Source organism: Lactiplantibacillus sp. 3062 (genome assembly GCF_055413545.1).
In genome coordinates, this window is record NZ_JBVAYE010000011.1 from 1 (window position 1) to 80,859 (window position 80,859).

At 44.7% G+C, this 80,859-nt stretch carries 78 protein-coding genes, 1 other RNA gene and 2 other annotated features; of the genes, 67 read left to right on the top strand and 12 right to left on the bottom strand.

All coding sequences use genetic code 11. The features are described 5' to 3' along the window. A partial coding sequence (locus ACWQAU_RS12725; protein WP_262345656.1) for a hypothetical protein occupies window positions 1–187 on the top strand: 187 nt, incomplete at its 5' end. Here ACWQAU_RS12725 and ACWQAU_RS12730 read toward each other — a convergent pair. Next, a complete protein-coding gene (locus ACWQAU_RS12730) occupies window positions 184–1,035 on the bottom strand; it encodes a polysaccharide deacetylase family protein (RefSeq protein ID WP_003644667.1) in 852 nt (283 codons plus the stop codon). The genes ACWQAU_RS12725 and ACWQAU_RS12730 overlap by 4 nt on opposite strands. A 222-nt stretch (window positions 1,036–1,257) precedes the next feature. On the opposite strand from ACWQAU_RS12730, the gene ACWQAU_RS12735 reads away from it, so the two are divergent. The 4 genes from ACWQAU_RS12735 (at window position 1,258) to ACWQAU_RS12750 (ending at window position 6,489) form a co-directional block, all read left to right on the top strand. Continuing rightward, on the top strand, window positions 1,258–1,650 hold the full coding sequence (locus ACWQAU_RS12735; RefSeq protein ID WP_003641420.1) for a YxeA family protein: 393 nt from the start codon (window positions 1,258–1,260) through the stop codon (window positions 1,648–1,650). Between the two features lie 227 nt (window positions 1,651–1,877). Then, complete coding sequence (locus ACWQAU_RS12740) at window positions 1,878–3,608, top strand: ABC transporter ATP-binding protein (RefSeq protein ID WP_003644665.1); 1,731 nt, start codon at window positions 1,878–1,880, stop codon at window positions 3,606–3,608. After that, window positions 3,608–5,497 carry an ABC transporter ATP-binding protein gene (locus tag ACWQAU_RS12745; protein ID WP_003641422.1) on the top strand — a complete coding sequence of 630 codons (1,890 nt, stop codon included), beginning with the start codon at window positions 3,608–3,610 and terminating at the stop codon, window positions 5,495–5,497. Before ACWQAU_RS12740 ends, ACWQAU_RS12745 begins: the two co-directional genes overlap by 1 nt. Before the next feature lie 14 nt (window positions 5,498–5,511). After that, window positions 5,512–6,489 (top strand): hypothetical protein, encoded by a 978-nt coding sequence (locus ACWQAU_RS12750; RefSeq protein ID WP_027821937.1) that lies wholly within the window; start codon window positions 5,512–5,514, stop codon window positions 6,487–6,489. 215 nt (window positions 6,490–6,704) lie between these two features. Here the strand turns inward: ACWQAU_RS12750 and ACWQAU_RS12755 are convergent, their stop codons facing one another. Further along, the gene (locus ACWQAU_RS12755) at window positions 6,705–7,067 is read right to left on the bottom strand and encodes a hypothetical protein (protein ID WP_003641424.1); all 363 of its coding nucleotides are present in this window, start codon (window positions 7,065–7,067) and stop codon (window positions 6,705–6,707) included. A gap of 131 nt (window positions 7,068–7,198) precedes the next feature. On the opposite strand from ACWQAU_RS12755, the gene ACWQAU_RS12760 reads away from it, so the two are divergent. The 4 genes from ACWQAU_RS12760 (at window position 7,199) to manA (ending at window position 10,896) form a co-directional block, all read left to right on the top strand. Beyond that, window positions 7,199–8,227: a branched-chain amino acid aminotransferase gene (locus ACWQAU_RS12760; protein ID WP_003641425.1), complete on the top strand. Its 1,029-nt coding sequence runs from the start codon at window positions 7,199–7,201 to the stop codon at window positions 8,225–8,227. A 251-nt stretch (window positions 8,228–8,478) separates the two neighbouring features. Then, complete coding sequence (locus ACWQAU_RS12765; RefSeq protein WP_011101727.1) at window positions 8,479–8,664, top strand: hypothetical protein; 186 nt, start codon at window positions 8,479–8,481, stop codon at window positions 8,662–8,664. Window positions 8,665–8,834: 170 nt separating this feature from the next. Beyond that, on the top strand, window positions 8,835–9,854 hold the full coding sequence (locus ACWQAU_RS12770; RefSeq protein ID WP_021356211.1) for a serine hydrolase domain-containing protein: 1,020 nt from the start codon (window positions 8,835–8,837) through the stop codon (window positions 9,852–9,854). A gap of 76 nt (window positions 9,855–9,930) precedes the next feature. Next, the gene (gene manA / locus ACWQAU_RS12775; RefSeq protein ID WP_027821938.1) at window positions 9,931–10,896 is read left to right on the top strand and encodes a mannose-6-phosphate isomerase, class I; all 966 of its coding nucleotides are present in this window, start codon (window positions 9,931–9,933) and stop codon (window positions 10,894–10,896) included. Window positions 10,897–11,156: 260 nt separating this feature from the next. On the opposite strand, the gene ACWQAU_RS12780 is transcribed toward manA, so the two are convergent. Together ACWQAU_RS12780 and ACWQAU_RS12785 are read right to left on the bottom strand one after the other, a co-directional pair. Further along, window positions 11,157–11,879, bottom strand: coding sequence for a type 1 glutamine amidotransferase (locus tag ACWQAU_RS12780; protein ID WP_015825752.1), 723 nt, complete (start codon window positions 11,877–11,879; stop codon window positions 11,157–11,159). Between the two features lie 2 nt (window positions 11,880–11,881). Then, window positions 11,882–13,228: a Mur ligase family protein gene (locus ACWQAU_RS12785; protein WP_003641431.1), complete on the bottom strand. Its 1,347-nt coding sequence runs from the start codon at window positions 13,226–13,228 to the stop codon at window positions 11,882–11,884. 261 nt (window positions 13,229–13,489) lie between these two features. Between ACWQAU_RS12785 and ACWQAU_RS12790 the strand changes: the two genes are divergently transcribed. From ACWQAU_RS12790 to upp, 6 genes are all read left to right on the top strand, one after another. After that, window positions 13,490–14,068 carry a thymidine kinase gene (locus ACWQAU_RS12790; RefSeq protein ID WP_003644660.1) on the top strand — a complete coding sequence of 193 codons (579 nt, stop codon included), beginning with the start codon at window positions 13,490–13,492 and terminating at the stop codon, window positions 14,066–14,068. 13 nt (window positions 14,069–14,081) lie between these two features. Next, window positions 14,082–15,164 (top strand): peptide chain release factor 1, encoded by a 1,083-nt coding sequence (gene prfA / locus ACWQAU_RS12795; RefSeq protein WP_003641433.1) that lies wholly within the window; start codon window positions 14,082–14,084, stop codon window positions 15,162–15,164. Beyond that, window positions 15,157–16,023, top strand: a complete 867-nt coding sequence (gene prmC / locus ACWQAU_RS12800) for a peptide chain release factor N(5)-glutamine methyltransferase (RefSeq protein WP_027821939.1) — start codon at window positions 15,157–15,159, stop codon at window positions 16,021–16,023. Before prfA ends, prmC begins: the two co-directional genes overlap by 8 nt. Before the next feature lie 290 nt (window positions 16,024–16,313). Next, complete coding sequence (locus ACWQAU_RS12805) at window positions 16,314–17,333, top strand: L-threonylcarbamoyladenylate synthase (RefSeq protein ID WP_003645419.1); 1,020 nt, start codon at window positions 16,314–16,316, stop codon at window positions 17,331–17,333. A gap of 58 nt (window positions 17,334–17,391) precedes the next feature. Continuing rightward, entirely contained in the window at window positions 17,392–18,630 is a 1,239-nt protein-coding gene (gene glyA, locus ACWQAU_RS12810) for a serine hydroxymethyltransferase (RefSeq protein WP_027821940.1), read from the top strand. A gap of 79 nt (window positions 18,631–18,709) precedes the next feature. Further along, complete coding sequence (upp, locus tag ACWQAU_RS12815) at window positions 18,710–19,339, top strand: uracil phosphoribosyltransferase (RefSeq protein WP_003639227.1); 630 nt, start codon at window positions 18,710–18,712, stop codon at window positions 19,337–19,339. Window positions 19,340–19,656: 317 nt separating this feature from the next. Here upp and ACWQAU_RS12820 read toward each other — a convergent pair whose 3' ends face one another. Beyond that, the gene (locus ACWQAU_RS12820) at window positions 19,657–19,830 is read right to left on the bottom strand and encodes a hypothetical protein (protein ID WP_079111818.1); all 174 of its coding nucleotides are present in this window, start codon (window positions 19,828–19,830) and stop codon (window positions 19,657–19,659) included. A gap of 661 nt (window positions 19,831–20,491) precedes the next feature. On the opposite strand from ACWQAU_RS12820, the gene ACWQAU_RS12825 reads away from it, so the two are divergent. The 26 genes from ACWQAU_RS12825 to ACWQAU_RS12950 all read left to right on the top strand — a co-directional run bounded on the left by ACWQAU_RS12825 (window position 20,492) and on the right by ACWQAU_RS12950 (window position 46,508). Then, the gene (locus tag ACWQAU_RS12825; protein ID WP_027821941.1) at window positions 20,492–21,772 is read left to right on the top strand and encodes a uracil-xanthine permease family protein; all 1,281 of its coding nucleotides are present in this window, start codon (window positions 20,492–20,494) and stop codon (window positions 21,770–21,772) included. A gap of 277 nt (window positions 21,773–22,049) precedes the next feature. Then, window positions 22,050–22,763, top strand: coding sequence for a F0F1 ATP synthase subunit A (gene atpB, locus ACWQAU_RS12830; protein ID WP_003641438.1), 714 nt, complete (start codon window positions 22,050–22,052; stop codon window positions 22,761–22,763). A gap of 37 nt (window positions 22,764–22,800) precedes the next feature. Then, a complete protein-coding gene (atpE, locus tag ACWQAU_RS12835; RefSeq protein ID WP_003639224.1) occupies window positions 22,801–23,013 on the top strand; it encodes a F0F1 ATP synthase subunit C in 213 nt (70 codons plus the stop codon). Between the two features lie 53 nt (window positions 23,014–23,066). Continuing rightward, window positions 23,067–23,582, top strand: a complete 516-nt coding sequence (atpF, locus tag ACWQAU_RS12840) for a F0F1 ATP synthase subunit B (RefSeq protein ID WP_003641439.1) — start codon at window positions 23,067–23,069, stop codon at window positions 23,580–23,582. Further along, entirely contained in the window at window positions 23,572–24,117 is a 546-nt protein-coding gene (gene atpH / locus ACWQAU_RS12845; protein ID WP_003641440.1) for an ATP synthase F1 subunit delta, read from the top strand. The genes atpF and atpH overlap by 11 nt, the downstream gene beginning before the upstream one ends. Window positions 24,118–24,139: 22 nt before the next feature. Then, window positions 24,140–25,660 (top strand): F0F1 ATP synthase subunit alpha, encoded by a 1,521-nt coding sequence (gene atpA, locus ACWQAU_RS12850; RefSeq protein WP_003641441.1) that lies wholly within the window; start codon window positions 24,140–24,142, stop codon window positions 25,658–25,660. Between the two features lie 29 nt (window positions 25,661–25,689). Beyond that, window positions 25,690–26,634 carry a F0F1 ATP synthase subunit gamma gene (locus ACWQAU_RS12855; protein ID WP_003641442.1) on the top strand — a complete coding sequence of 315 codons (945 nt, stop codon included), beginning with the start codon at window positions 25,690–25,692 and terminating at the stop codon, window positions 26,632–26,634. A 24-nt stretch (window positions 26,635–26,658) separates the two neighbouring features. Then, entirely contained in the window at window positions 26,659–28,062 is a 1,404-nt protein-coding gene (gene atpD, locus ACWQAU_RS12860; protein ID WP_003641443.1) for a F0F1 ATP synthase subunit beta, read from the top strand. An 11-nt stretch (window positions 28,063–28,073) separates the two neighbouring features. Beyond that, window positions 28,074–28,502 carry a F0F1 ATP synthase subunit epsilon gene (locus ACWQAU_RS12865; RefSeq protein ID WP_003641444.1) on the top strand — a complete coding sequence of 143 codons (429 nt, stop codon included), beginning with the start codon at window positions 28,074–28,076 and terminating at the stop codon, window positions 28,500–28,502. A gap of 972 nt (window positions 28,503–29,474) precedes the next feature. After that, window positions 29,475–30,791, top strand: coding sequence for a UDP-N-acetylglucosamine 1-carboxyvinyltransferase (gene murA / locus ACWQAU_RS12870; RefSeq protein ID WP_003644659.1), 1,317 nt, complete (start codon window positions 29,475–29,477; stop codon window positions 30,789–30,791). A 107-nt stretch (window positions 30,792–30,898) separates the two neighbouring features. Beyond that, window positions 30,899–31,453, top strand: coding sequence for a GNAT family N-acetyltransferase (locus ACWQAU_RS12875; RefSeq protein ID WP_003641446.1), 555 nt, complete (start codon window positions 30,899–30,901; stop codon window positions 31,451–31,453). A 123-nt stretch (window positions 31,454–31,576) separates the two neighbouring features. Then, entirely contained in the window at window positions 31,577–32,578 is a 1,002-nt protein-coding gene (gene mreB, locus ACWQAU_RS12880; protein WP_003644658.1) for a rod shape-determining protein, read from the top strand. A gap of 6 nt (window positions 32,579–32,584) precedes the next feature. Then, entirely contained in the window at window positions 32,585–32,857 is a 273-nt protein-coding gene (gene yidD / locus ACWQAU_RS12885; RefSeq protein ID WP_003644657.1) for a membrane protein insertion efficiency factor YidD, read from the top strand. Beyond that, complete coding sequence (locus ACWQAU_RS12890; RefSeq protein WP_003641449.1) at window positions 32,841–33,068, top strand: DUF2969 domain-containing protein; 228 nt, start codon at window positions 32,841–32,843, stop codon at window positions 33,066–33,068. Before yidD ends, ACWQAU_RS12890 begins: the two co-directional genes overlap by 17 nt. A 147-nt stretch (window positions 33,069–33,215) precedes the next feature. Then, window positions 33,216–34,421, top strand: coding sequence for an FtsW/RodA/SpoVE family cell cycle protein (locus ACWQAU_RS12895; RefSeq protein ID WP_003644656.1), 1,206 nt, complete (start codon window positions 33,216–33,218; stop codon window positions 34,419–34,421). A 30-nt stretch (window positions 34,422–34,451) separates the two neighbouring features. Next, a complete protein-coding gene (locus ACWQAU_RS12900) occupies window positions 34,452–34,748 on the top strand; it encodes a glycine cleavage system H family protein (RefSeq protein WP_003644655.1) in 297 nt (98 codons plus the stop codon). A gap of 367 nt (window positions 34,749–35,115) precedes the next feature. After that, entirely contained in the window at window positions 35,116–36,147 is a 1,032-nt protein-coding gene (locus tag ACWQAU_RS12905; protein ID WP_027821942.1) for a methionine ABC transporter ATP-binding protein, read from the top strand. Beyond that, a complete protein-coding gene (locus tag ACWQAU_RS12910) occupies window positions 36,140–36,832 on the top strand; it encodes a methionine ABC transporter permease (RefSeq protein WP_003641453.1) in 693 nt (230 codons plus the stop codon). The genes ACWQAU_RS12905 and ACWQAU_RS12910 overlap by 8 nt, the downstream gene beginning before the upstream one ends. Before the next feature lie 25 nt (window positions 36,833–36,857). After that, entirely contained in the window at window positions 36,858–37,682 is an 825-nt protein-coding gene (locus ACWQAU_RS12915) for a MetQ/NlpA family ABC transporter substrate-binding protein (protein WP_027821943.1), read from the top strand. A gap of 242 nt (window positions 37,683–37,924) precedes the next feature. Next, window positions 37,925–38,842 (top strand): L-lactate dehydrogenase, encoded by a 918-nt coding sequence (locus tag ACWQAU_RS12920; protein ID WP_003641455.1) that lies wholly within the window; start codon window positions 37,925–37,927, stop codon window positions 38,840–38,842. Between the two features lie 198 nt (window positions 38,843–39,040). Beyond that, window positions 39,041–40,015, top strand: coding sequence for a DUF2785 domain-containing protein (locus ACWQAU_RS12925; protein ID WP_003645413.1), 975 nt, complete (start codon window positions 39,041–39,043; stop codon window positions 40,013–40,015). Between the two features lie 21 nt (window positions 40,016–40,036). Continuing rightward, the gene (locus ACWQAU_RS12930; protein ID WP_003641457.1) at window positions 40,037–41,065 is read left to right on the top strand and encodes a zinc-binding alcohol dehydrogenase family protein; all 1,029 of its coding nucleotides are present in this window, start codon (window positions 40,037–40,039) and stop codon (window positions 41,063–41,065) included. Window positions 41,066–41,166: 101 nt separating this feature from the next. Further along, a complete protein-coding gene (locus ACWQAU_RS12935) occupies window positions 41,167–42,279 on the top strand; it encodes a D-alanine--D-alanine ligase family protein (RefSeq protein WP_021357478.1) in 1,113 nt (370 codons plus the stop codon). A gap of 75 nt (window positions 42,280–42,354) precedes the next feature. Next, window positions 42,355–43,914 carry a glycerophosphodiester phosphodiesterase gene (locus ACWQAU_RS12940; RefSeq protein WP_027821945.1) on the top strand — a complete coding sequence of 520 codons (1,560 nt, stop codon included), beginning with the start codon at window positions 42,355–42,357 and terminating at the stop codon, window positions 43,912–43,914. Window positions 43,915–44,363: 449 nt separating this feature from the next. Next, complete coding sequence (locus tag ACWQAU_RS12945) at window positions 44,364–45,260, top strand: helix-turn-helix transcriptional regulator (RefSeq protein ID WP_003641460.1); 897 nt, start codon at window positions 44,364–44,366, stop codon at window positions 45,258–45,260. A 117-nt stretch (window positions 45,261–45,377) separates the two neighbouring features. After that, the gene (locus ACWQAU_RS12950) at window positions 45,378–46,508 is read left to right on the top strand and encodes a serine hydrolase (RefSeq protein WP_003645410.1); all 1,131 of its coding nucleotides are present in this window, start codon (window positions 45,378–45,380) and stop codon (window positions 46,506–46,508) included. Window positions 46,509–46,596: 88 nt separating this feature from the next. Here the strand turns inward: ACWQAU_RS12950 and ACWQAU_RS12955 are convergent, their stop codons facing one another. From ACWQAU_RS12955 to ACWQAU_RS12970, 4 genes are all read right to left on the bottom strand, one after another. Beyond that, window positions 46,597–47,079 (bottom strand): universal stress protein, encoded by a 483-nt coding sequence (locus ACWQAU_RS12955; RefSeq protein ID WP_003644650.1) that lies wholly within the window; start codon window positions 47,077–47,079, stop codon window positions 46,597–46,599. A 66-nt stretch (window positions 47,080–47,145) separates the two neighbouring features. Beyond that, window positions 47,146–47,430: a hypothetical protein gene (locus tag ACWQAU_RS12960; RefSeq protein ID WP_003641462.1), complete on the bottom strand. Its 285-nt coding sequence runs from the start codon at window positions 47,428–47,430 to the stop codon at window positions 47,146–47,148. 382 nt (window positions 47,431–47,812) lie between these two features. Then, window positions 47,813–48,000: non-coding RNA, 6S RNA (gene ssrS / locus ACWQAU_RS12965), on the bottom strand. A gap of 60 nt (window positions 48,001–48,060) precedes the next feature. Continuing rightward, on the bottom strand, window positions 48,061–49,341 hold the full coding sequence (locus ACWQAU_RS12970; protein ID WP_003641463.1) for a replication-associated recombination protein A: 1,281 nt from the start codon (window positions 49,339–49,341) through the stop codon (window positions 48,061–48,063). A 109-nt stretch (window positions 49,342–49,450) separates the two neighbouring features. Here ACWQAU_RS12970 and gshAB point away from each other — a divergent pair, with 109 nt between their 5' ends. The 9 genes from gshAB (at window position 49,451) to ACWQAU_RS13015 (ending at window position 58,320) form a co-directional block, all read left to right on the top strand. Next, window positions 49,451–51,706 (top strand): bifunctional glutamate--cysteine ligase GshA/glutathione synthetase GshB, encoded by a 2,256-nt coding sequence (gene gshAB, locus ACWQAU_RS12975; RefSeq protein ID WP_027821947.1) that lies wholly within the window; start codon window positions 49,451–49,453, stop codon window positions 51,704–51,706. Between the two features lie 240 nt (window positions 51,707–51,946). Continuing rightward, window positions 51,947–52,951, top strand: a complete 1,005-nt coding sequence (locus tag ACWQAU_RS12980) for a LacI family DNA-binding transcriptional regulator (protein WP_003641465.1) — start codon at window positions 51,947–51,949, stop codon at window positions 52,949–52,951. A gap of 55 nt (window positions 52,952–53,006) precedes the next feature. After that, complete coding sequence (locus ACWQAU_RS12985) at window positions 53,007–53,474, top strand: PTS sugar transporter subunit IIB (protein ID WP_003644648.1); 468 nt, start codon at window positions 53,007–53,009, stop codon at window positions 53,472–53,474. A 17-nt stretch (window positions 53,475–53,491) separates the two neighbouring features. Next, on the top strand, window positions 53,492–54,289 hold the full coding sequence (locus ACWQAU_RS12990) for a PTS mannose/fructose/sorbose/N-acetylgalactosamine transporter subunit IIC (RefSeq protein WP_003641467.1): 798 nt from the start codon (window positions 53,492–53,494) through the stop codon (window positions 54,287–54,289). Next, window positions 54,279–55,094, top strand: coding sequence for a PTS system mannose/fructose/sorbose family transporter subunit IID (locus tag ACWQAU_RS12995; RefSeq protein WP_003644647.1), 816 nt, complete (start codon window positions 54,279–54,281; stop codon window positions 55,092–55,094). The genes ACWQAU_RS12990 and ACWQAU_RS12995 overlap by 11 nt, the downstream gene beginning before the upstream one ends. A 16-nt stretch (window positions 55,095–55,110) precedes the next feature. Continuing rightward, window positions 55,111–55,527, top strand: coding sequence for a PTS sugar transporter subunit IIA (locus tag ACWQAU_RS13000; protein WP_003641469.1), 417 nt, complete (start codon window positions 55,111–55,113; stop codon window positions 55,525–55,527). Next, window positions 55,520–57,214: a glycoside hydrolase family 13 protein gene (locus tag ACWQAU_RS13005; RefSeq protein ID WP_027821948.1), complete on the top strand. Its 1,695-nt coding sequence runs from the start codon at window positions 55,520–55,522 to the stop codon at window positions 57,212–57,214. Before ACWQAU_RS13000 ends, ACWQAU_RS13005 begins: the two co-directional genes overlap by 8 nt. A 201-nt stretch (window positions 57,215–57,415) precedes the next feature. Then, window positions 57,416–57,694, top strand: a complete 279-nt coding sequence (locus tag ACWQAU_RS13010; protein ID WP_027821949.1) for an autorepressor SdpR family transcription factor — start codon at window positions 57,416–57,418, stop codon at window positions 57,692–57,694. Then, window positions 57,694–58,320, top strand: a complete 627-nt coding sequence (locus ACWQAU_RS13015; protein ID WP_079111817.1) for a DUF1648 domain-containing protein — start codon at window positions 57,694–57,696, stop codon at window positions 58,318–58,320. The genes ACWQAU_RS13010 and ACWQAU_RS13015 overlap by 1 nt, the downstream gene beginning before the upstream one ends. Window positions 58,321–58,375: 55 nt before the next feature. On the opposite strand, the gene ACWQAU_RS13020 is transcribed toward ACWQAU_RS13015, so the two are convergent. Further along, window positions 58,376–58,840 (bottom strand): YueI family protein, encoded by a 465-nt coding sequence (locus ACWQAU_RS13020; protein WP_003645407.1) that lies wholly within the window; start codon window positions 58,838–58,840, stop codon window positions 58,376–58,378. A 133-nt stretch (window positions 58,841–58,973) separates the two neighbouring features. Between ACWQAU_RS13020 and ACWQAU_RS13025 the strand changes: the two genes are divergently transcribed. Continuing rightward, on the top strand, window positions 58,974–59,600 hold the full coding sequence (locus tag ACWQAU_RS13025) for a DUF1054 domain-containing protein (protein WP_027821950.1): 627 nt from the start codon (window positions 58,974–58,976) through the stop codon (window positions 59,598–59,600). Between the two features lie 57 nt (window positions 59,601–59,657). On the opposite strand, the gene rpsD is transcribed toward ACWQAU_RS13025, so the two are convergent. Together rpsD and ACWQAU_RS13035 are read right to left on the bottom strand one after the other, a co-directional pair. After that, entirely contained in the window at window positions 59,658–60,266 is a 609-nt protein-coding gene (gene rpsD, locus ACWQAU_RS13030; protein ID WP_103758600.1) for a 30S ribosomal protein S4, read from the bottom strand. Between the two features lie 201 nt (window positions 60,267–60,467). Next, window positions 60,468–60,929 (bottom strand): GAF domain-containing protein, encoded by a 462-nt coding sequence (locus ACWQAU_RS13035; RefSeq protein ID WP_003641476.1) that lies wholly within the window; start codon window positions 60,927–60,929, stop codon window positions 60,468–60,470. Window positions 60,930–61,100: 171 nt separating this feature from the next. On the opposite strand from ACWQAU_RS13035, the gene ezrA reads away from it, so the two are divergent. From ezrA to ACWQAU_RS13115, 16 genes are all read left to right on the top strand, one after another. Next, window positions 61,101–62,822, top strand: a complete 1,722-nt coding sequence (ezrA, locus tag ACWQAU_RS13040; RefSeq protein WP_003641477.1) for a septation ring formation regulator EzrA — start codon at window positions 61,101–61,103, stop codon at window positions 62,820–62,822. 311 nt (window positions 62,823–63,133) lie between these two features. Next, window positions 63,134–64,288: a cysteine desulfurase family protein gene (locus ACWQAU_RS13045; protein ID WP_003644645.1), complete on the top strand. Its 1,155-nt coding sequence runs from the start codon at window positions 63,134–63,136 to the stop codon at window positions 64,286–64,288. A 17-nt stretch (window positions 64,289–64,305) separates the two neighbouring features. Continuing rightward, entirely contained in the window at window positions 64,306–65,523 is a 1,218-nt protein-coding gene (thiI, locus tag ACWQAU_RS13050) for a tRNA uracil 4-sulfurtransferase ThiI (RefSeq protein WP_003641480.1), read from the top strand. A gap of 204 nt (window positions 65,524–65,727) precedes the next feature. Beyond that, window positions 65,728–66,966 (top strand): glutamate--cysteine ligase, encoded by a 1,239-nt coding sequence (locus ACWQAU_RS13055; RefSeq protein ID WP_027821952.1) that lies wholly within the window; start codon window positions 65,728–65,730, stop codon window positions 66,964–66,966. A 239-nt stretch (window positions 66,967–67,205) separates the two neighbouring features. Next, the gene (tpx, locus tag ACWQAU_RS13060) at window positions 67,206–67,700 is read left to right on the top strand and encodes a thiol peroxidase (RefSeq protein WP_003644643.1); all 495 of its coding nucleotides are present in this window, start codon (window positions 67,206–67,208) and stop codon (window positions 67,698–67,700) included. Window positions 67,701–67,737: 37 nt separating this feature from the next. Further along, window positions 67,738–67,974 (top strand) — a binding site (T-box leader). Window positions 67,975–68,023: 49 nt separating this feature from the next. Then, entirely contained in the window at window positions 68,024–70,693 is a 2,670-nt protein-coding gene (locus ACWQAU_RS13065) for a valine--tRNA ligase (protein WP_011101712.1), read from the top strand. Window positions 70,694–70,866: 173 nt separating this feature from the next. Then, window positions 70,867–72,201 carry a bifunctional folylpolyglutamate synthase/dihydrofolate synthase gene (locus tag ACWQAU_RS13070; RefSeq protein ID WP_003641485.1) on the top strand — a complete coding sequence of 445 codons (1,335 nt, stop codon included), beginning with the start codon at window positions 70,867–70,869 and terminating at the stop codon, window positions 72,199–72,201. 171 nt (window positions 72,202–72,372) lie between these two features. Further along, window positions 72,373–73,008, top strand: a complete 636-nt coding sequence (locus tag ACWQAU_RS13075) for a JAB domain-containing protein (RefSeq protein WP_027821953.1) — start codon at window positions 72,373–72,375, stop codon at window positions 73,006–73,008. 225 nt (window positions 73,009–73,233) lie between these two features. Then, a complete protein-coding gene (locus ACWQAU_RS13080; RefSeq protein WP_003644642.1) occupies window positions 73,234–74,238 on the top strand; it encodes a rod shape-determining protein in 1,005 nt (334 codons plus the stop codon). A gap of 70 nt (window positions 74,239–74,308) precedes the next feature. Then, window positions 74,309–75,154 (top strand): rod shape-determining protein MreC, encoded by an 846-nt coding sequence (gene mreC, locus ACWQAU_RS13085; protein ID WP_027821954.1) that lies wholly within the window; start codon window positions 74,309–74,311, stop codon window positions 75,152–75,154. Window positions 75,155–75,166: 12 nt separating this feature from the next. Continuing rightward, window positions 75,167–75,685, top strand: coding sequence for a rod shape-determining protein MreD (gene mreD, locus ACWQAU_RS13090; RefSeq protein ID WP_003641489.1), 519 nt, complete (start codon window positions 75,167–75,169; stop codon window positions 75,683–75,685). A gap of 21 nt (window positions 75,686–75,706) precedes the next feature. Further along, window positions 75,707–76,375, top strand: coding sequence for a septum site-determining protein MinC (locus ACWQAU_RS13095; RefSeq protein ID WP_003645400.1), 669 nt, complete (start codon window positions 75,707–75,709; stop codon window positions 76,373–76,375). Continuing rightward, complete coding sequence (minD, locus tag ACWQAU_RS13100; RefSeq protein ID WP_003641491.1) at window positions 76,375–77,181, top strand: septum site-determining protein MinD; 807 nt, start codon at window positions 76,375–76,377, stop codon at window positions 77,179–77,181. Before ACWQAU_RS13095 ends, minD begins: the two co-directional genes overlap by 1 nt. Before the next feature lie 47 nt (window positions 77,182–77,228). After that, window positions 77,229–77,459 (top strand) — a binding site (T-box leader). Between the two features lie 201 nt (window positions 77,460–77,660). Next, window positions 77,661–78,302, top strand: a complete 642-nt coding sequence (locus tag ACWQAU_RS13105) for an amino acid ABC transporter permease (RefSeq protein WP_003641492.1) — start codon at window positions 77,661–77,663, stop codon at window positions 78,300–78,302. 12 nt (window positions 78,303–78,314) lie between these two features. Beyond that, window positions 78,315–78,956: an amino acid ABC transporter ATP-binding protein gene (locus tag ACWQAU_RS13110; RefSeq protein ID WP_003641493.1), complete on the top strand. Its 642-nt coding sequence runs from the start codon at window positions 78,315–78,317 to the stop codon at window positions 78,954–78,956. A 12-nt stretch (window positions 78,957–78,968) separates the two neighbouring features. Next, window positions 78,969–79,808, top strand: a complete 840-nt coding sequence (locus tag ACWQAU_RS13115; RefSeq protein WP_003641494.1) for an amino acid ABC transporter substrate-binding protein — start codon at window positions 78,969–78,971, stop codon at window positions 79,806–79,808. Window positions 79,809–80,859 lie beyond the last annotated feature (1,051 nt).

Here is an 80,859-nt window from a genome sequence, read left to right on the forward strand (position 1 = left end):
GTCGGTAGATAAAAAGAGAAGCGTCATAATGCTGGTATATCAGCATTATGACGCTTCTCTTTTGCTAATTGGTATCAAATTAAAACCCCAATTTTGCGTTTTGGCTGTTGTGATCACAACAGCACTGTTAAGCGCTCATAAAAAAGGGTTTTGGGATCGTGTCACAAGTAAGGGTCCTATGAATTAATTATTACTCGTTAATAGTGTCTGAAAGGCCGTTAGCGACATTCCAGGTACGACCCGTTGTCGAGTGAGATTGTATGGGTTCTGTGTGCTGGTGGCGATGCCAGGTGCCGTTGATAGGGCATACTGATAGCCAGCCTGTTTATCGGCTTTAATGGTCTGCTGATTAGCACGGCCGGCTGGGTAACAAATAACTTGTGTGTTCTGTTGTAAATTATGATCGAGCCATTTTTTGGAACTTGATAATTCCGTAAGTTGAACCTGGTAAGTTAAATTATTTAAATCCAGATGGCGAACGGTGTGACTTTGAAAATCAATATTACCGGATGCTTGCATCCGCTTAGCATCAGCTAAAGTTAAGTGGTTTTTCTTATGGGTAAAGCCGGTAATAAAATTAATGGTGGCGTGTTGGTGCGTCTGTTTCAAAATTGGCCAAGCTGCTGTCATGTTATCTTTATAGCTATCGTCGAGTGTGATCCAGACAATCTTCTTTTGTGGAATTCGCCGATGTTTGAGCGCGTATACGGCTTCATTGGCAGTCAGCGTTCGGTAGCCGTGTGCCTTTAGATAAGTCATTTCAGTTTGAAATTCTTTGGCGGGGACACGTAACTGGTTCCCGCTAGAAATACTGTGATACATCAAAATAGGCAAGTGAACATCTTTGACGGTATGCCAATGTTGATAAGGCCGTGCTTGTGCTTGGTGTTTAGCCGAGCTGTGAACGCTTTTAGCGCTAGTCTTAGATGATTGACTGCTGGCTTGTTTAGTTGCCGGTGAAGCCGCCTGACAGCCTGCTAACAGGCCGAGCGCGACGCCGAGACCTAATACAAAGTTGATACCCCGCATGTGCATGATAAATCCCCCCATGATTTAAAAACTACTTCCTATTCTAATAGAATAGCATGCAAAGCGCGATAATTATTGAATTATTGTTAAAATAATTTCCTTAATGTTTAAGGAAAATCGAATTTGATTAGTAATCGTTTAAACTGATTAAGAAAGCCTAGTTAGGGTAGCCAGAGGAGCTTTACTCCGATACGATTAATAAAATAATTAATTCGGGGGATAGTATTTATGAATAAAAAAAGGGCTATTTGGTTGGCGGCGATTATTATGATGATTAGTGTAGGTACATTGTTAATTGTACCGACGATGACGAAGAATCAGGGGAGTGAGCTGGCAATGGCGGTGGATAACTTAAACCCATTTGTTAAGGTACAAACGGTCTATGGTCGGACTAATCAGGCAATCGGCCACTCGACTGGTCAGATGGGCGAAGATATCTATACCTATCGAATGCTGACCAGCGATGCGCAAGGTAAGCAACGCTGGTTGACATTTACCGCAGATCACCGGCTAAAGCAACGACACTATTTAAAGATTGAGACGAAGGGACAAAACGTGAATTCATGGGAGGCCGTTGCGACAAATCAGGTACCTCAAAATATACAAGAAGTATTGGCTTAAATTTAGGCATAGTGCCGTGTCAGCGATTAGTGACGCAGCACTTTTTTTGTGTTATTACGAAGGCGAGCTTAATAAATTCTTAAATCCTTTTGAGTGCTAAACTGCGATGAGTGCGTTACAATATTTTACGTGAGACTTGTAAAGATGGTTGACAAAAGGACCATTTTTAGTTAGATTAAGATACTGCATTATTATGTAATAATGAATGAATGAAGGGGAGCGTGCAAATGCTTAAAATAGCAAAGGGTCGGATTTCGTATCCCGCGGTAATCGGTGCGGTCTTATTTATGATCGTGCAAGTGATTGCGACCTTAAATCTGCCTAGTTTGACATCTAATATTGTGAATAACGGGGTGGCTACTGGTGACATTAGTTATATCTGGAAAATCGGATTTGAAATGATTGGTTTTTCATTGTTATCAGTCGTCGCAGCGTTTGGCAACGTCTTTTTGGCGGCGCGGTCATCACAACAATTAGGGAAGAATTTACGGTCGGATATTTATAAAAAGGTCATCAACTTTTCAAATGATGAATTTGATAAAGTTGAGACGTCTTCACTAATCACTCGAACGACCAATGACGTCGTCCAGATTCAAAACGTGGCCATGATGGCGTTACGAATGATGATTATGGCACCAATCATGCTGATTGGTGCAAGCTTTTTAGCGTATACCAAGAGTCATGAATTAACTTGGATCTTCGTGGTTTCTATTCCGGTACTATTGATTTTTATTGGTTTGATCATGGCGTTTGCAATACCGTTGTTTCGGGCGATGCAAACTAAGACTGACCGCATCAACCTTGTTTTTCGTGAAGGCTTAACGGGAGTACGCGTTATTCGGGCATTCCGTCAAGATAAATTTGAACAGGACCGTTTTGAAGACGCTAACCAAGATTACACGCACAATGCGATTAAGGTTAATACGATTGTGGCCTTGGCTTACCCGGTAATGACTTTGATTATGAGTGGGACTAATGTGGCAATTGTCTGGTTTGGTGGCCAATTGATTAGTAGTCAAACAATGCAAGTTGGGAATATGATTGCGTTTATGACTTATGCCATGCAAGTATTGATGAGTTTCATGATGCTTGCCATGGTATTTGCGTTCATTCCACGGGCGGCCGCTTCCGCTTCCCGGATTCAAGAAGTCTTAAGTATTGAACCTAAAATTACTGACCCTGACAAGGCAGCAACGTTACCAGCGACGACTGAACACAGCTTAGAATTTGATCATGTCAACTATCGATATCAAAGTGCGGAGCAATTAGCGCTGGCAGATATTGACTTTAAAGCCCATTCTGGACAGACCGTTGCCATTATTGGTGGGACCGGTTCTGGGAAGACCACGCTCGTTAATTTAATCCCCCGATTCTATGATATTGAGAGTGGGGCGGTCAAATTAGATGGGAAAGATGTTCGGCAGTTGAAGTTAGCTGATTTACATCAAGCCGTTTCGTTTGTTCCGCAAACTGCTACTTTATTCACGGGGACGATTCGTGAAAATATGCAATTCGGTAACGAACACGCGACCGATGATGAAATCTGGCATGCGTTAGAAATTGCTCGTTCAACTGACTTCGTTAAAGAAGAAGGCGGCCTGGATGCACACGTTGAACAAGGTGGGGGTAACTTCTCTGGTGGTCAACGGCAACGATTAGCAATTGCTCGTGCACTTGTCAAACAGGCTTCCGCTTATGTATTTGATGATTCTTTCTCCGCATTGGACTTCAAGACTGATGCTCAATTACGGGCTGAATTACGCCAGGATAAACAGATTCAACAGAGTGTCGTAGTCATCGTGGCGCAACGGATTGCGACGGTGGCGGATGCTGATCTGATCTTGGTCCTAGATAACGGTAAGTTAGTCGGCAAGGGGACCCACGCTGAATTGAAAGCTAATAATGAAGTTTATCAAGAAATTATGAAGTCACAATTACGAGAGGAGGATCAGCTGTAATGAGCGAAAAGAATACGAGTTCTACTAAGCCTGCACGTCCTGCTGGCGGTCATGGCCCCGGTGGTCATGCTGGACTAGTTGAAAAGCCTAAGAGTTTTTGGAAAACGGCGATTCGATTGATGCGCTACATGTCAGACCGGTGGGTCGGTTTGGCAGTGGTCATGATTTTTGCTATTGCTTCCGTGATTTTCCAGATTCGAACACCTAAGATTTTAGGTAAAGCAACGACCGAACTTTATAAGGGAATTATGAAGGGGGCCGCGCAACAGAAGGCTGGTATCAGTCAATCCGGTTACCCAATCAACTTTGAAAAAATCGGTCAGATTATTATGATCGTTTTGATCATGTACTTGGCCTCAGCACTGTTCAACTTTATTCAACAGTACATTATGACGCGGATTTCCCAACGGACCGTGTATAAGTTGCGGCGTTCATTTAAGGGTAAGATGCAAAAGGTGCCGATTTCATATTATGATACCCATTCGAATGGGGACATTATGAGTCGGGCCGTCAATGATATGGATAATATTGCCAACACGTTGCAGCAAAACCTAACCCAAGCGGTGACAAGTACCGTCACCTTTGTTGGAACCTTATGGATGATGCTGACGATTAGTTGGAAGCTGACCTTGATTGCACTCGTTACCATTCCACTGAGTGTCGTGGTGGTTGGTGTGATTGCGCCGAAATCACAGAAATTCTTCGGAACACAGCAAAAGAGCTTGGGGTTGTTGAATAACCAAGTTGAAGAAAACTATGCTGGACACGTGGTCATCAAGAGCTTTAACAAGGAACAAGATGCCATCGATGATTTTGAAATCCAAAACAATAATTATTATCAATCAGCCTGGAAAGCGCAATTTATTTCAGGTATTATCATGCCACTGATGATGTTCTTAAATAATATTGGCTACGTCTTTGTTGCCATCATTGGTGGGATTGATGTGGCTAACGGGAACGTTTCGTTAGGTAACATTCAAGCGTTCTTACAATACACGCAACAATTTTCACAACCGATTTCACAAATGGCGAACTTGTTGAACACGATTCAATCGACCGTGGCTTCCGCTGAACGGGTCTTTGAAGTGCTTGATGAAGAAGAAATGAAACAGACGAAATCCAACTTACCAGCCGAACCAGATAGTGATAACTTGATTAGTCTGCAACACGTTCAATTTGGTTATGCGGATAACGACCTGTTAATGAAGGATTATAATCTGGACGTTAAACGTGGGCAACAAGTGGCCATCGTTGGGCCAACTGGTGCTGGTAAGACGACCATCATTAATTTGTTGGAACGTTTTTATGACATCAAAGGTGGTTCTATTAAATTGAAAGGGACCGATACACGGGACCTGGATCGTGAAGACTTGCGGTCACACTTTGCGATGGTGCTTCAAGATACCTGGCTCTTTACTGGGACGATTTTTGACAACTTGAAGTACGGCCGTGAAGATGCGTCAGATGAAGAGATTTATGCTGCGGCTAAAGCGGCCCATGTTGATAGCTTTGTTCGCAAATTGCCAGATGGTTATCAGACGGTTCTGAACGAAGAAGCTTCAAATATTTCACAGGGACAACGCCAATTATTGACGATTGCCCGGGCGTTTGTGGCTAATCCAGAAATTCTGATTTTGGATGAAGCAACGAGTTCGGTTGATACGCGGACTGAAGTGCATATTCAGCATGCCATGGAACGACTCCTGAAGAACCGGACCAGTTTTGTGGTTGCGCACCGGTTATCAACGATTCAGGGTGCGGACAACATTATTGTGATGAACCATGGGTCAGTGGTTGAAACTGGGACGCATGAACAGTTGATGGCTCAAAATGGGTTCTATGCGGATCTATATAACAGTCAATTTACTGGCAATATTAGTCTCGACTAAAGGAGGGGTGTCAATTGTTCCGGAAAACAGCAATGGTTGCCGTTACTGCGGGTGCGCTAACGTTCTTATTAGCGGGCTGTGGTAAGACAACCTTATCAACGACTAAAACCACATACAAGCCGAACGGGTTAGTAGCGGCCGTCAAAGGAAAATCCAACGTTAAAAAGGTTCATTATCAGCTTGACGGTGGTCAGACGAAGACGGCGACGGTGCGTAATCATACGTTTGTTATTCAAGTTCCGACCAAGACGACCCGCCAAACGGTGAAGATTAAGGCCGGTTCGGATACCACGACGGTGCACGTAAAGGGCGCCAAGAAGCTAGTTGGCTATCAAAAGATGGCGACGACTTACAATCAGGCTTTGATTGCTTCTAAACTCAGCAAGTCTGATCAACAGGCGGCTAAGAAGTTGCAAACTGAGGGTGCAGCCCTTAAAAAGCAACAAGCAACGATCCAAGCCAAAGTCAAGCAAGCCCAGGCCCAAATCAAGGCTGGCGGTACGGCGGCTGCCACGGGTGCTAAGACACTCCAAGCCCAACAAACTGCTGCGGCGCAGCTCAAGACCAAAGCAGCTAGTTTGCAAACGACTCAGAAGCAGGTCGAAGCGGCAATGGCAATGGCAACGGCGAAAAAGCAGGTCAAGTCGCAATTGTTACCGACGAAGACGCCAAGTGATGGCATCACGAACGTGTTAACAACTAAGGATTATAAGATCCGGCTAAATGTTCAGAAGGGTGACGTATTAGGGGCAGCGATGATTGTTCCAACCAAGGCCTTTAAGAACAAGACCCGCCAGAAGAACTTTGGGACGGCGTTTGCTTTGATGACGACAACAACGGGCGCCAATGCCAAGAAGGTTATGAAACAGTTCCAGAAGGAAACCAAGGATAATAGTGGTAGTACGACGACAATCGATCCGATTACCTCTAAGGGCGTTCGCTTCACGATTGGTGTCTCCACGTCTGACTTGTATATCTTTATGACTAAGTAATGTTTTATGAGCGCGACTGGACTTTGATTAGTCAAGTAAAGCTCACTATTCGAGGTTATGACGGGACGAACCCGTAGTTCTAAGTCGGCTGCATTTTACGCTTGTAAAGTAATCAAAAAATCACCACCTGGATGAACATAATCCAGGTGGTGATTTTTTGATTGATCCATTTTAAATTTGATTCCAAATAGACCGTAAAGGTTACGTGCGTTAAATTACTCAAATGATAACTCTAAGAAGTATAAGTGTTTGGCTGGTAAATGGGCCGAAGAAACCCACACTTCATGGTAGTTAGGGACTTTTTTCTCTGTGTAATCGAAGAAGAAATCAAGTAAGTTGCCGTTTTTAGCGACAAAGTCATCCTGAAATCGGTTGACTAATAGCTTGTTGTCAGGAAAATAAATTTCGGGGTTAGCGACCTTAATATGATCGGGGACACCCATCCGAACGACATTCGTGTATTCCGGTTGGGTAAACTGAATTTCAGTCGGGTGATGGGTGATATAGAACATGACGTTATAAATTGAATCTGAATTACTAGCCACGACAAACCAGTCCTTTGCTAAATTTACACTCATTATACCAAAAAAATCTTAAAGCGTTGGAAATGTTTGACGGGCCCTTGACAAACTTCTAATTAACCATTAATCTTTTAATTAAATTCAAATTAATTAATTTGGAAAATTACATATAAAGGAAGTCGAAGCATATGGCAGACGTACAATTAGACTGGAACAACTTGGGGTTTGAATATCGGAATCTTCCGTACCGTTATCGTGCGTATTGGAAAGATGGTGCTTGGTACAAAAAAGAATTAACGGGAGATGCAACTTTACATATTAGTGAAGGCTCAACAGCATTACACTATGGTCAACAAGACTTTGAAGGCTTAAAAGCTTACCGCACTAAAGATGGTAGTGTTCAATTATTCCGGCCAGATCGTAATGCAGCCCGAATGCAGACCAGCTGTGAACGGTTATTAATGCCACAAGTGCCGACAGACATGTTTGTGGACGCTGTTAAACAGGTTGTTAAGGCTAATCAAGATTACGTGCCACCGTATGGAACTGGTGCGACTTTATACTTACGGCCATTGATGATCGGGGTTGGGGGTAACATTGGTGTTCATCCAGCTCAGGAATACATCTTCACGGTCTTTGCAATGCCAGTTGGTAGTTATTTCAAAGGCGGGATGACGCCAACCAACTTTACGACGTCCGAATATGATCGTGCGGCCCATAAAGGAACCGGGGCTTATAAAGTTGGTGGGAATTATGCGGCTAGCTTATTCCCAGGTCAAGAAGCTCATGCCAACGGTTTCTCCGACTGTGTTTATCTTGACCCGGTTGAACATCGTAAGATTGAAGAAGTAGGTTCAGCGAACTTCTTCGGGATTACTAAGGATGGCACTTTTGTGACACCCAAGTCACCATCAATTCTACCTTCCGTTACGAAATATTCATTACTCTACTTGGCAGAACATAAATTTGGGATGAAGACTGAACAAGGCGACGTCTACATTGATGATTTAGACCGGTTTGCTGAAGCTGGGGCTTGTGGGACAGCTGCGGTTATTTCACCAATCGGTGGCTTGGAACATCAAGGCAAGTTACACGTGTTCTACAGTGAAACGGAAGTTGGTCCGGTAACGAAAAAATTATATGATGAATTAACTGGAATTCAATTTGGCGATCGGGAAGCGCCTGAAGGTTGGGTCCAGAAAGTTGAATTAGACTAAGTACAGTGTTGTTTGTGTGAATAAAAAGACGGCTTTAGTAAGACCCGTGATACGGGTGGAACTAAAGTCGTTTTTATGTGCGTGCGCATGATGCACGTGGTATTGTGAATAGTAAGAAATGCTGTCTAATCAGTAGACGCATGATCGGAACGACAGTTATTCGGCTAAGGGGACGTTACGGTTAGGTTAAGATTGCTGATTGTGATGTAAAGTTGCTGAAGAAACGCTAAAATTAAAGGGAGTTGGGCAAGATGATAAAGTGGAGTAATCGACATTGGCAGGCAGTTGAATGGGTCAGCACGGGAATTTTGGTGGGCTGTACGTTACTGTATAATCATCAGGTTGTCTCGAATCAATGGCTTCTCGTCATTGGCGGGGCCGCTTTAATCAGTTATTGGTTGGTCACATTACCGCGGTTATTCGGAAGTCAGCACTAGCTTCGGGCAGGTCGTTGATGCAATCAGGTCAGTTCGTATCCGCAGAAATTGTCAGGGTAAAACGTGGACACTTTGCCAGGTTACTTGGTTGATACTGACCTTGAAGGCGGTTTAGCCACAGTCAATCCCAACTTGAATCATGATCCTAATAAGAGAGAATGAATAAATTAATGTTAACTTTTAGTAGAACCGCAGCACTAATTAACCAAATGGTCCAAGATCAAGTGATCCCAGGGGCGAGTTATGCCTTGATTGATGGGGCTGAGTGGCACACGAATCAAGTGGGCGTTGCTCAAATAAAACCAACGATCAAACCATTATGGCCGGATGCGATGTATGATTTAGCCTCGGTTACTAAGGTCGTGGGAACAACAACCGTGGCGATGCAGTTGATGCAAAATGGGCAACTTGAAATTGACCGCCCCGTGCATGACTACCTACCGGCTTTACAGTCCACAACGATTACGGTTCGTAATTTGATGACCCATACAAGTGGGCTGAGTGGTTATATTCCAAATCGGAATGCGTTGTCTGCAGATGCGTTATTAGCCGCGATTCAACAGCTACCAATCAGTGAGCGTAACCGCAATCATCGGGTGGTTTATACGGATTTAGGCTTGATCATCATGGGGCAAGTCATTGAACGAATTCTTGGAGCGGCCATTCAGCCAATTATCACTGAGCGCGTTTTGCAGCCATTAGGGTTAGCACACACGAGTTTCCAACCTCAACTAGCGCAAACCGTTCCGACGACGTATTCCATGAAAACTGGGTTGTTACGGGGGATCGTTCATGATCCTAAGGCCAGAGTCTTAGGTGAACACTGTGGTTCCGCCGGTTTATTTGCCAGTGTGACAGACCTTGTTCGGTTTTCACAATTGATGCTCGGCCAAATCGACGTACCAGCTGTGCTATCACAGGCCACGATTGCAAGCTTGTATCAAGATTGGACGCCCAATCAACACTTACGCCGGAGCTTTGGTTGGAACCTCTGGCACCGTTCTAATGAGACGCTGCCGGTGATTTTTCATACTGGTTATACTGGCACGCTCCTGATGCTTGACCGTCAACGGCAACGGGGCCTTGTTTTCTTATCCAACCGGGTGCATCCAGTTGCAAATAATTCGGTATTCCTTCCAGCACGTCGCCGGTTAATTGCGGCTTGGTTGGCGGATACGGTTACAAATTAGCTACTTCGGTTTCACAACCGCTTTCATTTATGCTAAAATTTAGATATTAAATTCAACAATGGAGTGAGTAGATCTTATGAGTGAGCCATACTTTTTAAAGCCGGTGTTCCATGAAAAAATTTGGGGCGGTACCAAATTACATGATGATTTTAATTATGATATTCCCAGTGATCATACTGGTGAATGTTGGGCTATTTCAGCTCATCCGCATGGTCCGGCGACCGTTGAAAATGGGCCGTACGCTGGCATGACACTGGATCGGGTATGGGCAGAACATCGTGATGTGTTCGGTGATGCTAAGGGAGATGTCTTCCCACTATTAACGAAAATCTTGGATGCTAGTGAAGATTTGTCGGTGCAAGTGCATCCTGATGATGCGTACGCGGCTGAACACGAGCACGAACTTGGCAAGACTGAATGCTGGTACGTGATTGCGGCTGAACCGGGTGCAACGATGATTTATGGTCATCATGCGAAGACCCGTGAACAGCTCGCTGAATGGATCAACAACGGTGAATGGGATAAGCTATTACGGCGAGTGCCCGTTAAGCCTGGTGATTTCCTTTATGTTCCATCTGGAACGATTCACGCCGTTGGTAAGGGAATTATGGTGTTAGAAACGCAGCAGAGTTCTGATACGACTTACCGGCTATATGATTGGGACCGGGTCGACAAGACCACTGGTCAGAAGCGCGAACTGCATTTGCAACAATCCATTGATACAACTAACGTTCCGCATCATGACCCTGACCTTGACATCACAACCACCCAGGTTGGGGATGCAATGGTGACCAAATACGTCCAATCACCATTCTTTGGTGTTTGGCAATGGCGGCTAACAAATGGGCAAGCAACTTTTAACCGGGGAACAGCACCTTATACGTTAGTCTCTGTACTGGATGGTGAAGGTAGCATTGTCGTTGACGGTCAAGACTATCCATTGAGTAAGGGCGTCCACTTTATCTTGCCATTTGACGTAAAACAATGGACATTGAAAGGCGATTTACAAATTATTGCTTCAGAACCTGGGGCTAAGGCGTAATTAGTTAATCCCTTGATGGGATAAAAAAGATTGATACTGGTTGGAAGCCACTATCAATCTTTTTTTGTGTATCTACTGATAGTATCAGTTTATTAATAATCACTATCTGAAAGTATATAAATATTTATTATAGTTTGAAGGGGTTTACTAATGAGAAGGCTTCCAAAAACTGTTATCATTGTAACCAATTAATACGGATCAAACTAAAAAAATCGTCACTGGCTGGTAACTAAGTCAGTGGCGATTTTGAGTGATACGTTTTAAGGTTTCACGATAACGTTTTTAGTGAGGTCTTCGTTGAGTTGATCCAGTGCATCGAAGTTGCCTTCAGGGTACTTACGTTGTAAGGCCAGTTTCAAGATTCGTTTGGCGAGGGCTTCATTGCGTGCAAGGATTGGACCATGGAAGTAAGACCCAAAGGTGTTCTTGTAGATAACGCCCTCAGATTGATCTTTGCCATTATTGCCGTTACCTTGGAGTACTTGACCAAGGGGCCGTTCACCTTCGCCCAGGAAGGTCATCCCGTTGTGGTTTTCAAAACCATAGTAGGTCTGGTGGGTTTCGGCGTTCTCAATGGTTATATTACCAATAAAGCGATTGTTATCCTGACTGAGCGTGTAATGATCTAAGGCACCGATACCCGCGATCTTTTCACCATGGGCCCCAATGTAGTAATGGCCCAGCATTTGAAAGCCACCACAGATTGCTAATAATGGGCCACCGGCTTCGATATATGCGGTCAAGGCGTCTTTTTTCGTTTGTAAATCCTTGGAAACAATCGTTTGCTCGTAATCTTGACCACCGCCGAAGAGGGCGAAGTCATATTTTTCTCCGTCAAACGGATCATCCAAGCTAACTAAGTCAACAGTGATGTCGGCCTCCACTGCTTTAGCATAGTAACGCATTGCTAAAATGTTACCGATATCACCATACGTGTTCATTAGATCGCCGTAGAGGTGTGCGGCGTGTAGTGTATAAGTCATGGTTAAGCCATCCCCCCATCGATAATGCCTTGGCTAGCAAGTTGTTTTCGTAATTGCAACATCGCGGTGTAAGTTGCGACGACGTAGACTTGCTTGGTCGGTAGTTTTTGAATTGCGGTCGTCATGTTGGTCAGGTCAGGAATAATGGTTAACTGATCTTCCGGTACGCCAGCAACTTTTAGCCGGAACGTGATATCACGATAACGTTCACCGCCACTAATATAGGCGGGAATATTCAATGCCGGTAATTTTTCAAAATTACCATCCCAGATCCAACTAGTATCAATACCATCTGCATAGTTTGCGTTGAGCAGGGCGGCAAATGAGAATGGCCGGTCATCGGTGCTGATTGTTTGCAAGACTTGGTTAAGGCCCACTGGATTCTTGACGAGAATCAGTGTGACGTCCTTTTCGCCAACGTGAAAGGTCTCTTGACGACCAAAGACTTGTTCATCGTTGTCGCTAAGGGCGTGCGCGATTTTGGCCGGCGTGACGTCCATGAAGCGCCCAACCGCGTAGGCAGCTAGCGCATTATAAATATTGTATTGACCACCGATATTAAGATGCATGGCCTGACCGTTGATTTCAAAGTCTGAGCTAGTCGGTGTCATAGCGGTTAGGGCGTTTAATTTGTATGTCAACTGTGGACGCTCAAAACCGCAGTGGGGACAATAATACTTGCCCATATTGCTATAAGTTCGACTATGGTAACGCAAAATATGCTGACAACGCGGACAAAGCAGGCCATCCGTATTTGCTGGCGCTTGTTGGTCATGGTCGGGCTGGTAGTCAAATCCGTAATACAGTATCGGATTAGGCAATTGTTTGGCATTGAAGAGTGGCAAATCACCGTTGGCAATAATTGTCGCTTCAGGTGCTAAAGCAACCCCGTCTAAGATTTTTTGATATGTCGTGTAGATTTCACCATATCGATCCATCTGGTCACGGAAAATGTTCGTGAAGACAAAGGCTTTTGGTGTGATGTACTTGGTGACCATGATTACGTTAGCTTCGTCGACTTCTAGAACTGCGAGTGGCTTTTGGTGCGCTTTAGGTGCCCGTAAAAAGGTCGTGACGATACCTTGCTTCATGTTGGATCCGCTTGGATTGGTTAAAATGTCAGGGTACTGTTCACGTAAAACCTTGACCGTCAAGGCGGTCGTTAACGTTTTACCGTTGGTCCCAGTGATGACAATGACGTCGTAGTTTTTAGCGAGATGCTTTAAAATCGTTGGATCGAGCTTCAGCGCTAACTTGCCGGGGAGTGAGCTCCCACCGCCACGGAAGGTGTGTAAAAACCAATATGCGGATTTACCCGTCCAGGTGGCTAATGTACTATTAATTGACATAAGTTATCGGTACCCCTAATTCTTGATTTACCTGGGAAATGATCAGTGTGACCAACTACCGGGTATTAAAATCATAATTACCGGACAAAATGTCCTACTCTCAAGTATTTTATACTGAACGTCCCTAAAAGAAAAGTGATACTCCCGCCATTTAACCGCATATTATCAATTCGTTAATTAGTTTTAATGACAGAATGCTGAAATTCACGGCCAAATCCGCTATAATTGACTAGAAATGTGTAAAAAAGGGGAATGAGTCGCTTGGCACAGTTATTTTTTCGATATGGCGCGATGAACAGTGGTAAAACCATTGAAATTTTGAAAGTTGCCCATAACTATGAGGAACAAGATAAGTCGGTCATTATCTTAACGAGTGGCTTAGATAATCGTGATGGTGTGGGCTATGTTGCGAGTCGCATTGGCCTTAAACGTGAAGCAACGCCAGTATTTGATGATACCAATATTTTTGAGATCGTTAAACAAACGAATCCGGATGCTGCGTGCGTTTTAATCGACGAAGCCCAATTTTTGAAAAAGCATCACGTCCTAGAATTGGCTGACATTGTTGATGAGCTAAAGATTCCAGTAATGACGTTTGGTTTAAAGAATGATTTTCGTAACGAATTGTTTGAAGGTAGCAAGTACCTACTGCTATATGCGGACAAGATCGAAGAAATGAAGACGATCTGCTGGTTCTGTCGTAAAAAAGCAATTATGAATTTACGGTTCCACGATGGTCAGCCCGTTTATGAAGGCGAACAAGTTCAAATCGGGGGTAATGAGGCGTACTACCCAGTTTGTCGTCATCATTATTTTTACCCGCCGAAATTAACAAAGTGAGGATTAACTGAGAATGGATAAGTTTTTTGATAAGTTACAAGCCGTTGCCGATCGGTATGAGGAACTCGGTGAACTATTAAGTGATCCGGAAGTTATTTCGGATTCTCAACGTTTCATGAAGTTATCTAAGGAAATGGGTAATATTCGTGAAACGGTTGAAAAATATAATCACTACAAGGAAGTCACGAGTCAGATCGAAGAAAATGACGAATTGCTTCATGAAAAGCTCGACGATGAGATGAACGCGATGGTCAAAGATGATTTAAAGAACCTTAACGCGGAAAAGGATCAATTGGAACATGAAATCACGTTATTGATGTTGCCTAAAGACCCTAACGATGACAAGAATATCATCATGGAAATTCACGGTGCTGCTGGTGGTGACGAAGCTAGTTTGTTTGCTGCGGACCTGTTCAACATGTACTCGAAGTACGCAGAACGTCAAGGCTGGCAAGTAGAAGTGGCTGATCGTAATGAAACTGAAGTTGGTGGCTTTAAAGAAATCGTTCTGATCATTTCTGGTGACAAGGTCTACTCTAAGCTGAAGTATGAGAGTGGCGCGCACCGGGTACAGCGGGTGCCAGTGACTGAATCAGCTGGGCGGGTTCATACCTCAACTGCAACAGTCGGCGTTATGCCGGAAGCGCAGGATGTTGACATTGATATTGATCAAAAAGATATTCGGACCGATGTCTTTCGTTCATCTGGTGCTGGTGGTCAGCATATCAACAAGACGTCTTCAGCGGTGCGGATGACCCACTTACCAACCGGTATCGTGGTCTCGATGCAAGACCAACGTTCGCAACAGCAAAACCGGGCCAAAGCGATGGAAATCTTGCGGGCACGGGTCTACGACTACTATCAGTCACGGGAACAAAACGAATATGATGCTGAACGTAAATCAGCCGTTGGGACGGGTGACCGTTCTGAACGTATTCGGACTTACAATTTTCCACAAAATCGGGTGACGGATCATCGAATTGGGTTAACGCTCAACAAACTTGACCGGGTGATGAACGGCGAGTTAGACGAAGTTATTGATGCCCTCGTTTTAGCTGATCAAGCTGAAAAAATGGAGCGCTTAACTAATGAATAAGCCCACTCAACCCACTTATTTTGAAGCCCAGCAGTGGGCTTCTTTTTGTCTAAAAACGGCCCAGTTGCCGACTGATAGTGCTCGCTTCCTGTTATTGGGCTTGAGTCGGCTAGACCAGACACAATTACTCATTCGTTACCGCGAGCCGCTACCCAGTGCTGTTTGGCATGCTTATCAGCAGGGAATTGACCGGGTTGTTGCTGGTGAGCCAGTGCAGTACGTACTCGGAGACGCACCGTTTTATGGACTCACGTTACAAGTTGATCCAGCAGTGCTTATTCCTAGAGTCGAAACAGAAGAATTGGTAGACTGGATTTTAACGGATGTCCCAGCGACAGCGCCAGTTCGACTCTTAGACGTTGGTACCGGCTCGGGCGCCATTGCATTGGCAATCAAACACGAACGGCCGGCATGGGAGATTACGGCCAGCGACATTTCAACCGCTGCGCTGCAAGTTGCCAAAGCCAATGCGGACCGCCTACATTTAGATGTTAAGCTGGTTCACAGTGATCTATTGACCAGCGTATCTGCGCAGCCGTTTGATATTATTGTCAGTAATCCGCCATACATCGCTGCGAGCGAAAAAGACGTCATGGACGCCAGCGTCCTCGCCCACGAGCCACAAACGGCCTTATTTGCTGACCACGATGGGTTGGCACTTTACGAGCAGTTAGCGACGACGGTTGCCGATCATCTGACTTCGACCGGTCGCTTATACTTGGAATTCGGCTACCATCAGGGACCGGCCTTGCAGACGCTTTTCGCGCAGTCGATGCCCGACGCGACCGTGACGCTGCGACAAGACATGGTGGGTCACGATCGGATGCTGCGAGTTGCAATGACTCTGACTCGGCAATAGTTGCGCGTTATCCTGGAGAATGCTGATAAAAGCGGGCCGATTAGGTAGATTGCTGTTTGTAATCCGCGTCCCATTCCGGCCTTCGGGGGTGGGTGAACGCAGTCGTTGATTTGAGCTCGCGCATAACCCGCGTTATCTCAAATGTGAGTCTTATCCTAAGCGGGCTGTTTTTAACCTGGGAGGTACGGCGTGAATTTATGAGCAATTGATTAAGTCCGTGATGTAAATAATAAATAATATTATATAAAAGTAACGATGAATTAATAATAAAGTAGAGGTTTGAATATATTATGGAAACGAAAGTATATACGCCGGCGGAGATTCCGGCCGCTGCGGCGTTGTTAACTGCGGGGCAGTTAGTGGCATTCCCAACGGAGACGGTCTATGGGCTAGGTGCCGATGCGACAAATGTGGATGCTGTTAAGCAAGTGTACTTAGCTAAAGGCCGCCCGAGTGATAATCCTTTGATCGTGCATGTTGCTGATGTGGAAACCGTTGAGCGGTTTGCTCAACCGTTATCGGAAGCAGCCAAGAAGCTGATTAAGGCGTTTTGGCCAGGCCCCCTGACGATGATTTTTAAATTGAAACCAGATGCGTTGGCACCAGAAGTTACTGGTGGGCTGCAGACGGCGGCTTTCCGTAATCCTGATAATGAGGCAACCCTGGCTTTGATTCGTGCGGCCGGAACGCCTATCGTGGGACCATCCGCTAATACATCTGGTAAGCCAAGTCCGACGACGGCGCAACACGTATTGCATGATCTACGTGGTAAAATTGCTGGTATTCTGGATGATGGTCCGACGAAGGTTGGCGTTGAATCTACAGTTCTGGATCTTTCAACCGACCAACCAGCAATTCTACGGCCCGGTGCCGTAACGCCTGAAGCAATCGAACGGGTCATTGGCATGCCAGTTCAAACCGAATTGCACCATGTCGGAGCTAAGGAAGTTCCTAAGGCGCCGGGGATGAAATATAAGCACTATGCGCCAAACGCACAAGTTTATATCGTTGATCGTTCGGAAGATTGGCCAGAAGCGCTGGCGTGGGCAGCCCAGCAAGATGTGCCAATGGGCGTTATGGCAACAGATGATATTTTAACTAACAATCAAATTCCGGCTAATTGCGAACAATTTTCGCTTGGAGAAGATATTCAATCGGCAAGTCGGGAGCTGTTCGCGGGCTTGCGGCACTTTGATACTGAGACGGAAATTAAAGATATTCTGTGCCAAGCCTTTGAAAATAAAGGACTTGGGCTTGCCTACATGAACCGATTAAATAAATCTGCCGGTCAGACTCATTTTAGTGTATAATGATTGCAAGTCGGGAAAACCCGAAAGTTGTCACTTGCGAAATGGAGGAGATTTATTCATGAATTACCAGGAACAAGATCCAGAAGTATGGGCTGCGATTAGTAAGGAACAGGCACGGCAACAACATAATATTGAGTTGATTGCTTCTGAGAACATCGTTTCAAAGGGCGTCCGGGCAGCGCAGGGGAGTGTGCTGACCAATAAATACTCTGAAGGCTATCCGGGTCACCGCTTTTACGGTGGTAACGAATACATTGACCAAGTGGAAACCTTAGCCATTGAACGGGCTAAGAAATTATTTGGTGCGGAATATGCTAATGTGCAACCACACTCTGGTTCCCAAGCCAATGCGGCTGCATATATGGCACTGATTCAACCTGGTGACCGGGTGATGGGGATGTCACTAGATGCTGGGGGACACTTAACACATGGATCTAGTGTGAACTTCTCTGGTAAACTTTACGATTTTCAAGGTTATGGGCTCGATCCTGAAACTGAAGAATTAAACTATGATGCAATTCTTGCACAAGCACAAGATTTTCAACCAAAGTTAATCGTTGCGGGGGCTTCTGCTTATAGTCGGTTGATTGATTTCAAGAAGTTTCGCGAGATTGCGGATCAAGTTGGGGCCTTATTGATGGTTGATATGGCTCATATTGCCGGCTTAGTTGCGGCCGGGCTACATCCTAATCCAGTGCCATATGCTGATGTGGTTACGACAACGACGCACAAAACGTTACGGGGGCCCCGTGGCGGTATGATTTTAGCGAAAGAAAAGTATGGCAAGAAGATCAACTCGGCCGTTTTCCCTGGCAATCAGGGTGGGCCGTTGGATCACGTAATTGCGGGTAAAGCGATTGCTTTGGGCGAAGACTTACAGCCTGAGTTTAAGGTTTATGCCCAACATATCATTGATAATGCCAAGGTAATGGCGAAGGTCTTCAATGACTCTGACTTGGTTCGGGTTATTTCTGGTGGCACGGACAATCATTTAATGACGATTGATGTCACTAAGTCTGGTTTGAACGGTCGCCAAGTACAAGATCTGTTAGATACGGTTTATATTACGGTCAACAAAGAAGCGATTCCGAATGAGACGTTAGGGGCTTTCAAGACCTCTGGTATTCGGTTGGGAACACCTGCGATTACGACCCGTGGTTTTGACGAAGCTGATGCAACTAAGGTCGCTGAATTGATTTTGCAAGCGTTACAAGCACCGACAGATCAAGCAAATCTAGATGACGTTAAACAGCAAGCAATGGCTTTAACAGCGAAGCACCCGATCGATGTTGATTAAGTAATTTATATCAGGTCTGGTTTTTTCTCTCTAAATTAGCTACAATAGAAAGAAATCACTAAGGAGTGTGCGTAGCAACATGGGTAAGTTTGAGGTTTTGGATCATCCGCTCATTCAACATAAATTGACGATCATTCGGGAAAAGAACTGTGGTACTAAGGTCTTCCGGGAAATGGTTAACGAAATTTCAACGTTGATGGCGTACGAAGTATCACGCGATATGCCGTTGAAGGACATTGAGATTGAAACACCGATTGCCAAGTCAACGCAAAAAACGTTGGCAGGTAAGAAAGTCGCCATTGTACCAATCTTACGGGCTGGCTTAGGGATGGTTGACGGTTTCTTAAACATGATTCCGGCAGCTAAAGTTGGGCACGTTGGGATGTATCGGGATGAAAAGACCTTGAAGCCGGTCGAATATTTCGTTAAATTACCAAGTGATATTTCACAACGGCAATTATTTGTCGTTGATCCAATGTTAGCCACTGGTGGTTCAGCCATCATGGCGATGGATATGTTGAAAAAGCGCGGCGCAAGTAATATTAAGTTTATGTGTTTAGTTGCGGCGCCTGAGGGTGTTAAGGCACTTCGGGACGCACATCCAGACATCGACGTTTACACGGCAGCACTTGATGACCATTTAAATGAAGATGGCTACATCGTTCCTGGTTTGGGCGATGCGGGCGACCGGTTATTTGGTACGAAGTAAGTTGCATTGACAAAAGGTAGCACCGCCAGGCAATGTCTGGGGGGCTACCTTTTTGTTTTCCAAAATTATTAACAACTTTAGCTATAATCATCCGCATTCTGTGAGTTCATTAGTCATGAATCGTGACTAAAACGTGCTAATTTCTAAGATTAAAAGCAGCCAGCTATGGACCACTGGAAACGGGTGTAAGTGGGCGTAAACATGCTTTGCTGGTTCGTCCTAAGCCGACTTCCAGTCGTGACAGTGTTCGAATGGCTGACGAAGATGTACCTAACTTTTGATGAATTTGTCGTTGCTTTTTACAACCAGTAATTTTGTCAATCAACTGGCAGACTGAAAATGATATTGAGATAGCTCACTAATCCTGAATTGGTGTAGTAAAATTTAATCTCTTGACAAAGTGCCAATGCACCTAACGCTTTGTTTAAAGTTCCAGTGACAAAATAGTCAGCGACAAATTGTACCAAGTTAAGTGGCCGTTCATCAGCCATTTGAGCGGCTTACCGACCGGAGGGGCTGGGTGACAATGCCCAGTAGCCAAATTATTCTTAGCTGGAAGTGGTCTGCTTCCGGCTTAGAATAAGACTCGTATTTGAGATGACGCGGGTTATGCGTTAGCTCAAATCGATGTCGGCTGCGTTCCAGCAATTGTCACCCAGCCCCGGAGGTCGGAATAGGACCCACACCGGCTGACGCACAACAATCTAATTAGCACGTTTTAATCACCGTTAATGCCAAATAATAATTTGTACAATGCGTATATTATAGGTAGTTATTGACATTAACTGTTGGGGGACACTGGATAATTAGGGTGTTTTAGATGGCGATTACGCTGTATTGGTCGAATATTCGGTAACGTTGGGTGAGAAAGTCACATTATTTCAGGAATGTTGTCACAAATATTATGATGTTTTGAACTAATATCGTTTTTAGGGGCTGCTACTGGTTCGGTTCAAACATTGAGTTGACAATTATTTCGGAGACGAGTAGACTAATTGCAATTAAACAGTTCCTTTAAATTAGCTCAGAGAGGCTGAAAAGGATGAACGGACGTGCGCTTTCAAGGAAGCCGTGCGTAATTTCGGACAGCCTAGCCGCTTTGAGTGGTGGGCTGTCTTTTCTTTTGCAATCATTCATAAAAAGGGGTGCGTTATGACAAAGAAAGCGGCGTTTCATAATGATGAAGTCGTGTTAGATATTCATGACCGACCAAAATTAGGTAGTTGGTTAGGCTTGTCGGTGCAACATCTGTTCTCGATGTTTGGTTCCACGGTATTGGTGCCAATCCTGGTGGGATTGAATCCAGGTATTGCGCTGTTTAGCTCTGGTGTTGGGACGCTAATGTATATCCTCATCACGCGCGGAAAGATTCCGGCGTATATGGGCTCGAGCTTTTCATTTATCGTTGTGATGCAGTCTCTGATGAAGACCGCAGGATATCCGGCCATCGCTCAGGGGACTGTCGCGGTGGGCTGTGTGTACCTGCTAGTTAGTTTATTAGTTACTTTAATCGGTTCTGACTGGATCGATAAGGCGCTTCCCCCGATCGTCGTGGGGCCGATTGTGATGGTAATTGGGTTGTCACTCGCAGGGACGGCAGCTAAGGACGCAACGATGAACGGGAGTAGTTATGATATTAAATATTTCGGCGTCGCGATGGCGACGATGTTACTGACCGTCATTTTTAACATGTACTTGCGTGGATTTATGAGTTTAGTACCGATATTGTTGGGAATCGTCTGTGGGTATATCATTGCCGTGTTAGTTGGAATCGTTGACTTTTCTGGTGTGGAAAAAGCGCAGTGGTTTGCGATGCCCGCCTTTCAATTGCCTTTTATTAGTTATCATCCTGACATTTATTGGGGCGCGATTCTGAGTATGGCACCAATCGCCTTTGTGACGATGTCAGAACATATGGGCCATATTATGGTACTCAATAAGTTGACTAAGCGGAATTTCTTCAAGGATCCAGGTTTGAACCATACATTGGCTGGCGACGGGACAGCCTCGATTATCGCCGGCTTTGTCGGTGGACCACCCGTGACCTCCTATGGTGAAAATATTGGGGTGCTGGCAATTACGCGGGTCCACAGTATTTATGTGCTCGGTGGGGCCGCCTTTTTTGCCATCGTCTTTAGTTTTGTGGGTAAGTTATCCGCGTTGATCGAGAGTATTCCATCACCCGTCATCGGTGGGGTCAGTTTTCTACTGTTTGGGGTAATTGCTTCAAGTGGGATGCGAATTCTGATTGATAATAAAGTTGATTTTAATCAGAAGCGAAATTTAATGATTGCATCAGCGATTTTGGTCATTGGAATTGGCAATGCCTATTTACAACTGGGAAGCTTTCAGTTCAGTGGTCTAGCAGTTGCAACGGTGCTCGGAATTGTGATGAACTTGGTGCTGCCAAAGACGGCGGTAAATGAGAAGTAGGCCGTCATTGCGCGTGCCAAGAATGAAAATAAAGTCAAAATAATGAAAATCCAACGATTTGAAAGCTTAATGAAAGCTTGATATTGTTGGATTTTTATTGATTGACGAAATGTTGAAATTATTTTGAATTTTTTCGACGGTGGTGGTATTATTACCTTTGTATTTTGATTAGGGGTGTCTCTAATCTACCATTTCAGGTTACGATAAAATTGACGTTGACTAGCTCAAAGGTTAAGGTTATCGTAGCACCGAAATTAAAGGAAAGAGGTGATATTCAGTGGGTGATCCAGTTCCTACAGTCAAATTCCTTGGACTGACGTTTAATATCGCGAATGACATCTCAGTAATTGTGACTTGTCTGATTGTTTTCTTGTTTGTTTTTTTACTTTCGCGACATTTAACAATGAAGCCCAAGGGTGGACAAAATGTGCTGGAGTGGCTCATCGAGTTCACGAATGGCATTGTCAAAGGGTCGATCAAGGGTAACGAAGCGTCTAACTTCGGTTTGTACGCATTTACATTGTTTCTCTTTATCTTCATCGCTAACCAACTTGGATTGTTCATTCACGTTCAGGTCGGGCAGTATACGTATCTGAAGAGTCCAACCGCCGATCCGATTGTGACTTTGACGTTATCGTTTATGACCGTTGCACTTGCACATGCTGCGGGTGTTCGTAAGAAAGGTATGGGTGGTTATTTGAAAGAATACACACAACCTTTTGCTGTTTTCTCGGTTATTAACGTCTTTGAACAATTTACCGATTTCCTAACTTTAGGTCTTCGGCTGTTCGGGAACATCTTTGCTGGTGAAATGTTACTAACGAAGGTTGCTGATTTGGCAAAGAGCAACGGTTGGTTGAGCTATGTTTACTCATTTCCAATTGAACTCTTATGGCAAGGTTTCTCAGTGTTTATCGGGAGCATTCAAGCGTTCGTGTTCGTAACCTTGACTTCAGTTTATATTTCTCAGAAGGTTAACGACGAGGAATAATTTCTAGTTTTTTAATTTTAAGGAGGATACACAGATTATGGGAGCAATTGCTGCAGGTATTGCTATGTTTGGTGCCGCTTTAGGTGCTGGTATTGGTAACGGTTTGGTTATTTCTAAGATGCTTGAAGGGATGGCCCGTCAACCAGAATTATCTGGTCAATTACGGACTAACATGTTCATCGGTGTTGGGTTGATCGAATCAATGCCTATCATTTCCTTCGTTGTTGCTTTGATGGTTATGAACAAGTAATCATTGGTCAACGAGTTCATTTTAATGAAAATGAAAGAAGGAGGTGTCATTAGATGCTCTCGCATTTAATTATCGGTGCATCCGGTCTCTACCTTGGTGATATGTTGTTTATCGGGATTAGCTTTATTGTTTTGATGGCATTGATCTCTGTTGTTGCTTGGAAGCCCATCACAAAAATGATGGCTGATCGAGCTGACAAGATTGCGAACGACATTGATTCAGCACAAAAGTCACGGCAAGAAGCGAGTGACTTAGCTGATCAACGGCGTGATGCGCTATCACACTCTCGCGCTGAAGCGAGTGAAATTGTCGCTGACGCGAAAAAGAGTGGCGAAAAGCAACGGTCAAGTATCGTTGCCGATGCGCAAAACGAAGCAACGCAGTATAAACAAAATGCGCGTAAGGATATTGAACAGGAGCGTCAAGATGCCTTGAAGAACGTCCAATCAGACGTCGCTGACATTTCGGTTGCGATTGCTACGAAGATTATTAAGAAGCAATTGGATCCGGAAGGCCAACAGGCATTAATTAATTCGTATATTGAAGGGTTGGGAAAGCATGAGTCTTGATAATCTTACAATTGCAAGTCGTTATTCAAAGGCACTCTTTGAACTTGCAGTTGAAAAAGATCAGACCGAAGCATTCCTGGCCGAGTTAAAGCAATTACGGCAAGTCTTTGTCGACAACCCGCAATTGGCAGAGGTCCTCTCAGGATCATTGCTTCCGGTTGATCAAAAACAGACAACGTTGTCAACTTTGACTGACCACGCTTCAGAATACATTAAAAACTTTATTCAAATGTTGTATGATTACGGCCGCATGTCGAACTTAGTTGGCATTGTTGACGCGTTTGAAGCACGTTTCGATGAGAGTCGCAAAATAGTGCATGCCGAAGTAACGTCTGCGGTCAAGTTGTCAGATGAGCAAGCTGATGCAATCGCAAAGGCATTCGCCAAACGCGTTGGTGCCAATCAGGTTGTTTTGTCACGTAAAGTCGATGAAGCAATCATTGGCGGTGTAATTGTGAAGTCAAATAATCAAACGTTTGATGGTAGCGTTGCGTTACAACTAACGAATTTAAGACGAGCACTCATCAACAATTAGTTTACGAAGAGGTGAAACTTTTATGAGCATTAAATCTGAAGAAATCAGTGCTCTAATCAAACAACAATTAGAAAGTTATCAAACTGAGCTCTCAGTTGCTGAAACCGGTACTGTCACCTACGTTGGTGATGGGATCGCCCGTGCTCACGGACTCGACAACGCCTTACAAGGTGAATTACTCGAATTCAGTAACGGAGTTTACGGGATGGTACAAAACCTCGAAAGCAACGATGTTGGTATCGTTGTTTTAGGGGATTTTGATGGTATTCGTGAAGGCGATACTGTTAAGCGGACTGGCCGCATCATGGAAGTTCCAGTCGGTGACGCCATGATTGGCCGGGTCGTTAACCCATTAGGTCAACCAGTTGACGGTTTAGGTGAGATTAAGACCACGAATACGCGGCCAATCGAACATAAAGCTCCTGGTATTATGCAACGGCAATCAGTTAGCGAACCACTTCAAACTGGGATCAAGGCCATTGATGCCTTAGTTCCAATTGGTCGGGGCCAACGTGAATTGATTATCGGTGACCGTAAGACTGGGAAGACGTCCGTTGCCATTGATGCCATTTTGAACCAAAAGGACCAAGACATGATTTGTGTCTACGTTGCAATCGGTCAAAAGGACTCAACTGTACGGGCCCAAGTTGAAACGTTGAAGAAGTTAGGTGCGATGGACTACACAATAGTTGTAACTGCCGGACCTGCTGAACCAGCGCCATTACTGTACTTAGCTCCTTATGCTGGGGCAGCGATGGGTGAAGAATTTATGATGAACGGCAAGCACGTTTTGATCGTCTATGATGACCTTTCAAAGCAAGCAACGGCTTACCGTGAACTTTCCTTGATCCTCCGTCGTCCTCCAGGTCGTGAAGCTTATCCTGGGGATGTCTTCTACTTGCACTCACGGTTACTCGAACGGGCTGCCAAGTTGAGCGATGAATTGGGTGGCGGTTCAATGACGGCCTTACCAATTATCGAAACGCAAGCTGGGGATATTTCGGCTTATATTCCAACTAACGTTATTTCAATCACCGATGGGCAAATCTTCTTGGATAGTGATTCATTCTATTCAGGTGTGCGGCCAGCGATTGATGCCGGGGCCTCTGTTTCCCGGGTTGGTGGGGATGCGCAAATTAAAGCGATGAAGTCCGTTGCTGGGACCTTGCGTCTTGACTTGGCTTCTTATCGTGAATTGGAATCCTTCTCACAATTCGGTTCTGACTTGGATGCTGCAACCCAAGCAAAATTAAATCGTGGGCAACGGATCGTTGAAGTCTTAAAACAACCTGTTCATTCACCATTGAAGGTCGAAGAACAAGTAATGATTTTATATGCTTTGACCAACGGTTATTTGGATAAAGTGGCAGTTGATGATATTGCCCGTTACCAAAGTGAATTGTTTGAATTTATTCATGCTAGTCATCAGGACCTCTTTGATACGATTTTGGCAACCAAGAAGTTACCAGAAGCTGATAAGATGAATGGGGCCTTAGATGCGTTTGCAGAACAATTCCAGCCAACCGCTGCCGCTGCGAAGTAGTTATGGCTGAAAAGGATGGTGAGTAGTGCATGGCAGAATCATTAATGGATGTCAAGCGCCGAATTGACTCAACAAAGAAGACTCATCAAATTACGTCGGCAATGCAAATGGTCTCAACTTCAAAATTGAACCAGATTCAAAAGCATACCAGCACGTATCAGGTGTACGCTTCTAAAGTTGAAAGCATCGTTTCACATCTTGCCAAAGCTCATCTGATGTCAGCAAGTGCCGGTGTTGCTAACAGTAATTCGAATACGATTTCAGTTAGTGAATTGCTCGCGCAACGCCCCGTTAAAAAGACTGGTTTATTGGTAATCACTTCGGACCGTGGCCTCGTTGGTAGTTACAACAGTAACGTGTTGAAACAGACTAACGATTTCATGCGGACGCACAAGGTTGATGCCGATAACGCAGTCGTTTTGGCGGTTGGTGGCACTGGTGCGGATTTCTATAAAAAGAACGGGTTAAACGTGGCTTATGAGTACCGCGGCGTCTCTGATGTCCCAACTTTTAAAGAGGTTCGTGAAATCGTTAAGACAGTCACATCAATGTACCACAACGAAGTCTTTGATGAACTTTACGTCTTCTACAACCACTTTATTAATCGGCTCTCTTCTGGTTTTCGGGCCGTTAAGATGTTACCGATCTCCGAAGAGACCTTTGAACAAAGTGAGTCAGATAATCGTAAAGCCAAGGATAGCCGGGTAGATGTCGGTCCCGAGTATGAAATGGAACCGTCAGAAGAAGCCATTTTGTCGGCCGTGTTGCCACAATATGCTGAAAGCTTGGTTTATGGTGCAATCTTGGATGCCAAGACTGCTGAACATGCTTCGTCGTCAACCGCGATGAAGGCTGCATCAGATAACGCTGGCGATTTAATCGATAAATTAAATCTGAAATATAACCGCGCACGTCAAGCTGCTATTACCACTGAAATCACTGAAATCACTGGTGGTTTGGTTGCGCAAGAATAACGAAGTGGGAGGAATTAACGACTAATGAGTACAGGTAAAGTTGTACAAGTTATTGGACCCGTTGTTGACGTTGAATTCTCTCTAAACGATAAGTTACCCGATATTAATAACGCCTTGATCATTCAAAAGGACAACGATGACACTTTAACGGTGGAAGTATCGTTGGAATTAGGTGATGGGGTTGTTCGGACCGTCGCGATGGATGGTACGGATGGCTTGCGCCGGGGAATGACAGTTGAAGACACTGGTTCTTCAATTACTGTTCCCGTTGGTAAAGAGACGTTAGGCCGGGTCTTCAACGTTTTAGGGGAAACCATTGATGGTGGTCCAGAATTCGGTCCAGACGCAGAACGTAACCCGATTCATCGGGATGCGCCTAAATATGATGAATTAACGACCAGTACTGAAGTATTGGAAACTGGAATTAAAGTTATTGACCTCTTAGCACCTTATGTTCGTGGTGGTAAGATTGGGTTGTTCGGTGGTGCCGGTGTTGGTAAAACTGTTTTAATCCAGGAATTAATTCATAACATTGCCCAAGAACATAACGGGATTTCCGTGTTTACCGGTGTTGGTGAACGGACGCGTGAAGGGAATGACCTTTACTTCGAAATGAAGGCTTCCGGCGTTTTGAAGAATACCGCCATGGTTTATGGTCAAATGAACGAACCACCTGGTGCCCGGATGCGGGTGGCCTTGACCGGTTTGACGATTGCGGAATACTTCCGTGATGTTCAAGGTCAAGACGTGTTGTTATTCATCGACAATATCTTCCGGTTCACGCAAGCTGGTTCTGAAGTTTCCGCCTTACTTGGTCGGATTCCTTCAGCCGTTGGTTACCAACCAACCTTAGCCACTGAAATGGGTCAATTACAAGAACGGATCACTTCTACCAAGAAGGGGTCAGTTACTTCGATTCAAGCCGTTTATGTACCTGCCGATGATTATACCGACCCGGCACCTGCAACGACTTTCGCCCATTTGGATGCGACGACCAACTTGGAACGTTCTTTGACGGAACAAGGGATCTACCCAGCCGTTGACCCATTAGCTTCTTCTTCAATCGCTCTGGACCCATCAATCGTGGGCGAAGAACATTATCAAGTTGCAACGGAAGTTCAACGGGTCTTGCAACGTTATCGTGAATTGCAAGATATTATCTCGATTTTAGGGATGGATGAATTATCTGACGAAGAAAAGACAACTGTTGCGCGTGCACGGCGTATTCAATTCTTCTTGTCACAAAACTTCTTCGTTGCCGAAAACTTTACGGGCCAACCTGGTTCGTATGTGCCAATCAACGATACCATCAAGGGCTTCAAAGAAATTCTTGAAGGTAAATATGATGACCTACCAGAAGACGCATTCCGTCAAGTTGGTAAGATCGACGACGTGGTCGAAAAAGCGAAATCGATGGTAACTGATTAGGAGGGGTTTACATGGCTGACAATGCAAAATCATTAACCGTTAGCATCGTAACTCCAGACGGTCAGGTCTATGAGAATAAGACGCCAATGTTGATCGTGCGAACGATTGACGGCGAACTCGGAATTTTGCCGAACCATATTCCTGTGATTGCATCGCTTGCAATCGATGAGGTTCGGATCAAGCAACTTGAAAGTGATCAGGAAGATGACGAAATTGCCGTTAATGGTGGTTTTGTTGAGTTCAGTAATAATACGGCAACGATTGTTGCCGATAGTGCTGAACGTCAGAATGACATTGACGTTGCTCGAGCTGAAAATGCACGGAAACGCGCTGAAACACGGATTCAAAATGCCCAACAAAAGCACGATGATGCTGAGTTGGCGCGGGCCCAAGTCGCTTTGCGGCGTGCCATGAACCGTTTGAATGTTGCTCGGCATTAACAACTTAAAATTCTGAAAAGCATCTGCAATTATTTGCGGGTGCTTTTTTTGTGCGGTTCAGTTAAGCCGCGATGCACAAGTTAGTCAAACTTACCGCGGTGAGTCGTACCCGTTACTGTCCAGTTTTAAGCTTGCACGGTTCAAAGCCGATTGGAACCGTGGGTTGATCAAGGGCCAAGCACTGGCTTACTAATGGCGATATCGCGTTGTTAACTAGAAGAATCGGTCTGATTCGAATATTTTTCGCCAATATTGCATCAGTATCTGGCAGAGCAGTAATTAAGACGTGGATCGCGACTTAAATGGGTGATCATCACGTTCCGACAATTGGCAGCAATTCCAAAGGTCGGCATAGGAAACATGAACAACTAAGTTTACAGCGAACTTAAACGTTTCAGCGGCCAATTTTGTCGCGACGTTGAAATGTTTTGTCCAGTCGGCGCGGATGTTCGTGAACTAGATTTTACTAATCGATTGAGCGTATTAGGGGCATTGCGATAAGTGGAATGGTAGAATGCAACTTATAGTGAGATTACAATAAAGAAAACGATTACAAACGAACGATACTGCTAATCAATATGGGTATGGCTTGTCAAATAATTGCACGACGGACTTCTAATTAGTTAACTAATCATAAGTATTTAATATTTGTGTTGAAATTGTAACGAAAATGTAAAATGTAATATTTATCCACTAGTGTTCTATGGTATGATGATTAGGAACCGATTTGAACCTGCATGCTGCTATTGGCACGTTGCCATGGTGTGTCCAGGTTGTTTTGATGGTTGAGCTGGTGTTTGGATTGCACACCGCGCGTTGCCGATTTGCTTAGTACAGCGGTGAACAGTGGAATTTGGGCAGGTGCGAGGCATCTGATCCAATCGGGTTCTTTTAGTAAGTGTGCTTTTTACGCAATCCGAAATCTCACGTAACTTGTTTGTTGATTATCGTTTAGTGATGGAGGGTTTATCCATGGAGGAAATTGTAGTTCATGGCGGTCAACGTTTGACAGGAAATGTCCATATTGAGGGCGCTAAAAATGCCGTGTTACCAATCTTAGCCGCAAGCTTGTTGGCTAGTTCTGGTCAGACACATTTATCAAATGTACCAGTGTTATCAGACGTTTTTACAATGAACAACGTCTTGAAATTTTTGAATACTAAAATTGATTTTGATGAAATTAATAAAACAATTGATATTGACGCTAGTCGTCAATTATCATCCGAAGCACCATTTCAATACGTATCCAAAATGCGTGCTTCAATCGTGGTCATGGGACCACTATTAGCACGATTAGGCCATGCGAAAGTCGCGATGCCAGGTGGCTGTGCGATTGGTTCACGACCAATCGATTTACACTTAAAGGGGCTGAACGCGCTTGGTGCTGAAATCGAACGCCACGATGGCTATGTTGAAGCAACCGCGAACCAGTTACACGGAGCGGCCATTTACTTAGATTTTCCAAGTGTTGGGGCAACGCAGAACATAATGATGGCGGCAACACTTGCAGATGGCATCACGACGATGGAAAACGTCGCTCGTGAACCTGAAATTGTGGACCTAGCGAACTATTTGAATCAGATGGGTGCTAAGGTTACCGGGGCCGGTACTGAAACGATCCGCATTGAAGGGGTTAAAGCGATGCATGGCTGTGACCATAGTATCGTTCAGGATCGGATTGAAGCTGGGACATTCATGGTCGCTGCTGCGGTGACTCAGGGAAACGTCTTGGTTGAGGATGCTATTGCCGAACATAATAAGCCATTGATCTCGAAGATGCGTGAGATGGGCGTCACAGTAACGGAAGAACCGGCTGGTATTCGGGTCATTGGTCCAGAAATCTTGAAGCCAACCTCCGTTAAGACGATGCCCCATCCGGGTTTCCCAACGGATATGCAACCACAAATGACAATTTTGCAGTTGTGTGCGCAGGGCACTAGTTTATTAACTGAAACGGTTTTTGAGAATCGCTTCATGCATCTTGATGAGTTACGGCGAATGAACGCCGACTTCAAAGTTGAAGGGCGCTCCGTCATTATGTATGGTCCCACTGACTTTAACGGGGCCCAGGTCACTGCGACGGATCTTCGGGCAGCTGCAGCGTTAGTAATCGCTGGACTGGTCAGTCGGGGTTACACTGAAGTGACTAATTTGAAGTATCTTGATCGGGGCTACTTTAACTTCCATGGTAAGCTGGCTAAATTAGGTGCTGAGATTAAACGAGTTGATGTTCCCGATGGCACCGTTTATGCGTTGAATCCTGATTTTGCGAACGAAGCTGCGGAATAAATCGAAATAAATGCTTACAAAACCTTCAAAGTGCGATAAACTCGTTTTTGAAGGCTTTTTTGTGGCGAAGCGGGGTAACCCGGCGCCAACATTCAGGAGGACAGCTTATGTTTATTAATATTATCGACAAACACATTTCATTGAAACCAACTGAAGTGGCTGACGCGGAGCCGCTTTTCGACTTAGTTGATCATAATCGCGACCATTTGAAGTTATGGATGCCGTGGGTTGATGCGACGGCGACCGTGCAAGACGAGCGTCATTTTATCGAATCAATGTTGACCAAGCAGGCTCATGGACAGGTGTTTATCACCACCATCATTGTGGATGGCGAAGTCGCTGGGATGCTAGACTTGCATAATATTAGTGCCATTAATCACAACGGTGAGATTGGCTACTGGCTGGGCCAGAAATATACTGGTCGTGGCGTCATGACTAAAGCGCTCGAACGATTAGAAGAAATTGCTTTTACGGAGCTTGATCTGCACAAGGTCATCTTAGGTGCAGACGTTGCCAACCAGGCAAGTCGGGCTGTTGCTGAGCGACGCCAATATCATTTGGATGCGACCCTGCCAGAAAATATCTTGTTAAATGGTCAATATCGTGATGAAGCAATTTATTCGCTGACGGTCGATGAGTGGTCGAAACGACAGGATGATTAGGCACAGCCAATTGATTGGTAGTGACAAATGAACGAGTGGCTAGGACAGCCGTCAGTTCTCATCAACTGTAGAGTATGGTATAATGATTAGTCGTATAATTGTATGTTTGAGAGGAGCAAAAACATGGCTTTAGATATTGGTATTGACTTAGGTACTGCCAATGTTTTAATTTACGTATCGGGTAAGGGCATCGTCCTTAACGAACCATCCGTGGTCGCTATCGATACGAACACGAATCAAGTGTTGGCAGTCGGGTCCGAAGCCTACCAAATGGTTGGAAAGACGCCTAGTAACATTCGGGCAATTCGACCATTAAAAGACGGAGTAATTTCGGATTTTGATGTCACCGAAGAAATGCTGTCCTATTTTATTAAAAAATTAAATGTCCGTGGCATTATGTCGCGGCCAAGTATCATGATCTGTACCCCAACGAACACTACTGAAATTGAACGCAAGGCAATCTTGCAAGCTGCTGAAAAATCTGGCGGTAACAAGGTTTACTTGGAAGTTGAACCAAAAGTGGCGGCTATTGGCGCAGGGATGGATATTTTCCAACCACGTGGGAATATGGTCATTGACATTGGTGGTGGGACTAGTGATATCGCTGTCCTATCATTAGGTGACATTGTGGCAAGTAGTTCGTTACGAATGGCCGGCGACCGGATGAATCAGGACATCGTGAACTACGTCAAAGATCAACATCACTTGTTGATCGGTGAACGCAGTGCAGAACAAGTTAAGATTCAAATCGCACAAGTTTTCAAGCAGGACGGCGATGATGATAAGGTCACCCAAGTTCGTGGTCGAGATACTGTGACGGGGATGCCGCGCTCAATTGACATTGACTCCAATCAAGTTGAAGAAGCTATTCACGAAACGCTGATGCAGATCGTTAGCACGGCCCATCACGTGATGGAAACTTTACCACCAGAAATTGCGGCCGATATTATTGACCGTGGAATTACGTTGACTGGTGGTGGCGCACTGTTGAGTGGCCTCGATCAATTGATCAGTGAAAACTTAAAGGTGCCCGTAATGGTTGCCGAACACCCATTGAACAACGTTGCTCAGGGGGCTGGAATTTTACTTGAACATATGCAGAAAACTGCTAAGAACAAGAAATAAATTACGATGCGACGGTTATTAATGAAAGGCATCCGCTTTTATCAGCGGGCCTTTTCTGCGTTTAGTCCGGCTCATTGTCGCTATTATCCAACCTGTTCTAATTACACGTTAGAAGCGATCGATCGGTTTGGCGCAGTTAAAGGCGTTCTAATGGGAGTTGCACGTATCTTACGTTGTCAGCCCTTAGTTAAGGGCGGCTTTGATCCGGTACCAGCCCATTTTTCATTGCGTCGTAATCCGCAATACAAGGAGGAAGACCACCGTGGCAAGAAAAGATAAGGCGATTTCGGTCACTTTAAACGAAACTAAGGTCAACGGTCAACCAGTTACCGAAGTTTTGATCGGTAAACAAGTGATTGGACAAGTGACTCAAGTCGGTGAACGATTTGAAGCTGAAATGGTTAGTGACAACCAACCATTTGCGCATACCAAATCTTTTGATGAGAGTCTGCAAGAGATCTTGTCGGCTTACCATCTACACAAAGGCTAATTTTTAGTAAACCTTCAACCTGGTTCCGAGAATTCGGCACCAGGTTGTTGTATAATAAAAACTATCTTAAAGTACAAAATGATATTGTGAATAGGGTTAGTCTGACGCGTGCGGTGGGCTAATCCCAACAGGTTAGGAGCGTTATTTGTGGCAGAAGAATCTAGACTCCGCAGTCAAGACGAGGATTCAAGAATTGACTGGGGTATCATATTTTCAGTGATGATGCTAGGATTGATCGGGCTGGCGTCGATTTATGTCGCCGCAGTGCACGACTCTAGTTCAGTAAACGTCACGAAGCAGGTGATTTCTCAAGTCATGTGGTTCGTGATTGGGACCGCGATTGCCGTAATTGTGATGCAATTTGATTCGGAACAGTTATGGCGAGTGGCACCGATTGCCTATTGGTTTGGGATCTTCCTGCTTGCGGCCGTTTTGGTCTTGTACAGTAGATCACTGTTTGCGAGCACTGGGGCTAAAAGTTGGTTCGCAGTTGGTTCCTTGACGTTGCAACCGTCTGAAGTCATGAAGCCCGCCTTCATCTTGATGCTTGGACGAGTCGTGACAATGCATAACACGGAGCACCCAACACATACGATGGCGAGCGATTGGCAACTCATTGGGAAGTTAATTGCGTACATGGTGCCAGTTGCTATCCTTTTGAAGTTACAGAATGACTTTGGGACGATGCTGGTGTTCTTCGCGATTCTTGGGGGCGTTATCTTAGTTTCTGGGATTTCGTGGCGATTATTGGCACCGACGTTTGCCATTGTGGCGGCGATTGCGGGGACTGCGTTATATCTCGTGATCTCGCAGAGTGGTCGCCATATTTTGGAAGCTATCGGTTTTAAGCAATACCAATTTGCGCGGATCGATACGTGGTTGAATCCGTCGACGGACACGTCTAACAATGCTTATCAAGTTTGGCAGAGTATGAAAGCGATTGGTTCAGGTCAGATTACTGGGCGGGGATTTAACGTTTCCCACGTGACTGTTCCTGTGCGTGAATCTGATATGATTTTCTCGGTAATTGGTGAAAACTTTGGCTTTATCGGTTGTGCCGTGGTCATTTTATTGTATTTCTTATTGATTTACCAGATGATCCGAGTGACGTTTGATACGAAGAACGAATTCTACGCTTACATTTCAACCGGGGTCATTATGATGATTCTCTTCCACGTGTTCGAAAATATTGGGATGAGTATCGGACTGTTACCAATGACTGGGATTCCCTTGCCGTTTATTAGTCAAGGGGGTTCGGCGTTGATTGCCAATATGGCTGGGATAGGTTTAATGATGTCGATGCGATATCATTACAAGTCCTACATGTTCAGTCGTAACGACCGGTTTGAATAGTAAAATTATTGTAAAGGTATGGTGTTTAGTATGAGTGAAGATGCAGCTTATTTTTGGACAAAAGACGTTGATGGACATACGCGGTTAGGTTTAACTAAGGCCGCCCATGAGGCTCTTGGTGAAGTGAAATATGCTGAGTTACCAGCTATCGGTGACAAGGTCAGTCAGAACAGCGCTTTTCTGAGCGTTGAAGCGACCAAAGCCGTTTCTGAATTCAACTGTCCAATCAATGGGACCGTGGTTGCGGTCAACCCGGCGTTGAGTGAGAACTTCGATGCGTTAAATAGCGTTGAAGACGGCGTTGCTTGGTTAATCGACGTGGACTAATTGCCAGGCCTTGACAATTAGAAACAGGCTCGGTATACTCGTTACATTAACAATTGATTAAAAAAGTTATCATTTTGAAAAGATGAGTACGCGGTTATGATTACTTAGAGAGTCCCTGATTGGTGAAAGGGGATTAATCGTGAAGCTGAAGATGGTCTTGAAGTAATGAAGTTTAGTGAGCAGTCGCAAGCTAAGCTTGGGTCGCACCCATTATCATGCGGAGTTCAAAGTAACTCTTGAGACAACTGGCGTGAGCTAGTTGTGAAGATGGGTGGTACCACGAGGCTAAGCTTCTCGTCCTATTGATGATTATTGTCGTAATTGTCTGGGATGAGGAGCTTTTTTTGATGCGTAAGGAGGAATTGACTTGATTGAATTTAAAGATGTGACGAAAACCTTTGATGCTAAGCAAGGGGCGGTTCACGCCGTTCAAGATGTTAATTTAAAAATCGAAGATGGTCACATTTATGGCATTGTTGGCTATTCGGGTGCTGGTAAAAGTACTCTGGTACGGATGCTGAATGGCTTAGAGACACCCACTAGTGGGTCAGTTGTGATTGATGATGTCAATATTACAACGTTGAGCGGGGCCAAGTTACGCGCCCAACGTCAAAAGATCGGCATGATTTTTCAACATTTTAATCTATTATGGTCGCGGACCGTTTTGGAGAACATTATGTTTCCACTTGAAATTGCTGGTCTGTCCAAGGTGGATGCCCGTAAGAAAGCCGAACACTTAGCAGACTTGGTTGGGTTGGCCGGTCGGGAAACGGCTTATCCGTCAGAATTATCAGGTGGTCAGAAGCAACGGGTCGGGATTGCCCGGGCACTTGCGAATGATCCTCAGATTTTACTTTCTGATGAAGCCACTAGTGCCCTAGACCCGCAGACAACTGATGAAGTGTTGGATCTGTTGTTATCGATCAACCAGAAGCTCCATTTGACGATCGTATTGATTACGCATGAGATGCACGTGATTCGCAAGATTGCTGATCATGTCGCGGTGATGGAAGCTGGTAAAATCATCGAACAAGGACCAGTACTTGAAGTCTTCAAGCGACCACAGCAGGCTGTGACTAAGCGGTTTGTTAATGAAGAGGTCACGCCGTCGCTGAATGACACAACGGTGGTCGTGGACCAGCTGCTGGCGAAATATCCAAAGGGAACCATCGTACAACTGACGTTCCATGGCGATCAAGCCCAGCTACCGATTGTTTCAGAGATGTTGAAGAAGTATCCGTTAGATTTAAATATTATTGAGGGTGGGATTCACCAAACCCAAGAAGGGGCGATTGGTTCGCTGTACTTACAACTAACGGGTGATCAGGAACAGATTAAGGGCGCTCTAGCGTACCTACAAACGATGCGGGTGGAAACGGAGGTCTTGAACCGTGAATGATCAAGGATTAGATTCATATTTTAAATTTGCAAATGTCGATTGGGGTAGCATGATGTCGGCCACGTGGGAAACAATTTGGTTGACGATTGTGTCGATGGTCGTAGTTGCCATTCTCGGAATCGCCTTAGGTCTGTTACTTTATGAGACGGCGGGGAGTCAGAATCCGCTGGCTAAGGCCTTGAATTGGATTGTTGCGCTGTTCGTCAACGTTTTCCGGTCGATTCCTTTCATTATTTTGATCGTGCTATTATTGCCGGTAACGTCTAAGTTAGTTGGAACGATTATCGGACCGCGCGCGGCCTTACCATCACTGATTATTTCTGCTGCGCCATTCTATGCGCGGATGGTTGAATTGGCCTTCCATGAATTGGATCATGGAGTGATTGAGGCCGCTGAATCAATGGGGGCGACCCGGTGGCAGATTATTCGAAAGGTCCTATTGCCAGAAAGCATGCCGGCATTAGTTTCTGGAATCACGGTCACGACGATTTCATTAATTGGCTACACCGCGATGGCAGGAGCCATTGGTGCTGGTGGTCTGGGTAATTTGGCCTACCAAGACGGGTTTCAGTCCAATAACAACGCCATCACATTAGTGGCGACGGTAATCATTGTGATTATCGTGTTTATCTTCCAATTTATCGGGGATATTGCAGTTCGGCATATTGATAAACGGGTTAATTAAAGTTCGTATAGGAGGAAACGGAATTATGAAAAAAAAGGGAATTCTAGGATTATTAGCAGTTGCGGCAACGGCAATTTTGTTAGTCGGTTGTGGGAAGTCATCGTCAACAAAGACAACAACCATTACTGTAGGGGCTTCTTCAGTGCCACACGCACAAATCTTGAAGCACGTGCAGCCAGAATTGAAAAAGGAAGGCGTTAACTTGAAGATCAAAGTCTTTCAAGATTACGTCTTACCTAATAAGGCATTGGCTTCGACAGAATTAGATGCCAACTACTTCCAACACATCCCATTCTTGGATAACTGGAATAAGGAAAATAATGGGAGCCTCGTATCAGCGGGGAAGGTTCACTTGGAACCAATCGGTGTTTATTCCAAGAAAGTTAAGAGTCTAAAAGACTTGAAAGACGGCGCAACCGTTCTGGTCAGCAGCAACGTGGCTGACTATGGTCGGGTCCTGACGTTATTTAAGGATGCGGGTTTAATTACTTTGAAAAAAGGGACAGATTTAACTTCAGCAACTTTTAATGACATTAAGACCAACAAACGTCATTTGAAGTTTAAACATTCATACGAAGCTAAGTTAATGCCAACATTCTACAAAAATAACGAGGGTGACGCGGTCGTTATTAACGCGAACTACGCGGTTCAAGCTGGGTTGAATCCTAAGAAGGATGCGATTGCACTTGAAAAATCAGATTCACCATATGCCAACATTGTGGCTGTTCGTAAGGGTGATAAGAACAAGCCAGCTATTAAGAAACTAATGAAAGCTTTACGTTCTAAGAGCACCCAGAAATGGATTGAAAAGAAGTACAAGGGTGCCATCCTGCCAGTTTCGGCCGACTAAACGGACCATCTTAAATCAGAATATTGATTGATTGAGCTAGCTTCAGGGATTCCCTGAGGCTAGCTTTTTTCACGGAGTTTGACTACGGTAACTTTCCGAAGCGGGTTAATGAAAATGCACGTTTGATATTATCTAAGTAGTACTATTGATTAAATTCTTATGAGACAGCGTCCTGCTTGACTTTATAGCGGTTGCAAGGTACGCTAACCAAGTTAAATAAACTACAGATTGGGGTTTGCAGCATGCGTAAATATGGTGTGATCGGGTTAGGCCAAGTCGGTGCGACAGTGGCTTATACGTTGGTTCAACAAGGAACCGTTGATGAATTAGTTTTAATCGATAAGAATGAGGCCTTGGCCAAGGCGCAAAAACTCGATTTAGACGACGCGTCACCTCGTCTAAGCTCAACCACTAAGATTATTTTAAACGATTATTCAGCTTTGGCCGATGCCGAAGTGTTGATCGTGGCTTCTGGCAATATTGGTGCCATTGATATGAATAGTTCCAAGGGTCGCTTTGGTGAGTATGATTTAAACCAAGCGATTGTACGGGAGATCGCGCCCAAGATTGTGGCATCTGGCTTCAAGGGTATTTTGATCGATATTATGAATCCGTGTGACGTCATGACGGATTATTTACAACGAATGACAGGTTTTCCACGGCAACGGGTTTTTGGTACGGGGACCTTCTTAGATACGGCGCGGATGCAAAAGTATGTCGGACAAGCAGCTGGTACGAATGGTAAAAATGTTGCGGGGTACGTATATGGCGAACACGGCAACTCACAATTTGTAGCTTGGTCAACGGTTAGCGTCAATGGGCAGCCTATCAAAAATTTCCCAGGTCTGAACCTTGATCAACTTGAAGAAGATGCAAGGCAAGGGGCATTTGCAGTCATGGCGGGTAAGCATTATACAAACTTTGCGATTGCTACTTGTGGTGTCCGATTGGCAGAAGCTGTCAGTGCGGATGCACAACTGGCTTGCCCAGTTTCAGCTTTTGATCCGCAATATGGGACATACGTTGGCATGCCTGCTGTGATTGGTAAAAACGGGATTGAATCATTAATTCAACTAGATCTGACCACTGATGAACGAGCGTCGTTAGCAGCGTCAGCGAAGTTTATCAAGTCGCAAGTGGACGTTTTACCGCAAGCATAAGCTTTTTCTAAACATGGATTGAAACATCTTGTCATTAAACGTGGCCTAATCAGGGTGTGCGGTGTGGACTTGGGTATTGGCTCAGGTTGGCTTCGTGACGTCTATAATTAGGTCACGTTTTATGATTGAATGGTTCTTTTGGGCAGACAGGCGCTGACATGCTAAAATAGAAGGTAAATTCGAGATTACGAGGTCATTATGCAAGCAGAGAAATTGATGCAGGTTAAGGATGCAGTGTTAAAGTTAAGACAACAACTTCGAGCGGGACAAATCTATCAGTCACTGCCCAGTCGAATGGCAACGCTGATTAAGCAGTTACCGAGTACCGTGACAACCACGGTAACGATTCCGAGCGACGAAGAGGTGCTTCCACTGATTGCAACACTTCATGAGCAGTTGAAGAAAGGCACGTTGACCGCGATGAGCGACGATCAAATCAAATTATTGATGGCACACGTTGGTTCGCTGAATCCGCTGGTTCGTGATCAAGGCGTCTACTATTTGTTAAACGAGGCATTACAGCAGCAGGTACTCACACCGGAACAGTTGGGCGATATTTTTGATCAGTTGATTCAAGATCAGATGTTATTTGCACACATCGATGAGCCGCAAAATGATGCCATTTATCAGCGGTCATTTGCGATACTATTACTGTCAGTGCTCTTGTATGCGGACCATGCGGGTCTCAAGTTTATGACACCCGCGCGGCTGGATCTAGTTGTTGAGCAAATGACAGTCTACATTTTACTCGAAAAGGATACTCGGGGGTTTGTGGGCACCACCGGTTGGGCGCATGCGTACACGCATATTGGCAATATCTTAGATGAACTGGCAGATGAGTCTCAACTCGCACGTGCGGATAAATTATTACTGTTGGCCGCATTGATTGCTCGTTATCAAAAGTTAACAACGCCGTTGATTTTTGGCGAGCCAGAACGACTATCGACTTATTTGACCTTGATTACAAACAAACATGAGCTTTATTGTGATTATTTGTTAACTGCGATGAAGGACTGGCATCAGCAGTTGATGATGCATACTCGTCCGGCTAGTGAAGCTGAATGGACGCAGATTTTCAATCGTAATCGATTATTGGAAGCACTTGCATTACACGATGATCTGCCAACGGCCGTCGTAGATTATTTGGATGATGAATTAGAATTTTTAGGTTAGTTTTGGAAGGAAGTCTTTTGAATGCAGGCAAAAGCAGTTGGATTAACGCAAGGGTTGCCAGTGAGCGATCCGAATAGTTTACAAGATGTCACCATTAATGTAAATCAACCTCGTGGCCGTGATATCTTAGTAGCCGTCTTAGCAACCGCAGTCAATCCAATCGATACGAAGCAGCGGCAAGGTCAATCGCCAGTGACAACGCCGCGAATACTAGGTTTTGATGCCGTTGCTAAAGTGTTGGCGGTCGGTGAAGCAGTGACAACGATTATGACAGATGATGTCGTTTATTATGCTGGCGCCGTCGATCGGCCGGGGAGTGATGCTCAGTATCAATTGGTTGATGAACGGTTAGTTGCGTGTGCCCCGAAAACGTGGTCGCCGGCGCAGTCAGCTGGTCTGCCGCTAACGACACTGACAGCTTGGGAAGCATTGTTTGAAAAATTACCATTCACTGCAGCGGCTGACGCGAATCTTGGTCAGAGCGTCCTTATCATCAATGGTGCTGGTGGGGTTGGCTCGATGGCCATCCAGTTGGCAAAGTGGGCGGGTCTTCAAGTTATTACGACGACTGGTAAGCCAGAAACCACTGAATGGGTTAAGCGGTTAGGTGCTGATATCGTCTTAGATTACCATCAAGATCTGGGATCGCAATTAGCTGCGGCCGGTTTGCAGGCTGTCGATCATGCGATACTATTACACTCTACGGATCAATACTTGCCATTAGTGACACCGCTAGTCCGGCCACTTGGCACGATCGTCGCCGTAGTGACAAATCAGCACCCCTTGCCAATGGCGTTACTAAAGCCGAAAAGTTTGAATTTTGCTTGGGAGTTTATGTTTACGAAGGCTAACTATCAGTTGCCATCGATGGCGACGCAGGGGAGTATTCTGGCACAGGTAGCGCAACTGGCCGATGCCGGGGTGATTGTACCGACGACCAAGCGGACTTTAGCTGGAATTAATGCAGCAAATTTGCGAACTGCGCACACAATCGTAGAGACGGGGCAAATGTTGGGTAAGATTGTCTTGACTGCGCCATTTGACGCGTAAAAAACAACGTTTTATTGTAAAAATGTTTTCAATTGTGCTCAGATATTGTAGAATTAACTAAGCCGTAGTATGAAATAAACCTTGATAGGATGAACAAAATTATGGAGACACAAAAAAAGATCCATGTTGGTATGTTGTTTGGTGGTAACTCTTCAGAACATGATGTTTCGAAGCGTTCAGCGCACAACATTTATGATGCCATGGACAAGAATAAGTACGAGATTGACTTGTTTTTAATCACGAAGAACGGGATTGTCTTGAGTGATGCTGCAACTCGGCGCGTATTTGATGGTGAACCAGAAGATCAAGTCGTCGCCGAAGAAATGCCAAAGTTGGACATGAGTGATCCATTAGCTCCCATCAAGAACCTGACACTGGCCAAAGATATTGATATCTTCTATCCAGTGGTTCATGGTAACTTAGGGGAAGATGGTACTTTACAAGGGCTGTTCAAGTTATTGAAAAAGCCGTATGTTGGTAGTGGTGTCTTAGCGTCGGCAGCTAGTTTTGATAAGGATATTACGAAGCAGATTTTAACGCATCATCATATTCAAAACACCAAGTACGTGGTGGTTACACCGGAAAACCGGGACCAAATGACGTACGCTTATTTACAAGTCCACGTGGGTGATCATTTATTCATTAAGCCAGCCAATCAAGGATCGTCGATTGGGATTCATAAAGCTGAGAATGAACAAGAATACTTGGATGGTTTGGCCGATGCGTTCAAATATGACTACAAGATTTTAGTTGAAGAATCGATTGACAATCCGCGTGAAGTGGAATGCTCGATCTTAGGCAATGAAAATCCTAAGGCATCTAAGCTTGGTGCCATTGATGTGCCGAAGACGGACACGTTCTACGACTATAATAATAAGTTCGTGGATGCGAGTGGTGTGACGTTCGAATTACCAGTCGAATTACCAGCTGATTTGACGAAACGGATTCAACAGATGTCGCTAGACGCGTTTAAAGCGCTTGGTCTAAAAGGAATGGCACGCGTTGATTTCTTAGTGTCTGAAGATGGTGAACCATACTTGGGTGAAATCAATACGTTACCTGGTTTTACTAACATTAGTTTATATCCAAAGCTATGGGAAGTTTCGGGCATTAGTTATACGGCGTTGATCGATCAATTGATCCAACTTGGTTTTGATGAATTCAAACGTCAATCTGATATTCACTATGATTTCGTTGCGTTAGACGCGGAATAAGATAGTAATGAGTTTTGTGGTGGTTGGGATGAAGCGATTCATCACGGCCGCCTTTTTTTGTGAGGAGGGGTCAGGTTGTTAAGTCGCGGATGGCACTTAGTGATGCAGGGAGCGCGCCAACTGGCTGGACCGCTAGCCTGCTGGTGGTTGGCCGGCATATTGCTGGCGGTACTCGCTAAGGTGCTCGGGATTCTGGTCGGTGGGGTAGTCAGCTTGCTAGGCTTGTTGCTTTTGAGTGCCTGGTTACCAGCCATGGTCGCTCGTAGTAATCATGAGTCGTGGCAGGCCGGTCAATTTTTGTATCGCTGGGTGCTGTTAATGTTTACGGCGGTGTGGTGGTTACCACTCGGTTGGTTAGGCTATTTAGCAACTTTACAAGCGAGCATACAATTGCCAGCGACTGTTCAAAATATAATCTTTAATACGCGTTATGACTGGCTTCCTGTGGCGGGACCACTTTGGCTGTTGGGCTGGCTGATTAACTGGAAGTGGTTACCAGCACTCCAACGCCAATTGACCGCTCCGACCAGCTGGCGTAATTATTGGCGAACGGGTTGGCGGATTTCCTGGTGGACAGTCTTTAAAAAAAGTCGAAATGTGTGGCTGTTCCTGATTAGCTGGCTCGTTATGGCAATCATTGGTGGTGGCATAGTGTGGGCTAGTGGCGCTGTTAGCCAGCTGGTCAGTCAATTTGTTGCAGTTTTCATGATGACTGTGTTGCAACTGCTGGCTTGGTTAATGTTTATGGGATGGTGGTCGCGCCTTTGGCCAGAAACAGCAATCGCCGGTCACTCTAACTGGCAAACTGGGCTACTTACGTTGACCGGTTTGCTAGTCTTGGGTGGTTACGCAGGCTGGTGGCTAGGAACGCCACCAACGGCGCCGCTAGCAATTATTGCACATCGGGGTGTTAATGGTCGTGACGGTGTCCAAAATACCACAGCGGCGCTTAAAAGGACTGTAAAGCAAGTTCAGCCTGATATGGTCGAAATGGATATCCAGCCGACAGCGGATCGCCACTGGGTCGTCATGCATGATCCAACGCTGAAAGCTTTAGCGGGTCAACCCGGTCCCGTTCATGAGTACCCCGTTGATAAGTTGAGTGGATTACCACTACGGGAGCATGGTCAAAAAGGCTACTTGAGTACGTTTAAGCAGTACTTTGCGGTGGCACACAAATTACAGCAACCTTTATTAGTCGAAATCAAGTCAGTTGGGACGGCTGATCAACTAATGGGGATTTTTGCCGACAACTATGCACAACGACTGATACAACAAAAAGGGGCGGTACACTCTTTGGACTATCGTGTGATTGAACGATTACATCAACGGGCGGCGCAACTACCGGTTGGCTTCATAACGCCGTTTTATCTGACGGATTTTTCTAATTCCGTCGCGGGATTTTATTCTTTACAAGCACTGACCGCGACCCGTGAGCAGATCAGTGCGGCCCACCGCCAACATCGGATCGTCTACTTCTGGACTGTTGATCGGCCGCTTGCAATGCAGCGACTGACGGCCATGGGGGCTGACGGGCTGATCACAAATCGACCGGGCCAACTACGAAGATTACAGGGTCAATCTAAGCATTATTATTTTTATCAATTGATAAATTGGTTAGTTAGTTGGTTATAAACTACTGAAAGAAGTATGAGAACTAATCTTAATTATTAAGCCACGTCAACCGATTAATTGAGGGTGTCATGACAATTGATGTTTGCTGTTAATAAGGTTAATTCGCTCCCCTTTAAATCGCTTTCAGTAGTTCTCACTTTTAATGAACAAGTCCTTGATTAGGGTGGTTAACGAACTGTAAGCCTGGATAATTAATAAATGACCTTCGGCCGATATCATGGTATAAACTTAATATTAAATAAGAATTACGCGTATTTCTTGCTAAAATTCCGTTATGTGAATATAATTATATGCGTAATTGGTATTGTCCAATTGGTTAGTGCTCAATTATTCGAACGGATTAACGAGGATTGATTAGGTGTCACGATACCCTTGTTCATTTAGTGGGGGCAGCAAGGGGAGTTACAAAATGAGTTTGGTTTAAGGCAATCAATGAAGAGGGGTTAAGCATGAGAATATTAGGAGAAAAAGTGCGGCAGTTCAGAAAGCGGAAGGGCATGTCGCAGAAGGAACTGGCTGATGGGATTTGTACTCAGGCAACGATTAGTCTAATCGAGAAAAAAAGTAAAATTCCAAGTATGAAGATTATGATGAAAATTTGTAATCGATTAGGAATTCGTTTATCGGAAGTCATTATTGAAAATGACGACCAGTTATATCGGACCTTCAAAAAAATTGATACTTTGATTCGACATACACAACTGGAAGAGGCTCAGGATGTGTTCCAGCATATCCGTCCGAAGCAGTTACGTAGTAATACGGATAAGAAACAGTATTATTACTATGAGGGCTATCTTCAATTAGTGCTCAATGACAATGCTGACGAAGCCATCTTTAACTTTGGGATGTTGCTTAATCAGTTCGTCAAGTCTAGTCACGATATGTTTGCCATCCTGGCCACACTTGGAACCGGCTTAGCTTATGAACGTAAGCAGGCCTATGACAAGGCTGAAATTTTTGTCAAACAGGCAGTTGCTACCTTACACACAATGGATGCGCAAGCAATGCCGATGGGTGACGACGATTACTTACAAAATGAAATTTTGATTTACGCCTCAGCCGCACAATTGTATGCTAAGATCAATTTTCCAGAGGAAGCTTTGGAGTTGATCGACTTGGCACTCAAGAAGGCTCAGGAGAGTCAGTCACTTTATTTATTAGACCGTTTGTATGCACAAAAGGCGGCCAATGAAGTTGTTTTAAATAATGTCCAGTCAGCGCATGATCACTATTACGTGGCGTATGCGTTAAGTCTGGTGACACATAACAGTAGTTTGACCGAAAAAATCACGAAAGAAATGGCCGAGTACCATATTGCACCCTTGCAAGTGGCTAACGACGCTTAGATAACGTGATAGGACAGTTAGCGGTGAACGGCCGCGCTTAATGGGAGATATTGCGGTTCCCATTAGGCACGGCACACCGCTGACTGTCCTATTTTTAATACCGGGGGAAATGTGAAGATGAGTTGTCAAAACTGTGGTTACCAAAATTCACCGCATGCCGTGACTTGCCTAAAATGTGGTCATCGTCTAACGCCAGTGAATGGTGATGTCAATCAGCAAAGCCGAGTCCAGCGGCGGCGTCAACAATCACGGCGGACAACTTTTTCGAGTCGCTTTAGGCCACAAACACTCCTTGGGGTATTAATTGCGGGGTTACTATTGCTGGGTGGCGGCTATATCGTGGGACAACTATTGTGGTCGTCTACGACATCGGCAACTGCCGAGTCGGCAGGTAAAAGCCAGGTGCATAAGCCGGCTGCCAGCGATTCTGACGCACCGATGAAGGCAACACAGACATTTCCGACTACGACAGTTACTGATCTGGTTGCGCAAGCAACGAATGGGTTGGCTGGTCAAACTTCGGTAGCGGTGATGCCATTAACGGGTAGCCAGACCGTGGTTTTGAATAATCGAGCGCAACGTGCTGGCAGTTTGATCACGTTATTTATTATGGTCACTGCCTTTGATCAGGTCCATCAAAATAATTGGCGCATGCAGGATCGTTATACCCTGCGTGCTGCCGATAAAGTTGGTGGAACCGGGACGTTGCACACATTACCAGCTGGAAGCCAGTTGACGTATGCTGAAATCACGAAACGCATGATTACGGAGAGTGATAATACGGCTGCTAATATCATGTTGGATCGTGTTGGCGGCTTCTCGGCGGTCAACACGGAAATTGCACAGTTGGGTCTGACTGATACAAAAATGGCTCGGCGGTTAATGGATACTGCCGCACTAAAGGCCGGGCATGATAACGATACTTCGGTTCGGGATGTGGCAACGGTGCTGAAACGACTGGCGAACCTGCGTTTGATCTCGAACAAAGCCGATCACGCGATGTTAACGATTTTGAAGGCGAACACGGATCACAGTAAGTTGGTCAAAAATCTGCCAACACGCGCGACGATCTATAACAAAACTGGGGACTATCAAGCATACGGTGTTCAAAATGATGCGGCCATCGTTCAGAATCGTCAGGGAACTTTTATCATGACGATGATGACTGCTAGTGGGGAACGTACCGCGCAAACGGTCGCGATGAATGATCTTGGTCAGGCGCTTTACCGGGCAATTTTAGAGCAGTAAGTGGTATGATTTTGGCAAATAGTAAAAAATCGGCCAGTGAGGTAAGTAACTTCACTGAGCCGATTTTTATTGTACGTGTATCAAAAGATTACTTTTTCTTTGGTTTAGGAGCTGGCTTATTTTCCAAGTCAGTCCGGACAACGAGAACGTCACAAACAGCCATCCGAGTGACATATTCGGTGACTGACCCGATCAATAAGCGTTCAACCGCGTTGAGACCAGTTGCGCCAATCATAATTAAATCGATGCCCATATCCTTAGGAACGTCGCGCGCAATAATCGTCTTAGGTGCGCCATATTCAATCGAATAATCCACGTTATCTAAGCCGTCCGCCTTAGCTTCTGCAACGTACTTGTCCAACGTTTTTTGAGCAGTATCGGTCACTTGTTCAACCATGGTCGTATCAAAACTAGAAATGTTTTGGAAAGCACGGGTATCAACCACGTGGACCATGTGAACTGAGGCGTTAGGTCCGTTCCGTTTCGCGACGGCAACCGCCTTTTTAAATGCTAATTCCGCTTCATAAGAACCATCAACAGGAACTAAAATGTGTTGGTATTGTTGTAACATCATTCTCACCCCTCATTACTTTATAACTATATTGTAAAGGTTTTCGCAAAAAATAAAAAGCGTTTTCTATGAGATTTGCATGAAACTCACTAAAATTAGTGCAATTGCCATCATAATCAGTGAACCGCTAGCCAGTACAATGGCAATTAGCATTGTCGCTTGAACAAAGATGGTCACGAAACAGGCGATGGTAACTAGTAACATTAAGCCGCCACCATAGCGTGCGACGTGTTTGATTGTCGGCGCTTTGTTCGGGTCAAAAAAGAGAAATGGTCGGGACTGGTGCGTCAGCAGATAATAACTGAGCCAACCCGCAATGAGCGTGTATATGACAAGCAGTAATGTAATCAAAATGAACCTCCAACAGGTGATGTTAATCTTATTTTAGTTGATTCCGGAAGAGAAGACAAATGCAATGCTAGCTAAAGATAAGCGATTAGTACTAGTAGTTCACACAACACAATTTAGCGTCAAATGATTGCGACACACGTCATGCTGGTTTTATGAGGATGAGTAATTGTTCAGGAGTGCCGGATTGTTGCAGAAATACCCAAACCAGCGTGATGGACTGTATTTCAGTAGCCGAGATTAGTCATGTATAACCGGCTTCCCAATTAACCATTCTCCCCATGAGTTTTGGACGGTGTTAGTAAAATGACGTTGTGAACTTGGGTCGCTTTCACGCCACAAAAAAAGGCCAGGAACAAGTCCTGACCAACGGAAGTAAACTTCCGGAAAAACTAGTGGTGCCGTTAATCGCCCTTCAGTATTGACCCGCTTTAAGGCAGGTGGGACGTTCTGACTAATTCGCTAACTACCAAAGGATAAGGCATGTTATGGAATTAGCTAACGGACATCCCAAAGTAGTATTAATTGTTCGGCAACACTTTGTTTAGAGCAATGCGCACACCTTAGTAATTTCGACTCTTAGTCTAGCATATAAAAATAAAAGTTGCAATTATTAGCACAACCAAGGTATTGTTAGCGATTTCTCTCGTTAGCCTTTAATAATTTTTCGTATTGTTGCGCAAGGGCTGTTTCGTAGCGGCCATTTGTTTTGGGCTCGTAATACTTGGCTGATTTGATGGCATCTGGTAAATACTGTTGAGCGACCCAATCACCCGGGTGATCGTGTGGAAAATCGTATCCAACACCATGACCGAGTTTGGCAGCGCCTTGATAATGCGCATCCTTGATGTCGGCCGGGATATCACCGAAATGGCCGTCACGGACCGTTGTGAGCGCGGCATCAATGGCACTGATCCCTGAATTTGACTTTGGCGATAAGGCTAATTCAATCACAGCGTCAGCTAGCGGAATCCGTGCTTCAGGAAATCCCAATTGATCGGCAGCTTGAACAGCTGCGACGGTGTGGGCACACGCGGCTGGATTAGCTAATCCAATATCCTCATAGGCAATCACCATCAGCCGACGCATAATACTCTTTAAATCCCCCGCCTCAACTAGCCGGGCTAAGTAGTGTAATGCAGCGTTTACGTCGGAACCGCGTATGGACTTTTGAAAGGCCGAGATCACGTCGTAGTGGGCGTCACCATCTTTATCTGCGGATAAGGCTTTCTTTTGCAAGCATTCTTCAATTGTTTGTTGTGAAATGGCGATGGTGCCGTCATCGGCCGGAGACGATGATAATACGGCCAATTCTAACCCATTGAGGGCACTGCGCAAATCCCCGTTGGTAGCGGTGCACAGGTGGTGCATGGCCGCGGGTGCTAAATCAACGTGGTAACTGCCAAGACCGTTTTTTTCGTCAGCGAGGGCTCGTTCCACCGCGTGCTGAATATCATCGTCAGTGAGCGGGAAAACTTGAAAGATCTGTGTTCGACTACGGATGGCTGGATTAATGCTAATATATGGATTTTCGGTCGTAGCACCAATCAAAATGATGCGGCCACTTTCTAAGTGAGGCAATAAAAAGTCTTGTTTAGTTTTATCCAACCGGTGGATTTCATCCAGCAGAAGAATGACCGTCCCGCTCATTTTGGCTTCTTCGGCTACGATTTGAAGTTGTTTTTTACTGTCGGTAGCTGCATTCAGCATTCGAAAAGCATACTTGGTGGAACCGGCAATGGCGCTCGCGATACTAGTCTTGCCAGTACCTGGTGGGCCGTATAGAATCATTGATGATAGTCGTTTGGCTTTGACCATCCGGGCGATGATCTTGCCTGGGCCGACCAATTGTTGCTGACCGACAACGTCTTTCAGCGTTTTTGGTCGCATCCGGTAGGCTAATGGTTGTTGCATCGTTTGAAATCCCTCCTTGCAAAACTAGTCCCAACTATTATAGCATTTACAATGAAGGACACCGAATAATCAGTTTAACGAACAAAATAATTATAAAGGATTGATCATTATGGAATTAGATGCCGTTGGTAAGGCAATTGTACAGTATCACTTAGTCCCACTCGTTCATCAGGCTAATTTAGGACTAGAGGTCACCATGCACCGGGTGGACGCCCATGGTCACTTAGCGACGACAGCACACCCGCAAGCGTTTGGATCAGCGCAACAAAATCATCAGTTACGTCCGGGCTTTTCCGCAAGTGCTTTAAAGTTTACTACGCCGGTGCGTCGTGACATTCCTGCATTGATGGCGTATCTGAAGGGCTTGAATACCGCAGCACGGCGGTCACTCGATGCGGACGAACGACTTTGGCCACTGTCGAGTACGCCTGTGTTGCCGGATGATCTAACGAACGTACCACTGGCTGATGTTGATCAAGTCAGCTATCAGCGTCGTCGCGACTTAGCTCGTAAGTATGAGTTACAGCGATTAATGACGACTGGTAGTCACGTGAATATGAGCTTGAATGAAGCTTTATTCACCCGTTTATATACTGAGACTTTCCATCAGCAGTATCACAGTTATGTTGACTTTCGCAATGCAATTTATCTGAAAGTCGCTCAGGGATTGGTGCGCATGAACTGGCTGATTCAGTATTTATTTGGCGCTTCACCACGCCTAGCCGTTACGGATACTACGAGTCGTCCACAGCGCAGTAGTGTTCAACATCCCGATGGTCGCTACAGTCAAGTGACGGGAGACTATACGTCAATTGATCGCTACGTGGCCAAGTTGACGGCGGCTGTTCGTCAACAGCAGTTGTTGTCTGTCAATGATTTTGACGGGCCAGTTCGGCTTCGGAGTAATGGGCAGCTAGCTATGATGGCCCGGCAGGGGGTCTATTATCTTGAATACCGGGGCTTGGATCTCGATCCAACTAGTCCAGTCGGGGTGGACGCGAACGCGGTGGCATTTGTTCGTTTGTTGGCGAGTTATTTCGTAATGATGCCGGCACTTCCAGCTAAGATGGTATCCCAAGTCAACGCTCAAGCTGACCAATTGACCCGTCAAGTTTTGGGTGAAAATCCAACGACGGCTAGTGCTCAGGCCGTGCCGGCTGTTCAAGTTTTAGATGCACTTGCTGATTTTGTTAAAACCTATGGCCTACCAAATGAAGATGCCGTGTTACTCAAACAGTTGAAGTCGCGGGTCACTGATCCAAAGAAGACGCTGAGTGCGCAGATTGCCATGCAAGCCGATCCGTTAGCATGGGCACTCGAACGGGCTGCACGCTATCAGGAATCGAGCAATGAACGTCCGTTTGAACTTGCGGGCTTTACCGCGCTAGATCTATCGAGCCAGCAACTAGCCCAGCAGGCCTTGACGCGGGGAGTGCAGGTGGACGTTGTTGACCCACACGCTAACATTTTACGATTGACTAAGTTAGGACGGTCGCAATTAGTTGTGAATGGGAGCGGAACGGATTTAAATCCACAGGCGCTAACGACCGTACTGACACATAAAGCAGCGGCCAAACAAATTCTGGCTGAGCACGGGGTTCCGGTGCCGGCTTCACAGACATATCATACAGCTAATCAGTTGATTGCTGATTATGATCGGTACGTTCAAGCTGGTGGGATCGTATTAAAAGCGGCGGATGAGTCGCACAAAGTAATTGTCTTTCGGATTATGCCCGAACGCGGACTGTTTGAACAAGTCGTCCGGCAACTATTCGAGCAAACGTCCGCGGTAATGGCCGAGGAAGTGGTAGTCGCATCAAGTTATCGCTTTTTGGTTATCGATGGTCGTGTGCAAGCAATCGTCGAACGAATTCCAGCCAATATTGTTGGTGATGGTCGCTCAACGGTCAAGACGTTACTTGATCGCAAAAATGGTCGAGCGTTGCGCGGGACCGCTTTTAAGTGGCCTCAATCAGCGCTACAGTTAGGAACGATCGAACGGTATCGCCTGGGCTCATATCACTTGACCTTAGATTCTGTGGTCAGCCGGGGAACTCAGATCTTATTACGAGAGGATGCGACTTTTGGTAACGGGGCGGACGTGCTAGACGCGACGGCTGATATGCATCAATCCTATGTGCAGGCGGTGGAAAAGTTGGTAGCAGACTTACACTTAGCGGTCGCTGGGGTCGACGTGATGATTCCCAATCTCTATGCCGAATTAGTGCCAGAGCATCCTGAAATGACGGTATACTTGGGTATTCATGCGGCGCCGTACTTGTATCCGCACTTGTTCCCAATGTTTGGTACTGCCCAACCAGTGGCGGGGCAGTTGTTGGATGCATTGTTTAAAAATGAAGATTAAGTTGCGATTGATTTAAGCTGTAATCATACGGAATTATACCGAAAAAATGAGCTTGACAAGGTAATCTTGTTAAGCTCATTTTTTATCCCTGGAAAACGCATTTGGACATTTTTAGATAAAATTTACGTTTAAATAAATACAACAGAAAAATATGAAAACGATACCAAAAAATGTTGACAATCAAAATATAAGCTTGTATTATGATGAATGAAGAAAGTAGTTCTATTAAGGAGGGCGTAAATGGCAACGATTTCAGACGTCGCAAAGTTAGCGGGTTTGTCAGTCTCAACAGTTTCACGGGTTATCAATAACAGTCCACACGTATCAAGTAAAAAGAGAAATCTTGTTAAAGCAGCAATGACCGAATTGGGTTACGTTCCACGGCCGGCCGCTCGGCAACTGCGCGGGTCTAAAACGAATACAATTGCGGTTACAATTCCACGAATCGTGAATCCGTTCTTTGCATATTTGGTAGATGCTATTGAACGGGTTTTAGATGAGCAAGGTTATAGTACGCTGATTGTTCAGACTTTTGGTCGACCAGAAGAAGAGGTGACAGCATTAAATTTATTGAAAAATCAACAAGTTGATGGTGTGATTCTTTGCTCAATTGAAAACTCATGGGCAGTTATTGGAGCATATCAAAAATATGGAAAGATTGTCCTAGTTAATGAGTATCTAAAAGAAAAAGATGTCCCCGTTATTCGTTCGAATCAATATAAGGGTTTTTATATGGCAACCAGTTTTTTATATGATCAAGGGTATCGTAAAATTGCCTATGCTACTGGCCGTAAGAATATCGTGATTACAGAACGTGGAGAGGATTTTGATTCGGACCGGTTTGCAGGTTTTCAAGATTCATTAAATGAGCATCAATTACGTTTCAATCGGCAGTGGTTATTCACTGGCGCTCATACTTTTGAAGATGGTCGTAAAATATTACAACAAATATTGACACTGAATGTACGACCCGATGTGTTGATTGCGGGGAGTGATGAAGTTGCCATGGGTGTTGTTCAAGAGGCAGAACGATGCAAAATTAATGTTCCTAGTGCCATTGGAGTATTGGGCGTGGACGACCAGCCAATGTCTGCGAATCTAAAAATCCCGTTATCAACTGTACAACAACCGGTTAAAAGAATGGGACAAGCAGCTGCCGAAGTCATGTTAAAACAGATCAGTGGCACAGAAACGTCTACTGAAACAGTATTTGAGCTAAAGGTTATTAAGAGAGCATCAGCCTAATGCTCTTTTTAAAATAAATAATTTGGTATCGATACCAAAAATGGAGGAATTAATTATGTCAGTAATTTTAGCACGGGTAGACCAACGTTTGATTCATGGATTAATTGTTAATCAATGGGCACAAGCATTACAAGTTAAACGGTTTATGGTGGTTGATGATGAATTAAGTACTAACGAGGCCATTAAAGCAAGTATGCGGATGTCTAAGCCAGCCGGAACTGGGATGTCTATTATCAATACGGAAAAAGCTATTACTAACTTCAACGCTGGTAAGTATGATAATCAACGGGTATTTGTTTTAGTAAAAGAACCCGCTACATTGATTAAGCTTATTGAAGGTGGCGTCGAAATTCCTAAAGTTGATCTTGGTATTCTATTTAATGAAAGCGGTCGCAAACCAGTTACGAAGTTTGTTGCCTTAGATGATGAGGAACGTCGTGATTTGCAAATATTGGAACAGAAAAATGTCCCTTTGGTAATCCAGTACGTGCCAACTGATCCAGAAGAACCTTTTAAAGCGTAGACGAGGAGGAACTAATAATGTCAGGTATTCAAATATTACAAGATATTCTTATTGTTTTGTTAGCAGGGTATATGACGATTGATCAGAACGGTCTTGTGATTATGTCTTGGTTCCCGGTAATTGTCGGAACGATTACTGGTTTGATTATGGGAGATTTACCCACTGCGTTAACTATTGCTGGGACATTTCAATTAATGATGTTAGGTGTCGCCGCTTTAGGTGGTGCGTCTGCGCCTAATTACGGATTGGCAACAATTGTCGGTATTTTTATTGCTGTACGAACTGGATCTGGGATTAAGTCAGCGATTGCTGTTGGGTTACCAGTTGGATTATTAGCAATCCAGTTAGAAGTCATTGCACGGATCATCGTCAATTTCTTAGCGCATAAGATGTTAGGTGATGTTCAAAAGCATGATTTTCAGAAAATGCGTCGTGAAGCCTGGTGGGGTCCGGCCTTGTTCAGTTTGCAAACTGCCTTACCTGCAATTCTAATTGTTTTCTGGGGCGCCGATGTTGTCAAATTTATTTTGAACGTTGTGCCTAGTTGGGTTACAAACGGACTAACTGTTGCTGGCGGTATGTTACCTGTAGTCGGAGTTGGCATGCTATTACGGTATATGCCAGTCAAAAAGTTCCTTAGTTACATTATTGTTGGCTTTGTGCTAGCGGCATATTTGAAGATTGATGTCTTGGGTGTTGCCTTAATTGGATTTGCTGCAGCTTATTGGTACTTCTTAAGCGAGTCCAAAAAGGTCAGTCAAGTAGCAACAAATGCCGGTGTGGTTGAAGATGAAGGGGACGATTATGATGAATAAGCAACCAACAACTAAGATTACGAAAAAAGATCGTCGGCGGGCCGCGGTACGCTATAATTTTATGGCTTGCAATATCTTTAATTATGAATCCCAAATGGGACCTGCGGTGGCTTGGGCACTGGCACCAGCCTTACGAAAAATTTATGATGATGACGATGAGTATCAAGAAGCATTAGAAAATCATTTTAATTATTATAATTCGACAACTGTAATGTCTTCGCTGATTTTGGGCGCTTCATTAGCCATGGAAGAGCGTGATGGTATTAAGGCTAAGACAGCAGTTCAATCATTGAAGACAAGTTTAATGGGACCGATGGCTGGTGTTGGTGATACGCTTGTCTGGGTATTGTGGCCGACAATTATGGGATCGATTTCAGGGTATATGGCCTTACAAGGAAACCCATTAGGTGCAATCGTTTGGTTGATTGCAAACATTGTTTTTTGGTTTGTGAAACTTAAAATGTTTGATATTGGCTTTACCAGTGGTACGAAGCTTATTACGTCATTGGGTGAACGACTAAATATTTTTACAGAATCTGCCTCAATTGTCGGACTAAGTGTTGTTGGCGCTCTGGTTGCAACGGTGGTTAAAATTTCAATGCCTGTTAAATTTGCGGTAGGTAAAGTAACGCTTAATCTTCAAACCGGAATTTTTGATAAAATCATGCCTGCATTGTTGCCGGCATTACTGACTTTATTAATTTATCATTTGTTAGGCAATAAGAAATGGACACCAACAAAAATAATCTTACTAGTTATTGCAATATCACTGGTAGGAACATTTTTAGGCATCTTTAAGGCATAGGGGAGAGTTGTGAATTATGAAACGTAAAATTATTTTAGCATCACATCATCAATTTGCTAGTGGGCTGGCTGACACCGTTAATTTTATTTCTAATAATGCAGCTGATATTGTTGCTTTAACGGCATACATGGATAACCAGCCAGTAGAACAACAAGTTAAATCATTAATGGCTAGTATTCCTGCAGAAGTGGAGATCGTTATTTTGACAGATATGCTGGCGGGCAGTGTAAATCAGCAATTTTTTAATTATCGAATGCGCCCCCACACACAAATTATTAGTGGCATGAATCTTCCGTTAGCGTTGGCAATTGCACTAGAACCGACTGATCACGAGTTAACAGATCAGCGGGTTTGCGATTTAATCACCCAGGCTCAAGAATCAATTGTTTCAGTTAATCAAATGAGTATAGAAATGGATGATGATGATGAATAAAACAGAGTGGTGGCGGAAGAGTGTTGTTTATCAAATCTATCCGAAAAGCTTTAATGACAGTAATGGCGATGGAATTGGCGATATAAGAGGTATCATTGAAAAGTTAGATTATTTGAAGCAACTTGGTGTGGACGTTATTTGGCTGAATCCTATCTATCAATCTCCACAAGTTGATAATGGTTATGATATTAGCAATTACCGAGAAATTGACCATCAGTTCGGGACGTTAGCGGACTTCACTGCATTACTAGATGCAGTACATCAGCGACATATGCGATTAATTTTGGATTTAGTCGTCAATCACACATCAAGTGAACATCCGTGGTTCAAGGCGGCTAAGCAAAGTACAAGCAATCAATATCATGATTATTACATTTGGAAAGATGGGAGTAAAGAACAGTTGCCTAACAACTGGGGTTCCTCATTTGGCGGCTCAGCTTGGGAATATGTTGATCAACTCGGTCAATACTATTTACATTTGTTTGCAAAGCAACAGCCTGATTTAAATTGGGAAAACCCTAAAGTACGTCAGGATGTATATGAAATTATGCGTTTTTGGTTGAACAAAGGCGTTGATGGTTTTCGGATGGATGTCATCAGTCTGTTGTCGAAAAAACCAACTTATCCGGATGGTCCGGTCATTCAAAATAAAGCGTATGGCAGTTATTATTATGGTGCAGCCAATGGGCCTAAAATCCATGATTATTTACGTGAGATGAATCAGCAAGTATTAAGTCATTATGACATTATGACTGTTGGCGAGACACCCCATACTAGTGTTGCTGAGGCTGAAAAATATACGGATGAACGACGTAAAGAATTAAACATGGTTTTCCACTTTGACCATATGCATTTAGATTATGATGAAAATGGTAAGTTTTCTACGAGACGCTTCAAATTATCCGCACTAAAACAAGTGTTTAATAAGTGGCAATTAGGCATGGCTGAACATCATGGCTGGAATAGCTTGTATTGGAGCAATCATGATCAAGCACGTCCGGTAACTCGGTTTGGTGTCGATGATACTGAGTACCGAGTTAAATCTGCGAAGCTGTTGGCGACTGTGTTACATTTTCAACAAGGAACACCGTTTATTTATCAAGGTGAAGAACTAGGAATGACAAATGCCAAGTTCACCTCAATTGATGACTATCAAGATATTGAAACACATAATATCTATCAAGACTTTATTAATCATAAACATCTCAGCAAAGAGTACACAATGAAGGCCATTTATTTGAAGTCACGGGATAATGCGCGGACCCCGATGCAGTGGACCAGCAAACATAATGCCGGTTTTACAACGGGAACGCCATGGCTTAGCGTCAATCCTAACTATACTAGAATTAATGTGGAACAAGCGTTAAAGGATAAAGACTCAATTTTCTATTATTATCAGCAACTGATCAAGTTGCGTCATTCTTTATCGATTGTGACAACGGGTGACTTTGAGTTGCTTGATCCCGACAATGAACAAGTATTTTCATACTTAAGACGAGATCAGAAGCAGATACTATTAGTCGCCGGGAATTTTACCGAAAAACCAAAAAAAATTGTTTTGCCAACAGAACTGCAGAATAGACCATGTGAGAAGATCATTAGTAATGATCAAAACATTGCAGAAGAGACTAACAGTGTTGTTTTACCAGCATATGGTGCTGTTGCTTATTTGTTCAGTATTGATTAAATTTAACAGAGGCTAACAGTGCAACAATCGAGTTGTCCAGTGTTAGCCTTTTATTTTATGTAAAGGATTATAGTCAATACACGGTGTCGTGATTGAAAACACCTATTTCGAATTTTATCTAAATATCTCTTGTTGAATTCCTGGTTGCCTGTTATACTCTATTTAGATATATATCTAAATAGGTGATTGGAGGTAGCCCGTATGGCGTTGAATACGACCTTTAAAGCAATTGCAGATCCTGTCAGACGCCAGATTTTGGAAGATTTACGCCAGAATCGGCAATCGGCTGGTGAGATTGCGGCTCATTTCAAGTTAAGTAATGCAACGGTGTCTTATCATCTCAAGCTTTTGAAGCAAGCTGGTTTAGTTACCGTGACCAAGGAAAAAAATTATGTGTACTATGAGCTAAATGCGAGCGTATTTGAGGAAATGTTGACGTGGCTATATCGTTTTAGGCCAAAGCAGGGGGATGAAAAGTGATGACAAAAAGGAACTTGCAGTTGTGGCTGAGCTATATTGTTATTCTGTTACCAATGAGCTACGGCGTCGTGAATTATGCGGCCTTGCCCGCCAAAGTGGCTATTCATTTTAATTTGGATAATCAACCTAATGGAATGGCCGCAAAATTATTAGTGGTCGTTGGCTTTCCAATTATGATGATGGCGTTTCAGCTGATTTGCGTTGGGGTGACACGGTTGAATGCCAATCATAAGGCACCGGCGCCACGGTTTGAACAGATGATCATTTGGATCGTGCCTGTACTATCAAGTGTGATCTATGCGACAACTATCAGTTATAACTTAGGCCATCAATTGGATATTTGGCGTATTGCCGTTAGTTTGATTGCCTTTATTTTCATGGCCATCGGGAATTATTTGCCAACAATCAGTGCAAATCAATACGCGCAGATGCACCGAGGTGGTCACACGATTCGGCCAATGATTTGGCGGCGTGTTCGTTATTGGTTGGGCTATACGCTAGTTGGTGGTGGGATATTGTTACTACTGAGTATCGTCACAACAGCATGGGTTTCAGTCAGCCTCATGGGGATCATTGTTGCGGCCTTAGTTATCATGAGTCTTTATGGCACTCTAGCGCGTAATTAACGCAGTCAAACGTAAAAAGGTCCTCATCCGTGCGTGGATGGGGACCTTTGTTGTATTAAAGTAACTTTTTGAATTTATCTAGCAACCCAGGTGTTTTCTCGGCCTGGGGTGTTGCTGATGAAGCCTGCGAGGGATAACGCTGCGCAACATCAATAATATCTTGGTTAATGGCGCTTGCAGCAGTGAATACAAGCGCGTAATCATCATCAGCAGTGTGGTAGATGTCATCCGTTTTGATAGTGAATTTGATATTGGCTTGACTAGCCGCCTTGATATACGGCCCAATCAGTTCCTGGTCTAAATTACCATTAATATATAATTGGTCATCCGGATGGCTCGTAAATGCTTGATGAAGTGCGTCGACGTAATTGGCCTGTTTAATTTGGGCAACGGTCACTGCGACTTCGACGCGTTCCCGAAAGGTCCCCAGGTACTTGCGTTGTTCGTCGGGATGCAACTTTGGCGTCCCGTGCATGGCCGTTTCGATGCGGTCAACTGGTTGTTTATCTGTTTCAGCCATTGTCTAACATCCTTTCCTTGATAGTAATTATCATTGTAGCATGTTCCTCCAATAATAGCGAAGGGAAGGGGGGTAGCGTTGCGTTAGTGAATGCGGTATGGTTAATCTAAATTAGTTTTGGGGATGATAAAACTTGTTTACAAATCAAGATTTTGAAATTTTTAATGACCAGACGTTAGCGGGCCGCATGCATTTAATCAAAACGGTGATCGATCCTAAGTTCGAACAGGTCGCACCAACGATTATAGCGAGTTTACAAACACCTAGCGAGCCACCGTTCTACGCGCACATTGCCAAACATTTACGGCGATTTAAGAATCCGCCGGTAGACACTTGGGTCGCTTTTAGTCAAAACAAACGGAGCTACAAAGCCTGGCCACATTTTGAATTGGGGCTATGGCCTGACCGTTTGTTTATCTATTTTGATATTTTGGATGAGTGTAAACCGGCCGTGCAGGCAAAGATGCAACTCGCAGATTTAACACCACTTTTGAAGGCCTTGCCGGCGGGCTATGTTATCAGTAATAATCATGGGATGCCGGCCACGCAACTTGCAACACCGGCCAATATTACGCAGGCCATCAAGAAATTCGATCAGTATAAACACAGCGAGTTGGTAGTGGGCCGCGCAGTCTTGGTCGGTGATCCGTTATTTGAAGATGCTGATACGTTGAATAAATTGATCATCACAACATTCAAACAATTATTGTCGATTTATCAACCGGTCATGGCGGCTGTGAGTGCTGAGCGTCAGGTCTGAAATTAACAGAACATACAAAAAACCGCCGCAAACGCGACGGTTTTTAAATACCGGAAATTAAAGTTTGTTGTAGTATTCAACGATTAATGATTCGTCGATATCTGCTTCAAGTTCTTCACGTTCTGGTAAACGAGTTAATGAGCCTTCAAGCTTATCAGCATCGAATTGAACGAAGTTAGGGCGTGCAACAACGGCTTCAACAGCACCAGTGATAACAGCCAACTTCTTGGACTTTTCACGAACTGAGACAATTTGGCCGACACTAGCTTCGTATGAAGGGATGTCAACACGCTTGCCATCAACAGTGATGTGACCATGGTTTACTAATTGACGAGCTTGGCGACGAGTTGTTGCTAAGCCTAAACGGTAAACCATGTTATCCAAACGACGTTCGAGTAAGATCATGAAGTTAACACCATGCTTACCTTCGCGAATCTTACCAGCTTTGATGAATAAGTTAGCGAATTGACGTTCAGTTAAACCGTACATCATCCGTAACTTTTGCTTTTCACGTAATTGTGTACCGTATTCAGAAAGCTTACCGCGACGACCTTGGCCATGATCACCAGGTGCGTAAGGACGACGAGCTAATTCTTTACCAGTACCTGAAAGGGACATTCCCAAACGACGGGAAATTTTCCAACTTGGACCTGTATAACGAGACATAAAATGTTTCCTCCAATAATTTTAGTTGGAGTAAAATAATCCGATGTAAGTTCGATATTCGTTCAGATTGGACTGCAGGTTTCACCATTGCAGCCGCAGGTTACTAACTGACCAAAATATTGGCACCAATCTGTTGACGAGCTTACCCACTCACTGCTGCATTATTTTACACAAGGAGTAGCATAACACGTTTAATGCTGATTAGTCAATGTGTGACGTTAGAATCGCCACAAACTCAGTCAATTCAGCTTCGTTATCAGCATTGAATCGGTCTAATGATGGAGAGTCGACATCGAGTACGCCGATTTGGTGGCCGTCCTTGGTGATTGGGACCACGATCTCAGAGTTGCTGGCACTGTCACAAGCGATGTGGCCGGGGAATTGATGGACATCGGCTACCCGTTGGTTCGTTTGCGTTTCAAAAGCAGTTCCGACGACACCAGCCCCAACTTTGATGTGCATGCAAGCGACTTTGCCTTGGAAGGGACCTAAGTCGAGCTCGCCAGTTTGTTCGTTAAATAAGTAAAAGCCGGCCCAGTTAAGGTTGTCATAAGTACTGTTGAGGAGGGCACTAGCATTAGCTAAGTTCGCGACCAGGTTAGTTTCTTGAAACAATAGGGCGTCGAGTTGTTGGTTCATAAGTGATGTTTCCGTGGTAGCCATGTAAAAAATCCTCCTTGAATGTTAACAAATTGTTACTGTCCGTTAGTTACGTCTATGTTATAATTTAAGATAGATTTTAATTGGATTTTCAGAAAAAAGCAAGGTTACGGTTCTCAACAGGGTGAGGCGCAACGCAATTAAAACGGAATAAATAATGTAAGGGGTATTCGTATGCAAGTAGCAATCGGCATTGTTGTGGTTGCGATTGTCATCTACGCGGCGGTCAAAGGCTTTCAATTTTATATCGACAAGCAAGTCCGTCAATTGACGGAACGGCAACAGGCGCTAGTCAAGCAATCGCAGACCACAGATTTCGAAAAAATTGAACAACTCGGACTAACGGGCGGATCGTTAGCGAAGTTGGAAGCGTTGCAGAGCGCTGGTCAAGAAGTTGATAATGATCAGTTACCCGCCGTTAGTGAGCAATTAACAGCCATTACTTCGCAGGCGCGGGGCATCAGATTTCTCGATGCTCAGCAGAATCTGAAGAAGGTTGCGGCCACATTAGATACGATTGAACAACGACAGGCAGAAATTCGTCAGGGCTTGCAGGCCTTAGATGACGCGGATGCCGCGCACCGCCAAGCAGTGGCTAGTTTAGAGAAGAAGTACCAAAACATACGGAAGACGTTATTATCGCAAAACTTTTCATTTGGTCCGAGCATCGACAAATTGGAGGATCAGTTAGCTAACTTAGAAAGTGATTTTGATCATTTTTCCGAATTAGCCAAGGCTGGCGATCATGACGCGGCTGAAAAGGTTTTGGATCAGTTACATCACGATACTGGCACTCTTGAAATGGATATTGATCGGATTCCACCGATTTATAAGGACCTAGTGAGTGGGTTTCCTGATCAGTTAGCCGAACTGGCTAGTGGTTATCAACAATTAACGGCTCAACATTTTCACTTTGAGGTCGAATCGATTGAACCAGAAATCAAAGCGTTACAGCAAGCAATCGACGATAATATTGCGTTACTTGGTGATTTGAAAGTTACGGATGCTGAAAACGGCAATCATGCGATTGAAAAGCGGATCGACCACTTATATGACGTGATGCAAGCAGAGATCGATGCTAAGGCCGTTGTTGATCAACAACAAGAAGAAATCAGTAAGTTCTTGACACATGCCATGAATCAGAATCACCGCTTACAAATTGAGTTGGATCGATTAGCACAAAGCTATACGTTGAATAATGGCGAAGTTGAACGGACGCGTGAATTGAACGAACAACTGAAGAATATCGAAGCTGTTTATCAGGCGGACGTCACAGCTATTACTAGTAAGCAAGCTGTCTTTAGTGAGATCGCAGCTCATTTTGCCGAACAAGATGAGCAGTTGAAAGGCATTGAAGAAGAACAAGTGGCAATTAACAAAGGTGTGGCGAGTTTGACCGCTGAAGAGTCAAAAGCCCACGAGACGTTGCAACGGTTCGATTTTGAAATCCACGCGATCAAACGCCAGGTTGAAAATTTGAACTTGCCTGGACTACCGAAAGACTATTTGGACTATTTCAAAGTAGTTGCCAAGGAAATCGAACGGCTTGACCATGATATTAATAAGCTCGTGATCAATATGGACGACATCACGAAACAGTTGATTGTTATTCAGGCGGACATGGCGACCTTAAAGGAAAAGACCAGTGATTTAACGGATGCTGCGGTTATGGCGGAACAGCTCTTACAATACGCTAACCGTTACAAGACGAATCATGAAGAGGTGCAAGAAGCCAGCGTGGAAGCACAACGGTTGTTTACCGAGACTCATGACTACGCGCGGAGTTTAGAAGTAATTGCAACAGCTGTGGATAAAGTTGATCCGGGGTCCTATAAACGGATTGAGGACAGTTACTATGCGAACAAACAAGCTGATAAGATGAACGATGAGGCCTGACGAGGATAGTTGGGACCGCCCATATGCACAATTTTAGTTAACTGAAAATAACCAGCTGGTGGTGATTGTTAAATGACAACCGCCACCAGCTGGTTTTTAGTTGGCATCATGATGCAAGTAGTCGTGATGGTTCTGAGAAGGGTGACTGGGAACGGCCAACAAAAATGGTGTTTAGGACGCAATTGTCGTGTGATTAATCAGAAATTTGAAACAAAAACCCTTGTTTCACTAGTAATATTTGGTATAATTGCAAAGAATTCTTATCGAAAGTAAGTGCAATGCACACTTTCTTGGAAAGAGAAGGCGTAGTAATGATTTATTTTGACAATAGTGCGACGACGCAAGCTGCTCCTGCCGTACTGGAGACGTATACAACGGTTTCCCAAAAAATTTGGGGTAATCCGTCTAGTTTGCATAACTTTGGTGAAACGGCCTTTCATTTGTTGGAACAATCACGTCAACAAATTGCCGGCTTACTAGGTGTGCAAGCCCACGAAATTTTCTTCACGTCTGGTGGGACGGAAGGCGATAATTGGGTTTTGAAGGGTACAGCGATTGAAAAGCGGGCCTTTGGGAAGCATCTAATTACCACGGCGGTGGAACATCCTGCCATTCATAATTCGATGGAACAATTGAAGGAACTTGGTTATGAAGTGACTTACTTACCGGTCGATCAGGAAGGCCGCATCAACGTGGCGGACTTGAAAGCGGCAATTCGGCCTGACACGATTTTAGTGTCAACGATGGCAGTCAATAATGAAATCGGTACGATTCAGCCTTTACTTGAAGTGGCGGAACTACTGAAACAATATCCGAAAATTCATTTTCATATTGATGCAGTCCAAGGAATTGGTAAAGGAATCCAGAACATGATCATGAATGACCGGGTGGATTTTGTGACCTTTTCAGGGCACAAGTTTCATGCGACTCGCGGGGTTGGTTTTATTTACGCGCGCAATGGTCGTAAGTTAGCGCCATTAATGAATGGCGGCGGTCAGGAAAGTAACTGGCGTTCTGGAACTGAGAACTTACCAGCAATTGCCGGCATGGCGAAGGCCCTGCGATTGTTGCTCACGGATGAAGATGGTAAGGTAGCTCGTGAGCGAGCTATCAAACAGCGAATCTACGAGCACATTAAGTCGTTTCCTAAAGTGACGATTTTCAGTCAGCCAACGACGGGGTTCGCACCCCACATACTGTGTTTTACGATCAACGGTGTGCGGGGCGAGACCATTGTTCACGCGTTTGAAGATCAGGGCATTTATATCTCAACAACGAGTGCCTGCTCATCGAAGAAACACTTGGCCTCCAGTACTTTAATGGCGATGCACGTGCAAGAAAACATTGCGACGAGTGCTGTGCGGGTCAGCCTCGATGAGAATAATACGCTGGCAGAAGCTGACCAGTTTATTAAAGTATTTGATCAACTTTATCAAAAATTCTCAAAAATTAATGCAGACGCATAACGGAAAGGAACTTGTTCATGCAGTACACTGAAATCATGGTACGTTATGGTGAACTATCGACCAAGGGTAAAAACCGGCGGAACTTTATCGATAGCTTAGGCCGTAACGTACGCAAAGCGTTGCACGACTTTCCAGAACTAAAGGTCCACGCGAACCGTGACCGGATGCACATCATGTTAAATGGTGAGGATGCCGATAAAGTCATGGGCCGTTTGAAGCTAGTTTTTGGAATTCAAAACTTTTCACCAAGTATTCGCGTCGATGCCGACATGGATGCCGTCTATGAAACGGCGATTGCGATGGTCAAAGCCCAGTTTAAACCGGGGATGACTTTTAAAATTTACACACGGCGCTCCGATCATCAGTTTGAATACGATACAAATCAAATCAATGACATGCTCGGTGGGCAAATCTTGGACCACGTTGACGGGATTCAAGTTAAGATGAAGAATCCGGACATTGTGTTACGTGTTGAAGTTCGGTTAAACGGTATCTTCTTATCATCAGAAACGATTCAGGGTGCCGGGGGATTACCGGTCGGCACCGCTGGCAAGGGAATGCTGATGCTTTCTGGTGGGATTGATTCACCAGTTGCCGGCTACCTTGGCATGAAGCGTGGTGTGGACATGGAAATGGTCCATTTCTTCAGTCCGCCATACACGAGTGAACAGGCGTTAGCAAAGGCCAAGCAGTTAGCGTCAACGCTAGCAAGTTACTCTGGTAGCGTGAAGTTTATTCAGATTCCATTCACTGAGATTCAAGAAGAAATCAAAGAAAAAGTGCCCGAGGGTTATCTTATGACCGTTCAACGGCGCCTAATGATGCGTTTGATGGACGCCATTACGCGTCAACGGCATGGTAAGGCGATTTTTAATGGTGAATCATTAGGGCAAGTGGCTTCACAAACGATGGATAGCATGATTGCCATCAATGATGTGACCACCTTGCCGGTTTTGCGCCCAGTGATTTCCATGGACAAGACGGAAATTATTAAGATTGCCGAAGATATTGATACCTATGACTTGTCGATCATGCCATTTGAAGATTGTTGTACGATTTTTGCGCCGCCAGCACCCAAGACGCATCCGAAGCTAGACCGTTCACGGTCCTACGAAGAACGGATTGATGTTGAAGGACTGATGGCACGCGCTTTGGCTGGTGTTAAAATGACTGAGATCAAGCCGGGTGAAAATTATTTGAATACACAAGAAGACGTTTTTGCTGAACTATTGTAGGTCAAAAACGGGTGATATTATTACCCTAAAAACGAGTACCCGGTAATACTGGGTACTCGTTTTTTTGATCTTTTGGATGATCAAGCAGGGACGCGCGGAAGCTCATTTCGTAATGGTAAGTCAGCTAAATAATAGGTCATAATCAGCGAACCAAGGTCGTGACTATGCTACGATAAATTTAGATTGAATCAGCGAGGTGAGTGGATGGAGTGGCAACAATTATTAATGGAAAATACGGCGTTGATCAATGCACAGGTTGTTCAGATTGGGCTGGAACGGGAAGGCCAGCGGGTAACGGTGACCGGTCATTTGGCGGATACGGCATTATCACCAACACTTATCAGCGAGTTGTCCGGCCTGCAACGGGACTTTGCGGAGACACAGTTGGAGTTAGTCACCCAACCGCAAGCAAGTGCGGTTGCTGCGTTGCACGCCTTAACGATGCTCACACAACAAGTCCGGCAAAGGCTTCTGCCTGAACTGATTTGGCCGCTAAGCATGCCGCCCACACTTCCACGAGAAGACCGGGATATTCCAATTGCTAAGTTGGATGCGGCCGCTGTCGCCTATCGACAAGGACTTGCTCACCGCTATGGCCGACGACGTCAAATGTTGTCAGGTGTTCACTGTAATGTGAGCTTGGCGGCTAGTCTGATGATGGGATTGTATCAGGCCCAGACAGATAGTCGTGATTTCACCACCTTTCAAAATCACTGTTACCTGCACATTGCGCAGAATTATTTGCACTATCGCTGGCTACTGACGTATCTTTATGGCTGCTCACCACGCTGCTGGCCACAGTCTGGTCTTACGCCACCAGCCCAGCCCGTTCGAAGCTTACGCAACAGTTCTAGCGGGTATACCAATCGGCCGGGTGTTACGGTCTCGTACGCGTCGTTAAATGATTATTGTCAAACACTGCAAGCGGCCGTTGATAATGGAAAATTAAGTGCGACCAAGGAATTTTACGGTCAGGTTCGGTTGCGTCATGCTGGTGGTCATTCACAACTATGTCAGGATGGGATTCAATACTTGGAATTACGTAACTTAGATCTGAACCCATGGGCCGGTGCGGGCATCGATCTGTCCCAACTGACCTGCTTAACGTGGTTCGTTTTACTGATGCTCTGGTTACCAGTGCCAGCTAGTACGGATAATTGGATTCAGGCGGGTCAGCGCGCCAACGAACAAGTTGCCATCGAAACCCCCATGCAAGTGACTCGACAGCTAACTGAAGGCGAACAACTAGCTGACGCGCTACAAACTATGGCTACCAGTTTACATCAACCACACGCGTTGCAAGTCGCCCAACATATCTTAACTAGTCTGCACGACCCGGCCAACACACTCGCTGCCCGCTGGGAACAACAAACAAACGATTCGCTCGAACGTGCAACCCAACTTGCACTCCAGCTGGCTACGACACCACATTTTAATGCTTGAATATACTGAAATCGGCGTACACACATGTTGGCACGTTAGGATGCGCATCGGCTGACGAACAGCAAACCAACTAATAAGCACGTTTAAACCATGACTAACGTCAAATAACGCGTCGCATGTCAAGAATGATAATTTTTGAGACGATTATTTGCGCGGAAACTGAAATTGCGTTAAATTTGAGCTATACTATTACTACCACAAATATTAGAAAACCATTAGTTATCGAAGGGGTGTTTTACGTGCAAGTATTATTTCATGATCAAGCGTTAGACTTAGTCGGTGAACCGTTACAAGATGGTGACCAGTTACCGAAGTTCAAAGTGTTCACTACCCATGATGAAAAGATTAAGACTAAGGACTTGCTAGGTAAGCCTGTCTTGTTAAGTGTGATGCCAGATATTGATACGCGAGTTTGTTCTATTCAAACAAAGAAGTTCAATCAACAGGCTGATAAGTACCCCCACGTTCAATTTTTAGCCATTTCCAATAACGCGGTTGCTGACCAAGCTGGTTGGTGCGCTAAGGAAGGCGTTAAGAACTTAACGGTGGCTTCCGATGAAGAACTATCCTTTGGTTACGCCACCAATCTATACTTGCCCAACAATGGGACGTTGACCCGGGCGATTTATGTCGCTGATGCGGCCGGCAAAATCGTTTATCATGAAATCGTGCCAGATGTTAGTCACGAGCCAAATTACGTTGCGGCACTGGATGCCTTAAAACAATTCGAATAAGGATTGACGGCACTCAGGAAATTCATTACAATAGTGACAACCAGCAATGAGCAAGAGAGTAGCGATAAACAACGTCAACAGAGAGAGCGTGAACAGTGAAACACGCTTGGCGGTTTTAGCGTGAAGGTAGCTTGCGAGCTGCTATTCTGAACTGTTTTAGTAGGAATAGCCGGACGGGATACACCGTTCGTTAACAACGATGTTTAAGCTGTAAAGCGATCACTTGTGATGGCTTTAAAATTAGGTGGTACCGCGAAGTCCATTCGTCCTAGTCTAATAGGATGAGTGGACTTTTTTAGTGCCAAAAGAAAGGATGTGCCCCAATGTCAGAAGAACCAACTACTGATATGCCAACTAAGTATGATCCGACCGCCGTGGAAGCGGGTCGTTATCAGACTTGGTTAGACCAAGATTTATTTAAGCCTTCGGGCGACAAGAAAGCTAAACCCTATTCAATCGTGATTCCACCGCCAAATGTTACGGGTAAGCTGCATTTAGGCCACGCTTGGGATACCACGTTACAAGATATTATTATTCGTCAGAAACGAATGCAAGGTTTTGATACTTTATGGTTACCAGGAATGGATCATGCCGGCATTGCCACGCAGGCAAAGGTTGAGGCCAAACTGCGCGAACAAGGGATCAGCCGTTACGATCTTGGTCGTGAGAAGTTTATTCAACAAGTTTGGGATTGGAAAGACGAATACGCGTCGATTATCAAACAACAGTGGGCTAAGATGGGATTGTCATTGGACTATTCTCGTGAACGGTTCACCATGGATGATGGCCTGTCAGATGCGGTTAAGAAAGTCTTCGTTGATCTTTACAACAAGGGCTTGATTTATCGTGGTGAATACATCATCAACTGGGATCCTCAAGCACGGACGGCTTTGTCTGATATCGAAGTGATTCATAAGGATGATAAGGGTGCGTTCTACCACGTCAAGTACCCATTTGCTGACAAAGACTATACTTTCAATGGTAAACATTACATTGAAATTGCCACGACTCGTCCTGAAACCATGATGGGCGATACCGCCGTTGCGGTTAATCCGAGTGATGACCGTTACAAGGAATTGGTTGGCAAAAAAGTCATCTTGCCATTAGCAGAACGTGAAATTCCAATTATCGCCGATGCGTACGTTGACCCTGAGTTTGGAACTGGAATGGTGAAAATCACGCCTGCTCATGACCCGAATGACTTTAAAGTCGGCAACCGGCATGATTTGAAACGGATTAACACCATGAATGATGATGCTTCAATGAACGCCAATGCGGGTAAATACGAAGGTATGGACCGTTTTGAAGCACGTAAAGCGATGGTCAAGGATCTTGAAGATCAAGATTTGATGATTAAAATCGACCCAATTGTGCATAGCGTTGGGCATTCTGAACGGACTGATGTCCAAGTTGAAGCGCGGCTCTCAACCCAGTGGTTTGTAAAGATGAAGCCACTTGCCGAACAAGCTTTGAAGAATCAAGAGGGTGACGATGCCGTTGACTTTATTCCTAAGCGGTTTGAAGATGCCTTTAAGCAGTGGATGGAAAACATCCATGATTGGGTTATTTCACGCCAGCTCTGGTGGGGACATCGGATTCCAGCTTGGTATAACAAGACGACCGGTGAAACGTATGTCGGTGTTGATGGACCAAAAGATCCAGAAAACTGGGAACAGGATCCAGACGTGTTGGATACTTGGTTCTCAAGTGCACTTTGGCCATTTTCAACAATGGGCTGGCCAAACACTGATGCGGAAGACTTTAAGCGCTATTTCCCAACGAATACCTTAGTGACTGGCTATGATATTTTGCCATTCTGGGTTTCAAGGATGATTTTCCAAAGTCTTGAATTTACAGGAAGGCGACCATTCAAGAATGTTCTTTTACATGGCCTGATTCGTGATGAACATGGTGTTAAAATGAGCAAATCACTCGGTAACGGGATTGATCCAATGGATGTGATTGAAAAGTACGGGGCCGATGCATTACGGTGGTTCTTATCTAACGGGTCGACGGCCGGCCAAGATGTGCGGTTCAGCTATACAAAGATGGATGCTGCATGGAACTTTATTAACAAGATTTGGAACGCCAGCCGTTACGTTATCATGAACCTGGGCACCATGGACAAACCGGAATTACCAGCTGCAAGTGACTGGACGTTAGCAGATAAGTGGATCTTGAGTCGTTTGAACGCGACGGTCAAACAAGTGACGACTACCTTTGATAAGTTTGACTTTGGTGAAGCTGGTCGAGCCTTGTACAACTTTATCTGGAATGACTTCTGTGACTGGTATATCGAAATGAGTAAGGAAGTCTTGACCGGTGATGACGCTCAAGCCAAGGCCAATACCCAAAACGTGTTAGCCTATGTCTTGGATCAAATCTTACGGTTATTGCACCCAATCATGCCATTTGTGACCGAAAAGATTTGGTTATCAATGCCACACGTTGGTGAATCCTTAGTAGTCGCTGCTTATCCTGTTGACCATCCTGAATTTGATGACGAAACGGCGGAAAGTGATATGGCCTCACTTATTGAATTGATTACGGCCGTTCGGAGCATTCGAGCAGAAGCTAATGCGAAGATGTCATCAGCCGTGGATCTATTAATTAAGACGGACAACACTCGGTTACAAGCTGTTTTCAAAGCTAATGAAGATTATATTCAACGGTTTGCACATCCGAAGACACTGTCAATTGGCGCCGACGTGGTTGCACCGAAGTTAGCCATGACACAAGTGATTAGTGATGCGGAAGTTTACATTCCGTTAGCTGAACTTGTTGACCTCGATGAAGAAGTCAAAAAACTTGAAAAAGAACAAGCCAAGTTTGAAAGCGAAGTCGCACGGGCGACGAAGAAGTTAGGTAACGAACGCTTTGTTGCCAATGCCCCTGAAGACGTCGTTAATAGTGAAAAAGAGAAGTTAGCGGACAATCAGACAAAACTAGCTGCCTTAAAGCAACGTTTAGTTGATATTAAGGCTGAAGCTTAATTTGCGATAATGGTTAACTGAAATGTGTGTTACTGGTAAAATGGTAATCGTCCCGTTTTGGGATGGTTACCATTTTATTATTAAAACGTAAAATATAAGGGCTCATTAGCTAGAAGTATGGTGAGCAAACGGCCAAATGATGATTCGCGCGGTTTACAGGAAGGAAGACCAACATGATTGACACTTATTCAGCAGCATTAGCCTTTATTCACGGCCGGACTCAGTTCAAAAAAGCCCCGACACTCAGTCGTATGCGCCAATTCTTACATGAATTGGGTGATCCACAGTTAAAGGTGGCCGGCATTCACGTGGCGGGGACCAATGGCAAGGGGTCGACGGTTGCGAATTTACGCGAATTATTTATGGCAGATGGGCTAACGGTGGGAACTTTCACGTCGCCGTTCATTGTTCGCTTCAATGAACGGATCAGTGTTGACGGCACCCCCATCAGCGATGAAGAACTTGTTGGTCTGGTGCAACAGATTCAACCGATCGTTGCCAAGCTTGACGCGACATTGGCAAGTGGGGGCCCCACAGAATTTGAGATCATTACCGCAATGATGTTTCTTTACTTTGCTGCTCAGCCAATCGATATTGCCATTATTGAAGTTGGGTTGGGTGGGTTATACGATTCTACCAATGTTTGGACACCAGCCGTTAGTGTGATTACTACGATCGGTTATGATCATATGCAAATTCTAGGTAATACATTGACGGCGATTGCGACTCAAAAAGCAGGTATCATTAAGACGCAGGTGCCGGTAATTGTTGGTAAATTACCGGCTGAAGCACAGCAAGTGATGATTGATACCGCCATGAGCAAACGGGCGCCGTTGCGGACGTTGGGAGTTGATTTTACAACCAAATTATTACCGCCCCAAGGCTGGCAAGAACGGTTTAACTTTGACGGGTTAGAGGCGCATTTTAAAGACTTGACAACTCCGCTACTGGGAGACTATCAAGTTGATAATGCGGCCGTTGCAATAGCGGCGTACCTAACTTACCACCAAGCGACTCAGCTACCCGTGGTCACTAGCGACGTCAAAGCGGCTGTGGCAGCAACACAATGGCCTGGCCGTTTCGAACGCTTGAATCAGGACCCACTGATCATGATTGACGGTGCGCACAATGAGCCGGCAGTAACTGAATTAGCAGCTACTTTGAGTGAGCGATTTGGACAGCAAACCGTTTATGTCATCTTTGCGGTCTTAGCGGATAAGCAGCATCAACAAATGATTCAGACCTTGGGCGCATTACCTAATGTTCAATTACGGTTGACACAATTCGAAGGCCCGAACGCAAAACGTCCAGCGACCGACCCGACGATGTTGGCACATGAAATGCCAAATGGCCGGACCGCTGAAGTATTTGATAATTGGCAAGCTGCCTTGATGCAGACACTCCAAGAAATGTCGAGTGATGATGCGTTATTACTAACGGGGTCGCTGTACTTTATTAGTGACGTACGGGCTTATTTCAAGGATGGCAGCGACTCAGAAACTGATTAGGGGCTGACACGGATGCTTAGAAGACAATTGCGCAAGAAATAATACTGCGTCCCTGGTACTGATATTATCAAAGATGATTGTGAGTTAACTGAAAAAATTGCGTTAAAATGTCGGTGAATTAATGGTTAGCCGGTCACTTTACGAAACTACTAGGTAGAAAGGGTGGTTTCAATGACGATGATCAGCGAAGAACAAATACCGACAGCACAAGTTCGTGAATTAATGCAAGCCTACTTTGGGACGTTTTTACCCAACGACGCGGTGACTAGCGCGATGCAGGCCTTTGAGCGTGAGTACCCGATAGAGGACGCTATAGAGTGGTTACATGAGTCGTCTGAAAATCCGCGCTGGCAAGGTTTAATCGTGGCGCTCAAATGTGGGCAACTATTACCCCGGCCAAGTCGATTAATTTTGGGGCAGGTATATGGTAGTGAACAACTGGGAGCCGTTTTAGCACGGGACTTTGCCAACTTAGAGCAGGAACAGTTGCAATTGTTATGCTTAGATACGAAAAATCAAGTGATCAAACGCCAGGTCGTCTTTCAGGGCACGCTCAATAGTTGTCCGGCTCAACCGCGGGAAATTATTAAAGTTGCCCTAACGACACCGACTGCCCGGGTCGTTATTGCACATAATCATCCGAGTGGTGATGTGACGCCGTCAAAAAAAGACGTTGAATTTACCAAGCGGTTACAACTGGCTTGTGAACTGATGGGGTTACCGCTCTTGGATAGCTTTATTATCGGTGTAAACGATTACTTTAGTTTTGCCGAGCAGGGCGTGTTAAATTGTAATACGGATTCGTAACAGAATGTGGTAAAATAACGGGGTTAGGACCGATAATTTAATCGGCCTGATCGCGTTTTTTTGTTAAATTTTATCTAAGTTAAATAGTGGGACTGTATTTTTCATTAATTTACGGTATGCTAGGACTCAGGCAATGCTTTTTTAATGCAGTGCGACTATGCTATAATACTTACTATTATGACTAAATAAAAAATTAAATTTGTTAATGATGAAGGGATGAATGTAGTGTTCGGATTTGGGACAAAGAATATCGGGATCGATCTCGGTACGGCCAACACAATTGTGTACGTTGACGGCAAGGGCATCGTATTACGTGAACCATCCGTAGTTGCGAAGAACACGAAAACTGGTGAAATTGTATCAGTTGGTTCAGAAGCACGGGATATGATTGGGAGAACCCCAGCAAGCATTGTGGCGATTCGGCCAATGAAGGATGGCGTTATTGCGGACTACGATACGACCGTTGCGATGATGAAGTACTTTATTCAAAAGACACTCGGCCGCTCAAATGGTAAGCCATACGTCATGGTTTGTGTACCAAGTGGGGTTACCGAAGTTGAAAAGCGGGCCGTTATTGATGCAACACGGGTTGCAGGTGCGCGGGATGCATATGTCATTGAAGAACCATTTGCAGCCGCTATTGGTGCAGGGCTTCCAGTCATGGATCCAACTGGGAGCATGGTCGTTGATATTGGTGGTGGGACTACCGATGTTGCGACAATTTCCTTAGGTGGAATCGTATCAAGTCGTTCAATTCGAATGGCTGGCGATAAGATCGATGACTCAATCATTTACCATGTTCGCCAGAAGTTTAATCTTTTAATTGGTGAACGCACAGCCGAACAACTTAAAATCGACTGTGGCTCAGCTTCTTTGGAAGCCGCTGAAGACTTGGAAGGGTCAACGATTCGTGGACGAGATCTTTTGTCGGGCTTACCAAAGACGGTTGAAATCTCATCTGTAGATGTTTCAGAAGCCATCCAAGAAGTGGTCTCTGAAATTATTTCAGCCATTAAAGAAACCCTTGAAGAAACTTCCCCAGAAATTGCCTCTGACGTAATTGACCACGGGATTGTTTTGACCGGTGGTGGTGCCTTATTGAAGAATCTTTCCGAAGTGATTGCGGACGAAACCAAAGTACCGGTTTTCATCGCTAACGAACCGCTTGACTGTGTTGCAGTTGGGACCGGTGAATCACTCAAGAGCATCGACGTTATGAAAAAGCGATAACAGGTGAGCGGGAAGACGTCTTCCCGCTTATTTATTGTTAAATCATTGAATTTTCGACCGGGGGTTCATTATGCAAAAGTTTTTTTCTAACCGAAAACTAGTGATTGCGATTGTCGTGTTCATTATTAGTTTCGGCTTGATGAGTGTCTCAGTAGCCATTCGTGATAAGAAATCGACACCACCATTGATCCAACAATTCGGAAACGATGTGGCTGGTGCGGTTGACCGGGTGATTGCTTGGCCAGTCAATGGCTTACAAAGTGCGACCAACTCAGTTTCTGACTTGTTGAACACCTATCAAGAAAATCAAAAATTGAAGAAGCAAGTTGATCAACTGGCGCAGGCCAAGGTTAGTGCCCAGACGACGCGTGCGGAAAACAAGCAGTTACGCAATCAGTTGAAACTAAATAATTCGTTATCTGATTATACGACGGTGACCGCCAATGTTTTGACGCGGACACCATCATCTTGGATGAACCAACTCGTGATCTCTAAGGGTGCGACATCCGGTGTAAAGAAGAATATGCCTGTCATGTCACAAAAGGGTTTAATTGGCCGGGTCGTGGAAGTTAACCAAACGAATTCTAAGGTTGAATTAATTTCTAATACGAGTTCGTCTTCGAATAAGTTTGCTATTCAGATTACGAATAGTGCTGGTAAGACTGTTAACGGGATTATTTCAGGTTATGATAAGAGCAATAATCTTTTAGAGATGGGTTCCGTGACGTCTAACGTTAAAATCAAAAAAGGCGATAAAGTCGTGACGAGTGGTTTAGGCGGCAATACGCCGAAGGGACTTTATGTCGGCACGGTTGCTAGTGTCAAGCAGGATGATTACGGGCTAGCATCCGAAGTGGAAATCACACCCGCAGCGGACCTTAGTGACTTAACAGTTGTGACGGTCGCTGAACAATAGGGAGGTGTAACGGTGCGTTACTCAAGATTAAAAATCATCTTTCCAATTGGGTTATTTGTTGCACTCTTTTTAGACGGCTCGGTGTCAAATGTTTTTGCCGGTAAACTATTTAGTTACCCGTACGCCAGTGTCTTACACCTAGTTTTACTGTGGATTGTCTTCGCTGTCTTTTTAGATGACCGTGATAATCTGTCGGTTGGAATTTGGTCTGCATTCGTGGGCTTGGTGTTTGACTGGTACTATACTGGGATTTTAGGCGTTTACATGATTGGCTTACCGTTGGTAGTCTATATATGTCGACAAATCAAGCCATGGATCGACCTGAACTTTTTAACGTTACTGATGATCTATATTATTAATTTGACCATTTTGGAAGCATTTACGTATATTTGGTACACGATGAGCCATGTGATCTCTAGTGGGTTAGCAGACTTTGCGGTGTACACGCTAGGACCGACGATTGCGGTCAACCTAGCCATCTTTGTCATATTATATTATCCAATGCGTCGGTTATATCTGAGTGTTAATTAGTCGGCAGAAAGGAATTCTAACATGCAACAGAGTGTAGTTTTAAAGGCCAGTAATGACGGCTATGAACTGATTTTACGGCAAGAAGCAAGTTTCGATGATATTATGGTCGACTTGAAGGTCTTGTTGGATCGGTTGCAGGCTGATAATACGACTGATAAACAAATCTCGTTTGACCTGGATACGGCTAGTCGACTACTGACTGCGGAACAAAATCAAAAAGTGACACAGTTGATTCAACGATATCCGTTATTCAGTATTCATAAGCTAACGGCAGATGTTATTTTGACGGCGGATGCTTTAGCGATGATTGAACGTGATACGGTGCATCTGGTTAATCAGATTATTCGCAACGGTCAGGTCGTTGAGATTACGGGGGACGTGTTGTTCTTCGGTAAGATCCATGAAGGTGGGGTGCTCCGGGCGACGGGTAGTATCTTTGTGATGGGTGAGGTAAACGGTGCGCTTGAGGCCGGTTATCCCGATCACAATGATGCGGTGATCGTTAGCCCCTTAGCGACCGTCCCGCGGGTTCGAGTCGGTGAATTGTTAGAATTAGTGGACCTTGAAAAAGTTGTTGATGGGACGAACGTCGTCTATATTAATGACATTCAAGCGTTGGACTACCAGCCGCTCCAGCAATTAAAACGGGTACGACCGAAGCTATTTACTCGAAATGGAGGACGTGTTTGATGGGAAAAGCAATTGTCATCACCTCTGGTAAGGGTGGGGTCGGCAAAACGACCACTACGGCCAATTTAGGGACGGCCCTTGCTTTGATGGGCAAGAAAGTTTGCTTAGTTGATTTAGATATTGGATTGCGGAATTTAGACGTTATTTTGGGTCTCGATAACCGGATCCTTTATGATATTGTGGATGTAGTTGCCGGTCGTGCTCAAATACGGCAGGCGTTGGTCAAAGACAAGCGGTTTGATGACTTATTGTTTTTATTGCCAGCTGCACAAAATGCGGACAAGGATGCATTGAATCCTGACCAAGTTCGGGCAATCGTAGACGAGTTGAAACCAGATTTTGATTACGTTTTGCTCGACTGTCCCGCCGGAATTGAACAAGGTTTCATGAATGCGATTGCTGGTGCGGATGCGGCTATTATCGTCTCGACACCCGAGATTTCAGCAATTCGTGATGCGGATCGGGTCGTTGGCTTATTGGAACAATATCCGTTAGCCGAAGCACCTAAGTTAGTGATTAATCGAATCCGGACGCGCATGATGCAAGATGGTGAGACGATGGATATTGATGAAATTACGCATCACTTATCGATCGACTTGCTAGGAATCGTTTTCGATGACGATGCCGTCATTCGGACTTCAAATAACGGTGAACCGATCGTTCTTGATCCTAAGAATCCAGCCTCACAAGGCTACCGCAACATTGCCCGCCGAATCGAAGGTGAAACGGTGCCATTAATGAATTTGGATACACCTAAACCGGGTGTTTGGTCACGAATCGCCGGAATTTTTCATCGTGGCAAGTAAAAAAGGCTTGACGGTTGATTAATTTTCGATTAGTATGAACTCAACATTAAAAAACAGGGAACAGAAGAGTAGTTGTAAGGACCTTGCCGAGCGAGTTATCGATGATGGGAAGATGACCAAGGATTACAACGAACCACATCTGTGAGTTGGACAGCTGAAGTTAGTAAGCTGTTTCGGTTGGCCTCGTTAGCGGCGGAGTTTAGTGATAAACTCGTTGAGATTAGTTGTGTGAGCAACTAGTGAATATGAGGTGGAACCGCGATTAAATCGTCCTCTTAGTCATGCTGGCCTAAGGACGATTTTTTTATTATCACAAAACTCCCTGAGGTAATAACTGTGAAGTTATTACGAAGTGAGGTGGCACCACGGATAACCGTCCTCTTGAGTATTCGACTCAAGGGGACTTTTTTGTGTACTTGAGTCGTGACCGATTAGTGGACGCAGGACAATGTGACCTATAAATTTGGGAGGGAAAGTACATGCAGTATATTTTAGAAATTTTGCCATCATTATTATCCGGTGCCGTTATGACACTGAAAATTTTCATTTGGACCCTGATTGGGTCGCTACCATTGGGGTTAGTTGTTGGTCTGGGATTAATGTCTAACTTCAAGCCGCTGCAATGGTTATTGCATTTCTACGTTTGGTTAATGCGTGGTACCCCGTTGTTACTGCAATTAATCTTTGTCTTTTACGGCTTACCGTTGATTGGGATTGTTTTTCCACGGTACTACGCCGCGTTATTCGCATTTATTCTGAACTACGCGGCCTACTTCGCGGAAATCTTCCGTGGTGGGTTACAGTCGATTGACAATGGTCAATATGAAAGTGCACGGGTCTTGCGGCTGAGCTACTGGCAGACGATTCGTAAAATCGTTATTCCCCAAGTGATCAAAATTGTTTTACCGTCAGTTGGCAATGAAGTCATCAACTTGGTCAAGGATTCATCGTTAGTTTATGTCATTGGTCTCGGCGACTTGTTACGTGCCGGTAACGTTGCGACAGCGCGCGATGTTACTTTGGTACCCTTAGTATTAGTCGGAATCATTTACTTAGCACTGACAGCCGTAACGACTTTTGTGCTTGGACGAATCGAAAAACACTACAGTTACTGGAAATAGGGAGGCCATCATATGTTAGAACTAAAAAATATTACAAAAAGCTTTGGTTCACGGACAATTATTAAGAATTTGAATTTAACCGTTAAGGATGGCGAGATTCTAAGTATTGTGGGCCCTTCAGGTGCTGGTAAGACAACGTTATTACGCTGTATTACGGGGCTTGAAAAGGTGAATGCCGGTGAGTTCTTAGTCGACGGCCAACCATTTGACCCCTATACTAATCGGAGTAACGATAGTGTGATTGGTGTTGTATTCCAAAATTTTGAATTGTTTCCCAATTTAACAGTCATGCAGAATATTACTTTAGCACCGACCACGGTCTTAAAGCAGTCTAGCGCAGAAGCAGAACAGCAGGCGCAGACATTATTAGATCGTTTGAATCTCGGTGATCACGCTGACCAGTATCCTTTCGAATTATCAGGTGGTCAAAAGCAACGAGTGGCGATTGCCCGGGCATTAGCCATGAAACCGAATGTCTTATGCTATGATGAACCAACTTCAGCACTTGACCCGAACTTACGACAGGAAGTTGAAAAGTTGATTTTAGGCTTAAAGGCTGATGGTATGACTCAAATTGTGGTGACCCATGATTTAACCTTTGCTGAAAATATCGCGGATGAAATGTTCCACGTTGAACCAACCAAGAAGCAATAGGGGGGCGTCAGAATGAAGAAAAGATTATTTGCACTCAGTTTGATCGTTGTGATGCTCCTGGGTATGGCAACGACGTTAAGTGGCTGTGGTCAAAATGTGACTAAACGCGCTGATACCCAAGATACTTGGTCTAAAATCAAGAAACGCGGTTACGTTGTCGTTGGTTTGGACGACAGTTTTGTCCCGATGGGCTTTCGCGAAAAGTCCGGGAAACTAGTTGGTTATGATATCGACCTCGCCCGGGCCGTCTTTAAGTTGTACGGTATTAAGATCAGCTTTCAAACGATTGACTGGTCCATGAATGCGACCGAATTGCGCAATGGCACAATTGATTTGATTTGGAACGGCTACACGAAAAATCCCCAACGTGAAAAAGTGGTGGCTTTCAGTAATACTTATTTGAAGAACAAGCAAGTCCTCGTTTCTTTAAAGAAAAATCATATTAACTCATTTGACGATATGACTGGTAAGACGTTGGGTGTTCAGTCAGGTTCTTCGGGCTATGAGTCATTGGAAAACAATCCGAAACTGCTGAAGGATAAGATTGCTAAGAAAACGCCAGTTCAATACGATACCTTCACGAATGCCTTCCTCGACTTGAATGCTGGACGAATTAAAGGGCTCTTGATTGATAGCGTCTACGCGAGCTATTATATTAAGCACGAAGCGAACTCTGCGGATTACCAAGAAACGCAAGGCACCTTTAAGTCGGAAGACTTCGCAGTTGGGATGCGTAAGGGTGACAAAACGATGAAACGCAAAATTAATGCCGGCCTAAAGACGTTGAAGGCTAACGGAACGTTAGATAAGATCAACAAGAAATGGTTTGGTAATCAAAAAGTTGAAAACTAACGTGACGTGGCAGGACTTGTCATTCAGTGACCCCAGTTATCGGTGAGCAACTAATCATAAATAGGCTTTCCAAGACGGACGATGTCTTGGAAAGCCTATTTATATTGGCACGCAGACAAACTGGGATTGAAGGCTTAAACTTATACACGAAAAATTGTTGAAAGGTGCCGCTATAAGGCCAAAAACAACCAGCTAAGGCCCGCTGGAAAAAGTTCGAGTTTTGCATAAACTTGCTTGGCTAGCGTCGTCCTAAGCCGACTTCCAGGCATTTCGGCCAATTGCTGGAACGCGGTGGACACAGATTTAAGCCGAAGACCACGTCTTAAATACTGGTCTTCCACTAACCAAGCAAAGAACGCTTGCTAAGTGGAATTTCACCGCTGAGCATTGGCCGAAATGCCTTCCAGTCGGGACAGTATACGAATGGCGAACGAAGATGTACCTAACTTGTGATGGACTTGTCATTACTTTTTATAAACGATAACTTTGTCAAGCAACGGTCAGACAGAAAATGATATTGTTATGGTTCACTATTTCTGAACCAATGTAGCAATAATTGAACTTCTCGATAAACATAGAGATTTACACCTGACGCTTTATTTGAAGCTCCGGTATTAAAAGACCAATTACACCAAGTTAAGTGGCCGTTAATCAGCCATTCGAGCGGCTTAACGAAACGCGCGCGGTGACGCTGAATCCTGTGCTTGCTACGCCAACGGACTAATGCCCAAACCGCATTAATCCGTTGACTAGGCAATGCTTAAATTCAACCCGTGATCCCTCGCACACTTTAGACTGGAGGGGTTGGGTGACAATGCTCAGTAGCCAAATTATTCTTAGCTGAAAGTGGGTTGCTTTCGGCTTAGAATAAGACTCGTATTTGAGATGATGAGGGTTGGGCATTAGCTCAAATCGACGTCGGCCGCGTTCCAGCAATTGTCACCCAGCCCCGGAGGTCGGAATAGGACACGTACATGCTGACGAACGAGTATCCGGGGTCAATTGCCGGCACCTTTCAACAACAATTGATGAAAAACACGGCCATAAAAAA

Coding starts and splice junctions, on each gene's coding strand:
- ACWQAU_RS12730 (WP_003644667.1), bottom strand. CDS start 1,035: ATGCACATGCGGGGTATCAACTTTGTATTAGGTCTCGGCGTCGCGCTC.
- ACWQAU_RS12735 (WP_003641420.1), top strand. CDS start 1,258: ATGAATAAAAAAAGGGCTATTTGGTTGGCGGCGATTATTATGATGATT.
- ACWQAU_RS12740 (WP_003644665.1), top strand. CDS start 1,878: ATGCTTAAAATAGCAAAGGGTCGGATTTCGTATCCCGCGGTAATCGGT.
- ACWQAU_RS12745 (WP_003641422.1), top strand. CDS start 3,608: ATGAGCGAAAAGAATACGAGTTCTACTAAGCCTGCACGTCCTGCTGGC.
- ACWQAU_RS12755 (WP_003641424.1), bottom strand. CDS start 7,067: ATGAGTGTAAATTTAGCAAAGGACTGGTTTGTCGTGGCTAGTAATTCA.
- ACWQAU_RS12760 (WP_003641425.1), top strand. CDS start 7,199: ATGGCAGACGTACAATTAGACTGGAACAACTTGGGGTTTGAATATCGG.
- ACWQAU_RS12765 (WP_011101727.1), top strand. CDS start 8,479: ATGATAAAGTGGAGTAATCGACATTGGCAGGCAGTTGAATGGGTCAGC.
- ACWQAU_RS12770 (WP_021356211.1), top strand. CDS start 8,835: ATGTTAACTTTTAGTAGAACCGCAGCACTAATTAACCAAATGGTCCAA.
- manA (WP_027821938.1), top strand. CDS start 9,931: ATGAGTGAGCCATACTTTTTAAAGCCGGTGTTCCATGAAAAAATTTGG.
- ACWQAU_RS12780 (WP_015825752.1), bottom strand. CDS start 11,879: ATGACTTATACACTACACGCCGCACACCTCTACGGCGATCTAATGAAC.
- ACWQAU_RS12785 (WP_003641431.1), bottom strand. CDS start 13,228: ATGTCAATTAATAGTACATTAGCCACCTGGACGGGTAAATCCGCATAT.
- prfA (WP_003641433.1), top strand. CDS start 14,082: ATGGATAAGTTTTTTGATAAGTTACAAGCCGTTGCCGATCGGTATGAG.
- prmC (WP_027821939.1), top strand. CDS start 15,157: ATGAATAAGCCCACTCAACCCACTTATTTTGAAGCCCAGCAGTGGGCT.
- ACWQAU_RS12805 (WP_003645419.1), top strand. CDS start 16,314: ATGGAAACGAAAGTATATACGCCGGCGGAGATTCCGGCCGCTGCGGCG.
- glyA (WP_027821940.1), top strand. CDS start 17,392: ATGAATTACCAGGAACAAGATCCAGAAGTATGGGCTGCGATTAGTAAG.
- upp (WP_003639227.1), top strand. CDS start 18,710: ATGGGTAAGTTTGAGGTTTTGGATCATCCGCTCATTCAACATAAATTG.
- ACWQAU_RS12820 (WP_079111818.1), bottom strand. CDS start 19,830: ATGGCTGATGAACGGCCACTTAACTTGGTACAATTTGTCGCTGACTAT.
- ACWQAU_RS12825 (WP_027821941.1), top strand. CDS start 20,492: ATGACAAAGAAAGCGGCGTTTCATAATGATGAAGTCGTGTTAGATATT.
- atpE (WP_003639224.1), top strand. CDS start 22,801: ATGGGAGCAATTGCTGCAGGTATTGCTATGTTTGGTGCCGCTTTAGGT.
- atpF (WP_003641439.1), top strand. CDS start 23,067: ATGCTCTCGCATTTAATTATCGGTGCATCCGGTCTCTACCTTGGTGAT.
- atpH (WP_003641440.1), top strand. CDS start 23,572: ATGAGTCTTGATAATCTTACAATTGCAAGTCGTTATTCAAAGGCACTC.
- atpA (WP_003641441.1), top strand. CDS start 24,140: ATGAGCATTAAATCTGAAGAAATCAGTGCTCTAATCAAACAACAATTA.
- ACWQAU_RS12855 (WP_003641442.1), top strand. CDS start 25,690: ATGGCAGAATCATTAATGGATGTCAAGCGCCGAATTGACTCAACAAAG.
- atpD (WP_003641443.1), top strand. CDS start 26,659: ATGAGTACAGGTAAAGTTGTACAAGTTATTGGACCCGTTGTTGACGTT.
- ACWQAU_RS12865 (WP_003641444.1), top strand. CDS start 28,074: ATGGCTGACAATGCAAAATCATTAACCGTTAGCATCGTAACTCCAGAC.
- murA (WP_003644659.1), top strand. CDS start 29,475: ATGGAGGAAATTGTAGTTCATGGCGGTCAACGTTTGACAGGAAATGTC.
- ACWQAU_RS12875 (WP_003641446.1), top strand. CDS start 30,899: ATGTTTATTAATATTATCGACAAACACATTTCATTGAAACCAACTGAA.
- mreB (WP_003644658.1), top strand. CDS start 31,577: ATGGCTTTAGATATTGGTATTGACTTAGGTACTGCCAATGTTTTAATT.
- yidD (WP_003644657.1), top strand. CDS start 32,585: ATGCGACGGTTATTAATGAAAGGCATCCGCTTTTATCAGCGGGCCTTT.
- ACWQAU_RS12900 (WP_003644655.1), top strand. CDS start 34,452: ATGAGTGAAGATGCAGCTTATTTTTGGACAAAAGACGTTGATGGACAT.
- ACWQAU_RS12915 (WP_027821943.1), top strand. CDS start 36,858: ATGAAAAAAAAGGGAATTCTAGGATTATTAGCAGTTGCGGCAACGGCA.
- ACWQAU_RS12920 (WP_003641455.1), top strand. CDS start 37,925: ATGCGTAAATATGGTGTGATCGGGTTAGGCCAAGTCGGTGCGACAGTG.
- ACWQAU_RS12925 (WP_003645413.1), top strand. CDS start 39,041: ATGCAAGCAGAGAAATTGATGCAGGTTAAGGATGCAGTGTTAAAGTTA.
- ACWQAU_RS12930 (WP_003641457.1), top strand. CDS start 40,037: ATGCAGGCAAAAGCAGTTGGATTAACGCAAGGGTTGCCAGTGAGCGAT.
- ACWQAU_RS12935 (WP_021357478.1), top strand. CDS start 41,167: ATGGAGACACAAAAAAAGATCCATGTTGGTATGTTGTTTGGTGGTAAC.
- ACWQAU_RS12945 (WP_003641460.1), top strand. CDS start 44,364: ATGAGAATATTAGGAGAAAAAGTGCGGCAGTTCAGAAAGCGGAAGGGC.
- ACWQAU_RS12950 (WP_003645410.1), top strand. CDS start 45,378: ATGAGTTGTCAAAACTGTGGTTACCAAAATTCACCGCATGCCGTGACT.
- ACWQAU_RS12955 (WP_003644650.1), bottom strand. CDS start 47,079: ATGTTACAACAATACCAACACATTTTAGTTCCTGTTGATGGTTCTTAT.
- ACWQAU_RS12970 (WP_003641463.1), bottom strand. CDS start 49,341: ATGCAACAACCATTAGCCTACCGGATGCGACCAAAAACGCTGAAAGAC.
- gshAB (WP_027821947.1), top strand. CDS start 49,451: ATGGAATTAGATGCCGTTGGTAAGGCAATTGTACAGTATCACTTAGTC.
- ACWQAU_RS12980 (WP_003641465.1), top strand. CDS start 51,947: ATGGCAACGATTTCAGACGTCGCAAAGTTAGCGGGTTTGTCAGTCTCA.
- ACWQAU_RS12985 (WP_003644648.1), top strand. CDS start 53,007: ATGTCAGTAATTTTAGCACGGGTAGACCAACGTTTGATTCATGGATTA.
- ACWQAU_RS12990 (WP_003641467.1), top strand. CDS start 53,492: ATGTCAGGTATTCAAATATTACAAGATATTCTTATTGTTTTGTTAGCA.
- ACWQAU_RS12995 (WP_003644647.1), top strand. CDS start 54,279: ATGATGAATAAGCAACCAACAACTAAGATTACGAAAAAAGATCGTCGG.
- ACWQAU_RS13000 (WP_003641469.1), top strand. CDS start 55,111: ATGAAACGTAAAATTATTTTAGCATCACATCATCAATTTGCTAGTGGG.
- ACWQAU_RS13005 (WP_027821948.1), top strand. CDS start 55,520: ATGAATAAAACAGAGTGGTGGCGGAAGAGTGTTGTTTATCAAATCTAT.
- ACWQAU_RS13010 (WP_027821949.1), top strand. CDS start 57,416: ATGGCGTTGAATACGACCTTTAAAGCAATTGCAGATCCTGTCAGACGC.
- ACWQAU_RS13015 (WP_079111817.1), top strand. CDS start 57,694: ATGACAAAAAGGAACTTGCAGTTGTGGCTGAGCTATATTGTTATTCTG.
- ACWQAU_RS13020 (WP_003645407.1), bottom strand. CDS start 58,840: ATGGCTGAAACAGATAAACAACCAGTTGACCGCATCGAAACGGCCATG.
- rpsD (WP_103758600.1), bottom strand. CDS start 60,266: ATGTCTCGTTATACAGGTCCAAGTTGGAAAATTTCCCGTCGTTTGGGA.
- ACWQAU_RS13035 (WP_003641476.1), bottom strand. CDS start 60,929: ATGGCTACCACGGAAACATCACTTATGAACCAACAACTCGACGCCCTA.
- ezrA (WP_003641477.1), top strand. CDS start 61,101: ATGCAAGTAGCAATCGGCATTGTTGTGGTTGCGATTGTCATCTACGCG.
- ACWQAU_RS13045 (WP_003644645.1), top strand. CDS start 63,134: ATGATTTATTTTGACAATAGTGCGACGACGCAAGCTGCTCCTGCCGTA.
- thiI (WP_003641480.1), top strand. CDS start 64,306: ATGCAGTACACTGAAATCATGGTACGTTATGGTGAACTATCGACCAAG.
- ACWQAU_RS13055 (WP_027821952.1), top strand. CDS start 65,728: ATGGAGTGGCAACAATTATTAATGGAAAATACGGCGTTGATCAATGCA.
- ACWQAU_RS13065 (WP_011101712.1), top strand. CDS start 68,024: ATGTCAGAAGAACCAACTACTGATATGCCAACTAAGTATGATCCGACC.
- ACWQAU_RS13070 (WP_003641485.1), top strand. CDS start 70,867: ATGATTGACACTTATTCAGCAGCATTAGCCTTTATTCACGGCCGGACT.
- ACWQAU_RS13075 (WP_027821953.1), top strand. CDS start 72,373: ATGACGATGATCAGCGAAGAACAAATACCGACAGCACAAGTTCGTGAA.
- mreC (WP_027821954.1), top strand. CDS start 74,309: ATGCAAAAGTTTTTTTCTAACCGAAAACTAGTGATTGCGATTGTCGTG.
- ACWQAU_RS13095 (WP_003645400.1), top strand. CDS start 75,707: ATGCAACAGAGTGTAGTTTTAAAGGCCAGTAATGACGGCTATGAACTG.
- minD (WP_003641491.1), top strand. CDS start 76,375: ATGGGAAAAGCAATTGTCATCACCTCTGGTAAGGGTGGGGTCGGCAAA.
- ACWQAU_RS13105 (WP_003641492.1), top strand. CDS start 77,661: ATGCAGTATATTTTAGAAATTTTGCCATCATTATTATCCGGTGCCGTT.
- ACWQAU_RS13110 (WP_003641493.1), top strand. CDS start 78,315: ATGTTAGAACTAAAAAATATTACAAAAAGCTTTGGTTCACGGACAATT.
- ACWQAU_RS13115 (WP_003641494.1), top strand. CDS start 78,969: ATGAAGAAAAGATTATTTGCACTCAGTTTGATCGTTGTGATGCTCCTG.